At 65.8% G+C, this 109,433-nt stretch carries 118 protein-coding genes, 2 tRNA genes and 1 pseudogene (1 of these 121 running past the window's edge); 65 read left to right on the forward strand and 56 right to left on the reverse strand.

The features are described 5' to 3' along the window. Together ACP97_RS08295 and aceA are read right to left on the reverse strand one after the other, a co-directional pair. Positions 1-383 (reverse strand): annotated as a pseudogene (locus ACP97_RS08295) (malate synthase); the annotation flags it as partial. A gap of 131 nt (positions 384-514) precedes the next feature. Next, a complete protein-coding gene (aceA, locus tag ACP97_RS08300; protein ID WP_049997371.1) occupies positions 515-1,567 on the reverse strand; it encodes an isocitrate lyase in 1,053 nt (350 codons plus the stop codon). 235 nt (positions 1,568-1,802) lie between these two features. Between aceA and ACP97_RS08305 the strand changes: the two genes are divergently transcribed. Both ACP97_RS08305 and ACP97_RS08310 read left to right on the forward strand, forming a co-directional pair. Then, complete coding sequence (locus tag ACP97_RS08305; protein WP_049997372.1) at positions 1,803-2,213, forward strand: DUF6789 family protein; 411 nt, start codon at positions 1,803-1,805, stop codon at positions 2,211-2,213. A gap of 108 nt (positions 2,214-2,321) precedes the next feature. Further along, a complete protein-coding gene (locus ACP97_RS08310; protein ID WP_049997373.1) occupies positions 2,322-4,082 on the forward strand; it encodes a cbb3-type cytochrome c oxidase subunit I in 1,761 nt (586 codons plus the stop codon). 1 nt (position 4,083) lies between these two features. Here the strand turns inward: ACP97_RS08310 and ACP97_RS08315 are convergent, their stop codons facing one another. From ACP97_RS08315 to ACP97_RS08330, 4 genes are all read right to left on the reverse strand, one after another. Beyond that, positions 4,084-5,202 carry a coiled-coil domain-containing protein gene (locus tag ACP97_RS08315; protein WP_049997374.1) on the reverse strand — a complete coding sequence of 373 codons (1,119 nt, stop codon included), beginning with the start codon at positions 5,200-5,202 and terminating at the stop codon, positions 4,084-4,086. A 43-nt stretch (positions 5,203-5,245) separates the two neighbouring features. Continuing rightward, positions 5,246-6,082, reverse strand: a complete 837-nt coding sequence (locus ACP97_RS08320; RefSeq protein ID WP_049997375.1) for an MBL fold metallo-hydrolase — start codon at positions 6,080-6,082, stop codon at positions 5,246-5,248. Between the two features lie 42 nt (positions 6,083-6,124). Beyond that, on the reverse strand, positions 6,125-6,748 hold the full coding sequence (locus ACP97_RS08325; RefSeq protein ID WP_049997376.1) for an HAD family hydrolase: 624 nt from the start codon (positions 6,746-6,748) through the stop codon (positions 6,125-6,127). A gap of 62 nt (positions 6,749-6,810) precedes the next feature. Beyond that, positions 6,811-7,086, reverse strand: a complete 276-nt coding sequence (locus ACP97_RS08330) for a 4a-hydroxytetrahydrobiopterin dehydratase (protein WP_049997377.1) — start codon at positions 7,084-7,086, stop codon at positions 6,811-6,813. Positions 7,087-7,268: 182 nt separating this feature from the next. Between ACP97_RS08330 and dnaG the strand changes: the two genes are divergently transcribed. After that, positions 7,269-8,654, forward strand: a complete 1,386-nt coding sequence (dnaG, locus tag ACP97_RS08335) for a DNA primase DnaG (protein ID WP_049997378.1) — start codon at positions 7,269-7,271, stop codon at positions 8,652-8,654. Here the strand turns inward: dnaG and ACP97_RS08340 are convergent. Both ACP97_RS08340 and ACP97_RS08345 read right to left on the reverse strand, forming a co-directional pair. Beyond that, positions 8,612-9,046 (reverse strand): GNAT family N-acetyltransferase, encoded by a 435-nt coding sequence (locus ACP97_RS08340; RefSeq protein WP_049997379.1) that lies wholly within the window; start codon positions 9,044-9,046, stop codon positions 8,612-8,614. The two genes, dnaG and ACP97_RS08340, sit on opposite strands and share 43 nt — an antisense overlap. Continuing rightward, positions 9,043-10,407, reverse strand: a complete 1,365-nt coding sequence (locus ACP97_RS08345; RefSeq protein ID WP_049997380.1) for a DUF92 domain-containing protein — start codon at positions 10,405-10,407, stop codon at positions 9,043-9,045. Before ACP97_RS08345 ends, ACP97_RS08340 begins: the two co-directional genes overlap by 4 nt. A gap of 330 nt (positions 10,408-10,737) precedes the next feature. On the opposite strand from ACP97_RS08345, the gene ACP97_RS08350 reads away from it, so the two are divergent. Continuing rightward, on the forward strand, positions 10,738-11,346 hold the full coding sequence (locus ACP97_RS08350; RefSeq protein WP_049997381.1) for an undecaprenyl diphosphate synthase family protein: 609 nt from the start codon (positions 10,738-10,740) through the stop codon (positions 11,344-11,346). Between the two features lie 12 nt (positions 11,347-11,358). On the opposite strand, the gene uppS is transcribed toward ACP97_RS08350, so the two are convergent. Next, complete coding sequence (gene uppS / locus ACP97_RS08355; protein WP_049997382.1) at positions 11,359-12,288, reverse strand: polyprenyl diphosphate synthase; 930 nt, start codon at positions 12,286-12,288, stop codon at positions 11,359-11,361. A gap of 121 nt (positions 12,289-12,409) precedes the next feature. On the opposite strand from uppS, the gene ACP97_RS08360 reads away from it, so the two are divergent. The 7 genes from ACP97_RS08360 (at position 12,410) to ACP97_RS08390 (ending at position 16,997) form a co-directional block, all read left to right on the forward strand. Then, positions 12,410-12,604 carry a cold-shock protein gene (locus ACP97_RS08360; protein WP_004055492.1) on the forward strand — a complete coding sequence of 65 codons (195 nt, stop codon included), beginning with the start codon at positions 12,410-12,412 and terminating at the stop codon, positions 12,602-12,604. A gap of 2 nt (positions 12,605-12,606) precedes the next feature. Further along, positions 12,607-12,801 (forward strand): cold-shock protein, encoded by a 195-nt coding sequence (locus ACP97_RS08365; RefSeq protein ID WP_049997383.1) that lies wholly within the window; start codon positions 12,607-12,609, stop codon positions 12,799-12,801. Positions 12,802-12,874: 73 nt separating this feature from the next. Further along, positions 12,875-13,270, forward strand: coding sequence for a DUF5778 family protein (locus tag ACP97_RS08370; RefSeq protein WP_049997384.1), 396 nt, complete (start codon positions 12,875-12,877; stop codon positions 13,268-13,270). Between the two features lie 36 nt (positions 13,271-13,306). Then, entirely contained in the window at positions 13,307-14,389 is a 1,083-nt protein-coding gene (gene ahbB / locus ACP97_RS08375; protein WP_049997385.1) for a siroheme decarboxylase subunit beta, read from the forward strand. Further along, entirely contained in the window at positions 14,386-15,036 is a 651-nt protein-coding gene (locus ACP97_RS08380; protein WP_049997386.1) for a precorrin-2 dehydrogenase/sirohydrochlorin ferrochelatase family protein, read from the forward strand. Before ahbB ends, ACP97_RS08380 begins: the two co-directional genes overlap by 4 nt. Then, positions 15,033-16,367, forward strand: a complete 1,335-nt coding sequence (gene hemA / locus ACP97_RS08385; RefSeq protein ID WP_049997387.1) for a glutamyl-tRNA reductase — start codon at positions 15,033-15,035, stop codon at positions 16,365-16,367. The genes ACP97_RS08380 and hemA overlap by 4 nt, the downstream gene beginning before the upstream one ends. Positions 16,368-16,649: 282 nt before the next feature. Continuing rightward, the gene (locus ACP97_RS08390) at positions 16,650-16,997 is read left to right on the forward strand and encodes a tRNA-binding protein (protein ID WP_049997525.1); all 348 of its coding nucleotides are present in this window, start codon (positions 16,650-16,652) and stop codon (positions 16,995-16,997) included. Here ACP97_RS08390 and ACP97_RS08395 read toward each other — a convergent pair. Next, positions 16,994-18,382, reverse strand: coding sequence for an MFS transporter (locus tag ACP97_RS08395; protein ID WP_049997388.1), 1,389 nt, complete (start codon positions 18,380-18,382; stop codon positions 16,994-16,996). The two genes, ACP97_RS08390 and ACP97_RS08395, sit on opposite strands and share 4 nt — an antisense overlap. A gap of 144 nt (positions 18,383-18,526) precedes the next feature. Between ACP97_RS08395 and ACP97_RS08400 the strand changes: the two genes are divergently transcribed. Then, entirely contained in the window at positions 18,527-19,420 is an 894-nt protein-coding gene (locus ACP97_RS08400) for an HFX_2341 family transcriptional regulator (protein ID WP_049997389.1), read from the forward strand. Between the two features lie 3 nt (positions 19,421-19,423). Here the strand turns inward: ACP97_RS08400 and ACP97_RS08405 are convergent, their stop codons facing one another. After that, complete coding sequence (locus tag ACP97_RS08405; protein WP_049997390.1) at positions 19,424-20,146, reverse strand: DUF1405 domain-containing protein; 723 nt, start codon at positions 20,144-20,146, stop codon at positions 19,424-19,426. A 103-nt stretch (positions 20,147-20,249) separates the two neighbouring features. Between ACP97_RS08405 and pdxS the strand changes: the two genes are divergently transcribed. Next, positions 20,250-21,158, forward strand: a complete 909-nt coding sequence (gene pdxS, locus ACP97_RS08410) for a pyridoxal 5'-phosphate synthase lyase subunit PdxS (protein WP_049997391.1) — start codon at positions 20,250-20,252, stop codon at positions 21,156-21,158. Between the two features lie 44 nt (positions 21,159-21,202). Here pdxS and ACP97_RS08415 read toward each other — a convergent pair whose 3' ends face one another. The 3 genes from ACP97_RS08415 to ACP97_RS19880 form a co-directional block, all read right to left on the reverse strand. After that, a complete protein-coding gene (locus ACP97_RS08415; RefSeq protein ID WP_049997392.1) occupies positions 21,203-22,429 on the reverse strand; it encodes an MFS transporter in 1,227 nt (408 codons plus the stop codon). A gap of 92 nt (positions 22,430-22,521) precedes the next feature. Further along, positions 22,522-23,514: a radical SAM protein gene (locus ACP97_RS08420; protein ID WP_049997393.1), complete on the reverse strand. Its 993-nt coding sequence runs from the start codon at positions 23,512-23,514 to the stop codon at positions 22,522-22,524. A gap of 55 nt (positions 23,515-23,569) precedes the next feature. Continuing rightward, positions 23,570-23,746 carry a hypothetical protein gene (locus ACP97_RS19880; RefSeq protein ID WP_154019983.1) on the reverse strand — a complete coding sequence of 59 codons (177 nt, stop codon included), beginning with the start codon at positions 23,744-23,746 and terminating at the stop codon, positions 23,570-23,572. A gap of 132 nt (positions 23,747-23,878) precedes the next feature. Here ACP97_RS19880 and ACP97_RS08425 point away from each other — a divergent pair, with 132 nt between their 5' ends. From ACP97_RS08425 to ACP97_RS21030, 3 genes are all read left to right on the forward strand, one after another. Then, positions 23,879-24,961, forward strand: a complete 1,083-nt coding sequence (locus tag ACP97_RS08425; RefSeq protein WP_049997394.1) for a DUF373 family protein — start codon at positions 23,879-23,881, stop codon at positions 24,959-24,961. 81 nt (positions 24,962-25,042) lie between these two features. After that, positions 25,043-26,008, forward strand: coding sequence for a sugar phosphate nucleotidyltransferase (locus ACP97_RS08430; RefSeq protein WP_049997395.1), 966 nt, complete (start codon positions 25,043-25,045; stop codon positions 26,006-26,008). 37 nt (positions 26,009-26,045) lie between these two features. Further along, positions 26,046-26,174, forward strand: a complete 129-nt coding sequence (locus tag ACP97_RS21030) for a hypothetical protein (protein ID WP_272913443.1) — start codon at positions 26,046-26,048, stop codon at positions 26,172-26,174. Positions 26,175-26,176: 2 nt separating this feature from the next. Here the strand turns inward: ACP97_RS21030 and ACP97_RS08435 are convergent, their stop codons facing one another. Continuing rightward, positions 26,177-26,887 (reverse strand): diphthine--ammonia ligase, encoded by a 711-nt coding sequence (locus ACP97_RS08435; protein ID WP_049997396.1) that lies wholly within the window; start codon positions 26,885-26,887, stop codon positions 26,177-26,179. Between the two features lie 96 nt (positions 26,888-26,983). Between ACP97_RS08435 and ACP97_RS08440 the strand changes: the two genes are divergently transcribed. Genes ACP97_RS08440 through ACP97_RS08450 form a run of 3 tightly spaced genes read left to right on the forward strand, consistent with a single transcriptional unit; the run spans position 26,984 to position 28,283 of the window. After that, positions 26,984-27,400 (forward strand): zinc ribbon domain-containing protein, encoded by a 417-nt coding sequence (locus ACP97_RS08440; protein WP_049997397.1) that lies wholly within the window; start codon positions 26,984-26,986, stop codon positions 27,398-27,400. A gap of 37 nt (positions 27,401-27,437) precedes the next feature. After that, on the forward strand, positions 27,438-27,839 hold the full coding sequence (locus ACP97_RS08445) for a DUF5810 domain-containing protein (RefSeq protein WP_049997398.1): 402 nt from the start codon (positions 27,438-27,440) through the stop codon (positions 27,837-27,839). A 24-nt stretch (positions 27,840-27,863) separates the two neighbouring features. Then, positions 27,864-28,283, forward strand: a complete 420-nt coding sequence (locus ACP97_RS08450; RefSeq protein WP_049997399.1) for a DUF5809 family protein — start codon at positions 27,864-27,866, stop codon at positions 28,281-28,283. Between the two features lie 3 nt (positions 28,284-28,286). Here the strand turns inward: ACP97_RS08450 and ACP97_RS08455 are convergent, their stop codons facing one another. The 3 genes from ACP97_RS08455 to dnaK all read right to left on the reverse strand — a co-directional run bounded on the left by ACP97_RS08455 (position 28,287) and on the right by dnaK (position 31,209). Further along, positions 28,287-28,865 (reverse strand): VIT1/CCC1 transporter family protein, encoded by a 579-nt coding sequence (locus ACP97_RS08455; protein ID WP_049997400.1) that lies wholly within the window; start codon positions 28,863-28,865, stop codon positions 28,287-28,289. Further along, positions 28,865-29,152, reverse strand: a complete 288-nt coding sequence (locus ACP97_RS08460) for a DUF211 domain-containing protein (protein WP_049997401.1) — start codon at positions 29,150-29,152, stop codon at positions 28,865-28,867. The genes ACP97_RS08455 and ACP97_RS08460 overlap by 1 nt, the downstream gene beginning before the upstream one ends. Positions 29,153-29,313: 161 nt before the next feature. Continuing rightward, positions 29,314-31,209 carry a molecular chaperone DnaK gene (dnaK, locus tag ACP97_RS08465; RefSeq protein ID WP_049997402.1) on the reverse strand — a complete coding sequence of 632 codons (1,896 nt, stop codon included), beginning with the start codon at positions 31,207-31,209 and terminating at the stop codon, positions 29,314-29,316. 203 nt (positions 31,210-31,412) lie between these two features. Here dnaK and ACP97_RS08470 point away from each other — a divergent pair, with 203 nt between their 5' ends. Continuing rightward, positions 31,413-32,117: a YqjF family protein gene (locus ACP97_RS08470; RefSeq protein ID WP_049997403.1), complete on the forward strand. Its 705-nt coding sequence runs from the start codon at positions 31,413-31,415 to the stop codon at positions 32,115-32,117. On the opposite strand, the gene grpE is transcribed toward ACP97_RS08470, so the two are convergent. Then, on the reverse strand, positions 32,107-32,727 hold the full coding sequence (gene grpE / locus ACP97_RS08475) for a nucleotide exchange factor GrpE (protein ID WP_049997404.1): 621 nt from the start codon (positions 32,725-32,727) through the stop codon (positions 32,107-32,109). The two genes, ACP97_RS08470 and grpE, sit on opposite strands and share 11 nt — an antisense overlap. A gap of 59 nt (positions 32,728-32,786) precedes the next feature. Beyond that, the gene (locus tag ACP97_RS08480; RefSeq protein ID WP_049997405.1) at positions 32,787-33,527 is read right to left on the reverse strand and encodes an esterase/lipase family protein; all 741 of its coding nucleotides are present in this window, start codon (positions 33,525-33,527) and stop codon (positions 32,787-32,789) included. 176 nt (positions 33,528-33,703) lie between these two features. On the opposite strand from ACP97_RS08480, the gene ACP97_RS08485 reads away from it, so the two are divergent. Genes ACP97_RS08485 through ACP97_RS08495 form a run of 3 tightly spaced genes read left to right on the forward strand, consistent with a single transcriptional unit; the run spans position 33,704 to position 37,344 of the window. Further along, positions 33,704-34,423, forward strand: a complete 720-nt coding sequence (locus ACP97_RS08485; RefSeq protein WP_049997406.1) for a DUF2270 domain-containing protein — start codon at positions 33,704-33,706, stop codon at positions 34,421-34,423. Positions 34,424-34,446: 23 nt separating this feature from the next. Further along, entirely contained in the window at positions 34,447-35,784 is a 1,338-nt protein-coding gene (locus tag ACP97_RS08490) for a DEAD/DEAH box helicase family protein (RefSeq protein WP_049997407.1), read from the forward strand. Positions 35,785-35,820: 36 nt separating this feature from the next. Next, on the forward strand, positions 35,821-37,344 hold the full coding sequence (locus ACP97_RS08495; protein ID WP_049997408.1) for a DUF790 family protein: 1,524 nt from the start codon (positions 35,821-35,823) through the stop codon (positions 37,342-37,344). 1 nt (position 37,345) lies between these two features. Here ACP97_RS08495 and ACP97_RS08500 read toward each other — a convergent pair whose 3' ends face one another. After that, a complete protein-coding gene (locus tag ACP97_RS08500; protein WP_049997409.1) occupies positions 37,346-38,155 on the reverse strand; it encodes a DUF7847 domain-containing protein in 810 nt (269 codons plus the stop codon). 120 nt (positions 38,156-38,275) lie between these two features. On the opposite strand from ACP97_RS08500, the gene sugE reads away from it, so the two are divergent. After that, entirely contained in the window at positions 38,276-38,593 is a 318-nt protein-coding gene (gene sugE, locus ACP97_RS08505; protein WP_049997410.1) for a quaternary ammonium compound efflux SMR transporter SugE, read from the forward strand. On the opposite strand, the gene ACP97_RS08510 is transcribed toward sugE, so the two are convergent. Together ACP97_RS08510 and ACP97_RS08515 are read right to left on the reverse strand one after the other, a co-directional pair. Then, positions 38,583-39,098, reverse strand: a complete 516-nt coding sequence (locus ACP97_RS08510) for a DUF7122 family protein (RefSeq protein WP_049997411.1) — start codon at positions 39,096-39,098, stop codon at positions 38,583-38,585. The two genes, sugE and ACP97_RS08510, sit on opposite strands and share 11 nt — an antisense overlap. Next, complete coding sequence (locus tag ACP97_RS08515; protein WP_049997412.1) at positions 39,095-40,003, reverse strand: RsmB/NOP family class I SAM-dependent RNA methyltransferase; 909 nt, start codon at positions 40,001-40,003, stop codon at positions 39,095-39,097. The genes ACP97_RS08510 and ACP97_RS08515 overlap by 4 nt, the downstream gene beginning before the upstream one ends. 80 nt (positions 40,004-40,083) lie before the next feature. Here ACP97_RS08515 and ACP97_RS08520 point away from each other — a divergent pair, with 80 nt between their 5' ends. The 3 genes from ACP97_RS08520 to ACP97_RS08530 all read left to right on the forward strand — a co-directional run bounded on the left by ACP97_RS08520 (position 40,084) and on the right by ACP97_RS08530 (position 42,498). Further along, on the forward strand, positions 40,084-40,821 hold the full coding sequence (locus tag ACP97_RS08520) for a proteasome assembly chaperone family protein (protein WP_049997413.1): 738 nt from the start codon (positions 40,084-40,086) through the stop codon (positions 40,819-40,821). Between the two features lie 345 nt (positions 40,822-41,166). Further along, complete coding sequence (locus ACP97_RS08525) at positions 41,167-41,871, forward strand: acyl-CoA synthetase family protein (protein WP_049997414.1); 705 nt, start codon at positions 41,167-41,169, stop codon at positions 41,869-41,871. Between the two features lie 54 nt (positions 41,872-41,925). Next, entirely contained in the window at positions 41,926-42,498 is a 573-nt protein-coding gene (locus ACP97_RS08530; protein ID WP_049997415.1) for a GNAT family N-acetyltransferase, read from the forward strand. A gap of 1 nt (position 42,499) precedes the next feature. Here the strand turns inward: ACP97_RS08530 and ACP97_RS08535 are convergent, their stop codons facing one another. Beyond that, the gene (locus tag ACP97_RS08535; RefSeq protein WP_049997416.1) at positions 42,500-42,805 is read right to left on the reverse strand and encodes a hypothetical protein; all 306 of its coding nucleotides are present in this window, start codon (positions 42,803-42,805) and stop codon (positions 42,500-42,502) included. A 271-nt stretch (positions 42,806-43,076) separates the two neighbouring features. Here ACP97_RS08535 and ACP97_RS08540 point away from each other — a divergent pair, with 271 nt between their 5' ends. The 3 genes from ACP97_RS08540 to ACP97_RS08550 all read left to right on the forward strand — a co-directional run bounded on the left by ACP97_RS08540 (position 43,077) and on the right by ACP97_RS08550 (position 45,497). Next, entirely contained in the window at positions 43,077-44,441 is a 1,365-nt protein-coding gene (locus ACP97_RS08540) for an adenylosuccinate synthase (RefSeq protein ID WP_049997417.1), read from the forward strand. 271 nt (positions 44,442-44,712) lie between these two features. Next, positions 44,713-44,907: a methytransferase partner Trm112 gene (locus tag ACP97_RS08545; protein ID WP_202593587.1), complete on the forward strand. Its 195-nt coding sequence runs from the start codon at positions 44,713-44,715 to the stop codon at positions 44,905-44,907. A 2-nt stretch (positions 44,908-44,909) separates the two neighbouring features. Further along, positions 44,910-45,497: a DUF7524 family protein gene (locus tag ACP97_RS08550; protein ID WP_049997418.1), complete on the forward strand. Its 588-nt coding sequence runs from the start codon at positions 44,910-44,912 to the stop codon at positions 45,495-45,497. Here ACP97_RS08550 and ACP97_RS08555 read toward each other — a convergent pair. Together ACP97_RS08555 and ACP97_RS08560 are read right to left on the reverse strand one after the other, a co-directional pair. After that, positions 45,491-46,546 carry a DR2241 family protein gene (locus ACP97_RS08555; protein WP_049997419.1) on the reverse strand — a complete coding sequence of 352 codons (1,056 nt, stop codon included), beginning with the start codon at positions 46,544-46,546 and terminating at the stop codon, positions 45,491-45,493. The two genes, ACP97_RS08550 and ACP97_RS08555, sit on opposite strands and share 7 nt — an antisense overlap. Then, on the reverse strand, positions 46,546-47,418 hold the full coding sequence (locus ACP97_RS08560; RefSeq protein WP_049997527.1) for a CbiX/SirB N-terminal domain-containing protein: 873 nt from the start codon (positions 47,416-47,418) through the stop codon (positions 46,546-46,548). The genes ACP97_RS08555 and ACP97_RS08560 overlap by 1 nt, the downstream gene beginning before the upstream one ends. 292 nt (positions 47,419-47,710) lie before the next feature. On the opposite strand from ACP97_RS08560, the gene ACP97_RS08565 reads away from it, so the two are divergent. Genes ACP97_RS08565 through ACP97_RS08575 form a run of 3 tightly spaced genes read left to right on the forward strand, consistent with a single transcriptional unit; the run spans position 47,711 to position 50,134 of the window. Then, positions 47,711-48,220 carry a DUF7523 family protein gene (locus ACP97_RS08565; RefSeq protein WP_049997420.1) on the forward strand — a complete coding sequence of 170 codons (510 nt, stop codon included), beginning with the start codon at positions 47,711-47,713 and terminating at the stop codon, positions 48,218-48,220. A gap of 25 nt (positions 48,221-48,245) precedes the next feature. After that, positions 48,246-49,733 carry a cysteine--tRNA ligase gene (gene cysS / locus ACP97_RS08570; RefSeq protein WP_049997421.1) on the forward strand — a complete coding sequence of 496 codons (1,488 nt, stop codon included), beginning with the start codon at positions 48,246-48,248 and terminating at the stop codon, positions 49,731-49,733. Then, on the forward strand, positions 49,730-50,134 hold the full coding sequence (locus ACP97_RS08575) for a hypothetical protein (protein ID WP_049997422.1): 405 nt from the start codon (positions 49,730-49,732) through the stop codon (positions 50,132-50,134). Before cysS ends, ACP97_RS08575 begins: the two co-directional genes overlap by 4 nt. Here ACP97_RS08575 and gyrA read toward each other — a convergent pair whose 3' ends face one another. Both gyrA and gyrB read right to left on the reverse strand, forming a co-directional pair. Beyond that, positions 50,135-52,570, reverse strand: coding sequence for a DNA gyrase subunit A (gene gyrA / locus ACP97_RS08580; protein WP_049997423.1), 2,436 nt, complete (start codon positions 52,568-52,570; stop codon positions 50,135-50,137). Positions 52,571-52,785: 215 nt separating this feature from the next. Beyond that, positions 52,786-54,714, reverse strand: coding sequence for a DNA topoisomerase (ATP-hydrolyzing) subunit B (gyrB, locus tag ACP97_RS08585; RefSeq protein WP_049997424.1), 1,929 nt, complete (start codon positions 54,712-54,714; stop codon positions 52,786-52,788). Positions 54,715-54,907: 193 nt separating this feature from the next. Here gyrB and ACP97_RS08590 point away from each other — a divergent pair, with 193 nt between their 5' ends. The 3 genes from ACP97_RS08590 to ACP97_RS08600 all read left to right on the forward strand — a co-directional run bounded on the left by ACP97_RS08590 (position 54,908) and on the right by ACP97_RS08600 (position 60,047). After that, positions 54,908-57,277, forward strand: coding sequence for a DNA topoisomerase VI subunit B (locus ACP97_RS08590; RefSeq protein WP_049997425.1), 2,370 nt, complete (start codon positions 54,908-54,910; stop codon positions 57,275-57,277). Between the two features lie 7 nt (positions 57,278-57,284). Then, the gene (locus ACP97_RS08595; protein ID WP_049997426.1) at positions 57,285-58,385 is read left to right on the forward strand and encodes a DNA topoisomerase IV subunit A; all 1,101 of its coding nucleotides are present in this window, start codon (positions 57,285-57,287) and stop codon (positions 58,383-58,385) included. A 138-nt stretch (positions 58,386-58,523) separates the two neighbouring features. Next, positions 58,524-60,047, forward strand: coding sequence for a glutamate--cysteine ligase family protein (locus tag ACP97_RS08600; protein ID WP_049997427.1), 1,524 nt, complete (start codon positions 58,524-58,526; stop codon positions 60,045-60,047). Between the two features lie 35 nt (positions 60,048-60,082). Here ACP97_RS08600 and ACP97_RS08605 read toward each other — a convergent pair whose 3' ends face one another. Then, entirely contained in the window at positions 60,083-60,505 is a 423-nt protein-coding gene (locus tag ACP97_RS08605; RefSeq protein ID WP_049997428.1) for a universal stress protein, read from the reverse strand. Between the two features lie 86 nt (positions 60,506-60,591). On the opposite strand from ACP97_RS08605, the gene ACP97_RS08610 reads away from it, so the two are divergent. After that, positions 60,592-60,933 carry a DUF7113 family protein gene (locus tag ACP97_RS08610; protein WP_049997429.1) on the forward strand — a complete coding sequence of 114 codons (342 nt, stop codon included), beginning with the start codon at positions 60,592-60,594 and terminating at the stop codon, positions 60,931-60,933. 46 nt (positions 60,934-60,979) lie between these two features. Continuing rightward, positions 60,980-62,542, forward strand: a complete 1,563-nt coding sequence (gene gpmI / locus ACP97_RS08615) for a 2,3-bisphosphoglycerate-independent phosphoglycerate mutase (protein ID WP_049997430.1) — start codon at positions 60,980-60,982, stop codon at positions 62,540-62,542. Here the strand turns inward: gpmI and ACP97_RS08620 are convergent, their stop codons facing one another. Further along, a complete protein-coding gene (locus ACP97_RS08620) occupies positions 62,543-64,066 on the reverse strand; it encodes an amidohydrolase (RefSeq protein ID WP_049997431.1) in 1,524 nt (507 codons plus the stop codon). 78 nt (positions 64,067-64,144) lie between these two features. Here ACP97_RS08620 and hmgA point away from each other — a divergent pair, with 78 nt between their 5' ends. Further along, the gene (hmgA, locus tag ACP97_RS08625; protein WP_049997432.1) at positions 64,145-65,356 is read left to right on the forward strand and encodes a hydroxymethylglutaryl-CoA reductase (NADPH); all 1,212 of its coding nucleotides are present in this window, start codon (positions 64,145-64,147) and stop codon (positions 65,354-65,356) included. A gap of 52 nt (positions 65,357-65,408) precedes the next feature. Beyond that, positions 65,409-65,777 (forward strand): hypothetical protein, encoded by a 369-nt coding sequence (locus tag ACP97_RS08630; RefSeq protein WP_049997433.1) that lies wholly within the window; start codon positions 65,409-65,411, stop codon positions 65,775-65,777. On the opposite strand, the gene ACP97_RS08635 is transcribed toward ACP97_RS08630, so the two are convergent. Both ACP97_RS08635 and ACP97_RS08640 read right to left on the reverse strand, forming a co-directional pair. Next, a complete protein-coding gene (locus tag ACP97_RS08635; RefSeq protein WP_049997434.1) occupies positions 65,778-67,022 on the reverse strand; it encodes an ABC transporter permease in 1,245 nt (414 codons plus the stop codon). Continuing rightward, complete coding sequence (locus ACP97_RS08640) at positions 67,023-67,754, reverse strand: ABC transporter ATP-binding protein (protein ID WP_049997435.1); 732 nt, start codon at positions 67,752-67,754, stop codon at positions 67,023-67,025. A 123-nt stretch (positions 67,755-67,877) separates the two neighbouring features. Here ACP97_RS08640 and ACP97_RS08645 point away from each other — a divergent pair, with 123 nt between their 5' ends. Further along, positions 67,878-69,041 carry an outer membrane lipoprotein-sorting protein gene (locus tag ACP97_RS08645; protein WP_049997436.1) on the forward strand — a complete coding sequence of 388 codons (1,164 nt, stop codon included), beginning with the start codon at positions 67,878-67,880 and terminating at the stop codon, positions 69,039-69,041. A 3-nt stretch (positions 69,042-69,044) separates the two neighbouring features. Here ACP97_RS08645 and ACP97_RS08650 read toward each other — a convergent pair whose 3' ends face one another. Then, positions 69,045-69,560, reverse strand: coding sequence for a DUF5817 domain-containing protein (locus ACP97_RS08650; RefSeq protein WP_049997437.1), 516 nt, complete (start codon positions 69,558-69,560; stop codon positions 69,045-69,047). A gap of 60 nt (positions 69,561-69,620) precedes the next feature. On the opposite strand from ACP97_RS08650, the gene ACP97_RS08655 reads away from it, so the two are divergent. Beyond that, a complete protein-coding gene (locus ACP97_RS08655) occupies positions 69,621-69,956 on the forward strand; it encodes a cupin domain-containing protein (RefSeq protein WP_049997438.1) in 336 nt (111 codons plus the stop codon). A 51-nt stretch (positions 69,957-70,007) separates the two neighbouring features. After that, on the forward strand, positions 70,008-70,238 hold the full coding sequence (locus tag ACP97_RS08660) for a hypothetical protein (RefSeq protein ID WP_049997439.1): 231 nt from the start codon (positions 70,008-70,010) through the stop codon (positions 70,236-70,238). A gap of 6 nt (positions 70,239-70,244) precedes the next feature. Here ACP97_RS08660 and icd read toward each other — a convergent pair whose 3' ends face one another. Then, positions 70,245-71,498, reverse strand: a complete 1,254-nt coding sequence (icd, locus tag ACP97_RS08665; RefSeq protein ID WP_049997440.1) for an isocitrate dehydrogenase (NADP(+)) — start codon at positions 71,496-71,498, stop codon at positions 70,245-70,247. A 102-nt stretch (positions 71,499-71,600) separates the two neighbouring features. Here icd and ACP97_RS08670 point away from each other — a divergent pair, with 102 nt between their 5' ends. After that, entirely contained in the window at positions 71,601-72,449 is an 849-nt protein-coding gene (locus ACP97_RS08670; protein WP_049997441.1) for an isoaspartyl peptidase/L-asparaginase, read from the forward strand. A gap of 39 nt (positions 72,450-72,488) precedes the next feature. Beyond that, complete coding sequence (map, locus tag ACP97_RS08675) at positions 72,489-73,382, forward strand: type II methionyl aminopeptidase (RefSeq protein WP_049997442.1); 894 nt, start codon at positions 72,489-72,491, stop codon at positions 73,380-73,382. A gap of 310 nt (positions 73,383-73,692) precedes the next feature. Here map and lrpA1 read toward each other — a convergent pair whose 3' ends face one another. From lrpA1 to ACP97_RS08710, 7 genes are all read right to left on the reverse strand, one after another. Continuing rightward, the gene (lrpA1, locus tag ACP97_RS08680) at positions 73,693-74,121 is read right to left on the reverse strand and encodes an HTH-type transcriptional regulator LrpA1 (protein ID WP_049997443.1); all 429 of its coding nucleotides are present in this window, start codon (positions 74,119-74,121) and stop codon (positions 73,693-73,695) included. Between the two features lie 68 nt (positions 74,122-74,189). Then, on the reverse strand, positions 74,190-75,137 hold the full coding sequence (locus ACP97_RS08685) for a thiamine pyrophosphate-dependent enzyme (protein WP_049997444.1): 948 nt from the start codon (positions 75,135-75,137) through the stop codon (positions 74,190-74,192). 3 nt (positions 75,138-75,140) lie between these two features. Continuing rightward, positions 75,141-77,039, reverse strand: coding sequence for a 2-oxoacid:acceptor oxidoreductase subunit alpha (locus ACP97_RS08690; protein ID WP_049997445.1), 1,899 nt, complete (start codon positions 77,037-77,039; stop codon positions 75,141-75,143). Between the two features lie 172 nt (positions 77,040-77,211). After that, the gene (locus ACP97_RS08695; protein ID WP_049997446.1) at positions 77,212-78,651 is read right to left on the reverse strand and encodes a sugar transferase; all 1,440 of its coding nucleotides are present in this window, start codon (positions 78,649-78,651) and stop codon (positions 77,212-77,214) included. 139 nt (positions 78,652-78,790) lie between these two features. Next, positions 78,791-78,861, reverse strand: a tRNA-Gly gene (locus ACP97_RS08700). Between the two features lie 90 nt (positions 78,862-78,951). Further along, complete coding sequence (locus ACP97_RS08705) at positions 78,952-79,605, reverse strand: class I SAM-dependent methyltransferase (protein ID WP_049997447.1); 654 nt, start codon at positions 79,603-79,605, stop codon at positions 78,952-78,954. Between the two features lie 37 nt (positions 79,606-79,642). Further along, complete coding sequence (locus ACP97_RS08710) at positions 79,643-80,173, reverse strand: DUF7549 family protein (protein WP_049997448.1); 531 nt, start codon at positions 80,171-80,173, stop codon at positions 79,643-79,645. 139 nt (positions 80,174-80,312) lie between these two features. Between ACP97_RS08710 and ACP97_RS08715 the strand changes: the two genes are divergently transcribed. From ACP97_RS08715 to ACP97_RS08755, 9 genes are all read left to right on the forward strand, one after another. Beyond that, positions 80,313-80,771, forward strand: a complete 459-nt coding sequence (locus ACP97_RS08715; RefSeq protein ID WP_049997449.1) for a DUF5793 family protein — start codon at positions 80,313-80,315, stop codon at positions 80,769-80,771. A 39-nt stretch (positions 80,772-80,810) separates the two neighbouring features. Then, the gene (locus ACP97_RS08720) at positions 80,811-82,160 is read left to right on the forward strand and encodes a phosphohexomutase domain-containing protein (protein ID WP_049997450.1); all 1,350 of its coding nucleotides are present in this window, start codon (positions 80,811-80,813) and stop codon (positions 82,158-82,160) included. A 46-nt stretch (positions 82,161-82,206) separates the two neighbouring features. Further along, the gene (locus tag ACP97_RS08725) at positions 82,207-83,364 is read left to right on the forward strand and encodes a BMP family lipoprotein (RefSeq protein WP_049997451.1); all 1,158 of its coding nucleotides are present in this window, start codon (positions 82,207-82,209) and stop codon (positions 83,362-83,364) included. Positions 83,365-83,433: 69 nt separating this feature from the next. Next, entirely contained in the window at positions 83,434-84,990 is a 1,557-nt protein-coding gene (locus tag ACP97_RS08730; RefSeq protein ID WP_049997452.1) for an ABC transporter ATP-binding protein, read from the forward strand. After that, positions 84,987-86,213 carry an ABC transporter permease gene (locus ACP97_RS08735; RefSeq protein WP_049997453.1) on the forward strand — a complete coding sequence of 409 codons (1,227 nt, stop codon included), beginning with the start codon at positions 84,987-84,989 and terminating at the stop codon, positions 86,211-86,213. The genes ACP97_RS08730 and ACP97_RS08735 overlap by 4 nt, the downstream gene beginning before the upstream one ends. Further along, positions 86,210-87,298, forward strand: a complete 1,089-nt coding sequence (locus ACP97_RS08740; protein ID WP_049997454.1) for an ABC transporter permease — start codon at positions 86,210-86,212, stop codon at positions 87,296-87,298. The genes ACP97_RS08735 and ACP97_RS08740 overlap by 4 nt, the downstream gene beginning before the upstream one ends. Before the next feature lie 75 nt (positions 87,299-87,373). After that, entirely contained in the window at positions 87,374-87,922 is a 549-nt protein-coding gene (locus ACP97_RS08745; RefSeq protein ID WP_049997455.1) for a hypothetical protein, read from the forward strand. A 30-nt stretch (positions 87,923-87,952) separates the two neighbouring features. Then, a complete protein-coding gene (locus tag ACP97_RS08750; RefSeq protein ID WP_049997456.1) occupies positions 87,953-88,315 on the forward strand; it encodes a YybH family protein in 363 nt (120 codons plus the stop codon). Next, positions 88,315-88,524, forward strand: coding sequence for a hypothetical protein (locus tag ACP97_RS08755; protein WP_049997457.1), 210 nt, complete (start codon positions 88,315-88,317; stop codon positions 88,522-88,524). The genes ACP97_RS08750 and ACP97_RS08755 overlap by 1 nt, the downstream gene beginning before the upstream one ends. Here the strand turns inward: ACP97_RS08755 and ACP97_RS08760 are convergent. Then, positions 88,521-89,474 (reverse strand): zinc-dependent metalloprotease, encoded by a 954-nt coding sequence (locus ACP97_RS08760; RefSeq protein ID WP_049997458.1) that lies wholly within the window; start codon positions 89,472-89,474, stop codon positions 88,521-88,523. The genes ACP97_RS08755 and ACP97_RS08760 overlap by 4 nt on opposite strands. Positions 89,475-89,607: 133 nt before the next feature. Continuing rightward, the gene (locus ACP97_RS08765) at positions 89,608-90,048 is read right to left on the reverse strand and encodes a hypothetical protein (protein WP_079977599.1); all 441 of its coding nucleotides are present in this window, start codon (positions 90,046-90,048) and stop codon (positions 89,608-89,610) included. Positions 90,049-90,236: 188 nt separating this feature from the next. Between ACP97_RS08765 and ACP97_RS08770 the strand changes: the two genes are divergently transcribed. From ACP97_RS08770 to purF, 4 genes are read left to right on the forward strand one after another with little or no spacing between them, the layout of a single operon-like run. Continuing rightward, the gene (locus ACP97_RS08770) at positions 90,237-91,295 is read left to right on the forward strand and encodes a zinc-binding metallopeptidase family protein (RefSeq protein ID WP_049997460.1); all 1,059 of its coding nucleotides are present in this window, start codon (positions 90,237-90,239) and stop codon (positions 91,293-91,295) included. A 53-nt stretch (positions 91,296-91,348) separates the two neighbouring features. Continuing rightward, entirely contained in the window at positions 91,349-91,582 is a 234-nt protein-coding gene (locus ACP97_RS08775) for an LSM domain-containing protein (RefSeq protein WP_049997461.1), read from the forward strand. Continuing rightward, the gene (locus ACP97_RS08780; protein ID WP_049997462.1) at positions 91,579-91,752 is read left to right on the forward strand and encodes a 50S ribosomal protein L37e; all 174 of its coding nucleotides are present in this window, start codon (positions 91,579-91,581) and stop codon (positions 91,750-91,752) included. The genes ACP97_RS08775 and ACP97_RS08780 overlap by 4 nt, the downstream gene beginning before the upstream one ends. Then, positions 91,753-93,174 carry an amidophosphoribosyltransferase gene (purF, locus tag ACP97_RS08785; protein ID WP_049997463.1) on the forward strand — a complete coding sequence of 474 codons (1,422 nt, stop codon included), beginning with the start codon at positions 91,753-91,755 and terminating at the stop codon, positions 93,172-93,174. Here the strand turns inward: purF and ACP97_RS08790 are convergent, their stop codons facing one another. The 3 genes from ACP97_RS08790 to ACP97_RS08800 form a co-directional block, all read right to left on the reverse strand. Further along, on the reverse strand, positions 93,175-93,990 hold the full coding sequence (locus ACP97_RS08790; protein ID WP_049997464.1) for an alpha/beta fold hydrolase: 816 nt from the start codon (positions 93,988-93,990) through the stop codon (positions 93,175-93,177). Positions 93,991-94,093: 103 nt separating this feature from the next. Beyond that, on the reverse strand, positions 94,094-94,978 hold the full coding sequence (locus ACP97_RS08795; protein ID WP_049997465.1) for a hypothetical protein: 885 nt from the start codon (positions 94,976-94,978) through the stop codon (positions 94,094-94,096). Between the two features lie 125 nt (positions 94,979-95,103). Further along, positions 95,104-97,101 carry a DUF11 domain-containing protein gene (locus tag ACP97_RS08800; protein WP_049997466.1) on the reverse strand — a complete coding sequence of 666 codons (1,998 nt, stop codon included), beginning with the start codon at positions 97,099-97,101 and terminating at the stop codon, positions 95,104-95,106. A 219-nt stretch (positions 97,102-97,320) separates the two neighbouring features. On the opposite strand from ACP97_RS08800, the gene ACP97_RS08805 reads away from it, so the two are divergent. Beyond that, a tRNA-Leu gene (locus ACP97_RS08805) sits at positions 97,321-97,405 on the forward strand. A gap of 247 nt (positions 97,406-97,652) precedes the next feature. On the opposite strand, the gene ACP97_RS08810 is transcribed toward ACP97_RS08805, so the two are convergent. Next, a complete protein-coding gene (locus tag ACP97_RS08810) occupies positions 97,653-98,717 on the reverse strand; it encodes a polyprenyl synthetase family protein (RefSeq protein ID WP_049997467.1) in 1,065 nt (354 codons plus the stop codon). An 86-nt stretch (positions 98,718-98,803) separates the two neighbouring features. On the opposite strand from ACP97_RS08810, the gene ACP97_RS08815 reads away from it, so the two are divergent. Both ACP97_RS08815 and ACP97_RS08820 read left to right on the forward strand, forming a co-directional pair. Then, positions 98,804-100,105 (forward strand): M28 family peptidase, encoded by a 1,302-nt coding sequence (locus ACP97_RS08815; protein ID WP_049997468.1) that lies wholly within the window; start codon positions 98,804-98,806, stop codon positions 100,103-100,105. A gap of 37 nt (positions 100,106-100,142) precedes the next feature. After that, positions 100,143-100,610, forward strand: coding sequence for an acyl-CoA thioesterase (locus ACP97_RS08820; RefSeq protein ID WP_049997469.1), 468 nt, complete (start codon positions 100,143-100,145; stop codon positions 100,608-100,610). 78 nt (positions 100,611-100,688) lie between these two features. On the opposite strand, the gene ACP97_RS08825 is transcribed toward ACP97_RS08820, so the two are convergent. Then, positions 100,689-101,459 (reverse strand): hypothetical protein, encoded by a 771-nt coding sequence (locus ACP97_RS08825; RefSeq protein WP_237561137.1) that lies wholly within the window; start codon positions 101,457-101,459, stop codon positions 100,689-100,691. 181 nt (positions 101,460-101,640) lie between these two features. On the opposite strand from ACP97_RS08825, the gene ACP97_RS08830 reads away from it, so the two are divergent. The 3 genes from ACP97_RS08830 to purM are packed head-to-tail and all read left to right on the forward strand — an operon-like array spanning position 101,641 to position 104,776. Further along, complete coding sequence (locus tag ACP97_RS08830; RefSeq protein WP_049997470.1) at positions 101,641-103,134, forward strand: TraB/GumN family protein; 1,494 nt, start codon at positions 101,641-101,643, stop codon at positions 103,132-103,134. Further along, on the forward strand, positions 103,131-103,757 hold the full coding sequence (locus ACP97_RS08835) for a zinc metalloprotease (RefSeq protein ID WP_049997471.1): 627 nt from the start codon (positions 103,131-103,133) through the stop codon (positions 103,755-103,757). The genes ACP97_RS08830 and ACP97_RS08835 overlap by 4 nt, the downstream gene beginning before the upstream one ends. Positions 103,758-103,813: 56 nt before the next feature. Further along, complete coding sequence (purM, locus tag ACP97_RS08840; RefSeq protein WP_049997472.1) at positions 103,814-104,776, forward strand: phosphoribosylformylglycinamidine cyclo-ligase; 963 nt, start codon at positions 103,814-103,816, stop codon at positions 104,774-104,776. Positions 104,777-104,795: 19 nt separating this feature from the next. Here purM and ACP97_RS08845 read toward each other — a convergent pair whose 3' ends face one another. The 3 genes from ACP97_RS08845 to ACP97_RS20405 all read right to left on the reverse strand — a co-directional run bounded on the left by ACP97_RS08845 (position 104,796) and on the right by ACP97_RS20405 (position 106,591). Next, positions 104,796-105,338 carry a CBS domain-containing protein gene (locus tag ACP97_RS08845; protein ID WP_049997473.1) on the reverse strand — a complete coding sequence of 181 codons (543 nt, stop codon included), beginning with the start codon at positions 105,336-105,338 and terminating at the stop codon, positions 104,796-104,798. Between the two features lie 317 nt (positions 105,339-105,655). Then, positions 105,656-106,369 (reverse strand): archaeal proteasome endopeptidase complex subunit beta, encoded by a 714-nt coding sequence (gene psmB, locus ACP97_RS08850; RefSeq protein WP_049997474.1) that lies wholly within the window; start codon positions 106,367-106,369, stop codon positions 105,656-105,658. A gap of 48 nt (positions 106,370-106,417) precedes the next feature. Beyond that, positions 106,418-106,591 carry a hypothetical protein gene (locus tag ACP97_RS20405; protein WP_202593588.1) on the reverse strand — a complete coding sequence of 58 codons (174 nt, stop codon included), beginning with the start codon at positions 106,589-106,591 and terminating at the stop codon, positions 106,418-106,420. Between the two features lie 256 nt (positions 106,592-106,847). On the opposite strand from ACP97_RS20405, the gene ACP97_RS08855 reads away from it, so the two are divergent. Further along, positions 106,848-107,207: a DUF555 domain-containing protein gene (locus ACP97_RS08855; protein WP_049997475.1), complete on the forward strand. Its 360-nt coding sequence runs from the start codon at positions 106,848-106,850 to the stop codon at positions 107,205-107,207. On the opposite strand, the gene ACP97_RS08860 is transcribed toward ACP97_RS08855, so the two are convergent. The 5 genes in view from ACP97_RS08860 to ACP97_RS08875 are tightly spaced (at most 11 nt apart) and all read right to left on the reverse strand, a layout consistent with a single transcriptional unit that may run on beyond the window. Further along, positions 107,204-107,953: a proteasome assembly chaperone family protein gene (locus ACP97_RS08860; RefSeq protein ID WP_049997476.1), complete on the reverse strand. Its 750-nt coding sequence runs from the start codon at positions 107,951-107,953 to the stop codon at positions 107,204-107,206. The two genes, ACP97_RS08855 and ACP97_RS08860, sit on opposite strands and share 4 nt — an antisense overlap. A 3-nt stretch (positions 107,954-107,956) precedes the next feature. Further along, the gene (locus ACP97_RS19080; protein WP_079977597.1) at positions 107,957-108,139 is read right to left on the reverse strand and encodes an RNA-protein complex protein Nop10; all 183 of its coding nucleotides are present in this window, start codon (positions 108,137-108,139) and stop codon (positions 107,957-107,959) included. A gap of 11 nt (positions 108,140-108,150) precedes the next feature. Continuing rightward, on the reverse strand, positions 108,151-108,951 hold the full coding sequence (locus ACP97_RS08865) for a translation initiation factor IF-2 subunit alpha (protein WP_049997477.1): 801 nt from the start codon (positions 108,949-108,951) through the stop codon (positions 108,151-108,153). Beyond that, positions 108,948-109,160, reverse strand: a complete 213-nt coding sequence (locus ACP97_RS08870) for a 30S ribosomal protein S27e (RefSeq protein WP_049997478.1) — start codon at positions 109,158-109,160, stop codon at positions 108,948-108,950. Before ACP97_RS08870 ends, ACP97_RS08865 begins: the two co-directional genes overlap by 4 nt. 2 nt (positions 109,161-109,162) lie before the next feature. After that, on the reverse strand, positions 109,163-109,433 hold the 3' portion of the coding sequence (locus tag ACP97_RS08875) for a 50S ribosomal protein L44e (protein ID WP_049997479.1). Its footprint extends 11 nt past the window's final position; 271 of the gene's 282 nt are visible here — the last part of the coding sequence; its start codon lies beyond the right edge, outside the window — the gene reads right to left on this strand; the stop codon is at positions 109,163-109,165.

Below are 109,433 nucleotides of genomic sequence, written 5' to 3' on the forward strand. Positions count from 1 at the left end.
ACCTCCGGGATGACGAACCCGTCCAAGTGCTCAATGGCCCCCGCCTCGGGGTCGGCGATGGTGAGCATTCGCTCAAAGCCCTGATGGCGGGTTTCGGGGCTGTCGCGATGCCAGACCACCCGCGGGTGGATCTCGCCGGGGAACTCCGCACCGTTTTCGGAGACCACCTCGATGATGTTTTGTGCCCCTTCGTCGCGCATCGACGGCGCGGTCGCGTCCTCGTTGTCCGGCACCCAGACGTCGGGGGCCTGCATGCCGCGTAGCCCGCTGGCGCTGCGGATCATCTTCGCCGAATCCTCTTCGCCCTCCACCGCCGTGGGGGAGGTGAAGAAGGTGCGGACGAACTTTCTGTCGTGGAGTCGCTCGTCGTGTCTCTGTGTCATATGGGTTGAGTGGCTGTATCGCCGCCGGGCGTCGCTGGCTGGCTGTGCTGGTTTGGGTCGGTTCGCAATGGCGTTCGCCGTGTCGGACGATGGGATACTGTAGGTTTCGGTCCGAAAACGCCCCCGAGGAGTCAGTCGTCGCCGTCGGCCTCGGCGGTCAGCGGGTCGCGTTCGTCCTCGGAGAAGCCCTCCGAGCCTTCGATGCGCGAGCGCGCCTCGGGATCGAACTCCATCTCGATGTCCTGGAACTTGTCGACGAACGAGAGTTCGTGATGGCTCTCGGTCTCGTGGCCGAGGTACTTCTCCTCCAGATCGAACTGACCCTGTTCGGCGTTCTCCGCGAGGTTCTTCATGTCCTCGTAGGCGGCGTGGGCACCCGAGTGCAGCGCGAACAGCGTGATGAACTGGTAGCTGTAGCCGAGATCCCCGAGTTCCTGGAACGTGAGCGGGTCGTCCTGTTCGGACCACGCGAACGAGGAGGAGTAGTTGAACGCCAGATCGAGATCCGGATGGGTCTCGTGGATCGTCTCGGCGTACTCCACAGCGTCTTCTCTACTGGGGTCGGGCATCTCGGGCCAGACGATGTCGACGCCGGCGTCGGCGTACAGCCGGCCGCGTTCGAGGTGTTCCTCCCAGTCACCGTTCGCCGAGCCGTAGGCGTCCGTGCGCGCGATGATGATCGTGTCGTCGGACTGTTTGGCGTCGACGGCCGCCTCGAAGCGCGCCTGTGCGTCCTCGCGCGAGACGATCTGCTTGCCCGCGATGTGGCCACAGCGCTTCGGCGTCACCTGGTCCTCGATGTGGACCGCCGCGACGCCGACCTTCTCGTACTCTCGCACCGCGCGGCGGACGTTATGGATGCCACCGTAGCCGGTGTCACAGTCGGCGACCACGGGCAGGTGAGTGGCCTCGACCATTCGCTTGGCGTTCTCGACCATCTCGGTCATCGTCACCATCTCCAAGTCGGGGAAGCCGAACTGGCCCAAAACTGTGGAGTAGCCGCTCATGTAGGCGGCATCGTGGCCGGCCATCTCAGCGAGTCGGGCGTCGAGGGCGTGATACATCCCCGGCGCGAAGACGTAGTCCTGTTCGTCCAGCATTTCGCGCAGCTCGCGGGCTGCGGGGTTGTCGACGTCCTTCGTGAAGACGTCCGTGTCTCCGATGAGTTCTTTCGGCGTTGGCATGGTTGGTCTCGTGGCGGCGAGGCGGACCCCGTCTCGGGGAGCGCGTGATCCTCGCCGGCCGCATCGGCACCGAAACCGGGATGGTAAAAAACTGTTATGGTCTATCATGATAATATTCTTTAGAGGGTTTTCCGAATGCGGAAGCAATTAGCATATATAAATGTCGAGCGTTAGCATGGGGGTCGCTCCCGGCGCGGATGGCCGGACTTTTTCGTCTGCCCGGCGGAGGGCCGTCATGCACAGGGCGCTGCGCGCGGTCGCCGGCGGCGTCGTCGGTACGCTCGTGTTGGGCTTTTTCCTGCTCGTCCTCGACACGCAGGCGCGCGGCGCGCTGTCGGTTGCCGGCGTCGTCGCTCGCTTTCTCGGCGTTCCGGGACGGCCGGTGCTGGCTGTCGCGCTGTTCGTCGCTCTCGCCGTCGTCGGCTGGCCGGCGCTGTTCGTCGCCGTCGAGGAGTATCTCCCGTTCGGCCCCGACCCCGCCGCCCGAGGTGTGGTCTTCGCGGCGGTCATCGGGATCGTCTTCGTCGTCGTCGGTCGCGGGGCCATTAGCGGCCCGATACTCGTCCTCTACGTCGGGTTTGCGATGCTCGCCCATCTCGCCTACGGCTTCGCGCTCGGCAGTGTCTACGGACGTCTCGCACGGTGAGCGGCCGGACGAAACCGGTCAAACCGACGGATGCAGCCACGTTTATACACCGGGGTCGAGTAGCCCCGCCATGGCATTCGACCGACGACTGGCAGGGTGGACACGACCATGATCGGGGGCGGTGTCGTGCTGGCGGTCCTCGGCGTGTTGCTGGTCGCGCTCGGAACGCAGTTCCTGCGAACCAAGGGCTGGTCCGCGCTCGCACGCCCCGACGGCGGCTATCTCCCCGGCGGCGAGACCGGCGTCCAACACGAGGAAAAACAGGCCGGCCTGCTGCGCTGGCTCACCACCGTCGACCACAAGGACATCGGCATCCTCTATCTCGTCTTCGGTACTGTGGCGGCGCTGTGGGGCGGCACCGAGGCGATGATGATGCGCACCGAACTACTGACCCCACAGGCCGACGTCTGGACCGCTGCCACCTACAACGGACTCTTTACTACTCACGGCATCACGATGCTGTTTTTCTTCGCTACGCCCGTGTTCTTCGGCATCGGGAACTACTTCCTCCCGCTCCTGCTTGACGCCGACGACATGGCGTTTCCGCGGATCAACGCCATCGGCTTCTGGATGCTGCCGCCGGCACTGTTGCTCGCACGGGCGGGTCTGCCCGCCGACGCGCTCGGCAAGATCCTCTCCACTGTTGGAATCCACATCCCGATCCTCGACGTGCTTCACCCACCCGAGACCGGCTGGACGCTGTACGCGCCGCTGTCGATTCAGACGACGAACCCGCAGGTGGACCTGCTCCTGTTGGGCCTGCATCTGAGCGGCATCGCGACCACCCTCGGTGCGATAAACTTCATCGTCACCGTCGTCGCCGAGCGCGGCGAGGGCGTCGGTTGGGACAACGTCGACATCTTTAGTTGGACGATGCTCTCGACCAGCGGCGTCGTCCTGTTCGCCTTCCCGCTCTTGGGGAGTGCGGTCATCATGATGCTGCTCGACCGCAACTTCGGCACCACGTTCTATCTCGTCGAGGGTGGCGGGCCGATCCTCTGGCAACACCTCTTCTGGTTCTTCGGCCATCCCGAGGTGTACATCATCTTCCTCCCCGCGACGGGACTGGTGAGCACCATCCTCCCGAAGTTCTCGGGGCGCAGACTGTTCGGGTTCCGATTCATCGTCTACTCGACGCTCGCCATCGGCGTCCTCTCCTTTGGCGTGTGGGCACACCACATGTTCACGACAGGTATCGACCCGCGCGTACGGGCGAGTTTCATGTTCGTCTCGCTGGCTATCGCCGTCCCGAGCGCCGTGAAGGTGTTCAACTGGCTCTCGACGATGTACGACGGGCGGATCCGTCTCACCGCGCCGATGATACTCTCGGTTGGCTCGGTCGGGACGTTCATCATCGGCGGCGTTACCGGAGTGTTTCTGGCCGCGATCCCCATCGACCTCATCTATCACGACACCCAGTACGTCGTCGGCCACTTCCACTTCATCATCATGGGCATCATCGCGATGATGATGCTCGCGGCGAGTTACTACTGGTATCCCATCATCACGGGACGGATGTACGATCAGCGCCTCGCACGCCTGCAGGCGGCGCTCACTATCGCCGGCGTGCCGGTGACGTTCGGCTCAATGCTCGTCATGGGGGCACTCGGCCTGCCGCGCCGATACGCCGACTACCCCACACAGTTCGCCACGCTCCAACAGGTCGCCTCCGTCGGCGCGTTCGTCATCGGCGTCGGCGCGCTGCTCTGGCTGTGGAACATGGTCCAGTCCTACCGCGTCGGCCCGCGCGTCCGCGACGCCGACGTCTGGAACCTCAAGGAGAGCGGGCAGTTCACCCGCGAGTGGCAGTGGTTCGAGGAGCAACTCGACGAGCGCTACGCGGCCGATGGCGGCGAGACCGACGACTGACTCACTCCTCGTCGGAGACGCCGCCGAGCACGCTCGAAATCCGGCCGCGCCACTCGTCGATGTCGTCGATGGCCGCCCGGAGGTCCGCGATCGACGCCTGCGTCTCGTCGATTTCGGCCTCCGCGTCGGCGAGACCCTTGTCGAGCGCCTCGATGTCGTCAGCGTTCGCCGCCACGTCGTCATCGAGGCGCTCGATGGCGCGCTCGTTGGCCTCCGTGCGCTCGTCGAGCGCCGCGAGTTCGTCCTCGATGTGCTCGATGTCGTCGGTGAGGTCCTCGATGAGCCGCCGGGCCGGCCCGTTCTCGTCGATGAACTCCTCTAGGGCGTCGGTGTAGGCTTCGAGGTCACTGATGCGCGACTGGAGGTGGCTGAACCGAACCTCGCCACTCGCGTCGTCGGTGTCGAGTTCCGCGGCGAGCAGTTGGCGGTCGCTCTCGGCGAGGTCGCCGTCGCGGAGTTCGGCCGCCAGCGCCGCCCCGACGCCACCCTCGGGAACGCCGCGTCCCGCACCCGCTCGGTCGGCGTTCGTCCCACCGGTCGTGCCCGCGTCGTCCGCCGCACCGTTCATGGACCCATCCGCCGTCGCCGGGTCGTTCCCGGAGATGGTGACGTCCTCGACGGTGTCGTCGCCGTCGAGACCTGCGACCTCGCGGTCACCGGTGATGACGTCGCGAGCGGCCTGACTGCTGTCGCGACCCGGCGCGGTCGGTTCGTCGGTATCGGTGCTCCCGGCTCCGGTGTCGGTCGATTCGGTGGCCGTCCCCTCGGGTGCGTCGACGGTGAGTTCGGGGTCGGTCATGAACCGGTCGGGGTCGTGGTCGTCGGTCCTGATGCCGTAGACGGTCCGGTACTCCTCGCCGGGCGCGATGAAGTGCTCGAAGACCGCGTTATCGCCCGCAAGCGACCAATCGTCGCCGCCGTAGTCGGGATGGAACCCCAAATCGCCCGACGGCACACCGTCGGGGATGGCATCGGCCAGCCGGACGGTCACACCGTCGTCGCGCTCGGACCGGACGCGGAAATCGACCGTTGGAACGGGGAACTCGTCGGTCTCGTAGGATTTCGTGACGGTGATCCCGTCCTCGGTGACGGTTCGTTCCGTCGTGTCTGCGTCACTCATGGTCGTCAATCGGACACGAGCCTCTTAAACGTTCAGCGGGCCATCACCGGTTCAGTTCGATCCGGTCGCCGATCTCGACGATTTCGAGCTTCCGGGGGTACTCGTAGCTGCGAACGTGGGGATGGAGTGCGGTCGGCTCGGCGGTCAACCCCTTCCACATGTCCCAGTGGGTGGGCACGAGTCGGTCGAGCCGGAGCCGTCCGGCGGTCTCGACGATCTCGTTCTCGTCGCAGTACCAGCGCTTTTCGGTCAGTTCGCCGGTTTGCTTGTCGGGGATCTTTCCCGTCGAGCCGAACGCGAGCGCCCCGAGGTCGATGTCGTGGCGCTCGCCAATGTCGTCGAGTTCGGCTGCGGGCTTCGTATCGCCGCCGTGGAAGAAGGTGCCTGCCGGGTGCTCGACGACGTAGCTCACTGGTTCCGTGGCATCCGGGTCGTGCGCCGTCTCGACCGTGACGGTGAATGCGCCGACTTCGACGGTGTCACCCTCGGTTATCTCGTCGAGTTGCTCCGCGGAGACGTCCCACTCGTCGGTCCAGCGCTCCTCTTCGCGCGCGACCGCGATGCTGTCGGCCGGTGCGTGGAAGGTCGCGCCCGAGCCTTCGAGGATGGGGGCCTGCGAGGGACCGTGGACGTGGTCGGTGTGTTCGTGGGTGGCGAAGACCGCGTCGGCACTCGTGACGTCCGCCGGGTCGAACGGGACGGGAATCATTCTGACTGTGCGGGGCGGGTCGCCCGTGCCGAGATACGGGTCGATGAACAACGTGCTCTCGCCATCGGTGAGCGCGAAGCCGTTGCAGCCGAGATACCAGACCGCGACGCCGTCGGGGTCGGACGTACTGATCTCGTCCAGCAGCCAGTCGTCCCAATCGGAATGGACCATGCCGCCGCTGGGCGGGCGAGTCGCCTAAAGCCAGCGGTCCGGTTAGACGGGGAATTCGGTGAGGCGGTGGTCGCCACGGACGCAGCGCCCGCGGCGCTCGTGGCCGTGGCGTTCGAGGTGGATCCCGTCGAGACCGGCGTTCCACGCCGCACCCACGTCGTGGGGACCGTCGCCGACGAGTACGCCCCGCTGGCCGGCGACGCCCATCTCCTCGATCGCCACTCGCACGGGTTCGGGATCGGGTTTCCAACCCAGTTCGCTCGTACAGCAGACGACCGTCTCGAAGCGCCCGTGCAGGCCGAGTGCGGAGAGGACCGGCTCGGTGAGGTGGCGCTGACAATGGGTGACGATTCCTACGGGGACATCGAGCGATGCGAGGAAGGCGGCGGCGTCGTCGTAGACGAACGTCGCCGCCGCGCGGGCCGTCGGGTCCTCAATGGAATGAAGCGTCGTCCAGAAGCGCTCGACGTCGATCCCCCACGCCCGGAGCTGTTCGTCGCGGAACCCGCCGAGACCGTTCCAGAGCGTGTGTGCCTCGCGGTCGTCGAAACTGCGTCCGAGACGCTCGCCGACGCGGTCGAACAGCCGACGGACGTACGTCCATTCGACGTCGACGAGCGTTCCGTCGAGATCACAGAGCCAGAAGTCGTACTGGGGTAGCGCCATCGGGTTCACGAGGTAGGCGGGCGGGATACATAGCTGTTCTGCCGGCGGCACACGTGAGTTCTTCAGCGCGCGTCGTCGAAGTGCTCGGCCATCTGGATGTCCTGGTCGGTGACGCCGCCCTCCTCGTGGCTCGTCAGGCTGATCTCCACCTCGTCGTAGCGGATCGTGATCTCGGGATGGTGGAACTCCTCGTCGGCGAGTTCGGCGGCGTCGCTCGCGAACTCCACCCCGTCGAGATACTCGTCGAACTCGTAGGTGCGGACGATTTCGTCGCCCTCGTGATTCCATCCTTCCGGTGTGCGGTCGTCGATTTCGTCGTCGGTCAGAACGTCAGCCATAGCCGAACGTGGAACAGCGGACGAATAAACGTTGGCCGTGCGGCCGCCGTCGACGATCGGGCGACGTCGGTCGGAGTGCAGGGCGGTAGGTATATCCGTTCAGACGGACCAGTGTGAAACGTATCAGTGACGCCGTTCATCACGATTACACACCGATCCCGACGGGAGAGAGCCACTCATACATGGAGGACACGGACAAATACCTGATTCACGCGGACGTCACCGCCGAGGGGGTCGTCGAACGCAACGACGTCGTCGGCGCGATCTTCGGCCAGACGGAGGGACTGCTGGGCACCGATCTCGACTTGCGCACCCTCCAGCAGTCCTCGAAGGTCGGTCGGATCGACGTCAGCATCAACTCGCAGAACGGCCAGTCGTTCGGGCGTATCACCATCGCCAGCGGCCTCGATAGGGTCGAGACCGCGATTCTGGCGGCGTCGCTTGAAACCATCGAACGCATCGGTCCCTGCCGCTCGACGGTCGACGTCGAGCGCATCGAGGACGTTCGGGCCGCAAAGCGCCGCGAGGTCGTCGAGCGAGCGAAAGGTCTCCTCGGAGCCTTCGAGGAGTCCACGATGAGTTCGGCCGAACTCGTCGAACAGGTCCGCGAGAGCGCACGCACCGGCGAGGTCGTCGAGTTCGAGGGACTCCCCGCGGGACCGCGCGTCGCCGAGGGCGATGCGATAGTCGTCGTCGAGGGCCGTGCGGACGTGCTCACGCTGCTCGAATACGGCATCAAGAACGCCGTCGCCGTCGAGGGGACCAACGTGCCCGACGCCGTGGCCGCCCTCACCGGCGAGCGCACGGCGACGGCGTTCCTCGACGGCGACCGGGGCGGCGACCTCATCCTGAAGGAACTCGCCCAGGTCGGCGACATCGATTACGTCGCCGTCGCCCCCACGGGCAAGAGCGTCGAGGACCTCTCACGCGAGGAGGTCCACGAGTCGCTGCGCGGGAAGGTCGCCCACGAACTCGTCGCCGAGGCGGGCAACCCGCGCGAAGCCGTCGCCGCGACCGACGGCAGCGCCCGACCCGCGCCCGCCGAGCACGTCGCGCCATCGACACCCGAGCCCACGCTGGAGACGGTGGAGCCGACCACCGACGTCGAACCCCCGTCCGCTCGTCCGTCCCCACCCGATGCCGAAGACCAACCGTCCGGCGAACCGGTCGAGGCGCGAGCGGCCGAAACGGACGGAGCGACCGGTGAGGACGAATCGCGGGAGACGGCGGAGACCGAGGACGAACCGGCGACGCTCGGCGCACACGTCCGGGAGGTCGTGAACGACGAATCCGATCTGACACGGCTGCTCGACGGCGAGTTCGCGCTGATAGCGGAGGTCCCGGTCGACGAGACGTTCGACGCCATCGCGGAGGCGTCGGCGGTGCCCACCGCAGTGGTGACCGACGACGAACTCGACCAGCGCGTGCTCGACGTGGCCGCTCAGCGCGGCGTCGAGCAGGTCGTCGCGCGCTCGACCGGCGAGTTCGTCAAGCGACCGACCGACGTGCGCGTGCGGACCGCCGATCAGCTCCGCTCCGATTCGGTTGACGCCGACGAATCGGACTGACGGACCATCGCCACGCCGTCGGCGTTCTCGTAGTGATTCGGGAGATGCTCTTCGATCCGGAAGCCGTGGCGCTCGTAGAACCGTCGCGCGCGCTCGTCGTCGGCCCGTGCGGTGAGTCGACACTCATCACAGTCGTCGAGAATCGCGGTCAGAAGCGCCGAGCCGTGGCCCGCGTTGCGGTGGCCGGGGGCGACGGCGAGTTCGGCGAGATGCGTGGGCTGGCTCCCGACCGCGAGCGCGTAGCCAACGGGGGTGTGCCCGGCGACGAGCACCGTTCCCGCTCCGTCGATGGCCGTTTCGAGCAACTCCGGCCAGTTCGAGGCGAGCGAGGCCGCCTGAATGGCGAGCAAACGCGGGCGGTCGGCTGGCGTCGCCGCCCTGATTCCGGTCATAGCGACGCGAGACCGGCGAGCACGGCGAGGGCCGCACAGAGCAGCGCGGCCGCGAGCGTGGCGAGGAAGTTCACTGTTTGATTACCGATGCGGCGGTCGGCGAACGCGAGACCGGCCAGCGCGCCCGCGAACAGTTCGTCCACCCGTCGGTTCTCGAAGAGCGCGCCGAGCAGGCTATCGACGACCATGCCGGCGACGCCCGCCACGGCGATGGCGAGCGCACCCGCGGGCGGGACCGCGAGGAACGGAAGGGCGAGCACGGCGATGAGCACCGCACCGAGCGAGCCGGCGAGCACGCCCTGCCACGTCACGCCGCCGTCGGTGCCGGGAGGGACCGTTTCGAGCGTCGTGATGAGTCGCGGCGTGTCGAACAGGCCGCCGAGTTCGCTCGACAGCGTGTCGGCCATCGCGCCGGCGAGCGACCCGGCGAAGACGAACGCGAACAGCGAACCATCCATCGAGACCATCGGACTCGCGGCGTGGGCGAGCACCGCACCCAGCGCGACCGCCGAGTTCGCGAGCACGTTGGCGCTGCCACGCGCGCCGTCGTTGCCTTCGGCGAGTCCGCGCTTTCGCTTGCGTTCGTAACGGAACTTGCCGGCGAGTCCGCCGCCGCCGAAGAAGACGATGAGCAGCGCGAACCAGCCGAACCCGCCGAGTACGACCATCAACAGCCCCGCGAGCACGCCCGTCAGCATTCCGGTGATCGAGGCCGTATCGAGCGCGTAGGCGAGCGCCCCGAAGCCAGCCGTGACGGCGAGCGCGAGCGCGATGCCCACTGGAGAGGTCGTCGGTTCGAGCGCGGCCAGCAGCCAGAGCAGTAGCCCCATCGAGAACAGCACGAGCGGGTCGTCGCGGACGAACAGCGCGAGACGAACCAGCGCGCCGAGCAGCGCGGCGCTCGCGGCGAAGAAGACCGCGAGCGCGGGCGGCGGTGCGGGGGCGACGAGTCCGACCACGAACTGGGCGAGCACGCCCGCGAGCGCACCCCCAACGACGAACGCAAGCGTGGCGGTGATGGCGGCGTCGGAGCGCTGTCGGGCCGCCGCTTCGGCGAGATTCCCACCCGAGAGCACGAGCACGCTGGCGGCAAAGACGAAGACTGGCATCCCGAACAGGGGAACGAACAGCGCGAGACCGGCCGCCGCGAGCGAAAAGCCCGCCAGTCCGTAGAGCGTCCGCTCCTCGTGGTCGCCGGGCCGGGCGAACAGCTCGAAGACCGGCCCGTCCTCGACGACGAACGCCGCGAGCGCGGCGACGACCACGAAGGGAGCAGCGGCGGCCGGACCCAACAGCGGGGCGGCGAAGGCGAGTGCGCCGACGAGCGCGAACGCGCCCGCCCGCCGGAGTGGCCACGTCACGCCCGTCGTTTTCCCGATGGCTACTTAACGCTCCCGAAGCCGCCAGCGAACGCTCTCCAGCCATCTTCGAACGAAATCGGTCGCTGTGGCGCGCGGGAGCGCACCGACGGTGCGCGACTCGCGTGAGGGATGAGTGAACGAGCGTAGCGAGTGAGCGAATCGGTTGGGGAGGTATGTGGGCCGTGCGGGGCGGTTGCGATCCCTCATTGTCGTCTGCATCCCGTCGTAGCTGTTGCAGTCGAGGACATCAAAGCCCGTGAAGTCAGACGGTTTCGATGATCGTGTCCACGAAACGTGAAGGCTTAGGCGAACCGACCACGACAACCTGACGTGGGACTGTACGACCGCTATCTCGCCGCTCGCATCCGCCGCAATCCGGCCCCGCTGCCGGGCTGTGTCGCGGTCGTCATCACCGAACGTGACCTGCTCGAAGACGGTGCCTATCGCACGGTCGAAGAGTTCTTCGAGTGGGCCTTCGAGTACGGAGCCGACTCCGTGCTGGTCTACGTGAGCGTGCTCGATACGGGCGCGGTACCGGCCATCCGCCGGGTGTTCGAGCGCTGTGACGCTCCCCGCGAACTCGCCGTCCGCGGCCCCGATGACGCCGAGCGTGCCGACGCACCGATCAACGTGAGCATCGGTCTCGGCGGCAAGCACGAGTTCGCGGCGGCCGTTCGCGGCGCAGCCACCGCGGTCGAAGCCGGGACGCTCGCGCCCGAGGAGATCGACGCCGACACCATCGAGGAGAGGTTAGTGTTTCCGACCGACCCCGACCTGGTCATCAAGACTGGAGCCGAGCGACTCTCGGATTTCATGATCTGGCAGTCGGTCTACTCGGAACTACACTTCACCGACGTGAACTGGCGGGACTTCCGCAAGCGGGAGTACCTGCGGGCGCTGCGCGATTATCAGAACCGCCAGCGTCGGTACGGCCAGTAAGCACTCAGCGGGTCAGTCGGCCGTCGTCGGGTCGCTTTCGTTCGTGTCGTGCTCGATACCGTCGAGTTCACCCCGAGGGAGGTGCTCACGGAGGCGCTCGACGATGGCGCGGGCCTCGTCGAGTTCCGCGCCGCCGACCGCCCGAACCAGCGCGAGCGCGCGCCGGGCACGGGTGCGCCGCCACGACTGCGTTCTGGATTCGTAGGTCCGGATCGCGCGCAGGAAGTCCTTCTTGGCGAAGGCCGGCCAGTAGGGTGTACAGAAGAACACGGCGGCCTCGTTGCCGTTGGCGTGCCACGGTAGGAAGTTCGAGGTGCGCTCGTCGCCGCCCGTGCGGATGATGAGGTCCACGTCGCGGGCGGGACCGGTGTAGAGGCGGCGCTCGATCTCCTCGCTGTCGATGTCACCGGGCGCGATGTCGCCCGCCTCGACCGCGCTGGCGGCCTCACGGGCCGCGCCCAACAGTTCGGTTCGGCCGCCGTAGGCGAGCGCGATATTGAGGTGGAGTGCGTCGTATTCTTCCGTTTTCCCCTCGGCGTACGCGATGGTCTCGCGGAGGTACTCGGGCAGGCGGTCGGTCTCGCCGATGGCGCGGATCCGTACCTCCTGGTCGTGGACGCGCTCGGCGTCGGCGAACTCGCGGAGTTTCTCGTCGAGGAGCGAGAAGAGGTGTTCGCGCTCTGCCGGCGAGCGGTCGAAGTTCTCCGTCGAGAAGGTGTAAAGGGTGAGCTCCTCGACGCCGCAGTCGGCACACCAATCGAGCACTCGCTCGGTGGTCTCCGCGCCGGCACGATGGCCGTCGGCGGCGTCCTTGCCGTGTTCGTCGGCGTATCGGCGGTTGCCGTCTTGAATGACGGCGACGTGGGTGGGTGCGCCGTCGATTTCGCGCTGGAGGAGGCGCTCGTAGGCTCGATACAACAGACCGTGCGTGCGCGGGGCCATTTTACGGAGCTAACTCGGGGGAGTGAAATGAATCTTCTGACACGCGCGTCATGGGAGTGTCCGACACGGACGGACGGTATTGCGCAGGTTTTTATGTGGCGGGTGCATCGAATCGAGTGCAATGGCGTCAGGTACGGTTGACTTCTTCAACGACACGGGTGGCTACGGTTTCATCGAAAGCGACGACGCTGACGAGGACGTCTTCTTCCATATGGAAGACGTTGGCGGCCCTGACTTGGAGGAAGGACAGGAAGTAGAGTTCGACATCGTGCAGGCTGACAAGGGACCGCGGGCGGAAAACCTGGAGCGGCTGTAAACATGGCGGAAGGCAAAGTCGATTTCTTCAACGACACGGGCGGCTACGGTTTCATCGAAAGCGACGACGCTGACGAGGACGTCTTCTTCCATATGGAAGACGTTGGCGGCCCTGACTTGGAGGAAGGACAGGAAGTAGAGTTCGACATCGTGCAGGCCGACAAAGGCCCGCGCGCCGAGAACCTCGAACGACTGTAAACGACACACGATTTTTCGCCCTCGGTGCGGTGCGGACCGAGGAGCGTATCTTTTTCGGGCGCGAGCGACAGGTATGAGCGAGACGCTCGACGACGAACTCCGCAGACGGACCGAAGCGCTGCTCGAACCCGGCGACATCGAGTTACAGGGACTTATCGTCCATACCGAGTACGATTCGAGCGAGGAGAGCATGCTCCATCGCGCGACGATCGAGATCGGCGAGACGATCGCCAAACACGCCGAGGCCGACGACACGTACGTCTATTCGGGCACCGACGACCCCGATTTCGGCCTGAATCAGCATCAGGGACTCACCATCGAAGCGGACGAGTTCGTCTGGGAGTGCCAGCAGCTCCTCCGCGAGGGCAGCTACGACGTCGTGTTCTACTACGAGGCGAGCGCCGACCACGAGGCCATCGTCGACGAGCTTCGAGCGGAGGGCTACACGGTGACCGGCGTCCCGGGGTAGCGAGGCGTTTATCCCCGCCGCGGGCCGAAAACCGGTATGAGTGATGCGGACGCTGCCCCCGCGCTCGACGAGCGCGACCGGGCCATTATCAATGCCTTTCAGGGCGGGTTTCCGGTGGCTGAACGCCCGTTCGAGCCGGCCGCGCGAGCGCTCACGGAGCGCGGCATCGACGTCACCGCCGACGAACTGCTCGACCGGATTCGGCGACTCGACGAAGAGGGTGTCCTCTCGCGCTTCGGCGTGCTCATCGACGCCGAGGCCATCGGCGGGACGGCCACGCTGGTAGCGATGCACGCCCCCGAAGAGCGCTTCGACGAGGTCGCCGAGCAGGTGAACGCCCACCGCGAGGTCGCCCACAACTACGAGCGCGCACATCCCCACCTCAACATGTGGTTCGTCGTCTCGGTCGCCGACGACGAGGCCGTCGACGAGGTGCTCGCCACCATCGAAGAGGAAACCGGACAAAAGACCTACAATCTCCCGAAACAACGGGAGTTCCGCGTCGAAGCGAAGTTCCTGCTCGACGGCCCGATTGCGGACGGCGATCTCGATCTGTCGGACCTCGGACCGACGGTCGAACCCGATGGGAAGGAATCGCTGACGCCGGCCGAGCGCGACCTCGTCATCGAGTTGCAGGGTGGATTACCGCTCACCGCGACGCCCTATTCGGACGTCGCCGATGCCGTCGGACGGGACGTCGAGTGGGTCGTCGGAACGATCAATCGCTTTCTCGCCGAGGGAAAGGTCCGGCGTGTCGGCGTCGTGCCGAACCACTACGCGCTCGGCTACACCGAGAACGGCATGACCGTCTGGGACGTACCCGACGAGCTCGTTGCGGAAGTGGGACCGGCGATCGCCGAACTGGAGTTCGTCACCCACTGCTACGAGCGTCCGCGCCACGAGGGCGTCTGGCCGTACAACTTCTTCGCGATGACGCACGGCCGCTCCGAAGGGGAGAGCGAGCGCCGCATCGAACAAGTGAAAGAGCGGATGAACGATTTTTTTGACATCGGTGACGAGAACTGGGACACGCTGTTCTCGACACGTATTCTGAAGAAAACGGGCATCAGAATGGACGAGCGCGCCGCAGCGAACACCGACGATCCATCCGATAGATGATTCCGCTGCTGCACGACTTCGGCGGGTCGACAGTGGTGGTGTTCGGTGGCGGGCCGGTGGGCGCGCGCAAGGCCCGCCGATTCGCGCGCGAGGCACGAGTCGTGGTGGTGAGTCCGGCGTTCGCCGACGCCGAGTTCGGCGACAGCGAGCGGGTGCGTGTCGCGCCGACGCCCGACGACGTACCCGAGTGGTTCGAGCGGATCGACCCGGCGCTCGCGGTTGCGGCGACGAGCGACGAGGCGGTGAACGACGCCGTGACACGGGCGGCGCGCGAGCGAGGAACACTCCTGAATCGTGCCGACCGGAGCGGTGGGGGTGACAAGCACCTCGACGTGACCGTGCCGGCGACGGTGCGCGACGACCCTGTGCTGCTGGCGGTCGCCACTGGGGGGCGGAGTCCGGCGCTCAGTCGGTATCTGCGCGAGCGTTTCGAGAACGAGTTCGCCGGTGCGGGCGCGATGGCGACGCTCACGGGACGACTGCGCGAGCAGTTGCGCGAGGATACACCGCCGGAGGCGCGCCGGGCGGCCATCCGGGCGGTGGTGCGCTCCGAGCGGGTTTGGAAGGCTTTAGGTGATGGGACTCCTAATCCAGCCCAAGAGGCCCAATCGGTGATCAGCGACGTGCTCTCGGAGGAAAAGCGATGACTGTCGCCACCGGCATCATCTCCGGTGTGAGCATCGCCCACCAGCACGCGAGCGTCGAGCAGATCGAGGCGGCCTGTGCGTGCGACGAGCGCGAGACCGTCGAAGCCCTGTGCGCTCACGAGGGAATTCACGAAGCGTTCGCGCTCCAGACGTGCAATCGTGCAGAGCTGTACGTCGTCGCCGACGACCCGGAACGCGGCCACGAAACCCTCTCGTCGGTCGTCACCGACAGCCCCGCGGAAGCCGTCCGCGAACTCGGCCACGAGGAGAGTCTGCGCCACCTCATGCGGGTCGCTTGCGGGCTGGAGTCGCTCGTGCTCGGCGAGGACCAGATCCTCGGCCAGTTGCAGGACGCCTACGCGAGCGCGCTGGCGGTCGGCGGTATCGGCCCGATGTTCGAGGAGGGCATCCAGAAAGCCATCCACGTCGGTGAGCGCGCGCGCACCGAGACGGCCATCGACGAGGGCGTGGTTTCACTGGGGAGCGCCGCCGCACGGCTCGCCGACGAGAAGCGACCGCTCGACGGTGCGACGGGGCTCGTCGTCGGTGCGGGTGAGATGGGAACGCTCGCCGCCCAGTCGCTCGCTCGCTCGGTCGGGCAGCTGTTCGTGGCGAATCGAACCAAAGAAACGGCCGCGCACGTCGCCGAGCAGGTCGATACCGACGGCACGGCGCTCGCTCTGGACGATCTTCCCGAGGCGCTCTCGCTCGCCGACGTCGTCGTCTCGGCGACGAGCAGTCCCGTCCCCGTGCTCGACCGCGCGGCGCTCGAATCGGCCAGCGAAATCCTGCTCATCGACATCGCCCAGCCGCGCGACGCCCCACAGGCCGCCGCCGATCTCCCGAACGTCACCCACTACGACCTCGACGCGCTCGAATCCGTCACCGAGGAGACACGCGAGCAGCGACGAGAAGCCGCCGAGCGCGTCGAGGCGATGATCGACCGCGAGTTCGACAACCTGCTCGCCCGCTACAAGCGCCAACGCGCCGACGCGGTCATCGCCGCGATGTACGAGAACGCAGAGCGGATGAAAGAGCGTGAACTCTCGCGTGCGCTCTCGAAGCTCGACACTGATGGACTGACTGACGACCAGCACGCGGTCGTCGAGTCACTCGCCGACACGCTCGTGAGCCAACTGCTCGCCGCCCCTACCAAGAGCCTGCGCGACGCCGCCGAGGCCGACGACTGGACGACGATCAACAGCGCGCTCCGGCTGTTCGACCCCACCTTCGACTCCGGCGACGCACCCCCGGCCGCCGACCCGAGCGACGTTCCACCCGAAACCCAGCACGCGCTCGCCTCGGCCGTCCGCGAACACCTCGACGACTAAACACCCACTTTTTTACTCGTCGGGTGCGCTTCGCGCACCGCTCCTCGCAAAAACCTGGACTAAAAATTCCCGTTCACTCGGCCTTCGGCCTCGTTCACGGAGAACTGCGCTCACATCGTTCGCGCGGACACCATACCACAACCGCTGCCCGTACAGCACCGCAGAAGCCCTCATTCACTTCGTTCGCTCGCCCTTCATCCACCAGGAACCGCCACCGTACCGCGGCCGCCTGCCACGCAGCGGTTTCGCTGGAGTGATGTGCGCTGCATGGCCAACGGGAGCATGGGCATCGACGAACCCGACATCGACCCGGCACGCTTTCTCGACGACGTGGAGATGCGCATCGGCGAAATCAGTTCCGTCGAGGAGTTCCCCGAGGCGAGAAAGGACGTCTACAAACTCGACGTGGATTTCGGCGACGAAACGCTCCAGTCGGCCGCCGGGTTGACGAGATACGAAAGGGAGGAACTGCTCGGCCGGCAGGTCGTCGCGGTCGTGAATCTCGGGACCGTCCAAATCGCCGACTTCGAGAGCCAGTGCCTCGTGACCGGCGTCGATGCGGCCGACGGCGACGGCGTGGTTCACCTCCAGCCCGAGCAGCCGGTCGAAAACGGCACGCGTGTCTACTAGGCGAGCTGCTCGCCCATCGTCTCGCGGCCGAACGCGAGGACGACGACACCGCCGAGAACGAAGGCCACCGCGAGCGGGACCAGCGCGAGGAGGTAGCCCGACGAGACGAGCGCGCCGGCGAGAATCGGCCCGATGACGGCGGCGATCTTCCCCACACCGCCCGCGAACCCGTTCCCCGTCGCGCGCGCCTCGGTGGGGAACAGTTCGGGCGTGTAGGCGTAGATGGCTCCCCACGCGCCGAGCGTGAAGAAGGAGGCGGCGAGCAAGCCCCCGAGGAAGGGCCAGAAGCCAGAGAGGCCGAGGCCGAGGAAATCCACGCCGGGCATCGAAGCCGCGAAGACGAACGTGAACAGCCCCGAGAAGAGGAGATAGATTCCGAGAGTCGGTTTGCGGCCGATCCGCTCGACGAGGTAGGCCGCGCTGAAGTAGCCCGGGATCTGGACGACGCCGATGAGAACGAAATACAGATAGATATTGCCGACGACGCCGGCAGCACCCACGGTCTGGGGGAGCCAAATGAAGACGCCATAGTACCCGAAGTTGATGGCGAACCACGCCGCGGCGATCATCAACGTCTGTCGGCGGAGGTCGGGTGCAAACAGCCGGGAGAAGTCGGCGGCCGGGCGTATGCTCACGTCGCCGTCGATCGGGTCGTGGCTTCCGCCGTTTTCGGCGGCGATTTCCCGAAGCCGATCGTTTGCGGCCTCGATTTTCCCGACGCGAGCGAGGAAATACGGCGTCTCGTCGAGCTGTGAGCGGATGACGAACACCAACAGTGCGGGGAGGGCGGCGCTCACGAACAGCAACCGCCAGCCGGCAACCGCACCCACGAACGGAACGGCAACCGTGCCGCCGGACGCGAGCGCCGAGAGGAAAATCCACGCGAGCACCACCGCGAAGATGTTGCCGAGCGGCCAGAAGGCATCGAGATAGACCAGATACCGGCCACGGCGTTCCGTGGGGAGGTGTTCGGAGAGATAGGAGGTATCGACCGCGAGCGCGCCGCCGAGACCGATGCCGGTGAGAAAGCGCAGCGCGAACCCGGAGTAGAAACCGACCGCGAGCGCCGTCAGCCCCGCGAACAGCGAGTAGGTCAGGACCGTCCACTGGAAGGCCGATTTTCGCCCGTAACGGTCGGCGTACCAGCCCCAGCCCCAGTTGCCGAGCACCATCCCCATCAGGCTCGCCGCGCCCAAGAGTCCCGCCGCGAGCCCCGAAAGGCTCCACGCGCCGATGAGTACCGGCAAGGTGAAACTGATGATGATGACCTCCATCCCGTCGAACGCCCACGCGCTGCCACAGATGGCCAGCAAGCGCCGGTGGAAGGCCCCAACAGGAATTCCGTCCAGTGCATCCGATACGGTGGCCGTCTCGTTTCCGTCCATCGTTTTCGATTGCCTCTATCGAACTCGGAGTGTTCCACACAGTTAATTCCACTCATTTTCGGGCTTCAGCTGCTACGTTTGAAGAGGAATTTACTTCGAATCGACTCGACAACGCTTATTCGTCGTTCATGGGTAGGAGGGAATGTGCAAACCCACATCGTGCCCGTCGGCTTCGATTACGACCGGCTCATCGCGCCGCTGGTCCGCGACAAACTCGACGTCGACCGGGTGATTCTGCTGGAGGGAGCGGTCGGCAGCGCGGCGAACGTCGAGTACTCCAGGAATCTCGCGGCGAAACTCGAACAGGACTTCCGGAACCTCTTGGGCGCGGAAACCGAGCGCTTCGTCGTCGAGGACGTGTACGACTACGACGGGGCCTTCGAGCAGGCCTACGGACTCATCAACGCCGAACTCGACGCCGGGCGCGAGGTGTGGGCGAACGTCAGCGCGATGCCCCGAACCGTGAGTTTCGCCTTCGCGACCGCCGCCCACTCAATCGGCGTCGAGCGAAGCGAGGACAGAGAGCGCATCCACACCTACTACACGATCCCCGAGAAATACCTCGAAACCGAACTCGCCGAGGAACTCCGCGAGCAGATCGACCTGCTCGAAGACCTCGATGGCGACGACGAGCGCATCGACGAACGCCTCCGGAGCGCACGGGGTCTTCTCTCGGAGTTCGACGAGCGCGGGACGACCATCGGCGCGAAGGCCATCGACGGCGAGCACATCCTCGAACTCCCCGTGGCCTCGTTTTCGAACGTCAAACCGTTCGAAGAGCTCATTCTGTTCAAACTCGGCGAGGACGGAGCCTTCGAGAGTGTTTCAGAACTCGCACAGGCGCTCGCACGCGAACTCAGCGAGGAATACACCGATAGCTTCCGCTCGAAGGTCATCTACAATGTCGACAGGTTGGGACCGGGCGGCAAGGGCTACATCGAGCAGGACGCACACGGGAAGTCCCACCGGACGCGCCTCTCGCGCATCGGCGAACTCTGGGTGCGCTCGCACGCGGATGGAGAAATCCGAACGGAGTGATCGTCACCCTGCGTGTGCTTCGAGTTTCTTTACCCGTGTCGCGAGGGCGAGAAACGTGGCGAGCAGCGTCAACGCGAGCGCACCCGCCGCGAGGAGTTGGTGTGCGGGCGTGACGTGCTCGATGACGCCGTCGACGATGGGCTGGACGGGAATGGCCGTGTGGTGGTAGGTCCCGACGACCGGAACGAAGTAGTCCACGAGATCGTTGCATCCGTACCACGCGAGCGCGAGCGCGACCGCCCACACCGGGAACTCCGAATAGCGATAGATGACGAAGGCCTGGACGGCCATCGCGAGGTGGCTGAAAAAGAGGAACAGGTAGAGCCAGAGCGGGGTGCTCGCGAGGAACGCATCCTGAAAGACGAGCAGTGTGTAGGGCGTCCAGAGCCCGAGTTTGAGACAGCCGAAGAAGGCGAGCGCGTTCAGCCACTCTCTCGACTCGCCGAGCTTCCAACTTGCTATCGACAGCGCGATGAACAGCGTCGCCACCGGGCTGTCGGGGACGAACGGCCACGCGAGGAGCGGTTCGAGACCGAACTGGAAGCGGTAGTAGAAGAATCCGAACGCCGTGCCCGCGAGGTTGACCGCGACCACGAGCCACGCGAGTCGCAGTCCCAAGTCTTCAATTATCGCAGGTATCGGCGCGACGTACCACGGGAGCGTCTCGCGGTCGGGCACCGACCCGTCGAGCAATCGCCCGAGCGGGCCGGCGCTTCGTTCGGCCATCGATCACGAATTGGCCGGCCGTGACAAAACGGTGCTGGTCGGCTCTCGGCGGCCGAAGTCGGCCGACGATGAGCGTTAAGTGGGTCGGGGTCCAACCCGTGACATGGCCGACGAGACCGACTTGGAGGAGCTGAAACGCGGGACCGAACTCGTCAAGCGCGGGTTCGCCCGGATGCAGCAGGGTGGGGTTATCATGGACGTCGTCAACGCCGAACAGGCCCGCATCGCCGAGGACGCGGGTGCGGTCGCCGTGATGGCGCTCGAAGCCGTGCCGGCCGACATCAGAAAGCGCGGCGGCGTCGCACGCATGGCCGACCCCGCCGACATCACCGAGATCATCGAGGAAGTGTCGATTCCGGTGATGGGCAAAGCGAGAATCGGCCACACCAAGGAAGCGCAGATCCTCGAAGCCACCGGTGTCGACATGATCGACGAGAGCGAAGTCCTCACACCCGCCGACGACGACTATCACATCGACAAGCGCGATTTCACCGCGCCGTTCGTCTGTGGCGCGCGCGATCTCGGCGAAGCCCTCCGGCGCATCGGCGAGGGCGCAGCGATGATCCGGACGAAAGGCGAAGCCGGAACGGGCGACGTCAATCAGGCCGTCTTCCACCAGCGCAACATCCGCGGTGCGATCCGCAAGTTAGAGGGAATGACCCACGAGGAGCGCGAAGCCTACGCCCGCGAGATCGAGGCTCCGGCCGAACTGGTCCACGAGACCGCCGACGCCGGCCGTCTTCCTGTGGTGAACTTCGCCGCTGGCGGCATCGCCACGCCCGCCGACGCCGCGCTCATGATGCACCACGACTGCGATGGGATCTTCGTCGGCTCCGGGATCTTTGGAGCCGAGAACCCCGAGGCGATGGGCGAGGCTATCGTCGAGGCGACGAACAGCTGGGACGACCCCGAGAAACTCGCCCGCATCGCGACGGACACCGGCTCGGGCATGAAGGGCGACGCGAACGCCGACCTGCCCGAAGAGGAGAAGTTACAGGGTCGGGGCGTCTGAACGGTCGAAAAACACCATCACGCCATTTTTCGTTCGATACACCCTCACACACTCGTCCGTGCCGGGAGGAAGACGTAACAGACGGCCGCGAGGGCGGTGAGGGCAGCGAGCACGACGAACGACTCGTCGGCGAGTCCAGCATCGAAGAAGAGACCGACGACCGTCGAGCCGGTCGCCGCCAGCAGGAAAAACGTCGTGCGGAAGAATCCCCACGCCGTGCCCTGGACCGCGTTCGGGACGACGGCGATGATGTAGGCATTGCTCACGGGGTTGAGTGCGAGCCGCGAGCCGAGCAAGACAGTGAGCACACCCACCGGGACGAGTCCCTCGACGAACGGGAGCGCGAGCAGCGGCAGAACACCGAAACCGGCGGTCGTCAGGAGGACTGAACGGTCACCGTAGTAGTCGGCGGCGTTGCCGGCGACCGATTGGGCGAGCGCGCCACTCAGGAAGAAGAGCGCGAACAGCGCCGCGGCGCGCTCCTGAGAGAACCCCTTGACCGCGATGAAGTAGGTCGGCAGAAACGACGTCACCCCCTGCATCACGAACAGCGTGAGCGTGGCGGCGCTCACCGCGACGACCGTGTGCCGCGAGATGGCGGTATCGAGCGCGCGAAGCAGGCCGCGGACCGATGGCCGACCGCTCGGACTGGCGGTCGGCGTTCGCCGTGGCAGCACGCGCCGGACGCTGACGGCGATGACGAGGAAGGGAACGACGAGCAACGCGACGGTCGTCTGCCAGCCGAGCGGGCCGACGAGTACGCTCGCGGCGAACGGGAGCAGCGCCGAGCCGATGCTGCCCGCCGCGAGCGTGAGACCGATGGCGGTCCCGTCGTGCTCGCCGAAGACCTTCGAGAGGGCGGTACCGCGCGCCGGGCCGTACAATCCAGTGCCGAGACCGAACAGCGCACAGCCGACGAGGAACAGCCAGAACGTCGGCGCGAGACTCACCGCGACGACCGCGCCCGCCGAGAGCGCGAGGCTAGTGGCCAAGAGGGCGCGTTCGCCGAAGCGGTCGGTCAGCATGCCGGCCGGAAACTGCATCACGGCGTAGGCCGCCCAGACGGTCGTGACGGCCAGCCCGGCGGTCGCGTTGCTCACACCGAAGAAGTCCTTGACCTGCGGGAGGATCGCCGGAAAGAGGTAGCGACCGCCGAGCACCGTCAGCCAACCGGCGGCCACCACCGCGAGCGTCCAGCCGCGGCCGTCGCCGCGGAGCACCTGCCCCGTCCGCACCGCACGATTTCTGAGCGATTCGAACGACGCCTCCATTCGGTCTAAAATGGGGACGAACGCCGTATGAACGTGGTGATACGACGACGGCACCGATCCGTCGCCGACCGACCGCGAAATCGTGCCGGAAATCAGGCCAGTGGCGTCCGCTCGACGACAGTCCCGTCGGCCGTCGGGTACTGCTCGACGATCTCACCCTTTCCGAGGTCGCCCTCCGTGATCATCTCCTCCAAGAGCCACCACGCGAGTTCGACGTGTTCGGATTTCTGAGAATAGAACTCCTCGGGAACGCCGAGGTCAGCAAGCCGCTCGCCGCTCTCCCACGCCTTGCCGTACACCAGCGTTCCGTCGTCGGTCACCTCGTCGAACTCCCGTCGCATGACCTTCGCCATCCGCTTCAGGCGGTTGCGGTGCTGGGCGGCGTCCTTGAACACGCTCGTACAGAAGTACACTTTCTCGTGGTCGCCCATCGCCTCCAGGATGTCGTGGGAACCTTCGACGGCGCTCATGTGACCCTCGCGGCGCTCGAAGCCCTGCTCTTGCATCCGCTCGTAGTTCCCGTCGCTCATCTCGAACTCGTTGATGTTGCAGAAGTCGGCCGCGCCCTCGTCGAGGAACTCCATGAACTCCTCTTCGGCACGGATGCCGGGAATCTCGAACGCCGGCGTCAAGCCCTCCTCGCGGGCGATGTAGAGAATCTCTTCCCATTCGGTGCCGTGGAGATCGCCCCACTGCTCGTAGGGCGGGTGGAAGCGGATCTCGTCGAGACCCGCCTCGCTCAGGCGGCGCATGTTCTCGCGCCCGCCGGTGATTCCAGTGTAGAGGTGGGTGTGGTGGTCCTCACCGAACTCCTCTTTGAGCATGGAGAGATACCGACAGGTTTTCGCCATCGCCTCCTGTGGTTCGCCGCCGGTGATGGAGGTTCCCAGCGCGTTCATCCGGTGGGCCTCCTCGATCACATCTTCATCCGCTTCGACGCGGCGCTCGTTGGCGTAGACGTCGGTGACGTTTTTTCTATTCTCGCCGAGCGGACAGTAAAAGCAGTCGCGCTGGTCGCAGTAGCCGTAGACGAACAGCACCATCTTCCCGCCCTTAGCGCACTGTTCACAGCCCTTCGATATCATTCGTTGTAACTACTGGGTGCGCGGGCGTGAAAAGGCATACGGCTCGACGCGGATACTACTCGGGCAGTCGGTGGCTCAACACCGTCTCCTCGCGGAAGCGTCGTGCGTCGGTTTCGGTTTCGGGTTCTCTGCGTGTGCTTTCGGGCACCATCGGCGCGCCGGTGTTCTCGGTATCCGTGTACATGGGTTGTCCGCCGAACGCCGACGGCGAACCGCCGGCATCGTTCGACATGCACAACCATCGGGTTCGCCCGCATAAACCTAATGATAGAACATGTAATATCACTCCGAAGCGGCTTAGGGGATATTAGGTCACGGCGAGCGGCACCGAAGACAGTTAACGGCGGGCCGCGTAGCCGGGCGCATGCTGTTGGTGCTGTGTATCGACCTCGACGACGACCTCGGACGGAAGGCCGGCGTCGAGACGCCAGTCGTGGGCCGCGCGGCCGTCGAGCGCGCCGCGGTCGCGCTCGCCACGGCCGACCCCGAGGATTCGGATGCGAACGTGCTCTTCGAGGGGTTGCACATCCACGACGACATCACCGACGAGGAGGTCGAGGTCGCGGCCGTCACCGGCGTCGAGAGCGGCGGCGTCGCGGCGAACAGGAAGGTCGGCGAGGAGATCGACCGCATCCTCGCGGGGCTGACCACCGGCGAGGACGTGCATGCACTGGTGGTCACCGACGGCGCACAGGACGAGTCGGTCATCCCGGTGATCCGCTCGCGGCTCCCTATCGACGGCGTGCGCCGCGTTGTCGTCCGGCAAGCCCAGAACCTCGAATCGATGTACTACACGATCAAGCAGGTGCTCGACGACCCCGAGACGAGGGGCACGATCCTCGTTCCCCTCGGCATTCTCCTGCTCATCTACCCGCTCGCCGAGATCGCCGGCCAACTCGGCGTGCCCGGCGCAGCGGTGTTCGGCTTCATCTCCACCCTGTTGGGACTCTACGTACTGTTTCGCGGGCTGGGTCTCGAACGCGCCATCGACGAGGGCGTCGCGCGTGCGCGCCGCGGCCTCTACGCCGGCCGGGTGATGCTCATCACGTCGGTCGTGGCGGCGGCGCTGTTCGCCATCGGCGGCGTCCGCGGGATGGGAGTGCTCGACGCCCACAGCGCCACCGGGGCACTCACCCCCGTCGAGACCTTCGCGGCATTTACTGTGGGCGCAATACCGTGGTTCGCCGCGGCGGGCATCACCAGCAGCGTCGGCCGCATCACCGACACGTATCTCGCCGAGCGCTTTCGCTGGCGCTACCTCAACGCGCCCTTCTACGTGCTTGCCATCGCGGCCGTCCTCTACGCGGTCGGGGCGTTCCTCCTCGGCGAGGTCGGACTCACGTACATGGCGGTCGCGCTCACCGCCGGCACGCTGTTGGGTCTCGTGAGCACGCTCGCCTTCGCCATCGTCGAGTCGCGCTTTCCGAGCGTTCCGGAGCCGGTCTGAGCCGTTCGGAGGCGTTCGAGACCGACGACACTGGAGATAGCAATGGAAAGGGACTTATCCGGCCGCCGAGAGCGGGTTTGCATGGATGCAATCGTACTCGCCGGAGGCTACGCGACGCGCCTCTGGCCGATTACGAAACATCGGCCGAAGATGTTCCTCCCGGTCGGCGGGATGGACGTCATCGACCGTATCTTCGCCGAACTGGAGGGTGACGACCGTATCGAGGACGTCTACGTGAGTACGAACGAACGTTTCGCCCCGGAGTTCGAACGCCACATCGACGCCAGCGACTTCTCGAAGCCACGGCTCAGCGTCGAGGAGACCACCGGCGAAGACGAGAAATTCGGCGTCGTCGGCGCGCTCGCCCAACTTGTCGACCGCGAGAACGTCGACGACGATTTACTTGTTATCGCCGGCGACAACCTCATCAGCTTCCCCATCAGCGACTTTCTCGACGAGTTCGAATCGCGCGACGAACCGACCATCGCGGCCTACGACGTCGGCTCGAAGGAGCGCGCCTCCTCGTATGGACTGGTCGAACTCGACGGCGACCGCGTCGTGGACTTTCAGGAAAAGCCCGACGACCCCAAGAGCACGTTGGTGTCGATCGCTTGTTACGCCTTCCCGGCGGAAGCGCTCGCCTTCGAGGAGTACCTCGCGGGCGACAACAACCCCGACGAACCGGGATGGTTCGTCCAGTGGCTTCAGGCGACCCGCGCGGTCTACGCCTACACCTTCGACGGCGCGTGGTTCGACATTGGCACGCCCGAGAGCTACCTCGAAACCGTCGCGTGGGCGCTCGACGGCGACTCGACTGTGGCGGCCGACGCCACGGTCGAGAACAGCGAAATCGGCAGCGGCGTCCACGTCATGGACGGCGCGGTAGTGAAAAACTCGACCGTCGAGCGTTCGGTCGTCTTCCCCGACGCCACCGTCGAGAACTGTACCGTGCGCGATTCGATTCTCGACGAGGCAGTCGACGTCGCCGGTCTCGATCTCACCGAGGCGCTCGTCGGCGCGCACACGAAGATCCCCGACCGGGACTGACCACAGACCTCTTTGGCACGGCCGCCCTCGCGCGGGTATGGCATCGCGTTCGACACAGTTCGTCGCCGGTATCGCCCTACTGATCGCCGTCTCCTTCGGCGTCCACTACGCGCTGTTCGGCGCGCTGCCGGTCGGCAAGCCGGCGCTGCTCGACGACGAGGAGTAGTCTCACCCGTCGCCGAGCCACGCATCACGGATTCGCAACCGACCCCGCACGCCGTCCCACTCGGTCTCGTAATCGAGTTCGATCGGTCGGGCCATATGCGGGCCGTCGGTCACCAGTGTCTCGAACCCTCCACCCTCGCCGAGGAGGTGGACACCGTACTTTTCGTGGAGGATTTCGAGGTCGTCGAAGGCATCGGCGTCGAGCCTGCGCCCGAGCCACGATTCGTCGAGACCCGCGGCCGCCACGGCGACGACGCGAATCTCGAAGCCGGCAGCGACCATCGCGTCGGCGAGTTTTCGGGGGTCGCGCTGCCAGAGCGGGGTGTACAGTTCGATTCCGAGGCGCTCGCACAGCGCTTCGATTCGCGTCTGCTGAAACTCGCTTTCGACCGCGCCCGCGACGACGCCCGTGAGACCGCCGTCGAGGTCGTCCGCGAGGTCCGCCAGCGCGCGTTCGAGCGGTTCGAGTTCGGCGTCGCCGCGCGCACCGGAGTCGAGTTCGTCGTGGCTCCCCGATTCGACCTCGTGGAGTTCGATACCGATGCTCGCGGCGGCGAGGCCGGCGAGGTCGGTCGCCGGGACGTGGTAAAGATGGGAGTCCTCTTCGGGATGCACAGTCAGGAGTCGCGCGACGGGGAGGCCGTCGTCGAGCGCGCGATAGAGCGCCCACGCCGAGTCTTTCCCGCCCGAAAAGAGGCTCACCCATCCTGCCATGAGTGTAGTATCGGGCCGACGAACAAACGCGCTGCGGTCGGGCCGCGCCGTCGTGGATCCGAACGTTCACGGCCCCGCGCGAGGTAGGTCGCGGCGATGAACGGACACCGCTCGGGCAAACGCCCGTGGCTCGCGGCGGCGCTGGCGCTGCTCTATCCCGGACTCGGTCACGCCTACCTGCGCGAGTGGCTGCGCGCGCTTACGTGGTTCGCGCTGACGTTCGCGACCGTTGCGCTGGCGCTGCCCCAATCGGCAGTCCCGGACTCCGGTGGCGTCAGTCTCGATGCGGTCATGAGCGCGACCCGGGCGCTCCCGACGGAGGCTTCGGTCGCCATCTTCGTCCTCCTCGTGCTCAACACGGTCGATGCCTACCGTCTCGCCCGGCAGGAGAGTCGACCCGAAGAGACGGTCGTCACCGACGGCGAGCGGCGCTGTCCGAACTGTGGCCGCGAGACCGACGCCGACCTCGAATTCTGTCAGTGGTGTACCGAACCGGTCGAGACCGGCGAGTGAGCGCGGGATAGAAGCACGTCGAGACCCGAAGAAGAGTATGGGCTATGCCTGTCCCGTCTGTGAGACGCCGCAGGCCGACGCGCAACATCTCGCGAACCACCTCGCGTTCACCGCGCTGCTCGGCGACGACGACCACGAGTCGTGGCTCGACGAGCACGCACCGGGCTGGGAGGAGTCGGGCGAGGACGATCTCGCCGAGCGGGTCGAAGAAGGGGCCTCGGAAGTCGAGTACCCACGGGTCTTCGAGGACACGACTGGCCACGACCACCGCCACGGCGACGAACCCAAACCCGGAGATCTCTTCGACGAGCGCCCGACGCGCGGGCCATCCAGGGAATCGCGTCTCGACGCCGAGACCGCCGCCGCAGTCGAGCAGGCCCGCGCGATGACGCAGGACGATGGTGACGAGGAAGCGAGCGACGAGGACGAAAACGGGTAACTGCTCGCCGGACGAAGCGAGCCTATGCACACGGATGGACGCTTTGCGCCGGCCACCGAGGAGGCAGCCCGCGAGCGCTACGCAACGCTCGGACCCACGGCACAGACCGTGGTCCGGGAGGTCGCAACGGCGATGGAGTTCGACAAGGACGAGTACGACGAGCGCGTGACGAGCACGGTCGTCGAGCGGGCGCGCAACGCACTGTTTGCCTCCGCGCTCGAAATCTCCATTGGTGAGCGCGAGGCGTTCGACGACTGGCGGGCCGCCCATCCCGACTACGAATGGCACATCATCGGCAACGAGAACGTTCCCCGCATGGCGTGGCACGCCGTCCCCTTCTCCGAACAGGCAGTCGCGGCGACCTTTGCAAACGAGGAGCGTGCGGCCGTCGAGACGCTGCGCCGACAGGCATTCGGGCGGCTCTACCGCGATCTCTTCGAGTGATCTTCAGCCGGGTAAGAAGACGTTGATGACGGCGACGACGATACCGGCAAGTCCCATGCGGATACCGGCGATATACCATTTCTGACGGGATATCGAGGCCATGTACGCCCCGAACGTGAACAGAACGCCGACCGCCATCGCGACCGAGGCGAGCGTCGCCTGCAACAGCGAGAGGACTGTGTCTTCGAGTAGAAACGGCAATAGAGGGACGACGAGACCGAGAAGCGGGCCGAGACCACTCATCAGCGCGTTCACCACTTGGTTGCTCATCTTCTCGCGTTCGACGCGGGTACCGCTCAAATCGGCGAGCATCGCGTCCTCGGTCTCCTGAATCTCGGCGCGCATCTCCGCACGTTCGATCTCCCAGACGCTCCACACTCCGGAGGTGGTGAGTCCAACCGCCGCGGCGAGTCCGAGACTCACGACGGTGAGTCCGTCGGAAATTCCCGAAAGGTACGCCCCGACGGTAACGCCGACGCCGGTGAGCGCGCCGTCGAAACCGTTCGAGACGAAGTAGCGGCGCGCGATCGGTCCGACCATGCCGGTGTCGACGCGGTCGGCCAGCGAATCGTCGTCGGCCATCAGTCCTGCGCCGTCGGGACGTCCTCGACGATGTACTCGCCACAGGCGACCTGATCGACCGAGTGGACCCGCGCGCCCGTGTCCTCGACGGTCGCGCTCACCGCCTCGAAGTCGATGGCCTCCCCCTCGATGGTGAACTTGATGTTGCGGACCTCCTCGTCCATCTCCAGGAGGGTGGCGTTGACGCCATCGACGCCGTCGAGGTCGGCGATCTCCTCGGCGACCGCGAGCATGGTCGGCTCGTGTGGCTTGAGCACGTCGATGACTAACTGACGAATGGTGGCCATATCGTGCCGAACGACGTCTAACGGTAAGGGTGTGTTGATGCCGTAGCAACCGTCGTTCGTCCACTCTTACAACCGGATTCGACGGCTGCTTACGAGGAGTCGTCCTCGTCCTCTACATCCCCAGAAGTCAGGGATTGCTGGTGTGCAAACGAAAACGACGACTACTCGTCGTCGTTTTCGTCAACGTCCTCGAAGTCCGCGTCGACGTACTCCTCGTCGTCGCCGTCCCCGTCAGCGCCACCCATGTCACCCATGCCACCGGGACCGCCCGCCGCGCCGGCCCCGCCCGCACCGCCGGCGGCCTGCTGGGCAGCCTCCTGCTGTTGGTACATCTGCTTGCCGATTTCTTGCAGTTCGGTCGAGAGGGTTTCGGTCGCATCCTGGAGTTCCTCGGTCGTCGCGTCCTCGTCTTCGAGGACCTCCTCGACGTCCTCGATAGCCGCTTCGATGTCGGCCCGGAGGTCGTCGTCGACCTGCTCTTCGTTCTCCTCGAGGAGCGTGTTCGCGCGCTGGACCGAACTCTCGGCCTCGTTGCGCGCCTCGATACGCTCGCGGCGCTGCTCGTCTTCCTCGGCGTACTGCTCGGCTTCGTCCTGCATGCGGTCGATCTCGTCGTCGGAGAGGCCCGCACCGCCCTCGATGGTGATCTCCTCTGAGTTGCCCGAGCCTTGGTCGTGGGCCTCGACGTTGACGATGCCGTTCTCGTCGATGTTGAACGTCACCTCGATCTGGGGTGTCCCCGCAGGAGCGGGCGGGATGCCCGACAGCTGAAACTCACCCAACAGTTCGTTCTCGTTGGCGATCTCGCGCTCGCCCTGGAACACGCGCACCTGGACCTGAGTCTGGTTCGCCGCGGCGGTGGTGAACACCTTCGACTCCTCGGTCGGGATCGTCGTGTTCTTCTCGATGAGCCGCTCGAAGAGGCCGCCCTTGACCTCGATACCTAGCGAGAGCGGCGTGACGTCGAGCAGTACGATGTCGTCGACGTCGCCCGAGAGCACGCCACCCTGGATGGCCGCCCCCAGTGCCACGGCCTCGTCGGGGTTGACGTTCTTCTGTGGGTCCTGACCGACGAGCTCGGAGACCTCCTCTTGGACTTGGGGCATCCTCGTCGACCCGCCCACGAGGATCACCTCGTCGATGTCGTCGGCGTCGTAGCCCGCGTCGTCGAGCGCCTGCTGGGTCGGGTCCACAGTTCTGTCGATGAGGTCCGAGGTGAGCGACTCGAACGTCGCTCGGGTGAGTTTCTCCTCCAGATGGACCGGCCCCGAATCAGTCGCCGTGATGAACGGAAGGTTGATCGTCGTCTCCTTTCGGTTGGAGAGTTCGATCTTGGCCTCCTCGGCAGCATCCTTGAGCCGCTGGAGCGCCTGGCGGTCCTCGCGGAGATCGAAGCCGTGGTCCGACTCGAACTGTTCGGCGAGCCAGTCGATGACGGCCTCGTCCCAGTCGTCGCCACCCAGGTCGTTGTCGCCGTTCGTGGCGACGACCTCGTAGACCCCACCACCCAGGTCGAGCACCGAGACGTCGAAGGTCCCCCCACCGAGGTCGTAGACCATCACGGTCTGGTCGGAGTCGTCGTCCAGCCCGTAGGCCATCGACGCCGCGGTCGGCTCGTTGATGATGCGCTCGACGTCGAAGCCGGCGATCTCGCCGGCGTCCTTCGTCGCCTGGCGCTGGCTGTCCGAGAAGTAGGCAGGGACGGTGATGACGGCTTTCTCGATCTCGTCGCCGAGATACTCCTCGGCGTCGCGCTTGATCTTGCCGAGGATGAGCGCCGAGATCTCCTCGGGTGTGTAGTCCTCGCCGTCGATCTCGACGGTGTGGTCCTCGCCGATGAACCGCTTGATCGATTCGACGGTTCGATCGGGGTTCTGGATGGCCTGGTTCTTCGCGGGTTTGCCTACCAGACGCTCGTCGTCGGTGAACGCCACCACGGAGGGTGTGGTGCGGTCGCCCTCGCCGTTCACGACGATTTCGGGGTCGCCACCTTCCATCACCGCAAAGGCCGAGTTCGTCGTCCCGAGGTCGATACCGAGAATCTTGTTGCTCGCCATTGTTGGCCTCCTCTATCGGTTTGGGCCGGTTAAAAGTTGCTAGATACGCCGACCGACCCCGACGAGCCATTGGCCTCCCGGGTTGCGGTTTTCGTTTCGTGCGAACGGTCCACCCACGGCGTATAAATCGGACCGCAACACGACCGCTCGTCGTTCCTTTCCGCCTCGAAAAGGACCAAATCGCTCGGTGCCCTCATTGGAGTATGGTCGTCGCCCTCGCAATGGACTGGCGCGAACTCCTCTTCGCCAGTTGGCCCGTGGACCTCGATACCGTCGCCTCCCACCTCCCCGACGCGCTCGCGGTCGATACCCACGACGGCAGCGCGTGGCTCTCGATCGTGCCGTTCACCAACGGCTCGGTCCGCCCGCGCGGCCTGCCCGCACGGATGGGAATGAATCTCCCCGAACTCAACCTCCGGACCTACGTCACCGCCGGCGACACGCCCAGCGTCTATTTCTTCAGCCTCGACGCCGAGGGTGTCCTCGGCGTACTCGGCGCACGGCTGTTCCATCATCTTCCCTATTACTACGCGCGCATGCGCCACGAGCGCGACGCGGACGGCCGTGTTCGCTTCGCGTCTCGGCGATACCATCCCGGGGCCAGACCCGTCCACTTCGCGGCGGGCTACGAACGGATGGGCGAGAAACTCGATCCCGATCCCGACTCGCTGGTGACCTTCCTCACCGAGCGCTACCGCTTTTACACCGAAGCCCCCGACGGCACGGTGCGTTACTCGAACGTGAACCACGACCGCTGGCCGCTCTACCGGACCAACGCGACGATAACCGAGAACACGCTGTTTCGAGCCAATGGCTTCGCCGACCCGTCGGGCGAGCCGATCTGTCATTACAGTCCCGGCGTGGAGATCGTCGCTTCGCCGAGTCGGACATGGGAGGCTACTCGCTGACGGTGACCTGCGCCGGGCGGAGCACCTTCTCGCCCATCTCGTAGCCCGGGCGGTAGAGTTCGGCCACGGTGTCGTCGGGTTGGTCGCTGTCGACGCGGAGCATCACCTCGTGGCGTTTTGGGTCGACGACGTCGCCCGTGTCGGGTTCGATGGCCGTAACGTTCTCCTCGTCGAGGATCCGGTCGAACTCCTCCAGCGTGCTCTCGACGCCCGGGCGGATGTCGGCGTCCTCGCCCTGTTCGAGCGCCCGCGAGAGGTTGTCACGCACGTCGAGCAGCCGGGAGACGAGGTCTTCGGTGGCGCGCTCGCGCAACTCCTCCTGTTGGCGCTCGGTGCGCTGTTTGTAGTTCTGGAAATCCGCCTGTTTGCGCTTCAGTTTCGATTCGAGGTCGTCGACCTTCCGAGCCTGCTCCTCGACGCTCCGCTCGGCACTCGCGGCGCGCTCGCGCAGCGTACGGATCTCGTCGGCGAGTTCGTCGGGAGGGGTCTCTTCGACGTGTGCTGTGAGGTTCTCGGACTCGTCGGTCACGGTATCGGCGTTCGTCCCGGTCTCGTCCTCGATCGGGATTTCCTCGGCCGATTCGTCGGCTCCGACGTCGTTGTCGCTCATGGTCGAACGGAGTCGATACACGGACAAAAGGATTCAGAAAGCCGACTGCGGGCCGTGCGTCAATCGAGGAAGCGATAGTACTGCTCGAAGACGTCCCTGTCGGAGACGAGTTGGATATGTTCTTGGTAGCCCGAGTTCTCGCTACGGACCACGTCGACCGACGCGGCCAGCGAATCGGGAAGCGCGGCGTACTCGTCGGGGGCGATGAGTTCGTCGGCGCTGCTCCAGAGCGCCAAGTAATCGACGCCCTCCGCGAGCGTGCCGTCGTTCAACTCCGTGAGAAAGTCACTGCCCGGGATCATGTCACGACCGCCGTCGGTCAGCGCCCCGAGGTAGGCGACGTAAGTGCCCTGATGGGGCGTCCCGAGCGTCACGAGGTCGTCGACGTACTGCGCGGCATCCAACTTCTCGATGGCCCACCGCGAGTCGAGCCCGCCCATCGAGTGCGCGACGACGTCGACCTCGCTTCCGTGCTCGTCGCCGATGGCCGCGAGACGGTCTGCGACCACCTCGGCGTACTCGGTGGGCGAATCGACGGTCGTCCCGGGGACGTCGCCGAGGTCGGCGCGGTGGACGTTCTCAGTGGTATAGCCCACCTCTCGAAAGTACGATTTGAGGACGTCCCACCACGGCGTGTCCTCGGTATCGGCATAACCGTTGACGAGCAACACGGGTTCGTCGCCCGGCGATCCGTCGTCGGCCGCGGCGGTACCCACGGTCGAGACGCCGAGTGCAGTAGCGGCCGCGACACCCACACCTTTGAGAACGGACCGCCGCGTGGTCGGTTCGGTAGCGTTCATTATCGAACGAATCGTCGGGCCGAACCACGCATACGTCTGCTTCCGGGTACCGCTGGGTGTTTTTATGCACGCCGATACCTCGATCCCGGAGCCCCACACGCCGGACCGACGCTCCGGCGGCACAGTGACCGTGCGGGCGGCGTGGTTTTACGAACACGAGGCGTAGCTTCCGTGTCATGAGTGAACAAGACAGGGATTGGGACGAGTTCGACCCGGAGGCGCGCGAGGAGCGCGAAATCGGCCGTGAGATGGTCTCGAAGAGCACGGGATTGGGATCGGTCGTCGCCCACTTCTATCGGGGCGAGATGAGCGTCGTCACGACGTGGCGAACCCGCCTCGACGAGACCATCAACTGGGCAGTGACGATCATCTCCGCAATCTTGATCTACGCCTTCTCGACGGACGGCAATCACGTGATCCTGCTCGCCGGCATGGTCGTCATCAGCATGTTCCTCGGCATCGAAGCCCGGCGCTATCAGGCCTACGACGTCTATCGTGCGCGGGCGCGACTGATGCAAGAGAACCTCTTTGCGAACACGCTCGACCCGTCACAGGGCGTCGAACACCGCGACTGGCGGCGCGAGCTCAGCGACGACTACCGGAATCCGACCATCAAGACACCCTACCTCGAAGCGCTCGGGCGGCGACTCCGCCGGATCTATCTCCCGCTGTTCGCGCTGATGCTCGCCGCGTGGCTGTTCAAGATCACGGCCTTCTCGGCCGGCCGATCGTGGCTCGATACGGCCGCCGTGGGAAGCGTACCCGGAACAGTCGTGTTCGGTGTCGTCGGCGTGTTCTACCTCGTCATGGTCGCCATCGCGTTCTGGCCGCGCGAGCGCCACTCGAAGGGCGAGTTCGGCGACGTCGAGCACGGCGAGTGGAAGAACACCGATTAACGCCTCGCGCCCGGAGGAAGGCCGTGGCGGACGTCACGCTCACCTTCGAGGACGGCACCATCCGCGTCGAGAGCGGCGCGGACCTCGACCTCCCCGTCGAGAGCGACCCGCGCTCGAAGACGGCCCGTGCGCCCGCCGTGCGTTACGCGGCGCTTGTCGACGCGCTCGACAATCACGATGTCGACTACGACGACCGCGTGCTCGACGCACCAGCGCTCGACGTGGCCTCGGACTACGAGCTTCGGGACTACCAACGGGAAGCGCTCGGTGCGTGGCGCGCGAACGACCATCGAGGAGTGCTCGAACTCCCCACCGGCAGCGGGAAGACCGTCATCGGTATCGAAGCCATCGAAACCCTCCGAACGACGGCGCTCGTCGTCGTTCCAACGATCGATCTGCTTGAGCAGTGGCGGCGCGAACTCGAAACCGAGTTCGGGGGTCCGATAGGTCAACTCGGCGGCGGCGAACAGCACGTCGAAGCGCTCACCGTTTCGACCTACGATTCGGCCTATCTGCGCGCCGAGGACATCGGCGACCGGTTCGGTCTCGTGGTGTTCGACGAGGTCCACCATCTTGGGGGGAGGGGCTACCGCGACATCGCCCGGCTACTCGCCGCGCCCGCCAGATTGGGCCTCACGGCAACCTTCGAGCGCTCCGACGGCGCACACGAAGTCATCGAAGAACTCTGTGGCCCGCTCGTCCACCGCATCGCGCCCGACGAACTCGCCGGGAACCATCTCGCGGCCTACGACATCAAGCGCCTCGACGTCTCGCTGACCGACGACGAACGCGCGGAGTACGACCGGCATCGAGAGACCTTCACGAACTACCTCGCTCGGTCGAACCTCGACATGAACAGTGGGGACGACTACCGAAAACTCGTCATGCGCTCGGGATCGGACCCGGAGGCCCGGAAAGCGCTGCTCGCCAACCAACGCGCCCGCGAGATAGCGTCGAACGCCGACGCCAAAATCGAAACGCTCGCCGACATCCTCGACCGCCACCGCGAGGACCGGCTCATCGTCTTCACCGCGCACAACGACCTCGTCTATCGCCTCTCCGAACGATTTCTCGTCCCCGCCATCACCCACCAGACGGGCGCGGACGAACGCCGCGAAATCCTCGAAAAGTTCCGTGCCGGCGAGTATTCGCGCGTCGTCACGGCGAACGTCCTCGACGAGGGCGTCGACGTGCCGGACGCAAACGTCGCGGTCGTTCTCTCGGGCAGCGGCTCCGAACGCGAGTTCACCCAGCGCCTCGGTCGGATTTTGCGCCCGAAGGAAGACGGCGGGCGGGCGCTGCTCTACGAGGTCGTCACCGAGGAGACCGCCGAGGAGCGCGTCGCCGAGCGGCGGCGGTGACGAGAGGGTTTAGAGGGCCGCCACCCAATCAGGACCGTGCTCACGAAGGACCTCCGCCGGGTGTCGCGGGCGGGCGGTGGCTACCACCCGCAGTTCACCGACAGGGAGGACCGCCCGCTCGCCGCACGGGTCATCGGGGTCTATCAGGGCCACGTCGGCTCCCCGAGGACGGACCTCGACGACGCGCTTGAAGACCTCGAACGCGAGGCCGACGATTTCAAACTCGTTCGCGGGTTCGCCAAACTCGTCGAGCGAGAAGCCACCTTCGAGACCCGTAGCGAACTGGTCCCCGAGCGCGCCCGCAGCGCCGCCTTCGCTGCCGCCGAATCGATCGGCGTCGTGACTGAAGCCGACCGCGAGCGGACGCTCTCGCGGGCCGCGGACCGACTCGACGCCACACCGAAAAGCGTCGCACGGTCGCTCTACGCCGACCTCGACGAACGGCAGGTTCTGGTGAGCCTCGACGTACCGTGGGACCCGGCCGAACTCTGCGCGCAGTACGACCTCTCGCTGGCCCAGACAGTGTTGTTCGACGCGACCGAGCTGCGGGTGCGGAGTTCGGACCCGAAAGCGCTCGTTTCGGCGATCAAACGCCTGCGATTGCTCTACGAGATCCGGAAGACCGACGCGGGTAGCTCCGGTGCACTCTCCGAGCGCGAGGTCCGCGTGACGGGTCCGGATAGTCTATTCCGCCGGACCAGACGCTACGGCACCCGGTTCGCCCGGCTGCTCAGAAGCGTCACGAAAGCGGGCGAGTGGGATCTCACGGCGACCATCGACGACCGCGGGACCGAGCGCGAACTCCGACTCACGCAGGCCGACCTCACACCCCCGGAAACCGAGCCGGTGGTCGAAGTCGACTACGACAGCGGCGTCGAGGCCGATTTCGCCGCGCGCTTCGCGGCGCTCGACCTCGACTGGAACCTCACCCGCGAACCCGAACCGCTCGAAACCGGCGCACGGGTCATGATTCCCGACTTTTCCTTCGAGTGGAAACACAGCAATTTTCGAGTGTTCTTCGAGATAATGGGCTTTTGGACGCCCGAGTACGTCGCAAAGAAACTCGCCCAGATCGAGGGGCTGGAGGACGTTTCGCTGCTGGTCGCCGTCGACGAATCGCTCGGCGTCGGCGAGCAGCTCGAAGCGCGCGACGCGCGCGCCATCCCCTACTCGAAAACCGTGCGGCTACGTGATGCCCGTGACGCGCTCCGGAAGTACGAAAACCAGTTGAACGCCGAGAGCGCGGCGACGCTGTCCGACGCACTCGTTCCTCAGGAGAGGGTGATTTCACTGACGGCGCTCGCCGCGAAACACGGCGTGAGCGAGCGCGCCATCGAGGGGAAGGAGTTCCCCGAGCACGAACTTGTCGGCCGGACGCTCGTCCGCCCCGCCGTCCTCTCGGCGCTCGAAGACGCCATCGAACCCGGGATGGCGCTTTCGGCGGTCGAAGAGCGACTCGCCGAGGTGGGTCTCGACGACGCGAGCGCGGTGCTCTCGCGGCTCGGCTATCGAGTGGAATGGGAGGGCCTGAGCGGCGGCACCGTTCGGGAGAAAGGGTGAGTTACGGCGACGCACTCGATTCGGCGGGGCGGATGTCGCGGTAGAAGGCGACCCCGTAAGTCATCGAGAACGCACCGACGACGCCGGTGAGTGCGACGAACACGACGGCAGCCACGATCGCCACGCCCGGCGAAAGCGTCGGCAGGCCACCGGCGGCCTGTGGAGCCTGAAACAGCGCGAACACCGCTCCGAAGATACCGAAGACGCTGCCGATGAGCGCGAGTACGAGCGTATAGCCGAGCGTGCTGAGTTTGTTGGCGCGGACCGCCCCGACGCTGCGCTTGAAGCCAGCGACGGCACCTACGTCGTCGAGCACGATCGCCTGTCCGAAGAACTGGATGAAAAAGAAGAGGAGGAAGTACAACACGAACGCGACCAGCACGACGCCGACGATGCCGAGGAACGCGGCTCCGCCGAGTGCATCGCCACCGGTAGCGAAGACGGCAAAGCCGCCAACGGCACCGATGGCGGCCAGCGCAACGACGTACACTATTCCCACAACCAGCAGGATGAAAAACGCGCCGAGCAACGAGACGTAGTTCGCCTTCCCGGCGCTCACGAACGTCCCGAGGCTCGTGGTCCCCTCGACCGCCTCGTTGCCCATCCCGATGATACCGCCGAAGAAGAACGGATAGAGAACGAGAAAGAGCAGCGAGAGCAGTCCGGACGCGACCACGATGGCGACCGAATCGACCGACTGGACGAGGAGCTGTGGTAGTTGGATGAGGCCGAGCACCAACGCGATGACGACGAGGATCGGGTTCCGTACCACCGCAGCGACCGTCTGCCGTCCTGCCGATATCGCACCCATACCAACGATACATTCAGACACGCCATAAATAGTTTATTGTCGACATCAAACCTCGACAGAGAGGCTCGCCAGTGCGGGCTGTATCACAGTCACTATCAGGTTCACGACCGGCGTTCGACCATGAACCCGTGGTTCACGCTCGTCGTCGCCGGGCTGTTCGAGGTAGGATGGGCCATCGGTCTCGAATACTCGCAGGGTCTCTCGAAGCTCCTGCCGAGCCTGCTCACCGTCGTCTCGCTCGTCGTCAGCATGGTGTTGCTGGCACAGGCGGTCCAATCGCTGCCCATCGGGACGGCCTACGCGGTCTGGACCGGCATCGGAGCCGTCGGCGCGGCGACTCTTGGGGTAGTCCTGTTCGACGAACCGTCGAGCGCCGCCCGCGTGGGGTTCATCTCACTTATCGTCGTTGGCGTCGTCGGATTGAACTTCACCCAGTGAGGTCGCGCCGACGACCCTTCGGCACCTGTGAGCGGAGTTCGCCGTCGATGAACAGCCCGACGCCGAGCGGTTCGCGCTCGCCGGCGATAGCGTGGGCGGCGACGAGATAGCCCCAGTCGCCGTCCCAGTCCACAGGCTGGTCCTCGCCGGCGACGAATCGCTGCGCCTCCTGCCGACCGAGTTCGACGACGTTTCTCCTCGCGTGCCGACCGAAACGCTGGACCGCGTCGGTGGTCGGTTTCCAGTGCTCTTGGCGCGTGCGAAGGAACATCATCCCGAGCGCCTCGATCTCGAGCGGCCCCGCCATCTCACCGCGAAACGCCCAGAGCTTCCCGCCACCCTTCTCCCAGAAGGAGTAGCCCTCGAAGGTTTCGGGAGCGATTCCGTAGCGCTCGTCCCAGAAATCGAGCACTTCCCGCCGGGTGGCTCGACCCTCGACGGTGCGTGCGTCGGCTGTCGCGGGCAGACGGTCGAACCGCGAGCCGTCGTTCGTTCCGTCGCTCATCCGCCGACCTCCACCTTCGCACAGAAGAAGCCACCCGTGTCGTTCAGATGGGGATAGATGCGTTTTGCCTTCCGCACGCTCTCGTCGAATTTCTTGCCCTGCCATTCGGTGATTCCGGGCCGAGTTTCGAGATCACAGGAAAAATCGACGAGTCGGCAGTCTTCGGCCGAAAGAACGCTGTCGAGGACGGCCTCGTTCTCCTCCGGTGCGAACGTGCAGGTCGAGTACACCACGACACCACCCCGACGGGTCGCCTGTACCGCCCGCCGGAGGATGGATTCTTGGATCGCGGCGACCGATTCGACGTAGGAGAGCGACCACTCGGCGAGCGCGTCCGGGTTCTTCCGGATCGTGCCCTCGCACGAACACGGCGCGTCGACGAGCGCGCGATCGAACGCGTCGAACGCGAACGGCTTGAGCGAGTAGTTCCGCCCGTCGCGGTTCGTCACCGCCATCGAGGTGACGCCGAGGCGCTCGGCGTTGAATCTGAGGGCAGAAAGCCGACCCAGGTTCCGGTCGTTCGCCACGACGAATGCCTTCTCGTCGGCGAGGGCAGCGAGTTGGGTCGCCTTCCCGCCGGGGGCGGCACAGGCCGCCCAGACGCGATCGCCGGGTTGGGGATCACAGACGAGCGCCGGCAGCGCCGAGACTTCCTCCTGGCCGTGGAGCCAGCCGTGATAGGCCCCCCACGTCCGGCCCGGACTGGCCGAATCGAGCCGGAGAAGGCTGGGATGCCACTCCGTGGGTTCGTAGCCCACGCCCTCCGCGTCGAGTGCGGCCATCGCCCGCTTGGGCGTCGCCTTGATCTCGTTCACCCGGACGACGGAGGGCAGCGGGCGCTCACAGGCCGCACGGAACGCCGCGAAATCGTCGACGAGCGGTTCGTATCGTTCGAGAACGTCCATTGGGAACCCATCCGTCCGGGGTCGCTTGTCGATTTCGGAGTTGGGAGGGTATTAAGTCGCTTCGGCGAGAATGCCACCACATGGCACACATCGACGTCGTGGCCGAGGACATCGCACTCGACGAACCGACGCTCGTCGAGGGGCTGCCGGGCGTCGGACTGGTGGGCAAGATCGTCGCCGACCACCTCGTCGATGCCTTCGACATGGATTACTACGCCGGCGTCCACTGCGATGGCGTCCCGGAAGTCGGCGTCTATCGCGGCGAACGCTCCGCCCTCAGACCGCCCGTCCGCCTCCACGCCGACGCCGAGCGCGATCTCCTCGTGCTCCAGAGCGACGTCCCGGTCTCACCGAACGAGGCGACCGGGTTCGCCGACTGCATCACCGGCTGGCTCGCCGACAACAACGTCACGCCGCTCTATCTCAGCGGCCTGCCCGACCAGTCCGACGAGGTGCCCGAAGTGTATGGCGTGTCGACCGGTGCTGGCAACGATCTCCTCGACGAGGCCGGCATCGTCCCACCCGCTGAGGGCGGTCTCGTGAGCGGCCCGACCGGCGCACTACTCTATCACGCCGAGCGAACGAACCTCACGAGCGTCGGTCTCATCGCCGAGACCAACCCACAGTTCCCCGACCCCGAGGCCGCCCGTGCGGTCCTCGAACACGGCATCGAACCGCTCACCGGCATCGGCATCGACACCTCCGATCTCGTCGAACAGGCCGAAGAGATCCAGGAGGCCCGCGAGCGCCTCGCCGAACGGATGCACCAGGCCGAAGACGAGAGTTCGCAGGCCGAACCGATGCGGATGTTCCAATAGTGCCTTTTTACTTCGTCGGGTGGCCTCCCTGTGGTCGGCCACCACTCTCTGCTCGCGGGCCGAAGGCCCGCTCGCACGGTACGAGGGACCGAAGATCCCTCGCTACTCGCAAAAAGCTACGCTAAAAACTCCCGCTCGCGCCTGCGGCGCTCGCGGTGAACCTCACTCACTCCGTTCGCGTGGACGCCTTCCGCAACCGCACAGTCCCACCTCAGCACCGCCGAAGCCCTCACTCGCTCACCCCGTTCGCTCGTTCGCCCTTCATCCACCAGGAACAGCCCCGCTACCGCACCGCAATCGCCGCCGGTCGGCGGCGTTTTCACGCCACATGTGCGAGGTTGAGTTATGGACACGCTGCGCGGACTCCTCGCGCGCAATCGCCGGGGCGAGGCAATCGTCCTCCACGACGCCACATCCGACCGCGAGTACGATGCCCGTCGACTCCTCACGAACGCCTGGAAGACGGGCAACTTCCTGCACCACTGCGGCGTCCGGGGCGGCCACACGGTCGCCGTCGTCGGGAAAACACCCGAGGCGCTCCTCGGCTTCCTCGGCGCGGCGTCGCTCGGAGCCATCACCCGCTTCGGCCCAGCCACCGCGACCGACGCCCGCGCAGTTATCGCACCGACCGGGAGCATCGAGGAGTTCGACCTCCCGCCGGGCGGCACGGCAATTGCCTACGGCGAACCCCCCGAGAGCGCCCACGTCGAACACTTCGAGCGCGACGTCTGGAGCGAGAACCCGACCCTCGCACCGGCACCGGTCGACCCCACCGATCCCATTCTCGCCGCCGATGGAGCGGAGTTCACGCATTCGGAAATGCTCAGTGCTGCCCAGGATGCCATCGAATCGGTCAGCATGAGAGAGGGCGAAACTATTGCCCTGCGCACATCGCTCTCTCGACCCGGGACCGTCGTGGCCGGTGTCGTCGCCCCGCTGCTCGTGAACGGAATCATCACGCTGCCGGATTCCGATACTGTGGCCGACATCGCGATCGCGAGCGGCGACGCGCCCGAGGCGCGTCTCGTGGACCCGGCAGCGATGCTCTGAAATTCCGCGAGCGCGATCCGAAAGAAAGCCATGTGAGGAGTCTGAGCATCGACCATGCCGGGAGCACGCATCGAGCAGGGCGAGCGGGTCACGCTGCGAACTGTCGAGCGCGCGGATAGCGAGTTCCTCCAGCGCGCCCACGCCGACCCGGAGATCCGCTACCCGCTCGGCACTGTGACGCACATGAACAGCAACCAGATGGACGACCACTTCGAGGAGTTCATCGAGGACGAGGGCAACGTCAGCTTCCTCGTCTGTCTCGGGAGTGCCGGTCCGGGCCATCCCGACGAAGGGGAGATCGAGGCGATCGGCGTCGTCAACGTGACACACGTCGATTGGGACCGACCCAGTCTGGCCTACTGGCTCGTACCGGACCACCACGGCGAGGGCTACGGGAAAGAAGCGGCCTCGCTCGTCGTCGAGTACGTCTTTCGCACCTTCGATGTCCACGGTATCGGCGCACACGCCTTCGACTACAACGCGGCCTCGCGCGGCTTGCTCGAATCGCTCGGATTCACCCAGGAAGGCCGTGCGCGCGAAGCGAGATTTATCGACGGCGAATACCGCGATGCGGTGCAGTACGGACTGTTGCGCCGCGAGTGGCGCGGGCGTGAGGAGAACGAGTGAGTCAGGAGGTGGCTTCGGCCGTGTCGCCGATCTTCATCCCCGAGAGCTTCTCGACGATGCTGTCGACCTTCCCGTCGAGGTCGTCGACGAACTCCTGGGTGCGGTCGGTCGTGATGGCTCCCTGGCTCGATGGTTCGATCAGGCTTTCCTCTTCGAGCACGCGCAGCGAGTAGCGCACCTTGTGATGGGGGTAGCCCGTCTCGTTCGACATCTTCACGATCCCGATCGGCTCGCTCTCGATGACCATCCGCAGCACCTGCAGATGGCGTTCCAGCATATCGACTTCCTTCTCCAATCGATCTATCATGGCATTTGTTAACTCGTGGGTGCGGGGTTTAAACGTTACTGCTCCGAGATAGCGGCCGCGCCTGCCGGTAGATCGAGTCCGACCGCTGTCGTGGTCGCAGCAGCACCGTTCGACTCCCGCTCCGCTCGGTTCGATGTGGGTGTGCGTGTCACATATACTTTCTGGCCTCGGGCGTCAGACGACAGAGAATACCAATTGATGGTGATAGATGTCGTTAGCGTGGGGCTGGCACATCGAAATCGGTTTACCCGGAAGGTCGGAAGCCCAGTATATGACTGTCACCATCGTCGGCGCACAGCTCGGCGACGAGGGCAAGGGCGGGATGGCCGACCGCTGGAGCGAATCAGCTGAGGTCGTCTGTCGGTACCAGGGCGGCGACAACGCCGGCCACACCGTCGTCCACGGCGGCGAGGAGTACAAACTCTCGCTGGTGCCGAGCGGGGCCATCCGCGGGAAAGTCAACGTACTGGGCAACGGCTGCGTCGTCAACCCGAAAACCCTTTTCGAGGAACTCGACGCGCTCGCCGACCGTGGCATCGATCCCGACGTCAGAGTCGCCCGCCGCGCGCACGTCATCTTTCCCTATCATCGCGTGCTCGACGGCATCGAGGAAGAGGTGAAGAGCGAGAGCGACTTCGACGTCGCCACCACCGGCCGCGGCATCGGCCCGACCTACGAGGACAAGGCCGGCCGGCGCGGCATCCGTATCGGCGACCTCCTGAACGAAGACGTGCTCCGCGAACGGCTCGAATACGTCGTCCCACAGAAACGCGCGCTCGCCGAGGAGGTCTTCGGCGTCGAAACGGGCGAGGCGTTCGACGTGGACGCGCTCTACGAGCAGTACTCGAAGTTCGGCGAGCGACTCGCGGCGGAGGACATGACCGTCGACGCCGGAACCTTCCTCGCCGATCGCATCGACGACGGCGAGGAGGTGCTCTTCGAGGGCGCACAGGGCACGATTTTGGACATCGACCACGGCAACTACCCCTACGTCACCTCCTCGAACCCCACCGCGAGCGGGGCGGCCGTCGGCACGGGACTCGGACCGGGAATCGTCGGCGACGGCGAGATCGTCGGCATCGCCAAGGCCTACCTCTCGCGGGTCGGTACGGGTCCCCTCCCCACCGAACTCGGTGGCGTGGTCGGCCAGACACCCGACTACGACGAGGACACCGAACGTGGCGACGAGGCGCTCGCCACGGAGCTCCGCGAGGCCGGCGGTGAATATGGAACTGTCACGGGCCGACCGCGACGCATCGGCTGGCTCGACCTGCCGATGCTCCGCCACGCGACGCGCGCAAACGGATTCACGGGACTCGTCGTCAATCACATCGACACGCTCGCTGGTCTCGACGAGGTTCGAGTGGGCCACTCCTACACGCTCGATGGCGAGGAACGATTCACTTTGCCGGCGACGACCGAGCGCTGGGCCGACTGCGAGGCGAACCTCGAACGGTTCGACGGCTGGGCCGACGCCGACTGGGACGCGATCGCCGACGAGGGCTACGACGCGCTTCCGGAGAACGCACGCACCTATCTGGATTACATCAGCGAGGAACTCGACGTCCCGATCTACGCCGTCGGCGTCGGACCGGGCCGTGAGCAGACGGTGGTGTGTGAGGACCCGTTCGCGTAGTCGACACCGCACAGCACCGCCGAAGCCCTCGGCCGTGGTTCGAGAGAGCTTCGCTCTCTCGTCATCACGAAAGGCGCGAAGCGCCTTTCGAATGACTTCACGGCCTCGCCCTTCATCCGCCAGGACCGCACAGTTCAGCAACCACACAACACCGCAGCCGCGGCCGCGCTGCGGCCGCTCCACACCGCCCGCGACCGCCCTGCCGCTGGGCGAGCGCCACGCTTTTATCACCGCCGGTCGTCGTTTTGCGCATGAATTGGGGCGAGCGACGATGAAGGAGTCACTGATGGACATCATCCGGTGTCCGATGGACAAGCAGGAACTCGAACTCGACGTCATCCAACGGACCGACGACGAGGTGCTCGAAGGCCGCCTCGTCTGTACGGAGTGTGGCGAGGAGTACCCCATCGAGGAGGGGATTCCGAACCTGCTCCCGCCGGACATGCGCGAGGACGCCCCGGCCTGAGCATGGCGGAATCCGTCTCCGGAACGCTCGCCGTCCACCTCAATCGTGCGGACCTCCACTCGGTCGAACTGCCCGACTCGTTCGCGAGTTCGGACTCATTCGTCGTCGAACTCGACAACCACGGCGAGGCGACCCACGTCCACCTCCGCCTCGACGACGCGCTCTCGGAGATCGCTGCGATCCCGACGAGCAACCACTACGTCCGCCCCGGCGCGACGGTGCGCGTCCCGGTACGAGTCCACGAGAGCGGTCCCGTGACGGGCGTTCTCACGGTCGCCACCGCCTACGGCAGCCAGTCAGAGGAGGTCGAGATCACCGTCGAGCCGACGGCGGGCAAACGCCGCGTCGACATCGACGAATCGCTCATCGAGCGCTCGGACGACAACGTCGGGTCGGGACGGACATCGACACAGCCGACGCGAACAACGGGGACGCCGGGCAGTCTCGATAGGTCCACGCTGCTCGGGGCCACGGCGCTGATCGTTCTGGTAGGCATCGCGCTGCTGTTCGTCGAGGGTGTCGCGCTCTACGTTGGCGCGCTCGCGGTGCTCGTCGGACTCGTCGTCGCCGGCTACCTCCTGCTCTACTGACTCTTCTCGCGTAGACTCTCGAACTCCCCCTCGGCCAGCCGTTTCGCCCGGAGATAGCGCGCCCGATACCGGTTCGCGCCGTCGCCGACGTCGGCCTCGCGGATCTCGTCGACACGTCCATCCGCGACCGCATCGACCAGTTCGCCCAACTGCGAGCGCTCGCTCGGCGTGAGTTCGAGTTCGTAGGTTCGGGTCTCTTCGCTTTCGAGGATGGCGAACTGTCTGGCGGCCGCGACGACGAGCGAGCACGGCTCTCGACACGGGAATTCGCCGTCCCCGCGAGGCACGTCGAGAGTCGTCTCACTGTCCTCGTCCCACTCGCGGCGCTTGAGACATTGTGAATCGACACAGCAGGTTTCGGCCAGCCGCTCGACGCCGTCGACGTCGAGGTCGTCGACCACGTCGTAGATTCCGGTCTGGCGCTCGGCGGTCTCGCGGAAGTGAGTGACGTCGAGGTCGCTCTGCCGCTCACGATACCAGTTGGCGACCGTCGCCGGGTAGAAAAATTCCACCGTTCGAACGAGGTCGCGTCCGTCGAGGTCGGGGAAGCGCCAGCCCTCTCGAAGGGTGGGCGCGGTCTTCAGCGGGCGATACTCACCAGTATCATCGAGCGTGGCGATGTCGCGTGCCTCGCGCGGGTCGTGATAGCTGTCGAGGTTCTCGACGTCGGCGTCGGCCGTATGACGGAGCTCGTAGCTGCGCTCGCCGTCGGTGCCGAGCGTCGCAGTGACGAGCAGCTGTCCCCACTCGCGCGTGAGCCCGTCGACGAGTGTCTCGTAGCGCTCGCGCACGCCGAGTTCGCTCGCGTGTTCGATCCACCGGAGAAACGCCCCGTTCGTCTCGCTCGTGTCGCGCCAGTAGTGCCAGTTCGAGACGAACCACGGGTTCTCGGTCGCGAGCGCGTCGAATTCGGTCTCGGTCAGGCTTTCGTGGTGCACCTCCGGTGTCGCAAAGGTGTAGCCAGCGTCGTCCCGCGACGCCGACAGTCCATCACAGGTCACGCCGTCGGCCGTGGCCTCGCGGAGCGCCCGTAGTTGAGAGTCGTTCATCAATCACCGGCCGCCGGCGTGGCGGTCCGTTTGCGGACGATGTCGAGCGCCTCGTCGACGTCCGCACCGGCGTCGGCGGCGCGTTCGAGCAACACGTCGGCCATGAGTGGTTCGGTCCCGACCGCGCCAGCGTACCAGATGCGGTGGCCTCCGACCTCGGTGGGGACCTCGTAGCCCTCGCGGTAGTCGTCGGTCAGCCCCATGTCCTCGGGGATGTCCTCCTGGGTGTGATAGCCGTCGGCGACGAACAGCGGCACGACGACGACGTCCTCGCTCTCGAAGTAGTCGGTCACGTCGTCAACTTCGGGTTCTTCGTCCATGAACAGCGCATTGACCTCGTCGAATCTGTTCATCTCGCGGACGCGCTCGGCGTGATACTCGATCGCCTTCGCGGAGTTCTCGTTGCGATTCGTGCCGTGGCCGACGACCGCGAGACCGAACCCCTCGCCCACGTCCGGGTCTTCGGTTACTGACTCGGCGCGCTGGACGATAACGTCGGACATTGCGGGATGGGTGCCGACCGGGCCGCAGTAGTGGACGGTCTTGTCGACGTCGGCGGCCGTGAGGGTGGCGGTGTCGGCGTCAGTCCCGTCGGAGTCCCACAGCGACACGTCCCAGTCTTCGAGACGGAGTTCACGCGGGATGACCTCCTCGGTGAAATAGCCCTCGCTCACGAACAGCGGCACGACGTACACCTCCTCGCTCTCGACGGTTCTGAGAACCTCCCGGAAGGAGGGCTCCTCCTTCCAGAACGCCTCGCGTACCTCGTCGAAGGCCCCCGCCGCGCGCACGGTGTCGGCGTGGGCGAACGTCGGGTCGTGCGAGCCGGGGTTCAGGTGCGAGCCGTGGGCGACGATGACCAGTGCCGGCATACCGAAACCGACGGGTGCAACCGGTTTAGTGGCTTCGCCTCCCCGCTCCCGCCACATTGAGATCGACGAACAGGGCGGTCGCGGCCGGCGCGCGGAAGTGCCGAAGGCACGACTCGCGCGAGGGATGAGCGAGTGAGTGAAGCGAACGAGCGAATCGGTTGGGGAGGTATGTGGGTGGTGGAGATGCGGTTGCGGCCTCTCATTTGCGCCAGGATTCACGGTCTCGGCGTGGGCAGGTTGTTCGTGATTTCGGTTCGCTGTTCTTTTCGTTGCCGGTCATTCATTCCGATGCATGACTCTCGCCGCCGACACCAGGAGCGCAGTGCGCCGAAATCCGTTCGTGTTCGAGGCGCTCCGGACGGGCGTGCTCAACTACACCGCTGCCGCACGATATCTCGACGTCGGCGATCTCGATCCGGTGGCCGCTGCGCTGCGGCGCTACGCCGACGAACTGCCCGATTACGAGTCCGATTCGCGCGACGCCCGCGTGACGATGCAGAGCGATCTCGGTGCGGTAGAGGTGGCCGAAATAGAAGACGAAAACGAGGCGCTGCTCGCGGTCGGCGGCCGTGCGCTCGTACCCGATGCGGGATCGCTGACGGGCGTGCTCGCCACTGGCGCGGTCGATGCCCGAGCGCTCGCGCACGTCCTCGATCGGCTGGCTATCGAGAGGACCGACGTGGCGGCTGCGGGCGTCGCTGGCGACACGCTCGTCGTCGCCGTGGGTCGGCGGGCGGGTCCCGACGCGGTACGAACCGTTGAGGACGCGCTCGACTCCGTGCCGACGACTCCGACGGATTGAAGCGCTGGCCCGCGTAGATGGGACGATGACGCTGCGCGTGGAGAACACCCTCACCGGCGAGCGCGAACCGTTCGAGCCACAGGACCCCGATTCCGTACTCCTCTATTACTGTGGCCTGACGGTCTCGGACCGCGCTCACCTCGGCCACGCGCGCACCTGGGTCCACGTCGACGTGATGCACCGCTGGCTCGAACATTTGGGGTACGACGTGCGCCACGTCGAGAATTTCACTGATATAAACGAGAAGATCGTCGCCCGGGTTGGAGAGAACGACCTCGGCGACTCCGAGAGCGCGGTCGCGCGCGGGTTCATCGAGAAGACGCTCGACGACATGCGTGCGCTCAATCTGAAGCGCGCGACGGTCTACCCGCGCGTCTCCGAGCACGTCCCCGAGATCGTCGCCCTCGTCGAGCGACTCGTGGAGGGTGGCCACGCCTACGAGTCGAACGGCTCCGTGTATTTCGACGTGGGAAGTTTCGAATCGTATGGCGAACTCTCGAACCAGCGTCTCGACGAGATCGAAGCGCAGGGCGACCCCGACGAGCGAAGCGAGAAGCGCCATCCGGCCGATTTCGCGCTCTGGAAGGCCGGCGGCGTCTCACCCGAAGCCGTCGCCGAGCATCGCCACGACGAGAGTGTCGAGCCATCGTCCGGTCAGACCTGGGAGTCGCCGTGGGGCGAGGGCCGGCCGGGTTGGCACATCGAGTGCTCGGCGATGAGCATGGCCCATCTCGACGAGACGATCGACATCCACGTCGGTGGGCGCGACCTCGTTTTTCCCCACCACGAGAACGAGCGCGCCCAGAGCGAGGCCGCGACGGGCGAGGAGTTCAGCAAATACTGGCTCCACGCCGACCTCTTCGCGATGGACGACGAGAAGATGAGTTCGAGCCTCGGCAACTTCATCACCGTCGACGAGGCGCTCGCCGACTACGGCCTGAACGCGATCCGCACATTCCTCCTCTCTGGCACCTACAACAGCACCCAGACCTACAGCGAATCGGCCATCGAGGAGGCCGTCGAACGCGCCGAACGGCTCGAACGCACTCACGAGCGGGCGGTCGCGGCGCTCGACGGGCCCGACAGCCGAACGAAAGCCACTGACGAGCGACTGCGCGAGGCCGTCGACGACACGCGCGAGGCGTTCACGACCGCGATGAACGACGACTTCAACACGAGGGGCGCGCTCGCGGCGCTGCTCGAACTCTCGACGGTCGTCAATTCGCGGCTCGACGCCGAGGAAAGACACGACTATCAGGGACTGAAGCGGGCGGTCGAGACGTTCGAGGAGCTCGGCGAGGGCGTACTCGGCCTGAGTTTCGGGGACGACACAACGGGCGAGGCCGGCGTGGCCGACGAACTGGTCGAACTCCTGCTCGACGTGCGCGAGTCGGCCCGTGAGGCGGGCGACTACGACCGTGCCGACGAGTTACGGGCCGAGTTGGAGGGACTCGGCGTCGAGATCCAGGACACCGACGACGGCCCGACCTACCGGCTGGAGGCTGGCCGATGAAATCCGGCGAGCATTTCCTGCTCAGCATCCCCGTCGTCGGATGGGTGCTCGCGCGCTCCGACGAGCGCTCGCCCCGCCGGCTGGCGGTGCTCGCAGCGTATGGAGTGGGACTTGGCGTGCTCATCGACCTCGATCACTTCGTGCTCGCACGACTGCGCGTCGGCGACTGGCACCATCTTGTCGACTGTCTCCGGAACCCAAAGCGCGTGTTCTTCGACCAGAAGAACCTCTTTGCGGGCACGGGCGGGATGGCCAGTCTGCGGATTCTAAGCCACGTCCTCCTCGGCGGCGTGCTGGTCGCACTCGCCCGACGAGTGAGCCGTCCGCTCGGAGCGCTCACCGGATCCGTCCTCTACACGCACGTGCTCGCGGACCTGCTGCGCGACAACGACGTCGTCTGATCAGTCGCCGAGCACGTCGATACAGGCCACGCGGTCGTCGTCGAGACGCATTATCGTCACGCCCATCGTGTTTCGGCCCACCGTCGAGATGTCACCGACGCGCGTGCGGATTATCTGGCCGCCCTCGCTCATCACCACGAGATCGTCGTCGGCAGTCGCGCTCTCGATGGCCGTCACGCGACCGTTTCGCTCGCCCGTCTTGATGTCTTTGAGACCTTTGCCGTAGCGTGACTGGGTTCGGTACTCGCTCATGGGCGTGCGCTTGCCGTAGCCGTTCTCGGTCACGGTGAGCAGGTCCGCACCATCGCGGGCGGCGACGACCCCCGCGACCGCGTCCTCGCTTTCGAGTTTGATGGCGTTCACACCACGAGCACTCCGGCCCATCTCCCGGGCTTCCTCCTTCGGGAAGCGAATCGCCATCCCCTGCTCGGTGCCGATGAGCAGGTCGCCGCCGTCGTCGGTGACCGTGACGTCGACGAGTTCGTCTCCCTCTTCGAGTCGGGTGGCGATCAGCCCACCGGAATGGATGTTGGCGAACGCACTCGCACAGGTACGTTTGACGTAGCCCTCGCGCGTGACCATCGTGAGACACTCCTCCTCGCAGAGGTCGTCGGTCGCCACGACTGCCGTAATGTTCTCGCCGTCGTCGAGGTTCACGAGATTCACCGCCGACTTCCCGCGGGCGGTCCGGCCCATCTCGGGCACCTCGTAGACCTTCAGGCGGTGGACGTAGCCCCGGTTGGTGAACGAGAGGAGATAGTCGTGGGTGTTCGCCCGGAAGACCGCCGAAACGCGGTCGCCATCCTTGAGTTTCGTCCCGATGATGCCCTTCCCGCCGCGGCCCTGCGGGTCGAAGTTCGCCGCGGGCATCCGCTTGATGTAGTCGTTTTCGGTCATCACGACGATCACCTCCTCGTCGGGGATGAGGTCCTCGCGCGTGACGGTGCCGTAGTCCTCGACGATGTTCGTGCGGCGGTCGTCTGCGTACTCGTCCTTGATCTCCTGGAGTTCCTCCTCGATGACCCGATTCAGTTCGGATTCGCTACCGAGGATGGTTTCGAGGCGCTCGATTTCGTCCTCGACGTTCCGATACTCGGCTTCGATCTCCTCGGCTTCGAGTGCCGTCAAACTCCCGAGTTGCATCCGCACGATGTGGTCGGCCTGCCGTTCGGAGAAGTCGTAGACTTCCCTGAGATCGCTCTTGGCCGCGTCACGGTCGTCGGCCTCGCGGATCAGTTCGACGACGTCCTCGGCGTTTTCGAGCGCCGTCAGCCGCCCGGAGAGGATATGGGCGCGCTCCTCGGCCTCGTCGAGGTCGTGCTGGGAGCGCCGACGGACGACCTCGCGGCGGTGGTCGAGGTAGTGCGAGAGCAGTTCTTTGAGGTCGAGCACCTGCGGTTCGCCGTCGACCAGCGCGAGGTTGATCACTCCGAAGGTCTTTTCGAGGCAGTGTTCGAGCAGCTGGTTCTCGACCACGTCGACGAGCGCGCCCTGCTTGAGTTCGATGACGATACGGATGCCGTCCCGATCGGACTCGTCGCGGAGGTCGCTCACGCCGTCGAGCGTGCCGTCGTTGACGAGGTCGGCGATGTGCTCGACGAGTTTGGCCTTGTTCTGCTGGTAGGGCAGTTCGCTGACGACGATGCGCTCGCGATTGCCCATCTCCTCGATCTCGTAGCTCGCGCGCATCCGAACCCGACCGCGACCGGTGGTATAGGCAGAATGAATGGCCTCGCGCCCGACGATTTCGGCTCCGGTCGGGAAATCCGGTCCCTTCACGTGTTCCATCAGGTCCCCCACTGCGCACTCGGGGTTCTCGATGAGGTGGATCGTGGCGTCGATGACCTCGCCCAGATTGTGCGGGGGCACGTTCGTACTCATCCCGACCGCGATGCCAGACGAACCGTTGACGAGCAGGTTCGGGAAGGCCGACGGGAGGACGTCGGGTTCGGTGAGGCGGTCGTCGTAGTTCGACGTGAAATCGACGGTGTCCTTCTCGATGTCCGAGAGCAGTTCCTCGGCGATGGGACTCATCCGGGCCTCGGTGTAACGCATCGCGGCGGGTGGGTCGCCGTCCACGGAGCCGAAATTGCCCTGTCCATCCACGAGCGGCGCGCGCATCGAGAAGTCCTGTGCCAGTCTGGCGAGCGCGTCGTAGATGGCCGAGTCGCCGTGGGGGTGGTAGTCGCCCATCGTGTCGCCAACCACCGAGGAGGATTTCCGGTGGCCCGCCCTGCTGGTGACGCCCTCCTCGTGCATGGCGTAGAGGATGCGCCGGTGGACGGGCTTGAGGCCGTCGCGGACGTCGGGCAGCGCGCGCCCGGCGATGACGCTCATCGCGTAGTCGATATACGACTGTTCCATCTCGTCTTCGATGCGGACCGAATCGACGTTCGCGGCCGCGTTCGGTCCGGGTTGAGGGGTGTCTGAACTCATGTATCAGTTGTAGTGGCTATCGAAACGGGGTTACAGCGCGGCGGCCGCGCTGTGGCGGTACGGTTGCGGGGCGGTACGGAGGCTGCTGTCCCTGGCGGATGAAGGGCGAGGCTCCGAGCGTAGCGAGGAGCCGAGGGCTTCGGCGGTGCTGTGTGGGACGGTACAGTCCTGGTGGACATGAAAAGGGCGAGCGACCGAAGGGAGCGAGGGCTTTCTCATATATCGACCCAGTCGGCGTCGGTCGCGTGGCTCTTGATGAACTCCCGACGGGGTTCGACGGCGTCGCCCATCAACACGGAGAACATCTTGTCCGCGGCGGCGGCGTCTTCGAGGGTGATCTGCTTCAGGATCCGGTTTTCGGGGTTCATCGTCGTCTCCCAGAGCTGGTCGGGGTTCATCTCGCCGAGTCCCTTGAACCGCTGGACCTGATCGGGCGTGCCGCCACACTGCTCTTCGACGATGCGGTCGCGTTCGGCCTCGGTCATCGCGTCGTAGGTCTCGCCGCCGTTACGGATGCGGTAGAGCGGTGGCTGGGCGGCGTACACGTATCCAGCCTCGATGAGCGGCGTGAGATGCCGATAGAGCAGCGTGAGATACAGCGTGCGGATGTGCGCGCCGTCCACGTCGGCGTCGGTCATGATGATGATCTTGTGGTATCTGGCCTCCTCGATGTCGAACTCCTCGCCGACGCCCGCGCCGATGGCGGTGATGAGATTTCGTATTTTCTCGTTTTCGAGGATGCGGTCGAGGCGGTGTTTCTCGACGTTGAGCACTTTGCCGAACAGGGGAAGGATTGCCTGAAACTCGCGGTCGCGGCCCTGTTTGGCACTCCCGCCCGCCGAGTCGCCCTCGACGATGAACAGTTCCGAGTCCTTCGGATCGCGGCTCTGGCAGTCGGCGAGTTTGCCGGGGAGGGCCGTCGATTCGAGCGCCGATTTCCGCCGGGTGAGCTCCTCGGCCTTCTTCGCGGCGCGGCGGGCTTTGGCGGCCTCGACGGCCTTGCCGATGACCGCCGTCGCGGTGTCGGGATGTTCCTCGAAGTAGGTGTTCAACTGCTCGTGGACGGCGCTCTCGACGATACCGCGTACCTCGCCGTTGCCGAGTTTGGTCTTGGTCTGGCCCTCGAACTGCGGGTCGGGGTGTTTGACCGAAATCACGGCCGTCAGCCCTTCGCGGATGTCGCTACCCTTCAGGTTCTCGTCGTCGAGCGGCTTCAGTAACCCATTTTCGCTCGCGTAGTCGTTGACGACCCGCGTCAGGGCGGTCTTGAAGCCGGTGAGGTGCGTGCCGCCCTCACGGGTGTTGATGTTGTTGGCGAAGGCGTGGATCGACCCCTGGAGTTCGTCGGTGGCCTGCATGGCCACCTCGACGCTGACCTCGCCGTCCTCGACTGCGGCGTCGTCGTCGAAGTAGATGACGTCCTCGTGGAGGGCGCTTTTCGACTCGTTGAGGTAGACGACGAACTCGCGGATGCCGCCGTCGTAGCGAAAGCGCTCGCGGCTGCCGTCGCGTTCGTCTTCGAGTTCGATCTCGACGCCCGAATTGAGGAAGGCCAACTCACGAAGGCGGTTGGCGAGCGTCGAGGTGGTGAACGCCGTGGTGGTGAAGACCTTCTCGTCGGGCCAGAACTGGAGGGTGGTTCCCGTTTCTTCGTCATCACGGAGGTCTCGAACCCGCTCGATGTCGCCCTCGGGTTCGCCGTGGTCGAACCGCTGGACCCACTTCGCCCCGTCGCGTTTGACGGTGACTTCGACCCACTTCGAGAGCGCGTTCACCACCGAGATGCCGACGCCGTGGAGCCCCCCCGAGACTTGGTAGGACTCCTTGTCGAACTTCCCGCCGGCGTGGAGGACGGTCATGATAACTTCGAGGGCGGACTTGCCGTCCTCGTGTTCGTCGACCGGGATCCCCCGGCCGTCGTCGGTCACGCTCACCGAGGGGTGCTCGCCGTCGTGAATCGTGACCGTAATCGAATCGCAGTGGCCGGCAAGCGCCTCGTCGATGGCGTTGTCGACGACCTCGTACACGAGATGGTGGAGACCACGAGCGTCCGTCGAGCCGATATACATCGCCGGGCGCTTCCGGACGGCCTGTAATCCTTCGAGAACTTGAATCTGTCCGGCTCCGTACTCGTCTTGGGGCATATAAGCTATCTATCGCTAGCGGTCCTGTCGGCATAAGTCTCCCGCACGCGCGCGTCAGACGGTGGCGAACTCGGCCGATTTCGCGGCAATCGCGGCCCGAATCCCGGGTCTTCGTTCCCCGCCACCGCGATATCGACTCCACTTCCACCCTACTACCGTATTCGTTTTAACCGTCGCTTGAATATCCCGGGTAATGCCATCCCTCCAATCGACGCTCGACGACGAGGGGGTCGCCGACGAGCTGGCGGCGGGCCAGCGGGCGATCTCCATCGCCGAGTTCTTCGAGAAGAACAAGCACATGCTCGGGTTCGACAGCGGGGCCCGGGGACTCGTTACTGCGGTGAAAGAGGCCGTCGACAACGCACTCGACGCGACCGAGGAAGCGGGCCATCTCCCCGACATCTACATCGAAATCGAGGAGGTGGGCGACTATTATCGGCTCGTCGTCGAGGACAACGGTCCCGGCATCACGAGCGAGGAACTCCCGAAGGTCTTCGGCAAACTCCTCTATGGCTCCCGATTCCACAAGCGCGAACAGGCCCGCGGCCAGCAGGGTATCGGCATCTCGGCGGCGGTGCTCTACTCACAGCTTACCAGTGGGAAGCCGGCCAAAATCACGAGCCGCACGCAGGGCGGTGAGGCGAAATACTTCGAGCTCATCATCGACACCGATTCGAACGAACCCGAGGTCTCCGTCGACGAGACGACCACGTGGGACCGTCCGCACGGTACCCGCATCGAGTTGGAGATGGAGGCGAACATGCGCGCACGCAGTCAACTCAGGGACTACGTGAAACACACGGCCGTGGTGAACCCCCACGCCCGCATCGAACTCCGCGAGCCGAACGGCGAGTTCAAGGCCGAGCGCGCGACCGACCAGCTCCCCGCCGAGACCGAGGAGATCAGACCCCACCCTCACGGCGTCGAACTCGGGACCTTACTGAAGATGCTCGACGGGACCGATTCGTACAGCATCTCGGGATTCCTCCAAGGGGAGTTCACCCGCGTCGGCAAGACGACGGCGGCCAACGTCGGCGAGGCGTTCACCGACCGCCACTACGGCCGCGAGATGGCGTGGCGAACGCCGACCGACACGAACGCGCTCGAAGAGGCCGTCGCGGAGGCGGTGGTGAACAAAGGGAAGGAGCCGACCGACGAGTTCGCACGCCGGGTCGCCGACGCCATCGTCGAGCACGACCGGCTGGCCCACCACGAACTCGCCACACTCGTCGAGCGCGCCGCCGGGGCGACGACCGACGAGATGGGAACGACGTTCGGCGACACCGTACAGGAGAAAGCCGTCGCGGCGGCGTGGGAAATCGTCCGAGAGGACCGAACGGCCGACCTCTACGGACTGGCCGACGAGGCGACGAGCACGCGCAAGGACAGCGGAGTCATCGAGTCGTTCGCCGAGCGGCTGGCGGCGAAGTTCGAGGGCGGGCGCGATCGGCTACGTCGGGAGACGCTCGAAGAATACGTGAAACGGGCCGCCGAGATGACCGTCGAGCGCGAGGAGGTCTCCTTCGGCGAGACCGCCCGCGAGAACGTCACGGAAGCCCTGTGGGACACCGCCCGCCCGGTTCCCGACGACCCGCCGAACGTCACCGCCGTCGCCGCTGACCGCGACACCGCGAGCGCGCTGTTGGATGCGATGCGCGAGACCGACATCATCGCGCCACCGACCGATTGTCTCTCGCCGATCACCGCGGATCTCGTGCGCTCGGGGCTCGAAAAGGAGTTCGACGCCGATTTCTACGCCTCCGCCACGCGGGACGCCGGCGTCCACGGCGGCGACCCGTTCATCGTCGAGGCCGGCATCGCCTACGGCGGCGACCTGCCCGCGGAGGGCGGCGTCGAACTGCTCCGCTTTGCCAACCGCGTTCCGCTCGTCTATCAGCGCGGGGCGTGTGCCACGACGGACGTCCTGAAGGGCATCGGCTGGCGGAACTATGGACTCGACCAACCCGGCGGATCGGGCATGCCGAACGGGCCGGCAGTGATCATGATCCACGTCGCCTCAACCAACGTCCCCTTCACGAGCGAGTCGAAGGACGCCATCGCCAACGTGCCCGCGATCGAAGACGAGATCGAACTCGCGGTGCGGGAAGCGGCCCGCGAACTGAAGAGCTACCTGAAAAAGCGCCGCTCGATGCAACAGCGCCAGGAAAAACAGGACGTACTGGGCACGATCCTCCCCGAGATGGCCGACAAACTCGCCGACGTGACCGAGCGCGAGGAGTTGCAGATCGACGACTCGCTCGCGCGCATCATGAACAACGTCCTCGTCGAGCGCCACGTCGACGATCACCGTGTGAAACTCGTCGTCGAAAACCACTCGGGAACCAACGAATCGCCCGAACTGACCGAGATCGTCTCGGCCGAACCCACGAGCGTCTCCGACGGCGCGCGCATCGTCGAGATGGACGGCGAGTGGTTCATCAAGTGGTCGCCGGAAGTCGGAAGCGATAGCGAGACGGTCCTAGAGTACGAACTCGCCGACGAGAGCGAGTTCGACCTCGACGTGGCGGGCATCGCAAGCGAGAAACTCACCGTGAACGCCTGATACTACCATGAGCACCGACACACCCGACATCGACGCCTCGGCGCGCGAGCGACTCATCGACCTCGCGGCCGACTTCTACGACCAGTTCGCGGGCGGCGAGATCCCCGCGATGGAACTGCCAACACGAACGAAATCGAACATCGAATACGACGAGAACAGTGACGTGTGGGTCTACGGCGACCGCACGAGCACGCGCAGCGCGAACTCCGTCCGCGGGGCGCGCAAGCTCCTGAAGGCCATCTACACCATCGACTTCCTCGCCGACCAGCTCGATGCCGACCGCTCGTCGACCCTGCGTGAGTTGTATTATCTCTCCGAGAGCTGGGACAACGAGGAGGCCCAGTTTTCCGACCAGGACGAATCGAACCAGCTCATCGAGGATCTCGAAATCGTCTCGGAGGTGACCCGCGAGGACCTCCACATGCGCCCGGAGGAGTCGGGCGCGACGCTGATGGGGCCGCTCCACCTCCGCGAGCAGACCAGACGTGGCGAGCGCGAGATCCACTGTCAAAAAGACGTCGGCGAGGGTGGGTATCAGATCCCGAACAACCCCGACACCATCGAGTTCCTCGACCACGACGCCGAGTTCATCCTCTGCGTCGAGACCGGTGGCATGCGCGATCGGCTCGTCGAGAACGGCTTCGACGACGACTACGGCACCATCGTCGTCCACCTCAAGGGCCAGCCCGCCCGTGCGACCCGGCGGATCACCAAACGCCTCCACGACGAGCTTGATCTCCCAGTAGTGGTCTTCACTGACGGCGACCCGTGGTCGTATCGGATCTACGGTTCGGTGGCGTATGGCTCCATCAAATCGGCGCACCTCTCGGATTACCTCGCCACGCCCGAGGCGCAGTTCATCGGGATTCAACCCACGGACATCGTCGAGTACGACCTGCCGACCGACCCGCTCGCGGATTCGGACATCAACGCCCTCGAAAGCGAACTCACCGACCCGCGCTTCCAGACGGAGTACTGGCGCGAGCAGATCGAACTCCAGCTCGACATCGGGAAGAAGGCCGAACAGCAGGCGCTCGCCTCGCGCGGGCTGGACTTCGTGACCGACACCTACCTGCCCGAGCGGCTGACCGAGATGGGCGTGCTGTAGCCGAAAGCGGTATCGTCGGTTCGTCAGTCGCCGCTTCGACCGCGATCTGTACCGTATTTTGTTTACGCGCCACGGAGATACGGCCACTCGCTGCCGTCAGCCGCGAAGTTAAAGGCGCTCGCTCGCACACGGCGAGGCATGTCAGGCTCGGATCTCGCGGCGCGGGTCGAGGACGTGCTCACCGTCGACGCCGGGGACTTTCACGCCCGCGCCGAGGAGGAAGCCGAGGTGATAAAGCGCGAACTCGACGCCGGCACCTTCGACAACCCACAGGCCATCATCGGCCTCGAATACGAGTTCTACGGGGTGGACCGCGAATCGAGCGCGCTGGCACGGGTACCGCGCCGCCTGCTCGAGTTCATCGGCTTCGAGAAGGAACTCGGCCTGCACAACGCCGAGATGTGCACGAGTCCACAGCCGCTCAATTCCCATGGTCTCGCCGCTCAGGAGGCCGAAGTGAGCGCTCGTCTCCGTACTGCCCTCGACTGCGTGGCATCCTCGGACCTCCGGCTGGTCAGCGACGGCATGTGGACCATTCCCCCGGAGGGCGAGCCGGCCCGCGAGTACCTCACCGGCTCGATCACCGACCGCGAGGTGCGCATCGCTTCGAACATGAGCGACTCGGTCAGGTATCACGCGATGGCCAACACCGCCGGCGCGGATGCGGTCGGCATGAACGTCGGCGCGCCGCACGTCTCGCTGTCGGCGGACACGGTGATGCCCGAGAGCCTCATCACCTCGATCCAGCCCCACTATCAGGTGGCCCACGCCGCGGATCTGCCCGAGTACTTCACCTACGCGCTCCGGATTGCGGGACCGCTGCTCGCGCTGGGGGTCAACTCGCCCTTTTTCCCGCCGGACCTCTACGACGATGCCTCTCCCGAGGAAATCCTCGCCGATGGGTGGATGAGCCACCGCATCCACGTCTTCGAGGCCATCCTGAATCCCGACGGTGGGATGGGCAAGGTCAGGTTCCCCCACGACCTCGATTCGACGGAACAGGCCGTCGACCGTATCGCGGCCGACGACACCATCGTCCCGATGCCGATCGAGGAGACCAGTCGCTTCGACGACGCCTTCGCCACGTTCAGAGTGAAACACGGGACCTACTGGCGCTGGGTCAGACCGGTCTTCGAGGGGGCGAGCAAATCGGCGGCGAACGCCCGCATCGAGTTCCGTCCGATCGGAGGCCAGCCCACGGTGCGAGACACCATCGCCTTTCAGGCGGCGTTCGCCGGCCTGATGGAGAGTCTGACCCGCCGCGAGCACCCGGTGGCGAGCCTCGACTGGCAGGACGCCCACGAGAACTTCTACGCGGCGATGCACGACGGTCTCGCCGCCGACCTCGTCTGGGTCACGAACGACGGCCGCGAGACCCACTCCTACGACGAGATCTATTCGGATATCTTCGCCCACGCGAAGGACGGTCTCGAATCGCGTGGCTTCTCCGAGAGCGAGGCCGCGAAGTACCTCTGGCCGCTGCGCCAGCGCGCCCGCCGGAAGGTGACGCCCGCGCGCTGGAAGCGCCACGAGGTGCGAGAACGCCTCGACGACGGCGCGGCGTTCGCCGAGGCCGTCTACGGCATGCAACGGGCCTACATCGACCGCCAGTCCGAAACCTTCATCGGTGACCACAGTTTCGCCGACTGGCTCGCCGATTGACTGCCGTACGAGCACGCGCGGGCCGGACGCGGCGGCTATCGGACGACCGTCACCGGGACCGGCGAGCGCCGGACGACGGTCTCGGCGACGCTTCCGAGAACGACCCGCGAGACGCCGTCGCGGCCGTGGCTGCCCATGACGATGCTATCGATATCGCTCTCCTCGGCGACGGCGACGATGGCGCGAGCGGGCCGGCCGACGGTCGTCTCGGTCTCGATTTCGTGGTCGCCGACGCGCTCGCGGGCGCGCTCGAAGAGGTCCTCGGCGCGGCGCTCGGCGGCCGCGTACCACTCCTCGCCGTAACCCACGTCGGCGACCTGCGCGCCGGTTCCGGCTCCCACGGGGTTGATGACGTGCAACAGCGTGAGCACTGCCTCGGGGTGTTCGGCCGTAGCGTGGTCGAGCGCGTTCCAGGCCTGCTCGGAGCCGTCGACAGGGACGAGCAGCCGTTTCGCCATGCGATGTGATACCACGAGAGAGTGGTTAAGTGCTCCGCCCATTCCGTGAACACCGAGGTTTTGGTCGCCGGACGGTTAGAGGGACCATGCTCCTGATTCGTGGGCACGCCGGCGGAACAGCACTCACCGGCACGCTCTACGAGCGCGGGGAAGAGGCCCCATCTTTCAGCGGCGCGCCCGACGAGGACGCACCGTACGTCTGGGTCTGCGATGCTTTCTACGAGGTCGAATCGGGTGGCCAGCGCCAGCAGATCGACGATGCGACCGTGAACGTCGCCTTCGAGTCACCCGTCGCCCACGGCTTCGAGACGCGCGAGCAGGCCATCGAAGGCGCGAAAGAACACCTCCGCACGCAGTTCGCCCGTGTCGGCGTCGCCGAATCGGACGTCGAAATCGGGATGCAGAAGGCCGATTCGGCGGCCGAGTGACCGGCGAGTGCGAAGGGTAGTTACGCACCGCTTTCGAAAACTGCCCATGCAGGCGGCACTCGTCGTGCTCGACGGCTGGGGACTGGGCGACCACGACCGATTAGATGCAGTTCGCGCGGCCGACACACCGACGATGGACGACCTCACCGAACGCGGCGCGAGCGGCACCCTCGACACCTCGGGGCGGGCAGTTGGGCTTCCGGAGGGCCAGATGGGCAACAGCGAGGTCGGCCACCTCACCATCGGCGCAGGGAGGATTATCGACCAGAGCTACACCCGCATCACGCGGGCGGTCGAAGCCGGCGACCTCGCCGAGAACGAAGCCATCGAATCGGCGTTCACCCACGCCGCGGCGAACGACGGGCGCGTCCACTTCATGGGACTGGTGAGCGACGGTGGCGTCCACGCCGACCAGCGCCACCTCTACGCGCTCATCGAGGCCGCGGCTGACCGAGGAATCGAGGCGGTCACGCACGCCTTCACCGACGGGCGGGACACACCCCCCAAAAGCGCCGTCGAGTATCTCACCGACCTCGAAGGCGTCGTCGAACGCTGCGGCACCGGCGGCGTGGCCACCGTTTCGGGGCGCTACTACGCGATGGACCGGGACGAGAACTGGGAGCGCACGAAACGTGCCTACGACGCCATCATCGAGTGCGACGCCGAGCACACCGCCGCGACGGCCGTCGAAGCCGTCGAGCAGTCCTACGAGCGCGGCGACACCGACGAGTTCGTCGCACCGACGCTGGTCGAGGGTGGGGCGCAATCCGCCTCGGAGAGCGACCAGCAGGGCCGTGAGTCGGGCGGTCCCGCACTCGCGGATGGCGACAGCGTCCTCTTCTTCAATTTCCGCGCCGACCGCGCGCGCCAACTCGTTCGCATGCTGACGGACACACGACCCGAGTGGGAATTCGAGACGTCCCCACCCGAGACCGAGTTGGCCACGATGACCGAGTACGACGAAACCTTCGAGTTCCCCGTCGCCTTTGCTCCCCACGAACCCGCAGACACCCTCGGTGAGGTGCTCGCGGCACATGGAAAGACGCAGCTTCGCATCGCCGAATCAGAGAAGTACCCCCACGTGACTTACTTCCTGAACGGTGGGCGAGAAGTAGAGTTCGACGGCGAGCACAGAGAAATCATCGCCAGTCCCGACGTGCCGACCTACGACCACCAGCCCGAGATGAGTGCCGCGGAGGTGACGGACACGGCCATCTCGGTGATCGAATCCGAAGACCCGGACGTGCTGGTGCTCAACTACGCGAACGCGGACATGGTAGGCCACACGGGCGATTTCGCGGCGGCCGTCGCCGCGGTCGAAGCCGTCGATACCCAGCTGGCAAGGCTGATCGACGCCTGTCGTGGGGCGGGCGGCGACGTGCTCGTGACCGCAGACCACGGCAACGCCGACGACATGGGGACTGAAGCGGACCCCGACACGACCCACACCACGAATCCGGTTCCGGTCGTCTATCTCACGGCCGACGGTGACGACGGCGGCAAACGGATTCGAACCGGTGGCGAACTGTCGGACCTCGCGCCGACCGTCCTCGAACGCTGTGGTATCGGGGTCCCCGACGCGATGACCGGCCGCTCGCTGCTGGAGTAGTCAGCGCGCGTCGTGAACGACCTCGCCATCGACGACCGTCATCGCCACGTCGATGCCGGCGATATCGGAAGTATCCCACGGCGAACTATCGAGCACGACGAAATCCGCCTTCTTTCCGGGTTCGACCGTTCCCAGCCGATCTTCGTCGAATCCAGCATACGCTGCGCCCGACGTGTACGCACGGAGCGCCTCGGTCACGGTGAGTCGCTGGCGTTCCACCGGAGCGTTGACCGCTTCGTCGATTCCGAAAAGTGGGTCGAGCGGCATGCAGTCGCTACCGAAGGCGATCCGGACCCCCGCATCGAGTAGCTCTCGGAAGGGGTTCGACCGCTTTCGGCGCTCGGTCCCCAAACGAGCGTCGTAGAGACCATCGTCGTGTGCCCACCGGAGGAAGTTCGGCTGGACCGACGCCACGACGTTTATGCTGGCGAGGCGCTCGATCGCTTCCGCCGATGGGAGTTCGGCGTGTTCGATGCGGTGGCGTGCGTCCGGGTCGATGTCGGCATAGGCGTCGAGCACTTCGTCGATGGCCGCGTCGCCGATGGCGTGGGTGGTCATCTGGAGGTCGGCGTCGTCGACGCGCGCGGCGATATCGTGGAGTTCGGCGGGCGGGACGACCCATTGGCCCGTTCCGTCGCCGTCGGCGTACGGGTCGCCGAGTTTCGCCGTGCGACCGCCGAAACTCCCGTCGGTGAACGTTTTGATTCCACCCGTGCGGACGAACTCGCTGCCGTGATTGGTCGCCAGTCCAGTTTCGACCACCGCATCGAGGTGGTCGGCCCAGTAGTTGATGCGCACGCGCAGCGCGAGGTCGCCATCCAAATCGAGGTCACGATAGACCCGCGGCGCGTGTGACTGTCGAACCATATCGTGCACACCAGTGACGCCGAGTTCGTGAGCGCGCTCTTGGGCGGCGAGTAGCAACTCGCGCGTCTCGGCCCGGTCGGGGGCGATGGCCGACCGAACCGGTTCGAGCGCGTCCTCGACGATCACACCCGTGGGGTCGCCGTTCTCCTGTCGGACGTCCCCGTCCGGCATCCGCTCGGTGAATCGGTCGAGAACTGCACTACTGACGCCGGCGGTGTGCATGTCCTCGCGGAACGCCACGACCGGCCGGTCGGTGCTCACACCGTCCAGATCTGCACGGGTGAGATAGCGCGAGTCGTCCCACTCGCTCTCGTCGTAGCCGTAGCCCAGCACCCACTCGCGGTCGGTCTCGTCCGCGCGGGCTGTGAGCCGCGAAACGGCTTCGGCGGGCGAATCAGTTCCTGAAAGGTCGGCGTGGACGAGGCGCTTGCCGACTTCGGCCATATGCGTGTGGGCGTCGATGAACCCCGGCAGGACGACGCGACCAGCGAGGCCGATTGTGGTGGTGTCGACACCATCCAGAAAGTCGATCTCGTAGGCCGAGTCCACCCGGACGACCTCGCCGTCGCGCACTGCGAGCGCGTCGACCGTCCCGTCGGGATCTCCGAGCGTGTGGATTTCGGCGTTCGTGAGCACGAGGTCGGCAGACTCGGTCATGCCTTCGCAAGGCACGGCCGGCGCGAAAACGCTTCGGGATAGCGGAACTGGTTAGGACCCACCAATCGAGAGGGAGGTATGACCGACGCCACGGACCTCGCCGCGCGCGTCCGCGAGGGCGACATCGCGCTTCACGAACTGGAAGCCCACACGGATGCCGACACCGCCGCCGCCGCACGCCGACGGGTCATCGAATCCGAAACCGACGCGCGACTCGATACCGTAGGGGACTACGGCATTGACGCCGCCGACGCCGAGCCGAACATCGAGAACATGCTCGGTACTGTGCAGATTCCGCTGGGCGTCGCCGGCCCGCTCCCGGTGACCGGCGAGCGCGAGGAGAGGAAAGAATACCTGCCGCTCGCGACCACCGAGGGCGCGCTCGTCGCCAGCGTGAATCGCGGCTGTGCGGTGATTCGGGCGGCCGACGGTGCGAACGCCCGCGTCACGAAACGAGCGATGACGCGCGCACCGGTCTTCCGAGTAAGTGACATCGTCGAGGCTCAAGCGGTCGTCGAGTGGGTCCGGGATAGCCACGAGGCGCTCGCCGCGGCCGCCGAAGCGACGACGAGCCACGGCGAACTCGTCGAAATCACCCCCTACGCGGTTGGCGATTCGGTCTTTCTCAGGTTCGGCTACGACACGAAGGATGCGATGGGGATGAACATGGCGACCATCGCCACCGGCGAGGCCTGCGAGGTGGTCGAGCGTGAGACGCCGGCCGAACTCGTCGCGCTCTCGGGCAACCTCTGTACGGACAAGAAACCGGCCGCCATCAACGCCGTCGAGGGCCGGGGCAGGAGCGTCACCGCCGACGTGCGGATTCCGAACGAAGTCGTGGAAGAACGACTGCACGCCACGCCCGAAGCGATCGCCGAGATCAACACGCGCAAGAACCTCGTCGGGTCGGCCAAAGCCGGGAGTCTCGGGTTCAACGCACAGGCCGCGAACATCGTCGCCGCCGCGTTCTTGGCGACCGGACAGGACGCCGCACAGGTCGTCGAGGGGGCCAATGCCATCACCACAGTCGAGGCCCGCGATGACGAACTCTACGCGAGCGTCTCGTTGGCCAGTCTGGAGGTCGGAACAGTAGGGGGAGGGACGAAACTCCCGACCCAGTCGGAAGCGCTCTCGGTGCTCGGCCTGCGCGGCGGCGGCGACCCGCCGGGTACGAACGCCGACCGCCTCGCCGAAATCATCGCTGCGGGAGCACTCGCCGGCGAGCTGTCCCTCCTGGGGGCGCTCGCCTCGCGGCACCTGTCGAGCGCGCACGAAGCACTCGGGCGATAGGGCGGGTCGCTACCGGTGCCGACATAAACCACGAGCGAGAAACGGGGACGCCATGACCGAAATCGAACGCGTCGTCCTCGACCCCGACCTAGTCGTCACGGCGCTCCAGCAGAAGTACGTCGAATCGATGCCCGGCGAACCGGCGATTCGCGTCAGTTCCGATGGGGAGACCGAGCTGGTCGCCAACGAAGACGGGTTCACCCAGCCCGAGTCGGGCGTCGCACTCCGTCCAGAACGGTTCGTCGGCGACCTCGACCTGCCCGACCCCGATGCGGATCTCGACGACGGAGAAATCGAAAAACTCGCCGAGCGTCTCGGCACGGAGGTGCGCCCGGAACTCGTCGAGGAGGTCGACCTGAACGCCGACCGCGAGGGCGACGAACACGTCGTCCCGATCGAGTACCCCACGAGCGATCCCTGACTATTCGTAGCGCAGCGCGTCGATGGGGTCGACGCTGGCTGCACGCCACGCCGGATAGAGGCCCGCAACGACCCCGACGAGGACACCCACGACGACGGCGACGGCGAACCAGCCGTACGCCGGCGTGAACGCCACCTCGGCGTAGACCGTCGCGCCGTAGCTCACCGCGATACCGAGCGGGAGGCCGAGAACGGCTCCCACGGCACCCAAGACGGTGGCCTCGGCGAGGAACAACCCCATCACGTCGCGGTTGCGCGCGCCGACGGCCTTCATGATCCCGATCTCGCGGGTGCGCTCGGCGACGCTGACGAGCATGATGTTGGCGATGCCGATGGCCGCGACGACGAGCGCGATCACTGCGATGGCCGTCACGAATCGCGTTACCTGCCCGACGATATCCTGGATCTCCTCGACGAAGTCGCCGCTCGTCTGCGCCGTCAGTTCGACCGATTCAGGCTTCAGTTCGGCCGCATCGGACCTTGCGAGATAACGCTGGACGCTTCCCTTGACCGTGTTCACCTGCGCCGGGTCGGCGACGACCGTGAGTTGGGGGTAGGCACGCTGGCTCGCGCCGACGGCCGGGCTCTCCAAGGTGCGCTCGTAGAATGGGTCGGTCGGCACGTAGAACCGCGGCTGGCTGGAGAAGGAGGCGAACGGCAGTTGGCCGGCCGTCCGGTTGACGACGCCGACCACTTCGACGCTCGTCTCGTTCCCGTCTTCGGACGAAATCGAGAGCGTGTCGCCGACCGAGAGGTTCCCCTCGAAGGCCCGTCTGGCCGATCGGCTGATGACCACTTCTTCGGAGCCGGAGCGAAAGGCCCGGCCCGCGACGACCGCATCCCGCGGGAACGAGGCGGGCGTGGTGGCAGTGATCTGGGTTCTCGAAACCGTGTCGTTCGCGTGTGTGAGAGCATTCACGCGGACGTTTCCGCGCGGAAGGACCTGCCGTACGCCTTGTGTCCTCTCCAGTTGGTCGATATCGTGTTCGGTGAACACGGGCTGGCTGACACCGCCGAAACCCGGTCCGCCATCGTCGTCGCCGGCCGGCGTTGGGAGCACATAGACGTTGCTCGCACTCGACGAGCCGACCTCGCTCACGATGTCGGCCTCGACGCTCGCCCCGACCGAGGCGAAGGTCACGACCGACGCGATCCCGATGACCACACCGATCACCGTGAGCGCCGACCGCAACTTGTGCGAGCGGATCGACCGCCCGGCCATCCGCAGCGTCTCGCGGGCGTCCATCTATGCGCTCCGCCCCGTCCCGTCGAGCCGTTCGGTTTTCTCGATGAGTCCGTCACGAATGTGGACGATCCGCTCGGCGTGCTCGGCGATGGCGCGTTCGTGGGTTACCAGCAAGACGGTGTTGCCGCGGGCGTTCACGTCGTCGAGCAGCCCCATGATCTCGGCCCCGGTCTCGGTGTCGATGTTGCCGGTCGGCTCGTCGGCGAGCACCACGGCAGGGTCGGGCGCGAGCGCCCGCGCGATGGCGACGCGCTGGCGCTGCCCACCCGAGAGTTCGTTCGGACGATGGTCGAGGCGGTCGCCGAGTCCCACCAGCGAGAGCAGTTCGCGGGCGCGCTCGCGGCGGCGCTCGCGCGGCCAGTCGTCGAACAGGAGGGGGAGAGTGACGTTCTCGATCGCGTCCATCCGGGGCATGAGGTTGAACGTCTGGAAGACGAAACCGATCTCCGTTCCCCGAATCCCGGCGCGTTCGGCCTCCGAATCCGTCCCGACGTCGTGGCCGGCGACCTCGACGCGACCCTCGGTCGGCGTGTCGAGCGCACCGACGAGGTTCAACAACGTGCTCTTGCCCGAACCGCTCGGCCCCATCACGGCGGTGTACGAGCCCGCAGCGAGCGTGAGCGAGACGCCGGCGAGCGCCTCGACCGTGCCGCCGAGGTCGTAGGTCTTCCGCACGTCCGCGAGTCGGACCACCCGGTCGTCGGCCGACGGCGTCTCGGCTGTGGAACTCACTGCGAACGATAGCGGACACGGCCCAATGAAGATGTCGTCGCTCGACCCGTGAGCGCGGTCGTTCCGCAAGGATAGAACCGTATCGACCGTGGGTATTTACTCGTCCAGTGCGAAGGATTGACGATGGACGATTCCGGAACCCGTGGGCGCGTCTCGCCCGCCATCGCCCTCGTGCTGGTCTGCGTCGTGGGGGCGGTCGTCGGCGGCGTGGCGTTCGCACAGACGACCGACGGCCCGTCCGGCGAGGCGATTCTCGAGGATACCCAGGAGAAGTACGAGAGCGCCGAGACGCTCACCGGTAGCGCCGAAATCACGATGTCGAACGCGAGCGCGAACCACACCGGCACCGTCGAGTACGCCCTCGCCGACGACGAGGGAGCGCGCGTCGCGCTCACGACAGACGGCCGAACGGTGACGATGGGTACCAACGGCAGCGTCGCGTGGGTCGATTCGCCCACACTCCAGCGCACGTGGGCCGTCGAGAACGCACGGGACACCAGCGAGGTCTGTGAGGCGGCCCGCGAGCGCGCGGCGACGTTCGACGCCAACGACTCGGCCCCCGGTGCCGAGACAATGGAGGCGGCCGCCGCGAACCTCTCGACGGTCGACTGCGAATCACTGCCGGCCGAGTGGGACGAAGCGAACGACTCACTCCCGACGAATCTCTCCGAGGCGAACCTCTCTGCGACCCGGACCGGCACCGAGACCGTCGAGGGAGTCGAGGCCTACGTCGTTTCGCTCAGCCACGACGACGAGAGCGTCGACGTCGAGGGCACGATGTGGGTCGCGACGAACGACTCGCGGCTGCTCAAAGCCCGTGTCACCGACGGGGTGAACGCGACGACCGTGCGCTACGACGACCAGCGCTTCAACGCCAGCGTCCACGAGAGCACGTTCGCGCCGCCGGCCGACCGTGAAGAGAGTGCAACCGAAACCTACGACGATTTCGACGCCACCGACGAGGCGTTCGACGGCGACTTGCCGAAACTCGCCGCCGACGGGTTCGAGTTCGACGAGGCAACCATCGCAGGGACCGGCGACGGCACACTCGTCGCCCAACAGTACGCTGACGGCGCGACGAACGCCACGCTCGTCACGGCCGACGGCGAGCAAGTCCCCTACGAGCAGTTGAACGGAACTGATGTCGAAATCGATGGGACGGACGCGACCGCGGCGACGATGCAGGGCCGGACGGTGGTCGTCTGGAGCGACGGAGAGACCACACACGCCATCGTGACCGACGAATCGACCGACGAGGCGATCGCGCTCGCCGAAACCGTCGAGTGAACCTCAGATCGAGCGATACTGACCCCGGTGTTCGCTCGCCGCACCCCGGCGGACGAGTTTTTCGAGCGCGCGCTCGGTGAACTCCGCGGGGACATCGCGCTCGCGTGCGTAGGCGACGATTTCTTCTTCGGTCGGGCGGTCGAGATCGGCAAGCGCCGCACGAACGGTTTCCATCCGGCTCTGGCTTCCACTGCCTTCGGTCGCACGCTCGCCCACCTCACGCACGCGTTCGGCATCGAGACCCGATCGGTCGAGGAACTCCTTGTCACTCATCCCGCCGCTCTCGGCCCGTGATTCGAGATCGGCGAACGAGTCCAGTTCGTCGGGCGCGTGCTCGCTGCGATCCGTGAGCAGCGCGGTGCGGGCCTGGCGGGCGGCGTCGGCATCGTCGGTCTCGGCGAACTTCTTCAACCGCTCGAAGCGGTGGCGTTTTCGACAGGAGGGACATCGCGTCGTCTCCGGGCGGCCCTCGACCACCCAGAGGGTGCTGCACTCTCCGCAGCCGACCACCGCGTACATGGGTCGAACAGGAACCGGATTCAGTTGAACCTTTAGGTACTCGCGGGGCGAGTGGCGGGTATGGAAATCATCGGCACCGACAGCGACCCCACAGAGGCGCTCGACGGCGTTCGCCTCGCCCTGCTGGCCGGCGGCGAGGCAATGAACGTCCAGCAGTTCGCGATCGACCCCGGAGCCAGCGTGCCCGCCCACAGCCATCCCCACGAACAGGCCGGCTATCTGGTCGAAGGGACCCTGACGTTCGTTCTCGACGACGAGGAGCGCGAACTCGGCCCGGGCGATAGCTACGTGATTCCCGGCGGCGAGTCCCACGGGGCCGAAAATCGCGGCGACGAAACCGTTCGTGGTATCGACGTCTTCAACCCGCCGCGCGAAAATCCCGACTGGGCGGAGTGAGAGACGACAGCCAGTCGGAACGACTACGGTTTTGGTTCCCGAACGAACACCATGAATCGGACGATTAGACGCACCGCGACGAGGGTCGGTCTCACGCTCTATCTCGTCTGGTTGTTGGCGGTCGTTGGGCTGGTCATCGCCCGCTTCACGCCCGGTCCGGTTCCCACAATCGTCGATCGAGTGGTCGTCGCCGGTGCAGGAGTAGGGTTCGTCATCGGGTTGGTGCGGATCGTCTCCCGAACGCCCCGATACGTCGAAAAAATCAGAGAACGAGTGTCGTAGCCCGATTCAGGCGTTCTGCTCGATGCTGTCGATGATGACGTCGGCGAACTCGCTGGTGGCGAGTTTCTCGCCGCCCTCGATCTGCCGGTGGATGTCGTAAGTGACCTTCTTCGCGGTGATGGCGTCCTCGACACCGTCGTAGATCAGGTCGGCGGCGTCCTGCCAGCCGAGATGTTCGAGCATGATGCGTCCCGAGAGGATCATCGCCGTCGGGTTGACCTTGTCCTGACCGGCGTATTTCGGCGCGCTGCCGTGGACTGGCTCGGCGAGGAAGCGCCCGTCGCCGATGTTCGCGCCGGGGGCGATGCCCAGTCCACCGATCTGTGCGCCCGCTGCATCCGAGAGGTAGTCCCCATTCAGGTTCGGCATGGCGAGGACGCTGTATTCTTCAGTTCGGGTGAGGATCTGCTGGAGCATGTTGTCGGCGATGCGGTCGTTGACCACTACGTCGGCGTCGGGCGCTTCGCCGTCGCGCTCGTCCCAGAGCGTGTCCTCAGTGATGACGTTTTCACCGTACTCCTCGCGGGCGACCTCGTAGCCCCAGTCACGGAAGGTTCCTTCAGTGAACTTCATGATGTTACCCTTGTGGACTAGAGTAACGGATTCACGACCGTTCGCGAGCGCGTAGTCGATGGCCTGTCGGACCAGTCGTTTGGTGCCGAACTCCGAGATGGGTTTGATGCCGATGCCGACGGGTCCATCGTGAATCGACTCGGTGAAGCCCATCTCGTCCTCGACGAACTCGCGGACCTGCTCTGCCTCCTCGGTGCCGGCTTCCCACTCGATACCCGCATAGACGTCTTCGGTGTTCTCCCGGAAATTGACCATGTCCATCGCGTCGGGGTTCTTGACTGGCGAGGGAACCCCGTCGATGTGGTAGGTCGGCCGCATGTTCGTATAGAGGTCGAGGCGTTTGCGCAGCGCGACGTTGAGGCTTCGGTAGCCCGCGCCAACAGGAGTGGTCAGCGGTCCCTTGATACCGACCTTGAACTCGCGCAGCGCGTCGAGGGTGTCGTCGGGGAGGTTCTCGTCGTACTGCTCGCGAGCGGATTCGCCGGCGTAGAGGCGCATCCAGTGGATCTCTTTCCCGGTGGCTTCGGCGGCCGCACCGAGCACTCGTTGGGCGGCCGGGGCGACGTCGGTCCCGATACCGTCGCCGTGAATGATGGGAATGATGGGGTCGTCGGGGACTGCGAGTTCATCGTCGTCACTGGTTATCTGCTCGCCTGCGCCCGGAATCTCGACCTGTTCATAAGACATACCCCGGGATTCGCTCGGCCGTGCTAAAAGGGCTGTCTTTCGCCAGCGCTCGGCCGCTCGATGGGTCGTGACGATTATGCCCCTCGCCGTCGCGCTTTCGCCATGCAGCTCATCGTTCACGGCGGTGCCGGCGACGAACCGGATGAACCCGGAAAACGACAGGCCGTCCTCGACGAGGCCGCCGCGAGCGATGCGGAGGCGGCGACGCCCGTCGAAGCGGTCGTCAGTGCAGTCGGTATTCTCGAATCGAACCCGCGATTCAACGCCGGCGTCGGCGGGGCCATCCAATCCGATGGAATCGTGAGAACCGACGCCGGGATGATGACCGACGAGCGCGAGGTGAGTGCGGCCTGTTCGATGCCGGGCGTTCGCCACGCCGTGTCCGTCGCCCGTCGCGTCATGACCGAAACGCCACACGTGCTGCTCGCGGGCAAGCACGCCGTCTCGTTCGCCGAGGAATTCGGCATCGGGAGTGAAAATCTCACGACCGAGCGGACGCGCGAGCGCTTCGCGGAGGCCGAGCCGCCCGAATCGGCCGACGTTCGAGAGCGCATCGAGTGGGTGCGCGAGCACTTTTCGGGAGCGGACACGGTCGGTGCGGTCGCGGTCGACGAGGGCCGAGTTGCGGCTGCGACGTCGACCGGCGGACGGTGGTTCGCCCTCGCCGGTCGGGTCGGCGACGTGCCACAGGTCGGCTGTGGGTTCTACGCCTCACCCGCTGGCGGGGCGAGCGCGACCGGTGCCGGCGAGGACATCGCCCGGACGACCCTCGCCCGCGAAGCGGTGCGACGGCTCGAAGCCGGCGAGAACCCTCGGGAGGCCGCCGCGAACGTCATCGGAGAGTTCGAGGAGTTGACCGACTCCACGGCAGGAATCATCGTGCTCGACGACGAAGGACGGACGGGGAGTGCGTACAACTCGGCGGCGATGCAGACGGCCACCGATACATGAGAGCGGCAGACCTTTGGCCCGAACGCTCTATCCCACGATATGAGCGACGTGGACCTCTCCGAGGAGCAGTACGAGAACTGTCGTGAGGCGGGCGAAATCCTCGCACAGGTACGCGAGGAGGCGGCCGAGCGCGTCGAGGTCGGTGCAAGCCACCTCGAAGTCGCCGAGTGGGCCGAAGAACGCACGCAGGAGCTGGGCGGCGAGCCGGCCTTCCCGGTGAACATCTCCATCGACGAGGAGGCTGCCCACGCGACGCCGAGCATCGACGACGAATCGACGTTCGGCGAGGAGATGGTGAATCTGGACATCGGCGTGCACGTCGACGGCTGGCTGGCCGATACCGCAGTTACTGTCGACCTCTCGGACAATCCCGACCTCGCCGAAGCGCCGGAAGCCGCACTGGAGGCCGCACTCGAACTCGTCGAGGACGGCGTCAGCACGGGCGACATCGGCGCGCGCATCGAGGAGGTCATCGACGACTACGGCTACAATCCGGTCGTGAATCTCACGGGCCACGGACTCGCCCGGTGGGAGCAGCACACCCCGCCGAACATCCCGAATCGCGCGGTGAGTCAGAGCGTCGAACTCGAAGCCGGCGACGTGGTCGCCATCGAGCCGTTCGCTACGGACGGGAGCGGCAAGGTCGGCGAGGGCAACGAGACCGAGATCTTCGCGCTCGAACACGAGCGGTCGGTCAGAAATCGTGACGCCCGCGAGGCGCTCGACCAGATCACCGAGCAGTTCCGTACCCTTCCCTTTGCCACCCGCTGGCTCGACGTCGACCGGCCCGAGATGGCGCTGCGCCGTCTCGAACGCCAGAACGTCGTCCACAGCTATCCCGTGCTCAAGGAGGACGCCGGCAATCTCGTCAGTCAGAAAGAACACACCGTCATCGTCACCGAGGACGGCTGTGAAGTGACGACCGAGCGCTGAGGCGGCGGTTGCGGCCGGTGGCCGTCCGCGGTGCGGCCGGTGCGGTCGCGGTGGTGGCGGTGCGGTTGCGGTCCCTTGGTGGATGAAGGGCGAGGCGCATGGTGTGAGCGAAGTGAACACCGCGACCGAAGGGAGCGCGCCGAGGGCTTCGGCGGTGCTGTGCGCGGCGGTTGTAGGGTGTGTCCGCGCGAACGAAGTGAGCGCGGTTCGCCGCTCGCGCGGTTTGCGAGCGGGAATTTTTAGCGTAGCTTTTTGCAAGGAGCGGTGGCCGACCGCAGGGAGGCCACCCGACGCAGTAAAAAGGTCCTTCTTATTTGAGCCGTTCCTGCAGGAACGAGGGATGGGCGGCGGTGACACCATCGATGGAGAGGATGTCGTCGGCGATGACGCTCCCGACGGCGTTGCCGTCGGCGGCACGCACCTCGGCCATCAGCATGTGGTCGCCGCTGGAGCTGTAGAGCGCCTCGATCTCGTCGAGCGCTTCGATGGCGCGTGTCGCCTCGACGTAGCGGCCGCTCTCGACTTCGATGCCGACGAGCGCGATCGAGCGCCCGGAGAGTTTCTTCGGGTCGACGTCGGCCGAGTAGCCAGTGATGACGCCGTCGCGTTCGAGTTTGTCGATGTACTTCCGAACGGTGGGCTTCGATACTTCCGCCCGGTGTGCGATGTCGGCGTACGAGGCCTGCGCATCCTCCTCCAAGACGGCGAGAATGCGGTCCTCGGTGGAGTCCGCGCTCATGTCCCCTAGTTGGCGTCGATGAAAAAATATCTTCCGTATCGGAAAACGCGCTTCTACCGCTCGACGGCCTACTTGTGGGCGTCGAGCAGGTCGTAGCTGCGCTCCCAGTCGTAGTCGTCGTCGAAGTAGCGCTCGGCCAGCGGCTGTTCGGGCATCTCGCCCGTCGAACGCTTCTCCTCGCCGTAGGAGTGTCTATCCTCGTCGACGTAGAACCGACCGGTGAGGACTTCGCCCTCGTAGAGTTTGTCCTCGGTCTCGTGCATCATTTCGGCGGCTTCGCGGCGGTCGTGGACGTCGAAGTCGTAGTCGTCGGACTGCTGGACGTCGGTGTAGGGGACGTACTGCTTTGCGTCCTTGTTCCACGTCGGACACTGCGTGAGGAAGTCGATGTGGGCGAACCCGTCGTGTTCCATCGCTTCGGTGAGGATCTCGGTCGCCTGTCGGGGGTTCACCGCCGCGGTGCGGGCGATGTAGGAAGCCCCCGAGGAGAGCGCCATCGAGAGCGGTCGGATCGGGTCCTTCGCTGACCCGTGGGGTTGGGTCTTCGACTCGTGACCCTTCGGGCTGGTGGGCGAAGTCTGGCCCTTCGTCAGCCCGAAGATCTCGTTGTTGAACACGATGTAGGTCATGTCGTGGTTCTCGCGGGCGGTGTGCATGAAGTGGTTCCCGCCGATGCCGTAGCCATCGCCGTCGCCGCCCGCCGCGATGACTTCGAGACCGGGATTGGCGAGTTTCGCCGCCCGTGCGACCGGCAGCGAGCGCCCGTGAATCGAGTGAAAACCATACGACTCGAAGTAGCTCGACAGTTTGCCCGAGCAGCCGATTCCGGTGACGAGCAGCGTCTCGTCGGGCGTCCGACCGACTTCGGGCATCGCACCTTTGAGCGCCTTCAGTACCCCGAAGTCGCCACAGCCCGGACACCACGTCGCCTGCGGTTCGATACCGGGTGTGAACGCCTCGCGGTCGATCTCGTCGTCCTGTGCCGCTGCGCCGATTGCACTGAATGATTTGCTCATGAGTTAGTCACCTGCTGCCGGTTCGATGCGCGTCTGTGCGGTCGGTGGCTCGTCGCCGCCGTTCACCTGAATCTCGAACCCTTCGACGATCTCGGCGGGTTCGAACGGGTTGCCGTTGTACTTGAGCAGGCTCGACATCGTCTCGCCGAATCGCCCGAGTTCCTTCTGGGTGAGACCTCTGAACTGGGCGGTGACGTTCATCTCGACGACCAGACATTCATCGACCGATTCGAGGAACTCGGTCACCTCCTTTTTCGGGTAGGGCATGAGGTCGCTCACGCCGAGTGCCTTCACCGAATGTCCCTGGTCGTTCAGCCTGTCGACGGCCTCCTCGACGCTTCCCTGCTGACTCCCCCAGACCATGATGCCGTGCTCCGCGTCCTCGGGCCCGTAGTAGGTCTGATTGGAGTGGTCCTGTCCGTCCAGATCGTCGCGGATCGCTTCGAGCTTTCGGCTGCGCCGGTCGACCTGCGCTACCCGGTTGTCGGGGTCCTCCTCGATGTGGCCCTGCGGGGTGTGCTCGTTGCCCGAGGCGAGGAACCGTCCGTCCTTCTGGCCGGGAATCGTGCGCGGGCTGACGCCGTTTTCTGGGTCGTGCTGGAAGCGGTTGAACGTCCCCGAGGCGTGATGGGCGGCCTCCTGGATCTCGTCTTCGGTGAGGACGCTCCCGAGGTCGGCGTTCGGCTCGCGGTCGAAGTGGCTCGCCGGCACGCTCGCCAACTCGCCGGAGAGTTTCTGGTCGATGACGATCACCGTGGGGATCTGGTAGTCGTACGCCACCCGGAACGCCTCGCGGGACTGCTCGTAGGCCTCCCGGACCGTGCTCGGCGCGAACACTACCCTGTTCGAATCACCCTGACTCGTATAGAGGATGTGCTCCAAGTCCGCCTGTTCGGGTTTGGTCGGCATGCCCGTCGAGGGACCCGCCCGCATCGCCTCCACCAAGACCAACGGCGTCTCGGTCATCTCCGCCAGTCCGAGCGGTTCGGACATCAGCGCGAAGCCGCCACCCGACGAACCGCTCATTGCCTTGACGCCAGCGTGGGAGGCCCCGATGGCGAGCGATGCCGCCGCGATCTCGTCTTCGACCTGTTCGGAGATACCCCCCACTGCGGGGAGGTGCTGGGTCATGATGGTGAAGACGTCCGTCCACGGCGTCATGGGGTACCCAGAGATGAACCGACAGCCCTCGTCGAGCGCGCCGTAGGCGACCGCGTGACTGCCGTTGAGCAGGACCTGCTCCTCGTCGTGGCTACCCGTGGGCACTTCGAGGTCGTGGGAGAAGTCCATCTCGCTGACCTCCCGATAGGCCTCTTCGAGCACCTCGACGTTGGTGTCGAGCATCTCGCCGCTCATCGAGTCGCTCATCAGCTCCTCGAATATTTCAGTACTCATCCCGATGAGCGCGGCCGTCGCCGCCACGCCGGCCGTGTTGCGCATGATCTCGCGGCCGTGCTCGCGGGCCAGCCCTCGGAGGTCGAGCGGATAGACGTGCCAGTCGTTTTCCTCGACACGCTCGTCGAAGTTCTCGACCTCGTCGGTGTCGAGCAGTCCCTCGTCGTAGACGATCACGCCGCCCTCGCGCAGTTCGTCGAGGTTCTCCGAGAGCGGTTTGACCTCCTCGTTCCCATAGTAGGCCTCGCCGCTGGCCTGTGGGTTGCGCGCGAAACTGTCGCCGAGCGCCAGCAGGAAGTCGTAGCCGTCGCCACGGGATTTGACCGCGTGGTCGGCGGCACGCACTTCGACGTAGGTGTGCCCGCCGCGGATCCGCGAGGGGTAATGTCTGTGTGTAAAGACGTCCAGCCCCGTACGCATCAGCGCCTTGGTGAAGTTCTGGCTGGTCGAGTCGATTCCGTCACCGGAACCGCCTGCGATCCGCCAGATGAGTTCGTGTTCTGTCATGGATAGACGAACCGCCTACTCTGGCTTTGTGAGGCCGTTATAAAAGGGTTTCCGGTGAATCAATACTAGTCTATCATGTGGGTTTGGTATATATTCCCAGTCGATAATGAAGGTCACACGCACGGCGGGGATGACGGAGAGAACTCAATGTCGGGACCGTCTTCGCCGTCGGTCAGCGGCTGGTGATGGTTACGAAGAGGTCGCTCAGCACGAGCCACACCTGTCGGACGACGATGTGGATGTCGAACCAGATCGACTGTTCGTTGATGTACTTGACGTCGTACTGGAGCTTTCGTTCCGGGTCGTAGCCGGTGATCTCGTTGATCTGGGCGAGGCCGGTCAGTCCCGGCTTCACGAACCACCGCCGTCGCCACTCGATGAGGTTCGTCTCGATGTCGTCGTCGAGTTCGGGCCGTTCCGGTCGGGGGCCGACGACGCTCATGTCGCCGGTCAGGATCGACCACAGCTGTGGGATCTCGTCCAGATGTGTCCGCCGAAGGAGCCGTCCAGCGTGCGTGACACGGGGGTCGACGCCGCCGGCGTCCTCCTCGCTGAGTTTCGCGCCGGTCGTCGCCTCCGCATCGGGCACCATGCTGCGGAACTTGAACACGCGAAACGTCTCGCCGAACTCGGCGGTTCGCTCCTGTCCGTAGAACAGTGGTCCGCCGTCGTCGAGTTTGATCGCCACCGCGATGGCGAGGATGAGCGGCGAGAGCACCACCAGCCCCGTGAGCGCGAAGGCGATGTCGAAGCCCCGTTTGATGGTGCGGTCCTGCCAGTCCCACGGTTCGAGTTCGGCGTCGATGAGTTCGCCCACACCCGTTCCGGTCGTGAGTACGCTATCGGCGTGTTTGCGGTGGACCTTCGCGGTGACGCCGTGACTGCTGCAGGTGGCGAGCGCGCCGAAGAACTCCGCACGGTCCGAGCGCTCGAAGGTGAGTATCGCCGTGTCGATGTTCCCGGCGACGAGCAGTTCGTCGAGCCGCGAGAGTCCGCCCAGCCGCTCGATGTCGTCGAGTCGTGTGTGGACGTGCGTCCCGCCATCGGCCACCTCCAACCCCGCCGGCGCTTGCGTGGCGTCGTACCGGATCGCCGGGGCGATGTAGCCGACGATCGGCAGGTCGGTCGTATCGACCAGTTCGGCCATCGATGCCGGGTCGTCGCCGACCAACACCGCCCGTTCGACCGTCGCCGCCGGCCGGCGACGGATGGCAACGAACCACGCCGGCAGCGCGATGGTAAGAAACAGCGTCGTCAACAGCAGGGTCGTCCGCGGGAGCCGATAGGTGTAATCGAAGTAGCCGATCGCGGCGAGCGCGAGCGCGCCGCCGAACACGCGCCGGAGCGTGAGCGAAATCGTGTCGAGAATGCGCCGTGGATGGGGCTTGAACAGCGCCAACAGCGCGGCGAGCATCAGCAGGAGCGCCGTCAGGATCGCCACCAGCAGACGGCCGTCCGTGAGGACGGTCGGGGCGAGACGGTCGAACGGTGGAACGGCCGTCAACACGGTTTGTGCGAACGGCTGGTTCGCCACCACGATCGAACAGACGACGAGAACGCTCGCGCCGAGGCTGCTCGCGATGCGATACCGCCATCCTGTAGTGGGTTCCATGCTGATCGAGCGAGTCGCATAAACGAGTGCCAGCGGCGGACATAAGTATTGTGGACCGTTGCTGGCGATGAAACTGGCTGAATCAACCCCGGCCGAGAGCCTCCCGAAGAGCCCGAAAAACGGCGATTCGGCGCCAGTATGCGCCAGCGGGGAATCGAACCCCGACCGAGGGCTTGGAAGGCCCTTGTCCTACCATTAGACCACTGGCGCACTACGTTCGTTTTGCTCACTTGTGCGCCACGCATCGGCGAACGACGTTCGCCTCAACCTGGCGCTCACGCGGCCGTATCCCCGCGTCGATTAAGTCCGTTTCCCTTCGACGCCGACGACGCCGTAGCAGTTGCCCCGCTCTTCGAAGGCGCGCTCGACGGCGAGCGCGCTCTCTCGCAGGTCGGCCTCGAACTCCGCCGGGTCGTAGATGTGGTAGTAGCGGGCCACGGTCTCGCCGCCGGGTAGCGTCCAGTCGACGGTCGTATCGAAGCCCTCGTTCCCTTCGAATCGGTCGTGAGTCGTGCTCCACGCGCTCACGAGCGCCCGCCCACCCGGCGCGAGGACGCGCGCGAGTTCGTCGAGGCTTTCGATGCGGTCCCCGCGGGTCGGCAGATGGTGGAGGGTGGCGATGTACACCACGAGATCCACAGTACGAGCAGCGAGCGGGAGGCTGGTCGCGTCACCCCGACAGAGGTCGATGGCGAATCCTTCGCTCTCGCGGCGCTCGCGCGCCGCGTCGAGCAGCGCTTGGCTCGCGTCGATCCCGATCACTCGCTCGGCACGGTCGGCAAGCACCGCGGCGTGGCGCGCGTTGCCACAACCGAGGTCGAGTCCGACATCGACTTTCTCGCTTCCCTCGACGAAGCGTTCGACGGCCGGCCACGGATGCGCACGGGTCTTGGCGAAGTGCTCGCCGATGCGGTCGTAGGTCTCGCGCACGTCACGCCGGGTCGGATCGCCCATCGCCGGATGGTTCGGTGCCGCCGGATTGAACCTGTCGCTACCCGCTCGCCTCGGTGCTCGGCCGGCCGGCGTGAGTCCGGTCGATGGTGAGCAGCCCCGCGCCGAAGAGGAAGAGGGCGACCACTCCAACCGGGATCGGGGTCTCGGGCGTGTGCTGCCACAGTAGCCACGCCGCCCCCGAGAGGCAGAGTGCCATCCCGAGACAGAGCGCACCCATCGCCCGCACCGGGTCGAACGCTCCCACGAGGAGGCGCTCGCCAGCGAGCACGAGTGCGAGCGCCAACGCCAGCGCGACGACGAGCAGCGCGGCCGCGACGAGCCAGAGCGTGCCCGCTTGCGCGAGATCGCCGCCGTACCGCGCGCCGACGTCGGTGATCGGGACCAGTCCTCGCGTCATGTCGAGCGAGCGCGCGCCGAAGGCGAATTCGAGCGAACCGAAGACGAACCGGAGGGTGACCGCCTCGGAGAATCGCCCGTCCGAGAGCGACACCGACCACGGGACCAGCGCGGCGACGAACGCCGCGAACGCGGCGATCTCGGGCGCACGGTCCGTGACATCGAGGGCCATTGTCACCGTTGTCGCTGGTGGCCGGGTAAAACCTGTCGGTGGTCGCGACGGCGAACTCCCGTGGGAGTCGGCGCTCGATGCAGCGTCCGGGGCGGCGTTACGTTCATGACGGCAGGGTACGTAGACGGAGTAGAACCGAATGAGGCGCGAGAACTTCGACATTCACGTCAGCAACACCGAGTGGGCGTCGTCCGATGGCGAACCCCGAAAGCCGACGGTCGCCATCGAGTTCGACGGTCCGGGAGAGCTGCTCCAGTCGCGTCTCGCCGGCACGGAGGGAACGCTCGTCGATGCCGACGAGACGGACGTCAACTACCGCTTTCACGACGGCGAGGACGAGGGCGTGCTCTCGATCACCAACCGCATCACCGGCGATTTCGTCCTCGAACTGAACGCCGATGCCGAGGGGGTCCTCGCGTTCATTCGCGCGGCGCGCGCCTACGGCGACCACACCGACGACGAGGGCCGCTATCGCATCACGGTCGCACAGGACGGCGAGCAGCTGCTCGCCCACGAGAAATCGACGTTTCTCGTTTATAATGACGAGGGCAACCTCGTCCGCCAGCACAGCCTGATCCCCGGCGGCGTCGAGCTGTGAACCGTCCGCACTAAATAGCTCTCCGTCCGACACCCGTTCATGAACCTCTTCGGCACCGCGGGCATCCGCGGCAGCGCAACCGAGCGCGTGACGCCGAGCCTCGCGCTCGCGGTCGGGCGCGCGGCCGGCGCGGATTCGACCACCGAGTTCGTCGTCGCCCGCGACGGCCGCGAGACCGGTCCCGCACTCCTCGCGGCGCTCGAAGCGGGCCTCGAAAGCGCCGGCGCGGACGTCCGCCGTGCCGGTATGCTCCCGACGCCGGCGCTGGCCTTTGCCTCGCGCGGGCGTCGTGGTATCATGGTCACTGCGAGTCACAACCCGCCGACCGACAACGGTCTCAAACTCTTTTCCGATGGACAGGAGTACGGCGACGACGCCGAGGCACGCATCGAGGAGCGCGTCGAGTCCGAGAGTGCGCCGGCGAACTGGGACGAGTGGGGCAGCGCCGAGCGGGTCGAGCCGCTCGCGGCCTATCGCAAGCACGTCGCGGCGTACGCCCGCGAACAGGGTGGGCCGCTCGGCGGCATGAACATATCCGTCGACTGCGGGAACGGCATGGCGAGCCGGGCGACCCCGCAGGTGCTCTCGGCGCTCGGAGCCGACGTCGTAGGGGTAAACGCGAACGTCGACGGCCACTTCCCCGCCCGCGGGTCGAAGCCGACCCCGGAGACGCTTTCGGCGTTCAGCACGTTCGTCGCGGACGGCGATACGGAACTGGGGGTCGCCCACGACGGCGACGCCGACCGGGTAGTGTTCCTCGATAGCGATGGCGACATCGTCCACGAGGACACGGTCGTGGCGATGCTCGCCGAACACTACACCCGTGCGAGCGACGCCGGCGATCCGGTAATGGTGACGACGCCGAACGCCTCCTCACGTATCGACGAGCGCGTCGCGGCGGCCGGCGGGCGCGTCGAGCGGGTTCGATTGGGAGCACTCCACGAGGGCATCCGTGCGGCCCGCGAGAACGGTGAAGAGGGTACGGAAGTCGTGTTCGCCGCCGAGCCGTGGAAACACATCCACCCGGAACTCGGACCGTGGATCGACGGTGTGGCGAGCGCCGCCGTCCTCGCCCGACTGGTCGCCGATTCGGATCTCGACGCGCTCCGCGAACCCGTCAACGAACGTCCCTACCGGAAGGTGAGCGTCGAGTGTCCCGACGAGCGCAAAGGGAGTGTGATGGACGAGTTGGAGAGCGCGCTCGGCGCGGCGTTCCCCGACGGCGAACGCGACACGTCACACGGCGTGCGCGTCGAACTCGACGACGGCTGGGTGCTCGTCAGGCCAAGCGGGACCGAACCCAAGGTGAGGGTCTACGCCGAGAGCGAGACCGTCGATGCGCTCGTCGAGCGTACGGTAGACGAAGTCGAGGCGGCCGTGGCGGCGTGAGTCTCCGATACGTTTAAATCGTCATCGTCGTTGATACGGATAGAGTATGTCCCCTGATAGACGGCAGTTCCTTCGTATCGCGGGTGTTGCGGGTGTCGCCGGTGTCGCCGGCTGTACGAGCGGCGGTGGCGGTGGCGACGGTGAGTCGGGCGGCTCGAACGGCAGCGGCGGCAACACCAGCGGCAGTGGCAACGGCTCCGGCGGCGGTGGCTCGGGCGGGTCCGGCTCCGGTTCGAACGCGAACATCGGGATGGTCTACGCGAAGGGCGGTCTCGGCGACAAGTCGTTCAACGACATGGCCCATCGGGGCGTCGAGCGCGCGAAGCAGGAACTCGGCGTCAGCTACAACGAGGCCCAACCCGAGCAGAACTCCGACTTCCCGACCTTCCAGCGCCGGTACGCCCAGTCGACCAGCCCCAACTACGACCTCGTCTCCTGTATCGGGTTCGCACAGGTCAGCGCGCTGACCGACGTCGCGCCGAACTTCCCCGATCAGAAGTTCATGCTGGTCGACGGCGTCGTCGAGGAGTCGAACGTCGCCAACTACGTCTTCAAAGAGGAGCAAGGCTCGTTCCAGATCGGCCATCTCGCCGGGCTGTTGACGACCGAGAAACTGAGCGCCGGCGGCGGCAAGACAAACCCCGAGAACGCGAAGCTCGGCTTCGTCGGCGGCGAGGAGGCCCCGCTCATCCAGAAGTTCCAGGCCGGCTTCGAGAAGGGTGTCCAGTACGCGAACGAGGACGCGAGCGTCAACGTCGCCTACACTGGCTCCTTTGCCGACCCCGGTGCGGGCAAGGAGGCGGCGCTGTCGATGTACAACGATGGCGCGGACATCGTCTATCACGCCGCCGGCGCGACGGGTATCGGCGTCTTTCAGGCGGCCAGCGAGCAGAACCGCTACGCCCTCGGCGTCGACGCCGACCAGTCGAAAAGCCAGCCCAAGTTCGCCAACGTGATCCTCGCGAGCATGGTCAAACAGGTCGACAACGCCGTGTTCAGTTCCATCGAAAGCGTCGTCAACGGGAACTTCGAGGGCGGAGGAACGAAGACGCTCGGTCTCGAAAAGGACGGCGTCGAAGTCGTCTACGGCAAACAGCTCGGCTCGGCGATCCCGAAGGAGGTCAAACAGGCGCTCAAGGAATCGCGCAAGAAGATCGTTTCGGGCGAGATCAGCGTGCCACAGAAACCCGGTTCGGGCAAGTAGTTCGAGGGCCGTGTTCGACACCGACCGAACCCACGGATACACGTCTCGATCGGCGAAAGCGGGTGACGAATGACCGACGCGATCGCCCTCGATAGCATCACCAAGCGCTTTCCGGGCGTCGTCGCCAACGACGCGGTCGATCTGACTGTCGAAGCAGGGAGCGTCCACGCGCTGCTCGGCGAGAACGGGGCCGGGAAATCCACGCTGATGAACGTCCTCTACGGGCTGTATCAGCCAGAGGGAGGAACCATCGAACTCGACGGCGAGGTGCGGGAGTTCGACGCGCCGCGCGACGCCATCGACGCCGGCATCGGCATGATCCACCAACACTTCATGCTCGTGCCGCCGATGACCGTCGCCGAGAACGTCGTGCTCGGCAACGAACCCACCAAGTGGGGCGGACTCGCAACCGACCGCTCGCGAGCGAAAGAATCGGTCGCCGACCTCTCCGAACGCTACGGCTTCGCGGTGAACCCGGACGAGCGGATCGAGGAGATCAGCGTCGGCGAGCGCCAACGCGTCGAGATCCTGAAGGCGCTCTACCGCGGTGCCGACGTCCTGATCCTCGACGAGCCGACGGCGGTACTCACCCCGCAGGAGGTCGAGGAGCTGTTTTCGGTCTTCGAGGAACTCACCGCCGAGGGGAAAACTGTGCTGTTCATCACCCACAAACTCGGCGAGGCGATGAGCGTCGCCGACGACATCACGGTGCTGCGCGACGGCGAGAACGTCGGTACTGTGGACGCCGACGAAACGACCCGCGAGCAACTCGCCGAGATGATGGTCGGCCGCGAGGTCGTCCTCGACATCGAGACCGACCCCGTCGAGACCGGCGGAACGGTGCTCGACGTCGACGGTCTCTCGGTGATTGAGGAGGGAACCGAACGGGTCGGAGACGTGAATTTCGAGGTACGTGAAGGAGAGATTCTGGGTATCGCAGGCGTCGACGGCAACGGACAGGCCGAACTCGTCGAAGCGCTCACCGGTCTCCGGACGCCGGATGCCGGGACGGTGAGTCTGGATGGCGAGAACCTCGCGGGCGTCTCGCGGCGCGGCCACATCGACCGCGGGATGGCCTACGTCCCCGAGGACAGACAGGAGCGTGGACTCGTGATGGACTTCGACCTCACCGAAAACGGCGTGCTCGGCGGTCAGCACACGCCGCCGGTCGGTGGAACACGCATCGACTGGGCGGGCGCACGCGAGCACGCGAGCGACGTCATCGAGACCTACGACGTCCGTCCACCGAATCCAGAGGCGACGGCGAAATCGCTGTCGGGAGGCAACCAACAGAAGTTCCTCGTCGGACGCGAACTCGAACGCGATCCGGGAATGGTCGTGGCGACCCACCCGACGCGGGGAGTGGACGTCGGCTCGACGGAGTTCGTCCACGACCGGCTGCTCGCGCTCCGCGAAGCAGGCGTCGCCGTCCTCTTGATCTCGGCGAACCTCGCCGAGGTGCGCGGACTCTCGGACAGGCTCGCCGTGATGCACGACGGCGAGTTCGTCGACGTCGTCGACCCCGACGAGGTCACCGAGGAGGAACTCGGACTGTTGATGGCCGGCGAGCGCCCCGACGAACCGGCGACTGCCGAGGGCGTGAGCGCCGACGGGGGCGAGCGATGAGCGCGCGCGAGCGCGTCGAGGACGGCCTCCGACGGCTCGTGGCGGCGTCGTGGGCCGAACGGCTGGCGCTGAGTCTGGCGGCGCTCGTGGCGTCGGTACTCGTGGGCGGTCTCATCGTCTTCTTCTCGGGAACGGCCGCGACCTGCGAGGAGCCGGCCTACGGCGTGTTCGGTCTCACCTCCTGTTACAACCCCGTCTCGGTCTACGTCCTCCTCGTGACAGGCGCGTTCGGCAGCCTTCTGAGTGATCCGTTCAACTTCAACATGGCGCTGACACTCAAAGAGAGCACGCTCCTGATCTTCACGGGACTGTCGGTGGCGGTGGCCTTCCGGGCAGGGCTGTTCAACATCGGCTCGCAGGGCCAACTCGTCATCGGCGGGCTGGCGAGCGCCATCGCGGTTCTCACTGCCGGCCCGCTCCTCCCGGGTGTCAGCGGGCTGCTGTTGGTGCCGCTCGGTGTGGGCGTCGGCGCACTCGCCGGCGGTCTCTACGGGGCGATTCCGGGCGCGCTCAAGGCCTACGCCGACGCCAACGAGGTGATCACGACGATCATGCTCAACTTCGTCGCCGCACAGGTCGCCTTCTTCCTCGTTTCGACCTATTTCGCCGCACCCGATAGCCAGTCGGTCGAGACCAGCGAAATACCAGCAGGAGCGGTGCTCGAATCGGCACTGTTCGGCTCGGGAAGCGACTTCTCCATCGTCGCGCTCGCGGGCGGACTGGCGCTCGTCGCCGGTCTCTACTACCTCATCGGCTACACCTCGTACGGCTTCGACCTGCGGACGAGCGGTCTCCAGCCCGAAGCCGCGCGATACGGCGGCGTCGACGCCAAACGCACCATCGTGTCGAGCATGGCGCTGTCGGGAGCCTTCGCGGGCATCGGCGGCGCGGTCTGGGTGCTGATGGTGATGGGGCGCTTCCAGACTGGCGTGCCGGCGCTCGGTTTCGACGGCATCACCGTCTCGATCCTCGCCGGCAACAATCCATTAGGGGTGGTGCCCGCGGCGTTGCTGTTCGGCGTGCTCAAGAGCGGTTCCCTGGCCGTACAGCTCTCGACCGGGGTCCCCGTCCAACTGGTCGGCGTGCTCCGCGGTCTCATCATCCTGTTCGTGGCGATGCCGGAGTTCTTCCGGCTGCTCGGGACGCGCTTCGTCACGACTGACCGCGAACCGGCCGTCGCAACGGATGGAGGAACACCGAGCGAATCGGGAGGGAAACCATGAGCGTCGGTCGGCTGCGGTCGGCGGTCACGGGCAGCGGCCTCAGACGCGGCCTCGCCTACGGACTGGGCGCGCTGGTCGCCATCGCCGCACTCTACGGACTCGTCTTCCCCGAAACGCTCGCCGGCGACCTGCTGGGACTGGCGACCAGCGAGAGCACGCTCGGGGCGGCGCTCCGGCTCGCGGTACCCATTGCCTGTGCGGCCGTCGGCGGCATCTTCGCCGAGAAGGCCGGTGTCATCAACATCGGACTGGAGGGACTGTTGATCATCTCGGCCTTTACAGGGGTGTTCGTCACCGACGCGGTCGGCTCGGTCTTCTCGATACCCAGTATCTGGGTCGGCTTCGTCGCCGGTGTGCTCGCCAGCACGCTGCTGTCGCTGCTGTTCGCGGTTGTCTGCATCGAATTCCGGGCGGACCAGATCATCGCCGGACTCGCCGTCTGGCTCATCGCGCTCGGGCTTGCACCCTTCGCGGCCACGGTCGTCTACGGCAGCGTCAACACCGCCAGCGTGGGCACGCTCGGCACGTGGACGATTCCCGTGCTCTCGGAGCTACCGTTCGTCGGCCCGGTCCTGTTCGACGCCAGCCCGACGGTCTATCTGATGTTCGTCGTCGTCGGCGGCGGCTGGTACGTGCTCAATCGGACCTCGTTCGGCCGGCACGTGCGCGCGAGCGGCGAGAACCCGAAAGCACTCGACACCGCCGGCGTCGACGTGACGCGGGTGCGCTATCTGGCCATCACCCTCTCGGGCGTGCTCGCGGGCATCGGCGGCGTCGGCCTCTCGCTCGGGCAGGTCGGCCAGTTCATCGGCAACGGCCAGACGATGGTCAACGGTCGGGGGTTCATCGCCATCGTCGCCTATCTGTTCGGGAACTACAACCCAATCGGCGCGTTCGGGGCCGCAGTGCTCTTTGCGGGCCTCGATGCGCTCCAGCTTCGCCTCCAGCAGATCCCGGCCTACATGGTGCCCGGGTCGCTCATCCAGACGATACCCTACATCACCGTGATAGTCGTCCTCGCGCTCGTCGGGCGCACGCGCGTTCCCTCGGCGGCCGGCGAGCACTACGAATCCGGCGAGGACTGAGCGGTCGACGGTTCGACCACACGCTTCGAGTGTTACGAGCGGTGGGTTGATGACGGCCGCACCGGTAGGGTGGGTATGCGCGTTCGTGACTGGCAAGATATTTTGGAGGAGGTTGTCGATTCGGGAGCCGACGCGGGCGACTGGCGGGCGGTCGCGGGCAACCGTGATCGGGGCATCGGCGAGGACATGTATATCGGCCACCCCGCCGCCGGCGTCTTTCAGCTCAAAACCTACGCGAAGAATCCATACGAAGTGCACGGCGTCGGCACGCAGGTGGCTCGCCGCATCGACGACGACCTCGACCCGCTCTTTCCCGACGCGGCGGCGGGTCGCTTCGGCGTCCAGTCCCCAGTCGAGGACGAACGGGAGGCCAAAGCGGCGGCAAACAGGTTAGAGGGTGTGCTCGAAGCCCACTCGGAAGCGCCGACGACCGGGGACGACCTCTTCGAGGACGTGATGGGTGCGCTCGACAGCCCCGCCTACGGTCCGATCGAACACGATAGCTACGGCCGCCCGGACGGACTCGACGACCTCTCGGGGGAGTTCGCGGAGGCCGAACGCCTGCTGAACGCCGAACTCGACGATCTCGTGAACGAGGACGAGACGAATCGCGGCTTCCAATAGGCGTAAACCGCATCGTCGCTTTCGCCCGGTATGAGCGCTGAAGCCACCATCGACACCTACTACGACGCGCTCCGGGACGGCGAGCCACTCGCCCCGTTTTTCGCCGCCGACGCACTCGTCAAGTTCGGCATCGGCGAGCGCCTCGTCGGCTACGACGACATCGAAGCGGGACTGCGCGAGCAGACACGAACCACGGAGGAGTGGACCGTCGAGAGCCACGACCTGCAGGTTACCGAAGAGGGTGAGTTCGCGTGGTTCGCCGACGATGTACGGATGGCATGGAGAGGAGAGAGCGGACGCCACGACCACCGGACGCGCTGGAGCGGCACACTTCGACGGGACGAGGACTGGAAATTCGTCGGAATGCACGTCAGCGTCCCCGTGGATCCCTGATGGTCGGGCCGACCACGCGCGAGGAGCGCCGCGCCGCCTCGCGCCGGTTCAAAGCCGGGTTCGTCGTCCTCGTCGGGCTTTCGGCCGGTCTCATCACGCTACAGGGCGACGTCTCGATCCTCCTCACGCTGCTTTCGGTGCTCGCCGGCCTGCTCGTCGGCGTCGTCGTGGTCGCGTTCGCCTTCCCGAGCGGCCTTCGTGGGAATTAGTCGACGCGCGCGAGCCACGTCTCCGGCGCGTCGATTTCGGCGTCGCTCGGCAGGTTTTCGGGGACTTCCCAGACGAGACTCGCCGTCTCGATATCGCGCGCCTCGACGACGTAATCGAAGAAGGCTTTCCCGCGCTCGTACTGGCGACGTTTCATCCCGATGCCGAGCAATCGACCGACGAGTTCGAAGAGGGGACCGCGACCGCGCCGGCGGGCCTCGACTTTCTCGCGCAAGTCCTCGTACTCGTCGTCGAACGCGCGGTCCATCAGCAGTTCGGCGTAGCCCTCGACGGCGGTCATCGCGGCGTTCAGTTCGCGGAACGACTGACGGTCCAACTTGCCATCGCCGAGCGCCTCGACGCTTCGCTCCATTCGGGCTTCGAGATGGTCGGGTAGCCACGGGGCCGCGCCGAACTCGGCGGCGTGGGTCACCTCGTGGAAGGCGATCCAGCGACGAAAGCGCTCCTCGGAGACGTCGAGTTCGTCGGCGACGCGGGCGATGTTCGGCTGGACGAAATACAGCGCGTGCGTTTCGCTTGGTGATTCGGCGAGCAGGAGTGGGTCGTACTGGCCGAGGACGTTGCTGGCGAGGAAGGCGAGCGCGACGCTCATCGAGCCGGTGTTGAGCACGCGCGCGAGACCCGCGAGGTTCGGGCCGTTCGCTTCGAGCGTGCCCATCACGCGCTCGAAGGTCGCCACGTTGGCGTCGATCCAGTGGTGGCGGTTTTGCACCTCGATGGTGTCGGGCACGTCGAAGTCGACGCCGGCGACTTCGCCGACGCGGGCGCGTGCGTCGCGGACGTCCCGCGCGTACCCGTCGCGTGCCGCTGGCGAAAGCGAGAGTTCGCCGGCGTCGACGGCGGCCTTCGCGGCCTCGGTGACGGCCGTCCAGTCGATGAGACCGTCGCCGGAGGCCGCCGTAATCGCCCGAACGCTGTCGTAGAGGGTCACAGGAAATCGTCGCGCCGACCGGTCAAAGCGCTTTGGCCTCGTTCGGAACGTCGCAATAGGTGTTCGCGGCTGGGAGTCGGAAAAGTCATGAATCGGAAGCGTAGCGAACGCCGGTTGGACGTGAACGGCCCGATTACAGCTCTTCGAACTCGTCCTCGAAGTCGTCGCCGCCACCGAGATAGCGGCGTGCGAGCAGCGCGAAACCGACGAGCAACACCAACACGAGCAGCGCCTTGCCCTTGCTTCGGCCGCCGGATTCGTCCTCGTCGTCTTCGGCTGCCTCGTCGATCTCGACGACAGCGCCGTGCTCGTCGGTCTCGTCCGCCGCGTCGTCTTCGTCGGTCTCGCCGATCTGGACGGTACTGCCGCCGTCGGCGCTCGCCTCCGAACCGCTCGATTCGGTGCCGAAGTCGGTCTCGCCGAACACCGACTGTTCGTCGTCCTCGCTCTCGCCACCGAGACCGAGTCGATCACGGACGATGCTGCCGAGGTCCGAGCCGAGTTCCATGTCGCTCGAGAACTCGTTGTCCTCGGCGTGCAGGTGAAGTTCGAGCAGGGTCAAGTTGTCTGCCATAGCGCCGGGTTCGCCTTCGGTCACCTTATTCGTTTGGGCTTCGAGTGCCGGCATCGTCGGGTCTCGAGACTCGTCGTTACAGCCATCGTCGTCCCGTCGAGGGATTCGCGCGGCCGCTCGTCGTCCGAACGGGATCCGTGGTGCCTCGAATCCCGATGGTTCATGGCGCTCGAAGCGCTACGTCGGACGTGAACGAACGCCAGCGTACATTCCTTGAAGATCTGCTTGAGACGCCGAGTCCATCGGGCTTCGAGACCCGTGGGCAGCGCGTCTGGACCGACTACGTCGAGGGATTCGCCGACGAGGTGCGGACCGATTCCTACGGGAACGCCATCGCCGTCCACGAGGGTTCGGGGGACGGACCGAGCGTGGCGCTGACCGGCCACGCCGACGAGATCGGGTTCGTGGTCCGCGACATCGACGGCGACGGGTTCGTGCGTCTGGGAGCCATCGGCGGCGCGGACAAAACCGTCTCGCGCGGCCAGCACGTCACGATCCACGCCGCAAACGGCTCGGTTCCGGGCGTCATCGGCCAGACGGCGATCCACCTCCGCGACGAACACGAGACCGCGGACATCGAAGAGCAGCACGTCGACATCGGCGTCGAGAGCGGGGAGCGCGCCCGGGAACTGGTCGCGGTCGGCGACCCGATGACCGTCGAGGGAAGAGTGAGAGAACTCGACGATACCCGGCTCGCCGCCCGTGGGATGGACAACCGCATCGGCACGTGGGCCGCCGCCGAGGGGCTGCGCCGCGCGAGCGAGGCCGACGTCGACGCGACAGTCTACGCCGTGAGCACGGTTCAGGAGGAGGTCGGTCTCCAGGGGGCGAAGATGGTCGGCTTCGACCTCGCGCCCGACGCGGCGATCGTCGTCGACGTGACCCACGCGACCGACGACCCCCAGACGCCGGCGAACCGCAGCACGGGCGTCGAACTCGGCGGCGGACCGGCGATCGCCCGCGGCGGGGCGAACCATCCCGTACTGGTCGAATCGATGCGCGACGTCGCCGCCGCCTCGGAAATCCCGATCCAGTTGCAGGCGACCGGGTCGCGGACGGGCACCGACGCCGACGCCATCTTCACCGCACGCGGCGGGATCCCGTCGCTGAATCTCGGGCTTCCCAATCGCTACATGCACACGCCCGTCGAGGTCATCGACACGACCGATCTCGACGCGCTCGCCGACCTGCTCGGGCGGTTCGCGGCCGATATCGATGCCGACGAGACGTTCGCCGTCGATATCTGATTCATCGTACCCGTGGCCGGCACGCTTAAGTCGAGAACCCGGCGAGTGAGCGTATGAGCGGACGCCCCCTCGACGTGCTCGAAGCGACACTCGGCGACAGCGTCACCGTCCGGCTGAAGGACGGCGCGACCTACACCGGCGATCTGGGTGGGTACGACCAGCATCTGAACGTCGTGCTCGACCCCGCAAGCGGCGACCCCGATTCGACCGTCGAGGAGGGGACGTCGGAGGCGGTCGAGAGCACAACGATTATCCGCGGCGACAACGTCGTCTCGATAACACCATGACCGGGTCCGGAACGCCGAGCCAAGGCAAGAAGAACAAAACCGTTCACGTGAAGTGCCGCCGCTGCGGCGAGGCCTCCTACCACAAGACGAAGAAGGTCTGTGCCTCCTGTGGCTTCGGGAAATCCGCCAAACGCCGCGAGTACGCGTGGCAGGAAAAAGCCGGCGAATAGATGCACGAAAAGTGCGGCGTCGTCGGCGTCTCACTCGCCGACCGCGCCGCCGCACGACCGATTTACTACGCGCTCTACGCCCTCCAGCACCGCGGCCAGGAGTCGGCGGGCATCGTCACTCACGACGGATTTCAACAGCATTCTCATGTCGAAATGGGACTCGTCGGCGACGCGTTCGGTCCCGACGACATCGCCGAACTCGGCGGGTCGAACGGCATCGGTCACGTTCGGTATCCGACCTCGGGTAGCGTCGATGCGTCCTGTGCCCAACCGTTCTCGGTCTCGTTCAAGAGCGGCTCGCTCGGGCTCTCGCACAACGGGAACCTCGTCAACGCGGGCGCGCTCCGCGACGAACTCGCCGGGTTGGGCCACGCCTTCACCTCCGACGGCGACACAGAAGTTATCGCCCACGACCTCGCGCGCAACCTCCTCGACGCGGATCTCGTGACTGCCGTCGAGGAAACCATGAGCAAGGTCCACGGCTCGTACTCGCTCGCGGTGATGCACGACGACCGCGTGCTCGGACTGCGCGACCCCGAGGGGAATCGGCCGCTCTGTCTCGGCGAACTCGACGACGGCTACGTGCTCGCCAGCGAGAGTGCCGCGGTCGACGCGCTCGACGGCGAACTGATCAGGGACGTCCAACCGGGCGAACTCGTCGTGCTCGAACCGGATGGACAGGGCTACGAGACCTATCGACTGACCGACCCCGCACACACCGCCCGCTGCTTTTTCGAGCACGTCTACTTCGCCAGACCCGACTCGACGGTCGACGGCGAACTGGTCTACGAGGTTCGCCGCGAACTCGGGCGCAAACTCTGGGCCGAGGACGGCATCGACAGCGACGTCGTGATGCCCGTGCCCGACTCGGGGCGCGCGTTCGCCTCGGGCTACGCCGAGGCCGCGAACGACTCCGGGGGCAGCGTCGAGTTCGCCGAGGGGCTGATGAAAAATCGGTACGTCGGTCGGACCTTCATCATGCCGAGCCAGGACGAGCGCGAGCGCGCCGTCCGACTGAAACTCAACCCCATCAAATCGACCGTCGAGGGCAAAACCGTCACGCTCATCGACGACTCCATCGTTCGGGGAACGACCTCGACCCAACTGGTCGACCTCCTCTACGACGTGGGTGCCGAGGAGGTCCATCTCCGCATCGGCTCGCCGCCCATCGTCGCGCCCTGCTACATGGGCATCGACATGGCGAGCCGCGAGGAACTCATCGCCGCCGGGAAAAGTGTCGACGAGGTCCGAGAGACGGTGGGAGCCGACAGCCTCGCGTACCTCTCGCCCGAATCGATCGCGGACGCGCTCGATAGTTCCCAGGCGGACCTCTGTATGGGCTGTGTGACCGGGGAGTATCCCTACGACATCGACGGCGAGGCCACCGACCGCCCGGTCAGCCGCCCGGTCGTGAGCGACTGATCAGTAGACGTCTTCCAGAAACGACCGGATGGCCGCGGTCGCCGCTTCGGGGTTCTCCGTGTTCGAACTGTGACCGGCTTCCGGAATCAACTCCTGGCGAGCGTCGGGGAGTTCGTCGAGCATCGACTTCGTGCGCTCGGGTTCGAGCGAGATGTCCTCTTTCCCGTGGACCGAGAGCACAGGTGTGTGGATGGCGGAGAGTTCGTCGGTGAAATCCGGCCGGTCGAGCCACGAGTGCATCTCCCGATAGAAGCCCTCGGTTGGATACGTTTGCCAGCGCTCGACCCAGTGCTTGACAAGCGCGGGGTTCTCCTCAAGGGTGGTCGCGCCGAAGAGCTGGTTTTTCGCGACGTCGACCATGAAATCGGCGAACTCGCCGTCCTCGCGGGCTTGGTTCGCCATCTGGCGGTACTGCTCGCGCTCGTCGTCGGTGTGTGGCTCGGCGATGGCGTCGATCAAAACCACGCCCTCCAACTGGTCGGGATAGCGCTCGGCGAAGCGCAGCGCCATGAACCCGCCCATCGACATCCCACAGAGCACGAACGAGTCGATGTCGAGTGCATCCGTGAGTGCATCGGCGTCGTCGGCGAGGTCGTAGAGATCGTAGTCGGTCGCGTACTGGTCGGTCCGCGCCCGGAGGTCGTAGGCGATGGTTCGGTACTCGTCCGCGAGGGCGTCGAGCTGCGGGTCGAACATCGTCCGGTCCATCAGCGTTCCGTGCGCGAAGACGATGGCCGGTCCCTCGCCCCGATCGGTGCTGACGGTCTCCGGGCGCAGTCGATACCGCTCGGTCGCCACCTCGTCCGATTCGGACATGGATAACATCCGCCTGCAGGCGACTTATATCTAGGCGCGTAGCCGAAATCGATGGCGAAAAGCGGTGTCCCGCTCGTCCGTCATGGACGCTGCTCGGGACGTCTCAGTCGGCGTTGGTGCCGGTCTCCGGGAGCGCGGCCTCGTCGTCCTCGTCGACGGCACCGTCACCGTCGTTGTCCACGTCGTCGGAGTTGCCGCTGTCGGCCTCGTCGTCCTCGTCGATGGCCCCATCGCCGTCGTCATCGTCCTCGGCGTTGCCGCCGAAGTCGTCAGCGCCATCGTCGCCGTCGTCGGATTCGTCGTCCTCGTCGATCGCTCCGTCGCCGTCGTCATCGTCGTTCGATGGACCTGCGTTGCCTTCATCGTCTTCGTCGACGGCACCGTCACCGTCGTCGTCCTCGTCGTTCGCGCCGCGTTCGTCACCGCCCGCGCCGAACTCGTGGATGGTTCGTCCGTCGTCGCCCCGGACGACGAGTGTCACCGAGTTGTTGACACCGTCGATATCGACCGCGTCGCAGTCTGCGACCCCGCTATCGCCGCAGTCAAGCGCAATGGACGAGCCACGGTCGGTGGTGTCGGTCCCCTCGCCGATCGAGACCGTTCCGTCGTCGATGCCGACGACGACTCGCACTCTGTTGTCGTCGCCGTCGATGTCGACGAGGTCGTGGTCCGTGACCGTAGCACCGTCGGCCCCACAGGTGAGTGCGACGCTCACGTTGCCGCCACCGTCGGTCGCATTGCTCGTGAGGTCGGTCGAGACGGTGTTGCCATCGCCGTCGACGTCGACGATGTCACAGTCGCTCACGCGGTCCGACCCACCGGTGGCGTTCGAGTCGGTCGAGACCGCCGACGTGTCGGCAACCGCCGGGCCGTCGACGACTGCCGGCGTGCCCGGACCGGCCACCGGCATCGAGGCGACGCCACCGACCGCGGCCCCTGTAAACGCACAGAGTGCAACGAGCGTGATCGTGAGTCGGTTCGCCGTCATGGTTCGATATATCGCCGTGATGGGTCGTGGACAGTATGTGTCAAGTTCATTCGTCTGTTGTCTCGTCGCCGCGTTGTTCGGTGACAGGCACCGACAGTACAGGCAAAAACGGGTGGATGCGGTGTTCAGTCGCGCCGCAGCATCAGGACGCTTCCGAACAGTCCGAGTACGGTCATCAGTCCAACCGTCACCCCTGGGAAGGGAATCATGCTGCTGACGGCGGTCGTGCTTCCCTGCGAAGTGGACGTCTGATCCGTGGCGGTTCCGGTCGTGGCCTGCGTCGCCGTGTCGCTCGTGGTTTGCGTTCCGTCAGTCGGACTCGGCGTTGCGCTGGTAGTAGTACCGACATCGGGGGGCACGTCCTGTCCGGTGAGATCTTCGAGGAAGGTGATAATCACCTGTGGGCCCTGATCGAGGTTATCGACCAACTCACCGAGGTCGACGTTGCCTGCCAGAATCTGATCTTCGAGGAAGGAGGTCAGGTCGTCGATGCCCAGCGCGTTGAGCACTGGGTTGAGTACTGGCCCAAGCGTTTCCTCGACCGCATCTGCCAGCGGTTCCGTGATGACGCCGACCAACGTCTCGAACTCGACCGTTCCCACGTTGTTGTCGGGAGTGGTGTCGTCCGTGAGGAGCGTTGCGGTGTTATTCACTTCGGAATCGCCGACGATGACGACTGCAGTAGTGAGTTCCAGTTCCGCGCTCTCGCCCGGTGCGAGTGAACTCACGGTGAAGTTTCCGGTTCCTGGGTCGTAGTTCCCGCTGTCCGAGCTGGCGTCGACGAGCAGGTTGGCGCTCGTTTCGAGGCTTGCGAGATCGGTTTCGCTCAGCAGTGGCATCTCGTCTTGAACCACTACATCTTCGGCGGTCTCGTCCCCGTTGTTCGTCACAGTAACCGTATACTGGACCGTCACGTCTGCATCCCCGTCGGGGTCGATGATGGCGTTTCCTGCCGTCTTCGTCACCGAGATGTCGGTAAGACCACCGTCACCAGGCGTCTCGGTACCGTTGTCACCGTCGCCACTCCCGTTGTCGTCGCCGGGTCCGTCGCCATCGCCGGTTCCATCATCGGTACCGTTGTCGTCACCGGGCGTCTCGGTGCCGTTGTCGTCGCCGTCGCCGGGCGTCTCCACGTCACCGGGACCGTCCTCGTCGATGACGTTGATCGTACCGTTGTTGTAGACGACGATCGTCGTGCTGTTGTCGACGTTCGTGACGCTCTTGTCGACGTACACGCTGCTCAGGTTGATCGTCTGATCGCCGTTGACGATGTTGTTGACGATCGTGCTGTTGGAGATGTTCTCGTTGTTGATCGCCGCGTTGACCTCCCTCTGGTCGATGAAGTCATAGTCGAAGAGGTACTGCAGAACGGTACTGTTGTCGACGTCGCCTACGCTCTGGTCGTTGTCGCCGGTGTCGGCGCTGTCGTCCCCGCCGTCGGCATCACCGGCACCGTCGTCCGTCCCGTCGTCGTTCGCACCGTCACCGTCGTCCGCGCCGTCGCTGCCGTCTCCGCCGTCGTCACCATCCGCGTCATCGTCACCATCCGCGCCGTCACCGCCATCCGTGCCGTCGTCGTTCGCACCGTCACTGCCGTCCGTGCTATCACTTCCGTCTGCGCCGTCACTGCCATCCGCACCATCGCTGCCGTCTGCGCCGTCCGCACCGTCGCTTCCGTCAGCACCGTCGCTGCCATCCGCACCGTCCGCACCGTCGCTGCCATCCGCACCGTCCGCACCGTCACCATCGTCGCCGTCGGAGTCGTCGGCCTCCTGGTTGGTGTTGACGTCCTCGCCGTTCACGTTGACGTCGACTTCTTTCGTGCTCCCTTCGTCAGCGGTGCTACCGTCGTCGGCGCTTGCGTCCCCGCTATCCCCGCTGGCGTCGTCGGCACCGCCGCCGGCATCCCCGCCGTTACCGCCGTCCCCACAGTTGATGTTGAGATCGCTGTTCTCCTGCTGGATGTCGACGTTGACCGAATTGTCGTCACCGTCCACGTCCACCAGATCACAGTCGTCAGTCGCCGTGTTGTCGTTCGCAAGCACTGGTGTCGCAGTCATCCCGATGACCGTCAACAGTGCGAGCACAACGACCCCACCGCGTTTCATGAGTTCTTTCGACATGCAACGGGACTTCGAGCAAGCGAATCATTCATGAAGATTGTGCCGGATATATCGCGCTCTTTTTCACGAAGATAATCAAAAATCTTTATATGGGACCTAGTAGTGACAATGAAGAACTCCTTCGTAACAGACATAATATGATATAATATGCCACGGCGAATCGCCTCCGAGAATGAGATGGAAGCCCTTTTAACGAATCGCGGGATACCATCTACTCGCGCGTGGGTAGCCAAGCTAGGCCAACGGCGCAGCGTTGAGGGCGCTGTCCTGTAGAGGTCCGCCGGTTCAAATCCGGTCCCACGCACTCCCACTTTTTGCTACGCTCGGTCGTGCGCAGAGCGCACTCCCTCGCTTGCAAAAACGTGGGGAAAAAGCCGGCGTCACCCCCTCACTCCGTTCGGGGATTCCTCGGCCCGCTCACTCGTTTCACTCGTTCGCGGTACGATCACTTCACTACCGCAACCGCACCACCGAAGCCCTCGCGCTCCCACTGGTCGCGCTCGCCCTTCATCCGCCAGGAACCGCTACCGCCCCGCTACCGCACCGCCGCCTCAAACGTCGCGCTCGATGACGAAATGCGTGAACTCCGCGAGGTTGTCCGCGGGTTCGTCGGCGAGGTCGAGTTCGGCGAGGTGCTCGCGGGCTTCGGCAGCGATGTCGAGTGCGCACTCGCGGGCGTAGGCGACACTACCCGTCTCCTCGAAGATTTCGATGACCTCGGCGATGTCCTCCTCACTGTTCTCGTCGGCCCAGAGCAGTTCTTCGAGTCTGGCGGCCCGTTCGGGCGTAGCCTCACGGGCGGCGTGAATCGCCACCAGCGTCTTCTTGCCCTCGCGCACGTCGTTGCCGACACCCTTGCCGAACGCGCCGCCGTGTTCGGCGGCCGTCTCGACGTCGAGGATGTCGTCGCCGATCTGGAAGGCGATGGACATGAGTTCGGCGTAGCGCGCGGCGTGGCCTTCGACGTCGTCGGGTTGGTCGGTGAGCAGTGCGGCCAGTCGGGCGACGATACGCCCGAGACAGCCGGTCTTGCAGGCACACATCTCCAGATACTGCGCTTCGCTCATCTCGATCGCCTGCTGGTTGTGCCAGTGGATGTCCATCCCCTGTCCGAGATGGGTGCGATTGAGTTCGTGCATCAGCATCTCGTAGATTTCGAGACGAACCTCCGGATCGAGGTCGGCGGGGTCCTGTGCGACGATCTTGAGCGGGAAGAAGTACATCGCGTTGCCCGCGTTGAGCGCCGTGTCCGTCCCGAACTCGTGATGGAGCGCCGGTCCACCCCGGCGCATCGTCGCGCCGTCCTCGACGTCGTCGACGATGATCGTCCCATTGTGGAGGATTTCGGGGATGCAGGCGTAGGGGAGATAGTCGTGTGGGTCGACACCGAAGCCATCGAGGAGCAGACAGCAGACGACCGCGCGCCAGCGCTTGCCACCGCGGTCGAGCAGCGTCCAGACGGGATCGGGAAGCGCGCGCTGGATGGCGTCCGCATCGTACTCGTAGGTCGGCGCGCCGAAGAAGTCACTCGCGTACTCGACGTCGGTCTCGCGCGGCAGCAGCCGCTCGATTTCCGCGTCGATGACCGGTCGCCACGCCGCGAGCACGTCGCGCATACGCCGAGAACCACGGCGGCGGGCTAAAAATGCTCGTTTGCCAATCGAAGGGAAACGCTTAGCACGCGGTCGCCAGCAGTGACGCCATGACAGAGTGGATCGGCGAGACGTTCACGAGCGACACGGGCTGGAGTCACCTCGAAACACTCGTCGACATCGGCAACCGGATGGCCGGCAGCGAGGGCGAGCGCCGCGCCGCCGAAGCCACCCGCGACGCGCTCAAAGACGCCGGCGCGCGGAACGCCCGACTAGAGGAGTTCGACATCCAGGGCTGGACGCGCGGCGAGAGCGCCATCCGCGCGGGCGATGACGAGAGCGCCTGCATCGCGCTTCCGCGGAGTCCGAGCGCCGAGGCAACTGGTGAGTTCGCCGATCTCGGCTACGGCCTACCCGAGGATTTCGAGGAACGCGACATCGAGGAGAAGGTCGTGATGGCCGCGAGCGACGTGCCCGATCACCACGACCGGTTCGTTCACAGAACGGAAAAGTATCATCGGGCGGTCGCGGGCGGGGCGGCCGCGTTCGTCTTCCGCAATCACGTGCCCGGTCAGCTCCCACCCACGGGAAGCGTCGGCGGTGCCGACGGCCCGATCGGCGAGATTCCAGCCGTCGGCGTCTCGAAGGAGGTCGGGACACGTCTCGGCCGGCGATACGACGGCGAGCGGATGAACGTCACAGTCGACGCCGATATTCACGACGCGACGAGTCGGAACGTTCACGCCGAACTCGGACCGCAGAGCGACGAACGAGTGCTCGTGACGAGCCACGTCGATGCCCACGACATCGCCGAGGGGGCGATGGACAACGGTGCTGGCACGGCGATGGTCGTCGAACTCGCCCGCGCGCTCGCCGACCGGGAGGACGAACTCGACACGACCGTGGAGTTCGTCGCGTTCGGGGCCGAGGAGGTCGGACTGTGTGGCTCGGAGTATCTGGCCGCGGAGACCGATCTCGATTCGGTGAAGGCCGTGCTCAACAACGACGGCGTCGTCGCCGGACGGACGCTCTCGCTGTTGACTCACGGCTTCGACGAACTCGGCGTGGTCGCGGAGGGGGTCGGGGAGTGCTTCGATCATCCCATGAAGACGGTGCCCAAACAGGGACCACACAGCGACCACTGGCCGTTCGTCCGTTGGGGCGTGCCGAGCTACCACGTCACGAGCGACACGGGACCCGACCGAGGCTGGGGCCACACGCACGCCGACACGCTCGACAAGCTTGACTTGCGCACGTTCCGCGAGCAGGCGATTTTGCTCACCGAACTCGCCGTCTCGCTTGCCGACGACGATTTCACTGTTTCCCGCGCCGACCCCGAGGCGATCGCGGCCGCGCTCGAAGCCGAGGGCGAGGCTGCGGGGATGAAACTCACCGGCGAGTGGCCGTACTGATGCAGTAGGCTCATTTCGGCGCGCCCGAAGGGGAGGTATGACCGACCTGTGTTCGACGCACATCGAGAACCGGGAGATGGTCCAGCCCAATCACGCGAACAACCTCCAGAGCGTCCACGGCGGCAACGTGATGAAGTGGATGGACGAAGTGGGCGCGATGAGCGCGATGCGATTCGCGGGCAACGCCTGTGTCACCGCGCGGATCAACCAAGTGGACTTCGAGCGGCCCATCCGGGTGGGTGACGTCGCGTTCATCGAATCCTACGTCTATCGGGCCGGCCAGACGAGCGTCCACGTCCACCTGCAGACCTACCGCGAGGACCTCACCAGCGGCGAGCGCGAGAAGACCACCGAATCGTACTTCGTCTACGTCGCCATCGACGAGGACGGTACCCCCACGACCGTTCCCGACCTCACCGTCGATTCCGAGGAGGGTGAGCGGCTGCACGCGGCCGCGCTCGACGGTGAGGACAACACCGGTTCGGGTGTGACTCGGGACGAGTGAAAGGGACTCCGAGCCGGAGTTCGAGAAACGGCGTACGAGGAGCGAAAATCGTGAGATGCGACCGGCGAGTGCCGGCTTTCAGGCGGTCTTCGCACCGTCTTCCGGCGAGACGGGCCCTTCCTCGACGGCGAGATCGTCTTCGGCCGGAAGCGCGGTGAGTTCGGTGTAGGCGGCGGCGAGCACGGCCGTCGAGTAGACGGTCACGATGGCGCTACCGGCCTGTGCGACGACGAGACCGATGGTCGAGCCGGCGATGGCCCCGAGACCGAAGACAATATCGACGGCGAGCGCGGCGAGCATGACCGCGACGCCCAACAGGAGCAGCGAGAAGCGGTGCCCGCGGGTGAGTGCCCAGCTGCTGCGAAAGCCCTGAACGAAGTTCTGGTCCTCGACGGCGACGTGAACGGTCCAGAACGCGAGGGTCACGAGCAGGAAGATGCCCGGAATGACCAGAGCAACGAGTCCCAGCCCGACGATGAGCCCGAACACGATGGCCCCCACGAAGACGTTGAGTGCCGCCCAGCCCATGTTCCGGGTGAAGTGCTCGCGCGACAGGTGTTCGGTTTCGTCGCTGACGAACACCCGAATCGCGGCGATAGAGACCACGAGGCTCGCGATCGCGAGCACGAACGAGAGAAGACCGGCGACGACCGGCGGCAGGGCGAACAGCGCGCTCGCTCCCGCCTCGACCGGGACGAACTGCTGGTTCGCCGCGTACCGAGCGAGTCCTGCCCCGAGGAGACCGCTGAGCGCCGAGAGCACGAACACGAGTCCGATGAGCATGAGACCGTTGCGTTTGCTGGTTCTGCGTGCACCCTCCTTGAGTACGGCTGTGATGTGTACGGACATAACGGATACGTAGAGGTGTCGTGAGGAGATAAACATTCCGTGACTGATAATATCATTTGGGTATATTGCGATGGCCGCCGTTTCGCGCGGGGAGAATCGTTCCGCCGGCGAGAGGCGCTCGGTTTCGCGTCGAGCGCGCCGTCCCGACAGGGGTAAGAAAGGCCGGTCCATGAATCGGGCAATGAGCGATTCGACGGCGACGACGGACGAGGGAAGCGTCCGCGTCGTCGGGACGGCCCACGTCTCCCCCGAGAGCGTCGGCGAGGTCGAGCGCACCATCGCCGAGGAACGACCCGACGTGGTGGCGGTCGAACTCGACGAGGGCCGCTTTCGCCAACTCAAGGGCGAACAGCCCGACGATCTGTCGGCGGGCGACCTCCTGCGCGGCAACACGGTCTTCCAGTTTCTCGCCTACTGGATGCTCTCGTACGTCCAGACCCGCCTCGGCGACGAGTTCGACATCAGCCCCGGAGCGGACATGCTCGCGGCCGTCGAGACCGCCGAAGAGGTCGGGTCGGGGGTAGCGCTCGTCGACCGCGACATCCAGATGACCATCCAGCGGTTCTGGGCGCGGATGACCGGTGGCGAGAAACTGCAAATGTTGCTGAGCCTCCCGCTGGCGTTCGCCTCGCCGCTCGCGGTCGGACTGGGTATCGGTCTCACGACCGGGCTCCTGCTCGGCGTTCCACTGGAGGCCTTTCTCGGCCCGCTCGTGCTGCCGGCGACGCCCGCCATTCCCGGACTCCTCGTCTCGATAGCGGACTTCCTGCTGGTCGCAACCGTCCTGGGTCTCGCTCTCGGGACTCTCCTCACGACGGCGTTCGTCTGGAGCGCGCCCGAAGAGGACGAACAAGAGGAGTTCGACATCGAGGACATGACCGACACCGACGTCGTGAGCACCATGCTCGAAGAGTTCAGACAGTTCTCGCCGGGTGGCGCGGAGGCACTCATCGACGAGCGCGACGCCTTCATCGCCCACCGGCTGGTGGCGCTGCGCGAACAGGGCCATCGCGTCGTCGCGGTCGTCGGCGCGGGCCACCGAGAGGGCATCGAGCGCTATCTCGGCCATCCCGAAACGCTGCCGCCGATGGACTCGTTGGTCGGCCACGAGAGCGGCCGGCGCTTTTCGCCCTATAAAATCCTCGGCTACCTGTTCACGCTCGGCTTCCTCGTCTTCTTCCTCCTGCTGGCCATGGCCGGCGCGCGCAACGGTTTCCTCCTTCGACTGTTCGGCGCGTGGTTTTTCATCAACGGCATCTTCGCCACCGTCCTCGCCAAACTCGGCGGCGCACACTGGGCGAGCGCGCTCGTCGGCGGCGCGGTCGCGTGGCTCACGAGCGTGAACCCGTTACTGGCTCCGGGTTGGTTCGCCGGCTACGTCGAACTCCGCTATCTCGACGTCAACGTCGGCGACATCAACACCCTGAACGAGATCCTGAGTGACGAGGAGAGCCCGCTCGACGAACTCTGGGAACGCCTCCGGGAGGTCGCCCTCTTTCGACTCATCGCGATCGTCGCGCTCACCAACGTCGGTTCCATCGTGGCGAGTTTCCTGTTCGCGGCCATCGTTCTCCCGATACTCGCGGCAGGCGTCGGCGGCGTCGATGGCGTCGTTTCGTTGATGGTCCAAGGAGCCGAAAACAGCGCCGACCTCATCTGGGGGGCGCTCACGTGAGATTCGCCCGGCGCGAACTCGCCGACCTCGCGATCGCGTGGGTCGCCCTCGGGGTGGCGTTCGCACTCTTTTTCACGCCGCCGCTCCGGGGAATCCTCCTCGCCGGCGACGTCGATCTGCTGCTGTCGGGCCCTGTCTTTCGCTCGTTCGCACTCAGCATGCTCACCGCCGGCATCGGTTTCCTGTTGCACGAACTCGCGCACAAACTCGTCGCCCAGCGCTTCGGCCAGGTCGCCCACTTCCGCGCCGACTACGGCATGCTCTTTCTCGCGGTGGCGAGCGCCTTCGCGGGATTCCTCTTCGCCGCGCCCGGCGCAGTCTACCACCGCGGGCGTATCACGAAACGCCAGAACGGTCTCATCGCGCTCGCCGGCCCGGTGACGAACCTCGCTCTCGCAGTCGGGTTCGCGGCGCTTGCGCTCCTCTCGACTGGATTCCTCGGCACGGTCGGCGCGTTCGGCGTTGGCATCAACCTTCTATTAGCGGGGTTCAACATGCTCCCGTTCGGCCCGCTCGACGGGCGGACAGTTTTGTCGTGGAGCGTCGTCGTCTTCGCCATCACCTTCGTCGTGAGCGCCGGGTCGGCGGTCGCGGTCTTCGTGACCTTCGGATTCAGTCTCTAAATCGGGACGACGATCTCACCGACGGGCTTTTGTCCGCCTCCGCCGGCGCTTTCGCCATGACCGACGCAGAGGAGAGGCTCACGTACGCCGGTGCGGGCGTCGACATCGACGCAAGCGAGGCCGCGACCGCAGCGCTCGTGGGTGCAGCAGGCGAAAGCGAGGGCGATTACGCCGGCCTGGTCGACATCGGGGACCAGTACCTCGCGCTCGCTACCGACGGTGTGGGCACGAAACTGCTGGTCGCCGAAGCGCTGGACGATTACTCCACCGTGGGCATCGACTGCATCGCCATGAACGCCAACGACCTCGTGGCCGCCGGGGTCGAACCCGTGGCCTTCGTGGATTACCTCGCGGTCGACGAACCCGACGAGGGGACCGCCGCCGACCTCGGCACGGGACTCGCCGTCGGGGCCGAACGCGCGGGCGTCGCGCTGGTCGGCGGCGAGACAGCGGTGATGCCGGAGGTGATTCGCGGACTCGACATCGCCGGAACGTGTGCTGGTCTCGCCAAGGAGGACGACCTCTTCGGCGAGGCACGGATCGGCGACGCGCTCGTCGGGGTTCCGTCCTCGGGCATCCACTCGAACGGCCTGACGCTCGCACGCGGGGCCGCGACCCGGAATGGGGATTACGACGACTCCTTCCCCGACTCCGAGAAGACGGTCGGCGAAGTCCTGCTCGAACCCACCAGACTCTACACCGACCTCCCGCTGCACGACCACGCGACCCACGCCGCGGCCCACGTCACCGGCGGCGGCTGGACGAACCTCACACGGATGGGCTCGCACCGCTACGAGATCACGGACCCGCTGCCCGTCCCGCCGGTCTTCGAGTTCGTCGCCGAGCGGGGAGGGGTGGCCAGAGAAGAGTTGTATCGAACCTTCAACATGGGGATGGGCTTCGTCGCGGCGCTCGACCCCGACGACGCCGCCGCGCTTGCCGACGCCACGGACGGGCAGGTGGTCGGTCGTGTCGCCGAGGGCACGGGTGTCGCCGTCGACGAACTGGAACTCGACTGAGGCGGCGCGGGTCAGAGAATCAGGACAGATGAGCCGCCACGTCGGCTTCGGTGATGATGCCGAGCATCCGGCCGCTCTCGACGACGATGACGGCGTCGTGGTGGTCGAGGTGGGTATCGACCGTATCGAGGGTGGCCTCCGGAGCCACGGTCGTGATCGACTCGCGCATCACGTCCGCGACGGGGAGATCGGCGGCGTTCTCCGCCGAGGCACGCCGGACGTCCCCGTTCGAAATGATGCCCACTGGATAGCCGTCGTGAACCACCGGGAGCTGCGAGTAGCCCGCCTCGCCCATCCGGTCGATGGCCTCCCGAACGCTGTCGTCAGGTGCGACGGCGATCACCGAGGTGTGCATCAAATCGCGCGCACGCCGAATCCCGCCCTCGGCGGCGTCCAAGGCGGTGACGATGCGCCGCAGCGTCGAGAGTCTCGGATCGACGTCGCCGCTCTCGATACGCGCGATGAGCGGCTGGGAGACATCGGCGCGCTCGGCGAGCGCGCTCTGGGTGAGTTCGACGCGCCCTCGGCGCTCGCGCAAGTCCTCCGGCGTCGGCAGCTCCATGTCCGGCGATAACCGTGGGTAATGAAAAGCATTACGGAACCCCACCTTTTTCTGCGTCGGGTTCGCGCTCCGCGCGAACCGCTCCTTGAAAAATCTGGACCAAAAACTTCCGCTCACTCGCCTGCGGCTCGTTCGCGGTGAACCGTACTCGTTTCACTCGCGCGGACACACTCAACCGCCGCACAGCACCGCAGAAGCCCTCGGGCGCTCGCTTCGCTCACACCTCGCCCTTCATCCACCAAGGAAACCGCCCCGCAACTGCACCATAGCCGCCACAGCGGCCGCTCGGCGGTTGCAACCGATAAAAGCGCGTAACCTCAGAGAAGCTGGTCGAAGCTGTCGTACTCTTCGATTTCGGTGCCTTCCTCGGTGATTTCGGACATTATGATGCCGTTGCCGCTGGCGGTGTCGCGCTCGACGGCGCTCTTGACCGCGTTGGCGGCGACGGTTCTGGCCTCGTCGTTGCTCAGGCCGTCTTCGTACTGCTGTTCGAGGACACCGTAGGCGAAGGGCGACCCCGAGCCAGTCGCGTTGTAGTCCTCTTCCATCACGCTGCCCGCGGGGTCGATGCTGTAGATGTGACTGCCATCGCTGTCGACGCCGCCGAGAATCGGATGGACGATGAAGAAAGCTCCGCTGCGCAGGAAGTTGGATGTCAGCGTCGAGAGCGCCTGCATGCTCATCTCCTCGCCACGACGGGCCTCGTAGAGGTCCACCTCGGCTTTGAGGTTGTTGATGAGTGCCTGTGCTGCGCTCACTGCCCCCGAGATCGTCAGCGCGCCACGGGGATGGATCTGGGCGATCTTCTGGGCCTGCTTGCTCGCAACCATGTTGCCGGCGCTCGCCCGGCGGTCGGTGGCGAGCACCACTCCGTCGGTCGTGGTGAGACCGACGGTCGTCGTGCCGGTCTTGGTGATTTCGGCGTCGTCCATGTCGGGACTCGGCAGCGAGCCGAGTTCGGGTCCGTAGATGTCCTCGGTCGCCTGTCGGCCGGGCCGCGCGAGGTCCGGACCGTTTGGTAACTCAGGCATTGGCCCGCCTACTCGCCGGATGCTTAAAAGACCAGTCCTTCCGAATGCTCAGTTCTCGCTTGCGCGCTCGTGGGCCTCGCCGAGACGCTCGACGAGCCGATCGACAGGAAGCGATAGCCCGGCGCGTTCGGTGACCAACGCGAGCGGAAACGTGACGATACCTACCAGCAGCGCAGCCTGATAGGCGGCGAACAGCAGCGTGCGGTGCAGTCGTGCTTTCATGTCCTCGACGAGGGCCAGCCCGAGGGAGTATATAACTGTACCGGCCCCGGACCGATCATGACCCTCATCAACACACCGCCGCAGTCGTGCGATTCAATTTGGATTGAACGAAACGCAACCCGAGTTTCGAATGCGACCGTCGCGGGCGGGGCGATGGAAGTCCTACGGCGTTCGTCGCCATAACCTATCGCGGACTTCGAGTGCACGTGCGCGGCGAAACCGCAAGGTACGACACGCCGGGGACCCACAATCGACTGTGAGCGACTATCTCGTTGCGATGGAGGCGGCCTGGTTGGTTCGTGACGTCGAGAGCATCGACGACGCCATCGGCGTCGCGGTCAGCGAGGCTGGCAAACGGCTGAACGACAGGGACAAATCCTACGTCGAGGTCGACGTCGGCGCGACCGGCTGTCCGGCCTGTGGTGAACCGTTCGACTCGGCCTTTGTGGCTGCGGGCACGGCACTCGTGGGACTGGTCCTCGAAATCGAGATCTTCAACGCCGACGGCCGCGAACACGCCCAGCGCATCGCCAAGAGCGAGGTCGGCGGCGCACTCCGTGACGTGCCACTCGACGTCGTCGAGACCATCGAACACGACGTCGAAGAGGAGAGCTAACCGATATACCGGAGGTCGTCGTCGGTGGCCTGCTGGCCCTGTTCCATCTGCTGGATCTTCTGGACGACTTCCTCCATCTCGTCGGCGCGCTCTTCGAGCGACTCGAACCCGACCTCGAAGCCGACGAGTTCTTCGAGCGTTTCGAGCACCGCCCGCGCGCTCTTCGGGTCGACGAGATACCCGCTCGTCTCGCCCATCAGACACGCCGCCGGCAGGTCGCGGCGTGCGCCGAGACCCAAGAGAAGGCCGGAGACGCCGACGATGCCGCCGGCGGGTTCGCCCTCGCGGAACTCGACACCGCCCTCTTCGAGTTCGTCGGCGAGGGCGTCGGTGGTCGCGGCCCCGATGACGCCGTACTCGTCGATCAATTCACCGGTCGGAACGCCGCCGAGTGCGAACACCCGCTCGACCCCGTGGTCGGTCGCGAGGTCGAGAAACAGGTCGGTCAGACGGTAGTGGCCGGCGGCATCCTGTGCCTGATGGTCGCCAGTGAGCACGATCAGATCCTGTTCGTCGGCTTCGACGGCGTGGAGCTCGGCCGAGGCGAGTTTCGCGCGGCCGTCCTCGATGTTCACCTGCGGCGGGAAATGTTCGGAGTAGACCCGCGCGAGCAGTTCGCTGTCGAGTTCTTCGAGGAGATGCTCGGCGACGAGCTTGCCGACGTGGCCCACGCCGGGCAGTCCCTCGACGAGTACCGGGTCGGTCAGCGCCGGCTCCGCGAGTGTCTCGACGTCGAATTCGTCCATGGCTCAGTCGGACGCGCGCCGCTTAAGAGCGCGTCGGTACTCGCCATGCGGGTCCTCGGGGTTGTAGGGTGCCGGCGCGCTGTTGACTGCCGGGCCACCGCAGTCGGGACAGGTCGAACTGAGGGTGTAGATCGGACGGTCGTGAGTCGACTTCCACGTCTCGCAGACACGAATGGCCGATTTCATTTTCGAGGATTCTATTCGTCGTCGCTACGGCGCTCGCGGTGGAACTCGGCGGAGCCACCGTGGTCGGCGATGTGGGCCGCCGCACGGTCGGCGCTGGCTTCGAGTTCGCTCTCGGCGGTCTTGTAGTCGGGTGCCTGCACGCGGATGCGGTATTCGGGCGACCCCACGTACGTGACGTCGAGTTCGACCTCGTCTGGAAGGTCGCCGTTGCCCTCGGCGGCGTGGAGCGCCTCGCGGATGACGTCGACGCCGGTGCTGTCGGAACTCGTGAGATCGACGTAGCCCGCGACCGTCACGTACGGCACCGAGACGTTCTCGCGGGCGGTCTCGACGATGGCATCGATCTCGTCGTCCGAGAGGTCGGTGTCGGCGAGCGCGTCCGTACCGCGGATGGCCGCCTCCTCGAAGCCCGCGTAGAGCGAGCCGAACTCGGCGAGGAACTCGTTGGCGACGGTGGCGTACTGCTCGTCGGCGATGTCCTCGCCGAAGGCGATGGTCATCCAGTTGTCGGCTTTCTGCTCGGATTTCCACTCGCGGACCGTCTCCGAGCGCTGGTGGTCGTTGACGTCCTTAAGCGAGAGGTCGATCTGCTGGGAGCCCTCGTCGACCTCCAGTACCTTGGCCACCACGGTCTGGCCGACGCTCACGTGGTCGCGGACGTTCTTGATCCAGCCCGAGGCGACCTCGGAGATGTGGACGAGTCCGCGCTTGTCCTCGTACTCGGAGAGGTCGACGAACACGCCGAAATCGGCAATCTCGTCGACCTTCCCCACGACCAGTTCGCTCGGGTCGGGCCAGCCGCTGTACTTCATTGGGCCGTGGATTCACCCGCGATGGTCTCGGTCGCCTCGCGGCGCTCCACGCTCTCGACGACCTCACCCTCGAAGACGGCCTTCCCACTGGTAGGCGTGGCGAGCGTCGTCCCGCAGACCGCACACGCGACCGTGCTCGCGGCCTTACCGAAGACGGCCTGTTCGTTCTCGCAGTCCGGACAGCGCACGGAGTAGAAGTTGCCCGCCATGATTACTCCTGAAACTCGATGCGGCCGGCGCGCCAGCCCTCGCGCAGGTGGGCGTTGCCACACTCGCCACAGCGGTATTTGAGGTTCGTCTTCTTCGTGGGTTTGTCCCCACCCGGCACCTTCGAGAACTTGCCGGCGTTGCCGATGACCGACGTGCCGCGCTCGCGCTGTCGGTCGATCCACTTCATCCCCGTCTCGCGGCCACTGCGGACTTTCTCGACCTCGTGTTCGTGGTGTTCGTGACAGTTCGGACAGTACGTGTTGAACCGGCGT

Source organism: Halococcus sediminicola, assembly GCF_000755245.1.
GTDB classification, from domain to species: domain Archaea; phylum Halobacteriota; class Halobacteria; order Halobacteriales; family Halococcaceae; genus Halococcus; species Halococcus sediminicola.

Coding starts and splice junctions, on each gene's coding strand:
- aceA (WP_049997371.1), bottom strand. CDS start 1,567: ATGCCAACGCCGAAAGAACTCATCGGAGACACGGACGTCTTCACGAAG.
- ACP97_RS08305 (WP_049997372.1), top strand. CDS start 1,803: ATGCACAGGGCGCTGCGCGCGGTCGCCGGCGGCGTCGTCGGTACGCTC.
- ACP97_RS08310 (WP_049997373.1), top strand. CDS start 2,322: ATGATCGGGGGCGGTGTCGTGCTGGCGGTCCTCGGCGTGTTGCTGGTC.
- ACP97_RS08315 (WP_049997374.1), bottom strand. CDS start 5,202: ATGAGTGACGCAGACACGACGGAACGAACCGTCACCGAGGACGGGATC.
- ACP97_RS08320 (WP_049997375.1), bottom strand. CDS start 6,082: ATGGTCCATTCCGATTGGGACGACTGGCTGCTGGACGAGATCAGTACG.
- ACP97_RS08325 (WP_049997376.1), bottom strand. CDS start 6,748: ATGGCGCTACCCCAGTACGACTTCTGGCTCTGTGATCTCGACGGAACG.
- ACP97_RS08330 (WP_049997377.1), bottom strand. CDS start 7,086: ATGGCTGACGTTCTGACCGACGACGAAATCGACGACCGCACACCGGAA.
- dnaG (WP_049997378.1), top strand. CDS start 7,269: ATGGAGGACACGGACAAATACCTGATTCACGCGGACGTCACCGCCGAG.
- ACP97_RS08340 (WP_049997379.1), bottom strand. CDS start 9,046: ATGACCGGAATCAGGGCGGCGACGCCAGCCGACCGCCCGCGTTTGCTC.
- uppS (WP_049997382.1), bottom strand. CDS start 12,288: ATGGCCCCGCGCACGCACGGTCTGTTGTATCGAGCCTACGAGCGCCTC.
- ACP97_RS08360 (WP_004055492.1), top strand. CDS start 12,410: ATGGCGTCAGGTACGGTTGACTTCTTCAACGACACGGGTGGCTACGGT.
- ACP97_RS08365 (WP_049997383.1), top strand. CDS start 12,607: ATGGCGGAAGGCAAAGTCGATTTCTTCAACGACACGGGCGGCTACGGT.
- ACP97_RS08370 (WP_049997384.1), top strand. CDS start 12,875: ATGAGCGAGACGCTCGACGACGAACTCCGCAGACGGACCGAAGCGCTG.
- ahbB (WP_049997385.1), top strand. CDS start 13,307: ATGAGTGATGCGGACGCTGCCCCCGCGCTCGACGAGCGCGACCGGGCC.
- ACP97_RS08380 (WP_049997386.1), top strand. CDS start 14,386: ATGATTCCGCTGCTGCACGACTTCGGCGGGTCGACAGTGGTGGTGTTC.
- hemA (WP_049997387.1), top strand. CDS start 15,033: ATGACTGTCGCCACCGGCATCATCTCCGGTGTGAGCATCGCCCACCAG.
- ACP97_RS08390 (WP_049997525.1), top strand. CDS start 16,650: ATGGGCATCGACGAACCCGACATCGACCCGGCACGCTTTCTCGACGAC.
- ACP97_RS08395 (WP_049997388.1), bottom strand. CDS start 18,382: ATGGACGGAAACGAGACGGCCACCGTATCGGATGCACTGGACGGAATT.
- ACP97_RS08405 (WP_049997390.1), bottom strand. CDS start 20,146: ATGGCCGAACGAAGCGCCGGCCCGCTCGGGCGATTGCTCGACGGGTCG.
- pdxS (WP_049997391.1), top strand. CDS start 20,250: ATGGCCGACGAGACCGACTTGGAGGAGCTGAAACGCGGGACCGAACTC.
- ACP97_RS08415 (WP_049997392.1), bottom strand. CDS start 22,429: ATGGAGGCGTCGTTCGAATCGCTCAGAAATCGTGCGGTGCGGACGGGG.
- ACP97_RS08420 (WP_049997393.1), bottom strand. CDS start 23,514: ATGATATCGAAGGGCTGTGAACAGTGCGCTAAGGGCGGGAAGATGGTG.
- ACP97_RS19880 (WP_154019983.1), bottom strand. CDS start 23,746: ATGTCGAACGATGCCGGCGGTTCGCCGTCGGCGTTCGGCGGACAACCC.
- ACP97_RS08425 (WP_049997394.1), top strand. CDS start 23,879: ATGCTGTTGGTGCTGTGTATCGACCTCGACGACGACCTCGGACGGAAG.
- ACP97_RS08430 (WP_049997395.1), top strand. CDS start 25,043: ATGGATGCAATCGTACTCGCCGGAGGCTACGCGACGCGCCTCTGGCCG.
- ACP97_RS21030 (WP_272913443.1), top strand. CDS start 26,046: ATGGCATCGCGTTCGACACAGTTCGTCGCCGGTATCGCCCTACTGATC.
- ACP97_RS08435 (WP_049997396.1), bottom strand. CDS start 26,887: ATGGCAGGATGGGTGAGCCTCTTTTCGGGCGGGAAAGACTCGGCGTGG.
- ACP97_RS08440 (WP_049997397.1), top strand. CDS start 26,984: ATGAACGGACACCGCTCGGGCAAACGCCCGTGGCTCGCGGCGGCGCTG.
- ACP97_RS08445 (WP_049997398.1), top strand. CDS start 27,438: ATGGGCTATGCCTGTCCCGTCTGTGAGACGCCGCAGGCCGACGCGCAA.
- ACP97_RS08450 (WP_049997399.1), top strand. CDS start 27,864: ATGCACACGGATGGACGCTTTGCGCCGGCCACCGAGGAGGCAGCCCGC.
- ACP97_RS08455 (WP_049997400.1), bottom strand. CDS start 28,865: ATGGCCGACGACGATTCGCTGGCCGACCGCGTCGACACCGGCATGGTC.
- ACP97_RS08460 (WP_049997401.1), bottom strand. CDS start 29,152: ATGGCCACCATTCGTCAGTTAGTCATCGACGTGCTCAAGCCACACGAG.
- dnaK (WP_049997402.1), bottom strand. CDS start 31,209: ATGGCGAGCAACAAGATTCTCGGTATCGACCTCGGGACGACGAACTCG.
- ACP97_RS08470 (WP_049997403.1), top strand. CDS start 31,413: ATGGTCGTCGCCCTCGCAATGGACTGGCGCGAACTCCTCTTCGCCAGT.
- grpE (WP_049997404.1), bottom strand. CDS start 32,727: ATGAGCGACAACGACGTCGGAGCCGACGAATCGGCCGAGGAAATCCCG.
- ACP97_RS08480 (WP_049997405.1), bottom strand. CDS start 33,527: ATGAACGCTACCGAACCGACCACGCGGCGGTCCGTTCTCAAAGGTGTG.
- ACP97_RS08485 (WP_049997406.1), top strand. CDS start 33,704: ATGAGTGAACAAGACAGGGATTGGGACGAGTTCGACCCGGAGGCGCGC.
- ACP97_RS08500 (WP_049997409.1), bottom strand. CDS start 38,155: ATGGGTGCGATATCGGCAGGACGGCAGACGGTCGCTGCGGTGGTACGG.
- sugE (WP_049997410.1), top strand. CDS start 38,276: ATGAACCCGTGGTTCACGCTCGTCGTCGCCGGGCTGTTCGAGGTAGGA.
- ACP97_RS08510 (WP_049997411.1), bottom strand. CDS start 39,098: ATGAGCGACGGAACGAACGACGGCTCGCGGTTCGACCGTCTGCCCGCG.
- ACP97_RS08515 (WP_049997412.1), bottom strand. CDS start 40,003: ATGGACGTTCTCGAACGATACGAACCGCTCGTCGACGATTTCGCGGCG.
- ACP97_RS08520 (WP_049997413.1), top strand. CDS start 40,084: ATGGCACACATCGACGTCGTGGCCGAGGACATCGCACTCGACGAACCG.
- ACP97_RS08525 (WP_049997414.1), top strand. CDS start 41,167: ATGGACACGCTGCGCGGACTCCTCGCGCGCAATCGCCGGGGCGAGGCA.
- ACP97_RS08530 (WP_049997415.1), top strand. CDS start 41,926: ATGCCGGGAGCACGCATCGAGCAGGGCGAGCGGGTCACGCTGCGAACT.
- ACP97_RS08535 (WP_049997416.1), bottom strand. CDS start 42,805: ATGATAGATCGATTGGAGAAGGAAGTCGATATGCTGGAACGCCATCTG.
- ACP97_RS08540 (WP_049997417.1), top strand. CDS start 43,077: ATGACTGTCACCATCGTCGGCGCACAGCTCGGCGACGAGGGCAAGGGC.
- ACP97_RS08545 (WP_202593587.1), top strand. CDS start 44,713: ATGAAGGAGTCACTGATGGACATCATCCGGTGTCCGATGGACAAGCAG.
- ACP97_RS08550 (WP_049997418.1), top strand. CDS start 44,910: ATGGCGGAATCCGTCTCCGGAACGCTCGCCGTCCACCTCAATCGTGCG.
- ACP97_RS08555 (WP_049997419.1), bottom strand. CDS start 46,546: ATGAACGACTCTCAACTACGGGCGCTCCGCGAGGCCACGGCCGACGGC.
- ACP97_RS08560 (WP_049997527.1), bottom strand. CDS start 47,418: ATGCCGGCACTGGTCATCGTCGCCCACGGCTCGCACCTGAACCCCGGC.
- ACP97_RS08565 (WP_049997420.1), top strand. CDS start 47,711: ATGACTCTCGCCGCCGACACCAGGAGCGCAGTGCGCCGAAATCCGTTC.
- cysS (WP_049997421.1), top strand. CDS start 48,246: ATGACGCTGCGCGTGGAGAACACCCTCACCGGCGAGCGCGAACCGTTC.
- ACP97_RS08575 (WP_049997422.1), top strand. CDS start 49,730: ATGAAATCCGGCGAGCATTTCCTGCTCAGCATCCCCGTCGTCGGATGG.
- gyrA (WP_049997423.1), bottom strand. CDS start 52,570: ATGAGTTCAGACACCCCTCAACCCGGACCGAACGCGGCCGCGAACGTC.
- gyrB (WP_049997424.1), bottom strand. CDS start 54,714: ATGCCCCAAGACGAGTACGGAGCCGGACAGATTCAAGTTCTCGAAGGA.
- ACP97_RS08590 (WP_049997425.1), top strand. CDS start 54,908: ATGCCATCCCTCCAATCGACGCTCGACGACGAGGGGGTCGCCGACGAG.
- ACP97_RS08595 (WP_049997426.1), top strand. CDS start 57,285: ATGAGCACCGACACACCCGACATCGACGCCTCGGCGCGCGAGCGACTC.
- ACP97_RS08600 (WP_049997427.1), top strand. CDS start 58,524: ATGTCAGGCTCGGATCTCGCGGCGCGGGTCGAGGACGTGCTCACCGTC.
- ACP97_RS08605 (WP_049997428.1), bottom strand. CDS start 60,505: ATGGCGAAACGGCTGCTCGTCCCTGTCGACGGCTCCGAGCAGGCCTGG.
- ACP97_RS08610 (WP_049997429.1), top strand. CDS start 60,592: ATGCTCCTGATTCGTGGGCACGCCGGCGGAACAGCACTCACCGGCACG.
- gpmI (WP_049997430.1), top strand. CDS start 60,980: ATGCAGGCGGCACTCGTCGTGCTCGACGGCTGGGGACTGGGCGACCAC.
- ACP97_RS08620 (WP_049997431.1), bottom strand. CDS start 64,066: ATGACCGAGTCTGCCGACCTCGTGCTCACGAACGCCGAAATCCACACG.
- hmgA (WP_049997432.1), top strand. CDS start 64,145: ATGACCGACGCCACGGACCTCGCCGCGCGCGTCCGCGAGGGCGACATC.
- ACP97_RS08630 (WP_049997433.1), top strand. CDS start 65,409: ATGACCGAAATCGAACGCGTCGTCCTCGACCCCGACCTAGTCGTCACG.
- ACP97_RS08635 (WP_049997434.1), bottom strand. CDS start 67,022: ATGGACGCCCGCGAGACGCTGCGGATGGCCGGGCGGTCGATCCGCTCG.
- ACP97_RS08645 (WP_049997436.1), top strand. CDS start 67,878: ATGGACGATTCCGGAACCCGTGGGCGCGTCTCGCCCGCCATCGCCCTC.
- ACP97_RS08650 (WP_049997437.1), bottom strand. CDS start 69,560: ATGTACGCGGTGGTCGGCTGCGGAGAGTGCAGCACCCTCTGGGTGGTC.
- ACP97_RS08655 (WP_049997438.1), top strand. CDS start 69,621: ATGGAAATCATCGGCACCGACAGCGACCCCACAGAGGCGCTCGACGGC.
- ACP97_RS08660 (WP_049997439.1), top strand. CDS start 70,008: ATGAATCGGACGATTAGACGCACCGCGACGAGGGTCGGTCTCACGCTC.
- icd (WP_049997440.1), bottom strand. CDS start 71,498: ATGTCTTATGAACAGGTCGAGATTCCGGGCGCAGGCGAGCAGATAACC.
- ACP97_RS08670 (WP_049997441.1), top strand. CDS start 71,601: ATGCAGCTCATCGTTCACGGCGGTGCCGGCGACGAACCGGATGAACCC.
- map (WP_049997442.1), top strand. CDS start 72,489: ATGAGCGACGTGGACCTCTCCGAGGAGCAGTACGAGAACTGTCGTGAG.
- lrpA1 (WP_049997443.1), bottom strand. CDS start 74,121: ATGAGCGCGGACTCCACCGAGGACCGCATTCTCGCCGTCTTGGAGGAG.
- ACP97_RS08685 (WP_049997444.1), bottom strand. CDS start 75,137: ATGAGCAAATCATTCAGTGCAATCGGCGCAGCGGCACAGGACGACGAG.
- ACP97_RS08690 (WP_049997445.1), bottom strand. CDS start 77,039: ATGACAGAACACGAACTCATCTGGCGGATCGCAGGCGGTTCCGGTGAC.
- ACP97_RS08695 (WP_049997446.1), bottom strand. CDS start 78,651: ATGGAACCCACTACAGGATGGCGGTATCGCATCGCGAGCAGCCTCGGC.
- ACP97_RS08705 (WP_049997447.1), bottom strand. CDS start 79,605: ATGGGCGATCCGACCCGGCGTGACGTGCGCGAGACCTACGACCGCATC.
- ACP97_RS08710 (WP_049997448.1), bottom strand. CDS start 80,173: ATGGCCCTCGATGTCACGGACCGTGCGCCCGAGATCGCCGCGTTCGCG.
- ACP97_RS08715 (WP_049997449.1), top strand. CDS start 80,313: ATGAGGCGCGAGAACTTCGACATTCACGTCAGCAACACCGAGTGGGCG.
- ACP97_RS08720 (WP_049997450.1), top strand. CDS start 80,811: ATGAACCTCTTCGGCACCGCGGGCATCCGCGGCAGCGCAACCGAGCGC.
- ACP97_RS08725 (WP_049997451.1), top strand. CDS start 82,207: ATGTCCCCTGATAGACGGCAGTTCCTTCGTATCGCGGGTGTTGCGGGT.
- ACP97_RS08730 (WP_049997452.1), top strand. CDS start 83,434: ATGACCGACGCGATCGCCCTCGATAGCATCACCAAGCGCTTTCCGGGC.
- ACP97_RS08735 (WP_049997453.1), top strand. CDS start 84,987: ATGAGCGCGCGCGAGCGCGTCGAGGACGGCCTCCGACGGCTCGTGGCG.
- ACP97_RS08740 (WP_049997454.1), top strand. CDS start 86,210: ATGAGCGTCGGTCGGCTGCGGTCGGCGGTCACGGGCAGCGGCCTCAGA.
- ACP97_RS08745 (WP_049997455.1), top strand. CDS start 87,374: ATGCGCGTTCGTGACTGGCAAGATATTTTGGAGGAGGTTGTCGATTCG.
- ACP97_RS08750 (WP_049997456.1), top strand. CDS start 87,953: ATGAGCGCTGAAGCCACCATCGACACCTACTACGACGCGCTCCGGGAC.
- ACP97_RS08755 (WP_049997457.1), top strand. CDS start 88,315: ATGGTCGGGCCGACCACGCGCGAGGAGCGCCGCGCCGCCTCGCGCCGG.
- ACP97_RS08765 (WP_079977599.1), bottom strand. CDS start 90,048: ATGGCAGACAACTTGACCCTGCTCGAACTTCACCTGCACGCCGAGGAC.
- ACP97_RS08775 (WP_049997461.1), top strand. CDS start 91,349: ATGAGCGGACGCCCCCTCGACGTGCTCGAAGCGACACTCGGCGACAGC.
- ACP97_RS08780 (WP_049997462.1), top strand. CDS start 91,579: ATGACCGGGTCCGGAACGCCGAGCCAAGGCAAGAAGAACAAAACCGTT.
- purF (WP_049997463.1), top strand. CDS start 91,753: ATGCACGAAAAGTGCGGCGTCGTCGGCGTCTCACTCGCCGACCGCGCC.
- ACP97_RS08790 (WP_049997464.1), bottom strand. CDS start 93,990: ATGTCCGAATCGGACGAGGTGGCGACCGAGCGGTATCGACTGCGCCCG.
- ACP97_RS08795 (WP_049997465.1), bottom strand. CDS start 94,978: ATGACGGCGAACCGACTCACGATCACGCTCGTTGCACTCTGTGCGTTT.
- ACP97_RS08800 (WP_049997466.1), bottom strand. CDS start 97,101: ATGTCGAAAGAACTCATGAAACGCGGTGGGGTCGTTGTGCTCGCACTG.
- ACP97_RS08810 (WP_049997467.1), bottom strand. CDS start 98,717: ATGCGCGACGTGCTCGCGGCGTGGCGACCGGTCATCGACGCGGAAATC.
- ACP97_RS08815 (WP_049997468.1), top strand. CDS start 98,804: ATGACAGAGTGGATCGGCGAGACGTTCACGAGCGACACGGGCTGGAGT.
- ACP97_RS08820 (WP_049997469.1), top strand. CDS start 100,143: ATGACCGACCTGTGTTCGACGCACATCGAGAACCGGGAGATGGTCCAG.
- ACP97_RS08825 (WP_237561137.1), bottom strand. CDS start 101,459: ATGTCCGTACACATCACAGCCGTACTCAAGGAGGGTGCACGCAGAACC.
- ACP97_RS08830 (WP_049997470.1), top strand. CDS start 101,641: ATGAGCGATTCGACGGCGACGACGGACGAGGGAAGCGTCCGCGTCGTC.
- purM (WP_049997472.1), top strand. CDS start 103,814: ATGACCGACGCAGAGGAGAGGCTCACGTACGCCGGTGCGGGCGTCGAC.
- ACP97_RS08845 (WP_049997473.1), bottom strand. CDS start 105,338: ATGGAGCTGCCGACGCCGGAGGACTTGCGCGAGCGCCGAGGGCGCGTC.
- psmB (WP_049997474.1), bottom strand. CDS start 106,369: ATGCCTGAGTTACCAAACGGTCCGGACCTCGCGCGGCCCGGCCGACAG.
- ACP97_RS20405 (WP_202593588.1), bottom strand. CDS start 106,591: ATGAAAGCACGACTGCACCGCACGCTGCTGTTCGCCGCCTATCAGGCT.
- ACP97_RS08860 (WP_049997476.1), bottom strand. CDS start 107,953: ATGGACGAATTCGACGTCGAGACACTCGCGGAGCCGGCGCTGACCGAC.
- ACP97_RS19080 (WP_079977597.1), bottom strand. CDS start 108,139: ATGAAATCGGCCATTCGTGTCTGCGAGACGTGGAAGTCGACTCACGAC.
- ACP97_RS08865 (WP_049997477.1), bottom strand. CDS start 108,951: ATGAAGTACAGCGGCTGGCCCGACCCGAGCGAACTGGTCGTGGGGAAG.
- ACP97_RS08870 (WP_049997478.1), bottom strand. CDS start 109,160: ATGGCGGGCAACTTCTACTCCGTGCGCTGTCCGGACTGCGAGAACGAA.